The 111,074-nt window shown below is 63.1% G+C and carries 115 protein-coding genes, 3 tRNA genes and 2 pseudogenes (2 of these 120 only partly in view); 97 read left to right on the top strand and 23 right to left on the bottom strand.

The window, feature by feature from the left end; translation table 11 throughout:
• The 3 genes in view from W911_RS13920 to W911_RS18925 are tightly spaced (at most 10 nt apart) and all read left to right on the top strand, a layout consistent with a single transcriptional unit that may run on beyond the window.
• Window positions 1-649: the 3' portion of a hypothetical protein gene (locus W911_RS13920; protein ID WP_023788182.1), read on the top strand. The gene continues 35 nt to the left of window position 1, outside the view; 649 of the gene's 684 nt are visible here — the last part of the coding sequence; its start codon lies beyond the left edge, outside the window; its stop codon occupies window positions 647-649.
• A gap of 10 nt (window positions 650-659) precedes the next feature.
• Window positions 660-1,904, top strand: coding sequence for a hypothetical protein (locus tag W911_RS13915; RefSeq protein WP_023788181.1), 1,245 nt, complete (start codon window positions 660-662; stop codon window positions 1,902-1,904).
• Window positions 1,904-5,254, top strand: a complete 3,351-nt coding sequence (locus tag W911_RS18925) for a TroA family protein (RefSeq protein ID WP_023788180.1) — start codon at window positions 1,904-1,906, stop codon at window positions 5,252-5,254. Before W911_RS13915 ends, W911_RS18925 begins: the two co-directional genes overlap by 1 nt.
• Here W911_RS18925 and W911_RS13905 read toward each other — a convergent pair.
• Both W911_RS13905 and W911_RS13900 read right to left on the bottom strand, forming a co-directional pair.
• On the bottom strand, window positions 5,244-5,471 hold the full coding sequence (locus W911_RS13905; protein WP_023788179.1) for a hypothetical protein: 228 nt from the start codon (window positions 5,469-5,471) through the stop codon (window positions 5,244-5,246). The genes W911_RS18925 and W911_RS13905 overlap by 11 nt on opposite strands.
• Window positions 5,468-5,734, bottom strand: a complete 267-nt coding sequence (locus W911_RS13900) for a hypothetical protein (RefSeq protein WP_023788178.1) — start codon at window positions 5,732-5,734, stop codon at window positions 5,468-5,470. The genes W911_RS13905 and W911_RS13900 overlap by 4 nt, the downstream gene beginning before the upstream one ends.
• A gap of 85 nt (window positions 5,735-5,819) precedes the next feature.
• Here W911_RS13900 and W911_RS13895 point away from each other — a divergent pair, with 85 nt between their 5' ends.
• Genes W911_RS13895 through W911_RS17495 form a run of 8 tightly spaced genes read left to right on the top strand, consistent with a single transcriptional unit; the run spans window position 5,820 to window position 10,543 of the window.
• Window positions 5,820-6,773: a hypothetical protein gene (locus W911_RS13895; protein WP_023788177.1), complete on the top strand. Its 954-nt coding sequence runs from the start codon at window positions 5,820-5,822 to the stop codon at window positions 6,771-6,773.
• Complete coding sequence (locus W911_RS13890; protein WP_023788176.1) at window positions 6,770-6,994, top strand: hypothetical protein; 225 nt, start codon at window positions 6,770-6,772, stop codon at window positions 6,992-6,994. Before W911_RS13895 ends, W911_RS13890 begins: the two co-directional genes overlap by 4 nt.
• A gap of 10 nt (window positions 6,995-7,004) precedes the next feature.
• Window positions 7,005-7,388 (top strand): hypothetical protein, encoded by a 384-nt coding sequence (locus W911_RS13885; RefSeq protein ID WP_023788175.1) that lies wholly within the window; start codon window positions 7,005-7,007, stop codon window positions 7,386-7,388.
• Window positions 7,389-7,394: 6 nt separating this feature from the next.
• Window positions 7,395-7,982, top strand: coding sequence for a hypothetical protein (locus tag W911_RS13880; RefSeq protein ID WP_023788174.1), 588 nt, complete (start codon window positions 7,395-7,397; stop codon window positions 7,980-7,982).
• A gap of 7 nt (window positions 7,983-7,989) precedes the next feature.
• Window positions 7,990-8,202: a hypothetical protein gene (locus W911_RS13875; protein ID WP_023788173.1), complete on the top strand. Its 213-nt coding sequence runs from the start codon at window positions 7,990-7,992 to the stop codon at window positions 8,200-8,202.
• Between the two features lie 2 nt (window positions 8,203-8,204).
• The gene (locus W911_RS13870) at window positions 8,205-8,510 is read left to right on the top strand and encodes a hypothetical protein (RefSeq protein ID WP_023788172.1); all 306 of its coding nucleotides are present in this window, start codon (window positions 8,205-8,207) and stop codon (window positions 8,508-8,510) included.
• 18 nt (window positions 8,511-8,528) lie between these two features.
• Complete coding sequence (locus W911_RS13865) at window positions 8,529-10,112, top strand: hypothetical protein (RefSeq protein ID WP_023788171.1); 1,584 nt, start codon at window positions 8,529-8,531, stop codon at window positions 10,110-10,112.
• Window positions 10,109-10,543: a hypothetical protein gene (locus W911_RS17495; RefSeq protein WP_144083607.1), complete on the top strand. Its 435-nt coding sequence runs from the start codon at window positions 10,109-10,111 to the stop codon at window positions 10,541-10,543. Before W911_RS13865 ends, W911_RS17495 begins: the two co-directional genes overlap by 4 nt.
• Here the strand turns inward: W911_RS17495 and W911_RS13855 are convergent.
• Entirely contained in the window at window positions 10,536-11,510 is a 975-nt protein-coding gene (locus W911_RS13855; protein WP_023788169.1) for a pectate lyase family protein, read from the bottom strand. The two genes, W911_RS17495 and W911_RS13855, sit on opposite strands and share 8 nt — an antisense overlap.
• A gap of 151 nt (window positions 11,511-11,661) precedes the next feature.
• Between W911_RS13855 and W911_RS17490 the strand changes: the two genes are divergently transcribed.
• From W911_RS17490 to W911_RS13835, 4 genes are read left to right on the top strand one after another with little or no spacing between them, the layout of a single operon-like run.
• Entirely contained in the window at window positions 11,662-13,038 is a 1,377-nt protein-coding gene (locus tag W911_RS17490) for a C40 family peptidase (protein ID WP_144083606.1), read from the top strand.
• Window positions 13,035-13,484 (top strand): hypothetical protein, encoded by a 450-nt coding sequence (locus W911_RS13845; RefSeq protein WP_023788167.1) that lies wholly within the window; start codon window positions 13,035-13,037, stop codon window positions 13,482-13,484. The genes W911_RS17490 and W911_RS13845 overlap by 4 nt, the downstream gene beginning before the upstream one ends.
• Before the next feature lie 3 nt (window positions 13,485-13,487).
• Window positions 13,488-13,886, top strand: a complete 399-nt coding sequence (locus tag W911_RS13840; protein ID WP_023788166.1) for a hypothetical protein — start codon at window positions 13,488-13,490, stop codon at window positions 13,884-13,886.
• Window positions 13,887-13,924: 38 nt separating this feature from the next.
• Entirely contained in the window at window positions 13,925-14,290 is a 366-nt protein-coding gene (locus W911_RS13835) for a hypothetical protein (RefSeq protein ID WP_023788165.1), read from the top strand.
• Between the two features lie 244 nt (window positions 14,291-14,534).
• Here W911_RS13835 and W911_RS13830 read toward each other — a convergent pair whose 3' ends face one another.
• Window positions 14,535-14,726, bottom strand: coding sequence for a hypothetical protein (locus tag W911_RS13830; RefSeq protein ID WP_023788164.1), 192 nt, complete (start codon window positions 14,724-14,726; stop codon window positions 14,535-14,537).
• A gap of 18 nt (window positions 14,727-14,744) precedes the next feature.
• Window positions 14,745-14,930: a YodC family protein gene (locus W911_RS17910; RefSeq protein WP_081717746.1), complete on the bottom strand. Its 186-nt coding sequence runs from the start codon at window positions 14,928-14,930 to the stop codon at window positions 14,745-14,747.
• 220 nt (window positions 14,931-15,150) lie between these two features.
• On the opposite strand from W911_RS17910, the pseudogene W911_RS13820 reads away from it, so the two are divergent.
• The 4 genes and pseudogenes from W911_RS13820 to W911_RS13805 all read left to right on the top strand — a co-directional run bounded on the left by W911_RS13820 (window position 15,151) and on the right by W911_RS13805 (window position 17,854).
• Window positions 15,151-16,022, top strand: a pseudogene (locus tag W911_RS13820) (IS1595 family transposase).
• Window positions 16,012-16,137 carry a hypothetical protein gene (locus tag W911_RS18920; RefSeq protein ID WP_023785995.1) on the top strand — a complete coding sequence of 42 codons (126 nt, stop codon included), beginning with the start codon at window positions 16,012-16,014 and terminating at the stop codon, window positions 16,135-16,137. The pseudogene W911_RS13820 and the gene W911_RS18920 overlap by 11 nt, the downstream one beginning before the upstream one ends.
• Before the next feature lie 1,251 nt (window positions 16,138-17,388).
• A tRNA-Gly gene (locus tag W911_RS13810) sits at window positions 17,389-17,462 on the top strand.
• Between the two features lie 146 nt (window positions 17,463-17,608).
• Complete coding sequence (locus tag W911_RS13805; RefSeq protein WP_041316594.1) at window positions 17,609-17,854, top strand: HP1242/YdcH family protein; 246 nt, start codon at window positions 17,609-17,611, stop codon at window positions 17,852-17,854.
• 120 nt (window positions 17,855-17,974) lie between these two features.
• Here the strand turns inward: W911_RS13805 and ycaC are convergent, their stop codons facing one another.
• Window positions 17,975-18,601, bottom strand: coding sequence for an isochorismate family cysteine hydrolase YcaC (gene ycaC, locus W911_RS13800; protein ID WP_023788162.1), 627 nt, complete (start codon window positions 18,599-18,601; stop codon window positions 17,975-17,977).
• Window positions 18,602-18,704: 103 nt separating this feature from the next.
• On the bottom strand, window positions 18,705-19,580 hold the full coding sequence (locus W911_RS13795; protein ID WP_023788161.1) for a pirin family protein: 876 nt from the start codon (window positions 19,578-19,580) through the stop codon (window positions 18,705-18,707).
• Window positions 19,581-19,701: 121 nt separating this feature from the next.
• Between W911_RS13795 and W911_RS13790 the strand changes: the two genes are divergently transcribed.
• The 13 genes from W911_RS13790 (at window position 19,702) to W911_RS13730 (ending at window position 35,814) form a co-directional block, all read left to right on the top strand.
• Entirely contained in the window at window positions 19,702-20,604 is a 903-nt protein-coding gene (locus tag W911_RS13790) for a LysR substrate-binding domain-containing protein (protein WP_023788160.1), read from the top strand.
• 132 nt (window positions 20,605-20,736) lie between these two features.
• Window positions 20,737-21,072, top strand: coding sequence for a YbjQ family protein (locus W911_RS13785; protein WP_023788159.1), 336 nt, complete (start codon window positions 20,737-20,739; stop codon window positions 21,070-21,072).
• A 110-nt stretch (window positions 21,073-21,182) separates the two neighbouring features.
• Window positions 21,183-21,258: transfer RNA gene (locus W911_RS13780), tRNA-Trp, on the top strand.
• 111 nt (window positions 21,259-21,369) lie between these two features.
• Window positions 21,370-21,567 carry a preprotein translocase subunit SecE gene (gene secE, locus W911_RS13775; RefSeq protein ID WP_041318827.1) on the top strand — a complete coding sequence of 66 codons (198 nt, stop codon included), beginning with the start codon at window positions 21,370-21,372 and terminating at the stop codon, window positions 21,565-21,567.
• Between the two features lie 61 nt (window positions 21,568-21,628).
• Window positions 21,629-22,165: a transcription termination/antitermination protein NusG gene (gene nusG / locus W911_RS13770; RefSeq protein ID WP_023788157.1), complete on the top strand. Its 537-nt coding sequence runs from the start codon at window positions 21,629-21,631 to the stop codon at window positions 22,163-22,165.
• Between the two features lie 159 nt (window positions 22,166-22,324).
• Window positions 22,325-22,753: a 50S ribosomal protein L11 gene (gene rplK, locus W911_RS13765; protein WP_023788156.1), complete on the top strand. Its 429-nt coding sequence runs from the start codon at window positions 22,325-22,327 to the stop codon at window positions 22,751-22,753.
• 5 nt (window positions 22,754-22,758) lie between these two features.
• Entirely contained in the window at window positions 22,759-23,511 is a 753-nt protein-coding gene (gene rplA, locus W911_RS13760; protein WP_023788155.1) for a 50S ribosomal protein L1, read from the top strand.
• Between the two features lie 368 nt (window positions 23,512-23,879).
• Complete coding sequence (rplJ, locus tag W911_RS13755) at window positions 23,880-24,398, top strand: 50S ribosomal protein L10 (protein WP_023788154.1); 519 nt, start codon at window positions 23,880-23,882, stop codon at window positions 24,396-24,398.
• A gap of 95 nt (window positions 24,399-24,493) precedes the next feature.
• Window positions 24,494-24,868 carry a 50S ribosomal protein L7/L12 gene (gene rplL, locus W911_RS13750; RefSeq protein ID WP_023788153.1) on the top strand — a complete coding sequence of 125 codons (375 nt, stop codon included), beginning with the start codon at window positions 24,494-24,496 and terminating at the stop codon, window positions 24,866-24,868.
• Window positions 24,869-25,093: 225 nt separating this feature from the next.
• Window positions 25,094-29,257 (top strand): DNA-directed RNA polymerase subunit beta, encoded by a 4,164-nt coding sequence (gene rpoB, locus W911_RS13745; protein ID WP_023788152.1) that lies wholly within the window; start codon window positions 25,094-25,096, stop codon window positions 29,255-29,257.
• A 92-nt stretch (window positions 29,258-29,349) separates the two neighbouring features.
• Complete coding sequence (gene rpoC, locus W911_RS13740; protein ID WP_023788151.1) at window positions 29,350-33,573, top strand: DNA-directed RNA polymerase subunit beta'; 4,224 nt, start codon at window positions 29,350-29,352, stop codon at window positions 33,571-33,573.
• A 344-nt stretch (window positions 33,574-33,917) separates the two neighbouring features.
• Window positions 33,918-35,306 carry a class II 3-deoxy-7-phosphoheptulonate synthase gene (locus tag W911_RS13735; protein WP_023788150.1) on the top strand — a complete coding sequence of 463 codons (1,389 nt, stop codon included), beginning with the start codon at window positions 33,918-33,920 and terminating at the stop codon, window positions 35,304-35,306.
• 187 nt (window positions 35,307-35,493) lie between these two features.
• Window positions 35,494-35,814, top strand: a complete 321-nt coding sequence (locus tag W911_RS13730) for a hypothetical protein (protein WP_023788149.1) — start codon at window positions 35,494-35,496, stop codon at window positions 35,812-35,814.
• Between the two features lie 110 nt (window positions 35,815-35,924).
• Here W911_RS13730 and ppa read toward each other — a convergent pair whose 3' ends face one another.
• Window positions 35,925-36,452 carry an inorganic diphosphatase gene (gene ppa, locus W911_RS13725; protein WP_023788148.1) on the bottom strand — a complete coding sequence of 176 codons (528 nt, stop codon included), beginning with the start codon at window positions 36,450-36,452 and terminating at the stop codon, window positions 35,925-35,927.
• 288 nt (window positions 36,453-36,740) lie between these two features.
• Complete coding sequence (locus W911_RS13720) at window positions 36,741-37,688, bottom strand: AEC family transporter (RefSeq protein ID WP_023788147.1); 948 nt, start codon at window positions 37,686-37,688, stop codon at window positions 36,741-36,743.
• Between the two features lie 164 nt (window positions 37,689-37,852).
• Between W911_RS13720 and W911_RS13715 the strand changes: the two genes are divergently transcribed.
• Entirely contained in the window at window positions 37,853-39,541 is a 1,689-nt protein-coding gene (locus W911_RS13715) for an NAD+ synthase (RefSeq protein ID WP_023788146.1), read from the top strand.
• A 24-nt stretch (window positions 39,542-39,565) separates the two neighbouring features.
• Here W911_RS13715 and W911_RS18220 read toward each other — a convergent pair whose 3' ends face one another.
• Window positions 39,566-41,131, bottom strand: a complete 1,566-nt coding sequence (locus tag W911_RS18220; RefSeq protein WP_051388561.1) for a serine/threonine protein kinase — start codon at window positions 41,129-41,131, stop codon at window positions 39,566-39,568.
• Window positions 41,132-41,360: 229 nt separating this feature from the next.
• Between W911_RS18220 and W911_RS17480 the strand changes: the two genes are divergently transcribed.
• Window positions 41,361-42,959, top strand: a complete 1,599-nt coding sequence (locus W911_RS17480; RefSeq protein ID WP_023788145.1) for an FHA domain-containing protein — start codon at window positions 41,361-41,363, stop codon at window positions 42,957-42,959.
• Between the two features lie 39 nt (window positions 42,960-42,998).
• Here W911_RS17480 and meaB read toward each other — a convergent pair whose 3' ends face one another.
• The gene (gene meaB, locus W911_RS13700) at window positions 42,999-43,973 is read right to left on the bottom strand and encodes a methylmalonyl Co-A mutase-associated GTPase MeaB (RefSeq protein ID WP_144083604.1); all 975 of its coding nucleotides are present in this window, start codon (window positions 43,971-43,973) and stop codon (window positions 42,999-43,001) included.
• 239 nt (window positions 43,974-44,212) lie between these two features.
• Entirely contained in the window at window positions 44,213-45,199 is a 987-nt protein-coding gene (locus tag W911_RS13695) for a zinc metalloprotease HtpX (protein WP_023788143.1), read from the bottom strand.
• Between the two features lie 512 nt (window positions 45,200-45,711).
• Between W911_RS13695 and rpsL the strand changes: the two genes are divergently transcribed.
• The 31 genes and pseudogenes from rpsL to rplQ all read left to right on the top strand — a co-directional run bounded on the left by rpsL (window position 45,712) and on the right by rplQ (window position 65,224).
• The gene (gene rpsL / locus W911_RS13690) at window positions 45,712-46,083 is read left to right on the top strand and encodes a 30S ribosomal protein S12 (protein WP_023788142.1); all 372 of its coding nucleotides are present in this window, start codon (window positions 45,712-45,714) and stop codon (window positions 46,081-46,083) included.
• 126 nt (window positions 46,084-46,209) lie between these two features.
• The gene (gene rpsG / locus W911_RS13685) at window positions 46,210-46,680 is read left to right on the top strand and encodes a 30S ribosomal protein S7 (protein WP_023788141.1); all 471 of its coding nucleotides are present in this window, start codon (window positions 46,210-46,212) and stop codon (window positions 46,678-46,680) included.
• 73 nt (window positions 46,681-46,753) lie between these two features.
• On the top strand, window positions 46,754-48,844 hold the full coding sequence (fusA, locus tag W911_RS13680) for an elongation factor G (protein ID WP_023788140.1): 2,091 nt from the start codon (window positions 46,754-46,756) through the stop codon (window positions 48,842-48,844).
• A gap of 90 nt (window positions 48,845-48,934) precedes the next feature.
• The gene (tuf, locus tag W911_RS13675) at window positions 48,935-50,143 is read left to right on the top strand and encodes an elongation factor Tu (protein ID WP_023788139.1); all 1,209 of its coding nucleotides are present in this window, start codon (window positions 48,935-48,937) and stop codon (window positions 50,141-50,143) included.
• Between the two features lie 78 nt (window positions 50,144-50,221).
• Window positions 50,222-50,530, top strand: a complete 309-nt coding sequence (gene rpsJ / locus W911_RS13670; RefSeq protein ID WP_023788138.1) for a 30S ribosomal protein S10 — start codon at window positions 50,222-50,224, stop codon at window positions 50,528-50,530.
• A 63-nt stretch (window positions 50,531-50,593) separates the two neighbouring features.
• Complete coding sequence (rplC, locus tag W911_RS13665; protein ID WP_023788137.1) at window positions 50,594-51,286, top strand: 50S ribosomal protein L3; 693 nt, start codon at window positions 50,594-50,596, stop codon at window positions 51,284-51,286.
• Entirely contained in the window at window positions 51,286-51,936 is a 651-nt protein-coding gene (gene rplD, locus W911_RS13660; RefSeq protein WP_023788136.1) for a 50S ribosomal protein L4, read from the top strand. The genes rplC and rplD overlap by 1 nt, the downstream gene beginning before the upstream one ends.
• A complete protein-coding gene (locus W911_RS13655) occupies window positions 51,936-52,229 on the top strand; it encodes a 50S ribosomal protein L23 (protein ID WP_023788135.1) in 294 nt (97 codons plus the stop codon). The genes rplD and W911_RS13655 overlap by 1 nt, the downstream gene beginning before the upstream one ends.
• A 13-nt stretch (window positions 52,230-52,242) precedes the next feature.
• Complete coding sequence (gene rplB / locus W911_RS13650; RefSeq protein ID WP_023788134.1) at window positions 52,243-53,070, top strand: 50S ribosomal protein L2; 828 nt, start codon at window positions 52,243-52,245, stop codon at window positions 53,068-53,070.
• Between the two features lie 34 nt (window positions 53,071-53,104).
• Window positions 53,105-53,383: a 30S ribosomal protein S19 gene (gene rpsS, locus W911_RS13645; RefSeq protein ID WP_023788133.1), complete on the top strand. Its 279-nt coding sequence runs from the start codon at window positions 53,105-53,107 to the stop codon at window positions 53,381-53,383.
• Window positions 53,383-53,763, top strand: a pseudogene (rplV, locus tag W911_RS13640) (50S ribosomal protein L22); the annotation flags it as partial. The gene rpsS and the pseudogene rplV, both read left to right, overlap by 1 nt.
• 95 nt (window positions 53,764-53,858) lie before the next feature.
• Window positions 53,859-54,635, top strand: a complete 777-nt coding sequence (gene rpsC / locus W911_RS13635; protein ID WP_023788131.1) for a 30S ribosomal protein S3 — start codon at window positions 53,859-53,861, stop codon at window positions 54,633-54,635.
• 28 nt (window positions 54,636-54,663) lie between these two features.
• Window positions 54,664-55,074 carry a 50S ribosomal protein L16 gene (rplP, locus tag W911_RS13630; protein ID WP_023788130.1) on the top strand — a complete coding sequence of 137 codons (411 nt, stop codon included), beginning with the start codon at window positions 54,664-54,666 and terminating at the stop codon, window positions 55,072-55,074.
• 11 nt (window positions 55,075-55,085) lie between these two features.
• Entirely contained in the window at window positions 55,086-55,316 is a 231-nt protein-coding gene (rpmC, locus tag W911_RS13625) for a 50S ribosomal protein L29 (protein WP_023788129.1), read from the top strand.
• 12 nt (window positions 55,317-55,328) lie between these two features.
• Window positions 55,329-55,562: a 30S ribosomal protein S17 gene (gene rpsQ, locus W911_RS13620; RefSeq protein ID WP_023788128.1), complete on the top strand. Its 234-nt coding sequence runs from the start codon at window positions 55,329-55,331 to the stop codon at window positions 55,560-55,562.
• A gap of 95 nt (window positions 55,563-55,657) precedes the next feature.
• Window positions 55,658-56,026 (top strand): 50S ribosomal protein L14, encoded by a 369-nt coding sequence (gene rplN / locus W911_RS13615; RefSeq protein ID WP_023788127.1) that lies wholly within the window; start codon window positions 55,658-55,660, stop codon window positions 56,024-56,026.
• Entirely contained in the window at window positions 56,026-56,352 is a 327-nt protein-coding gene (rplX, locus tag W911_RS13610) for a 50S ribosomal protein L24 (protein ID WP_023788126.1), read from the top strand. The genes rplN and rplX overlap by 1 nt, the downstream gene beginning before the upstream one ends.
• A 3-nt stretch (window positions 56,353-56,355) precedes the next feature.
• On the top strand, window positions 56,356-57,039 hold the full coding sequence (gene rplE / locus W911_RS13605) for a 50S ribosomal protein L5 (RefSeq protein ID WP_023788125.1): 684 nt from the start codon (window positions 56,356-56,358) through the stop codon (window positions 57,037-57,039).
• A 42-nt stretch (window positions 57,040-57,081) separates the two neighbouring features.
• Complete coding sequence (gene rpsN / locus W911_RS13600; RefSeq protein ID WP_023788124.1) at window positions 57,082-57,387, top strand: 30S ribosomal protein S14; 306 nt, start codon at window positions 57,082-57,084, stop codon at window positions 57,385-57,387.
• 13 nt (window positions 57,388-57,400) lie between these two features.
• Window positions 57,401-57,799: a 30S ribosomal protein S8 gene (gene rpsH, locus W911_RS13595; RefSeq protein ID WP_023788123.1), complete on the top strand. Its 399-nt coding sequence runs from the start codon at window positions 57,401-57,403 to the stop codon at window positions 57,797-57,799.
• Window positions 57,800-57,837: 38 nt separating this feature from the next.
• Window positions 57,838-58,380 carry a 50S ribosomal protein L6 gene (rplF, locus tag W911_RS13590; RefSeq protein WP_023788122.1) on the top strand — a complete coding sequence of 181 codons (543 nt, stop codon included), beginning with the start codon at window positions 57,838-57,840 and terminating at the stop codon, window positions 58,378-58,380.
• Between the two features lie 10 nt (window positions 58,381-58,390).
• Window positions 58,391-58,753: a 50S ribosomal protein L18 gene (gene rplR, locus W911_RS13585; RefSeq protein ID WP_023788121.1), complete on the top strand. Its 363-nt coding sequence runs from the start codon at window positions 58,391-58,393 to the stop codon at window positions 58,751-58,753.
• Window positions 58,754-58,769: 16 nt separating this feature from the next.
• Entirely contained in the window at window positions 58,770-59,348 is a 579-nt protein-coding gene (rpsE, locus tag W911_RS13580; protein WP_023788120.1) for a 30S ribosomal protein S5, read from the top strand.
• 52 nt (window positions 59,349-59,400) lie between these two features.
• Entirely contained in the window at window positions 59,401-59,598 is a 198-nt protein-coding gene (gene rpmD, locus W911_RS13575) for a 50S ribosomal protein L30 (protein WP_023788119.1), read from the top strand.
• A gap of 83 nt (window positions 59,599-59,681) precedes the next feature.
• Window positions 59,682-60,215, top strand: coding sequence for a 50S ribosomal protein L15 (gene rplO / locus W911_RS13570; protein WP_023788118.1), 534 nt, complete (start codon window positions 59,682-59,684; stop codon window positions 60,213-60,215).
• A 286-nt stretch (window positions 60,216-60,501) separates the two neighbouring features.
• On the top strand, window positions 60,502-61,866 hold the full coding sequence (secY, locus tag W911_RS13565; RefSeq protein WP_023788117.1) for a preprotein translocase subunit SecY: 1,365 nt from the start codon (window positions 60,502-60,504) through the stop codon (window positions 61,864-61,866).
• Entirely contained in the window at window positions 61,863-62,465 is a 603-nt protein-coding gene (locus tag W911_RS13560) for an adenylate kinase (protein ID WP_023788116.1), read from the top strand. Before secY ends, W911_RS13560 begins: the two co-directional genes overlap by 4 nt.
• 182 nt (window positions 62,466-62,647) lie before the next feature.
• The gene (gene rpsM / locus W911_RS13555) at window positions 62,648-63,019 is read left to right on the top strand and encodes a 30S ribosomal protein S13 (RefSeq protein ID WP_041316589.1); all 372 of its coding nucleotides are present in this window, start codon (window positions 62,648-62,650) and stop codon (window positions 63,017-63,019) included.
• A gap of 107 nt (window positions 63,020-63,126) precedes the next feature.
• On the top strand, window positions 63,127-63,522 hold the full coding sequence (gene rpsK / locus W911_RS13550; protein WP_023788114.1) for a 30S ribosomal protein S11: 396 nt from the start codon (window positions 63,127-63,129) through the stop codon (window positions 63,520-63,522).
• 140 nt (window positions 63,523-63,662) lie between these two features.
• Entirely contained in the window at window positions 63,663-64,688 is a 1,026-nt protein-coding gene (locus W911_RS13545) for a DNA-directed RNA polymerase subunit alpha (RefSeq protein WP_023788113.1), read from the top strand.
• Window positions 64,689-64,798: 110 nt separating this feature from the next.
• Window positions 64,799-65,224, top strand: coding sequence for a 50S ribosomal protein L17 (rplQ, locus tag W911_RS13540; protein ID WP_023788112.1), 426 nt, complete (start codon window positions 64,799-64,801; stop codon window positions 65,222-65,224).
• Between the two features lie 82 nt (window positions 65,225-65,306).
• Here rplQ and W911_RS13535 read toward each other — a convergent pair whose 3' ends face one another.
• The gene (locus W911_RS13535) at window positions 65,307-65,765 is read right to left on the bottom strand and encodes a cupin domain-containing protein (protein WP_023788111.1); all 459 of its coding nucleotides are present in this window, start codon (window positions 65,763-65,765) and stop codon (window positions 65,307-65,309) included.
• A 140-nt stretch (window positions 65,766-65,905) separates the two neighbouring features.
• Between W911_RS13535 and W911_RS13530 the strand changes: the two genes are divergently transcribed.
• Window positions 65,906-66,913: a helix-turn-helix transcriptional regulator gene (locus tag W911_RS13530; RefSeq protein ID WP_041318806.1), complete on the top strand. Its 1,008-nt coding sequence runs from the start codon at window positions 65,906-65,908 to the stop codon at window positions 66,911-66,913.
• 11 nt (window positions 66,914-66,924) lie between these two features.
• Here W911_RS13530 and W911_RS13525 read toward each other — a convergent pair whose 3' ends face one another.
• From W911_RS13525 to W911_RS13510, 4 genes are all read right to left on the bottom strand, one after another.
• Window positions 66,925-67,395: a hypothetical protein gene (locus W911_RS13525; protein WP_023788109.1), complete on the bottom strand. Its 471-nt coding sequence runs from the start codon at window positions 67,393-67,395 to the stop codon at window positions 66,925-66,927.
• A 108-nt stretch (window positions 67,396-67,503) separates the two neighbouring features.
• Window positions 67,504-68,004: a hypothetical protein gene (locus W911_RS13520; protein WP_023788108.1), complete on the bottom strand. Its 501-nt coding sequence runs from the start codon at window positions 68,002-68,004 to the stop codon at window positions 67,504-67,506.
• A 343-nt stretch (window positions 68,005-68,347) separates the two neighbouring features.
• Window positions 68,348-69,271, bottom strand: coding sequence for a lysophospholipid acyltransferase family protein (locus W911_RS13515; protein ID WP_041316586.1), 924 nt, complete (start codon window positions 69,269-69,271; stop codon window positions 68,348-68,350).
• 109 nt (window positions 69,272-69,380) lie between these two features.
• Window positions 69,381-70,649: a UbiH/UbiF family hydroxylase gene (locus tag W911_RS13510; RefSeq protein WP_023788106.1), complete on the bottom strand. Its 1,269-nt coding sequence runs from the start codon at window positions 70,647-70,649 to the stop codon at window positions 69,381-69,383.
• 382 nt (window positions 70,650-71,031) lie between these two features.
• On the opposite strand from W911_RS13510, the gene W911_RS13505 reads away from it, so the two are divergent.
• From W911_RS13505 to W911_RS17475, 4 genes are all read left to right on the top strand, one after another.
• On the top strand, window positions 71,032-72,387 hold the full coding sequence (locus tag W911_RS13505; protein WP_023788105.1) for a porin: 1,356 nt from the start codon (window positions 71,032-71,034) through the stop codon (window positions 72,385-72,387).
• A gap of 379 nt (window positions 72,388-72,766) precedes the next feature.
• Window positions 72,767-73,090, top strand: a complete 324-nt coding sequence (locus tag W911_RS13500; protein WP_023788104.1) for a hypothetical protein — start codon at window positions 72,767-72,769, stop codon at window positions 73,088-73,090.
• A gap of 251 nt (window positions 73,091-73,341) precedes the next feature.
• Window positions 73,342-74,685: a UDP-glucose dehydrogenase family protein gene (locus W911_RS13495; protein ID WP_023788103.1), complete on the top strand. Its 1,344-nt coding sequence runs from the start codon at window positions 73,342-73,344 to the stop codon at window positions 74,683-74,685.
• 134 nt (window positions 74,686-74,819) lie between these two features.
• Window positions 74,820-77,420 carry a bifunctional diguanylate cyclase/phosphodiesterase gene (locus tag W911_RS17475; RefSeq protein WP_023788102.1) on the top strand — a complete coding sequence of 867 codons (2,601 nt, stop codon included), beginning with the start codon at window positions 74,820-74,822 and terminating at the stop codon, window positions 77,418-77,420.
• 31 nt (window positions 77,421-77,451) lie between these two features.
• Here W911_RS17475 and mog read toward each other — a convergent pair whose 3' ends face one another.
• Window positions 77,452-77,979: a molybdopterin adenylyltransferase gene (mog, locus tag W911_RS13485; protein ID WP_023788101.1), complete on the bottom strand. Its 528-nt coding sequence runs from the start codon at window positions 77,977-77,979 to the stop codon at window positions 77,452-77,454.
• 129 nt (window positions 77,980-78,108) lie between these two features.
• Between mog and W911_RS13480 the strand changes: the two genes are divergently transcribed.
• The 10 genes from W911_RS13480 to W911_RS13435 all read left to right on the top strand — a co-directional run bounded on the left by W911_RS13480 (window position 78,109) and on the right by W911_RS13435 (window position 88,231).
• Window positions 78,109-79,941, top strand: a complete 1,833-nt coding sequence (locus tag W911_RS13480) for an SLC13 family permease (RefSeq protein WP_041318797.1) — start codon at window positions 78,109-78,111, stop codon at window positions 79,939-79,941.
• A gap of 164 nt (window positions 79,942-80,105) precedes the next feature.
• A complete protein-coding gene (locus W911_RS13475; protein WP_023788099.1) occupies window positions 80,106-81,299 on the top strand; it encodes a TadE/TadG family type IV pilus assembly protein in 1,194 nt (397 codons plus the stop codon).
• A 223-nt stretch (window positions 81,300-81,522) separates the two neighbouring features.
• Entirely contained in the window at window positions 81,523-81,717 is a 195-nt protein-coding gene (napE, locus tag W911_RS13470) for a periplasmic nitrate reductase, NapE protein (protein WP_023788098.1), read from the top strand.
• 7 nt (window positions 81,718-81,724) lie between these two features.
• Window positions 81,725-82,213, top strand: a complete 489-nt coding sequence (napF, locus tag W911_RS13465) for a ferredoxin-type protein NapF (protein ID WP_041316582.1) — start codon at window positions 81,725-81,727, stop codon at window positions 82,211-82,213.
• Window positions 82,206-82,484 (top strand): chaperone NapD, encoded by a 279-nt coding sequence (locus W911_RS13460; RefSeq protein ID WP_023788096.1) that lies wholly within the window; start codon window positions 82,206-82,208, stop codon window positions 82,482-82,484. Before napF ends, W911_RS13460 begins: the two co-directional genes overlap by 8 nt.
• On the top strand, window positions 82,481-84,976 hold the full coding sequence (napA, locus tag W911_RS13455; RefSeq protein ID WP_023788095.1) for a periplasmic nitrate reductase subunit alpha: 2,496 nt from the start codon (window positions 82,481-82,483) through the stop codon (window positions 84,974-84,976). The genes W911_RS13460 and napA overlap by 4 nt, the downstream gene beginning before the upstream one ends.
• Window positions 84,949-85,440 carry a nitrate reductase cytochrome c-type subunit gene (locus W911_RS13450; protein ID WP_023788094.1) on the top strand — a complete coding sequence of 164 codons (492 nt, stop codon included), beginning with the start codon at window positions 84,949-84,951 and terminating at the stop codon, window positions 85,438-85,440. The genes napA and W911_RS13450 overlap by 28 nt, the downstream gene beginning before the upstream one ends.
• 3 nt (window positions 85,441-85,443) lie before the next feature.
• Window positions 85,444-86,154 (top strand): cytochrome c3 family protein, encoded by a 711-nt coding sequence (locus tag W911_RS13445; protein WP_023788093.1) that lies wholly within the window; start codon window positions 85,444-85,446, stop codon window positions 86,152-86,154.
• Between the two features lie 213 nt (window positions 86,155-86,367).
• Window positions 86,368-87,591, top strand: a complete 1,224-nt coding sequence (locus tag W911_RS13440; protein ID WP_023788092.1) for a class I SAM-dependent methyltransferase — start codon at window positions 86,368-86,370, stop codon at window positions 87,589-87,591.
• Between the two features lie 58 nt (window positions 87,592-87,649).
• Complete coding sequence (locus W911_RS13435) at window positions 87,650-88,231, top strand: hypothetical protein (RefSeq protein ID WP_023788091.1); 582 nt, start codon at window positions 87,650-87,652, stop codon at window positions 88,229-88,231.
• A 2-nt stretch (window positions 88,232-88,233) separates the two neighbouring features.
• Here the strand turns inward: W911_RS13435 and W911_RS18805 are convergent, their stop codons facing one another.
• Window positions 88,234-89,322, bottom strand: a complete 1,089-nt coding sequence (locus W911_RS18805) for an energy transducer TonB family protein (protein WP_023788090.1) — start codon at window positions 89,320-89,322, stop codon at window positions 88,234-88,236.
• Window positions 89,323-89,502: 180 nt separating this feature from the next.
• On the opposite strand from W911_RS18805, the gene W911_RS13425 reads away from it, so the two are divergent.
• On the top strand, window positions 89,503-90,249 hold the full coding sequence (locus W911_RS13425; RefSeq protein WP_023788089.1) for a vWA domain-containing protein: 747 nt from the start codon (window positions 89,503-89,505) through the stop codon (window positions 90,247-90,249).
• A gap of 55 nt (window positions 90,250-90,304) precedes the next feature.
• Here the strand turns inward: W911_RS13425 and W911_RS13420 are convergent, their stop codons facing one another.
• Window positions 90,305-90,496 carry a hypothetical protein gene (locus W911_RS13420; RefSeq protein ID WP_023788088.1) on the bottom strand — a complete coding sequence of 64 codons (192 nt, stop codon included), beginning with the start codon at window positions 90,494-90,496 and terminating at the stop codon, window positions 90,305-90,307.
• A gap of 281 nt (window positions 90,497-90,777) precedes the next feature.
• Between W911_RS13420 and W911_RS13415 the strand changes: the two genes are divergently transcribed.
• A complete protein-coding gene (locus W911_RS13415) occupies window positions 90,778-91,305 on the top strand; it encodes a CopD family protein (protein WP_023788087.1) in 528 nt (175 codons plus the stop codon).
• Here the strand turns inward: W911_RS13415 and W911_RS13410 are convergent.
• Window positions 91,289-91,804, bottom strand: a complete 516-nt coding sequence (locus tag W911_RS13410; protein ID WP_023788086.1) for a DUF2231 domain-containing protein — start codon at window positions 91,802-91,804, stop codon at window positions 91,289-91,291. The genes W911_RS13415 and W911_RS13410 overlap by 17 nt on opposite strands.
• 45 nt (window positions 91,805-91,849) lie before the next feature.
• Between W911_RS13410 and coxB the strand changes: the two genes are divergently transcribed.
• The 7 genes from coxB (at window position 91,850) to W911_RS18915 (ending at window position 101,299) form a co-directional block, all read left to right on the top strand.
• Complete coding sequence (gene coxB, locus W911_RS13405) at window positions 91,850-92,557, top strand: cytochrome c oxidase subunit II (RefSeq protein ID WP_023788085.1); 708 nt, start codon at window positions 91,850-91,852, stop codon at window positions 92,555-92,557.
• A complete protein-coding gene (ctaD, locus tag W911_RS13400; RefSeq protein ID WP_023788084.1) occupies window positions 92,554-95,067 on the top strand; it encodes a cytochrome c oxidase subunit I in 2,514 nt (837 codons plus the stop codon). The genes coxB and ctaD overlap by 4 nt, the downstream gene beginning before the upstream one ends.
• Window positions 95,067-95,423, top strand: a complete 357-nt coding sequence (locus tag W911_RS13395; RefSeq protein WP_023788083.1) for a hypothetical protein — start codon at window positions 95,067-95,069, stop codon at window positions 95,421-95,423. The genes ctaD and W911_RS13395 overlap by 1 nt, the downstream gene beginning before the upstream one ends.
• A 110-nt stretch (window positions 95,424-95,533) precedes the next feature.
• Complete coding sequence (locus tag W911_RS13390; RefSeq protein WP_023788082.1) at window positions 95,534-97,849, top strand: FdhF/YdeP family oxidoreductase; 2,316 nt, start codon at window positions 95,534-95,536, stop codon at window positions 97,847-97,849.
• A gap of 117 nt (window positions 97,850-97,966) precedes the next feature.
• Window positions 97,967-99,190, top strand: a complete 1,224-nt coding sequence (gene solA, locus W911_RS13385) for an N-methyl-L-tryptophan oxidase (protein WP_023788081.1) — start codon at window positions 97,967-97,969, stop codon at window positions 99,188-99,190.
• Between the two features lie 191 nt (window positions 99,191-99,381).
• Complete coding sequence (locus W911_RS13380; RefSeq protein WP_023788080.1) at window positions 99,382-99,903, top strand: PAS domain-containing protein; 522 nt, start codon at window positions 99,382-99,384, stop codon at window positions 99,901-99,903.
• Window positions 99,878-101,299: a methyl-accepting chemotaxis protein gene (locus W911_RS18915; RefSeq protein ID WP_081717742.1), complete on the top strand. Its 1,422-nt coding sequence runs from the start codon at window positions 99,878-99,880 to the stop codon at window positions 101,297-101,299. The genes W911_RS13380 and W911_RS18915 overlap by 26 nt, the downstream gene beginning before the upstream one ends.
• 209 nt (window positions 101,300-101,508) lie before the next feature.
• Here the strand turns inward: W911_RS18915 and W911_RS13370 are convergent.
• Window positions 101,509-101,598: transfer RNA gene (locus W911_RS13370), tRNA-Ser, on the bottom strand.
• Between the two features lie 347 nt (window positions 101,599-101,945).
• On the opposite strand from W911_RS13370, the gene W911_RS18910 reads away from it, so the two are divergent.
• The 3 genes from W911_RS18910 to W911_RS13355 all read left to right on the top strand — a co-directional run bounded on the left by W911_RS18910 (window position 101,946) and on the right by W911_RS13355 (window position 105,858).
• Entirely contained in the window at window positions 101,946-102,773 is an 828-nt protein-coding gene (locus W911_RS18910; protein WP_280113250.1) for a septal ring lytic transglycosylase RlpA family protein, read from the top strand.
• 77 nt (window positions 102,774-102,850) lie between these two features.
• Window positions 102,851-104,326 (top strand): Do family serine endopeptidase, encoded by a 1,476-nt coding sequence (locus tag W911_RS13360; protein ID WP_023788077.1) that lies wholly within the window; start codon window positions 102,851-102,853, stop codon window positions 104,324-104,326.
• 212 nt (window positions 104,327-104,538) lie between these two features.
• Complete coding sequence (locus W911_RS13355; RefSeq protein ID WP_023788076.1) at window positions 104,539-105,858, top strand: replication-associated recombination protein A; 1,320 nt, start codon at window positions 104,539-104,541, stop codon at window positions 105,856-105,858.
• A gap of 15 nt (window positions 105,859-105,873) precedes the next feature.
• Here W911_RS13355 and W911_RS13350 read toward each other — a convergent pair whose 3' ends face one another.
• Window positions 105,874-107,655 (bottom strand): inverse autotransporter beta-barrel domain-containing protein, encoded by a 1,782-nt coding sequence (locus tag W911_RS13350; RefSeq protein ID WP_023788075.1) that lies wholly within the window; start codon window positions 107,653-107,655, stop codon window positions 105,874-105,876.
• A gap of 365 nt (window positions 107,656-108,020) precedes the next feature.
• Between W911_RS13350 and W911_RS13345 the strand changes: the two genes are divergently transcribed.
• From W911_RS13345 to W911_RS13325, 5 genes are all read left to right on the top strand, one after another.
• Window positions 108,021-108,512, top strand: a complete 492-nt coding sequence (locus W911_RS13345; RefSeq protein WP_023788074.1) for a hypothetical protein — start codon at window positions 108,021-108,023, stop codon at window positions 108,510-108,512.
• A 174-nt stretch (window positions 108,513-108,686) separates the two neighbouring features.
• Window positions 108,687-109,232, top strand: a complete 546-nt coding sequence (locus W911_RS17465) for a type VI secretion system amidase effector protein Tae4 (RefSeq protein ID WP_023788073.1) — start codon at window positions 108,687-108,689, stop codon at window positions 109,230-109,232.
• Window positions 109,233-109,262: 30 nt separating this feature from the next.
• Entirely contained in the window at window positions 109,263-109,496 is a 234-nt protein-coding gene (locus W911_RS13335) for a hypothetical protein (protein WP_023788072.1), read from the top strand.
• Between the two features lie 40 nt (window positions 109,497-109,536).
• Window positions 109,537-110,550 carry an RluA family pseudouridine synthase gene (locus W911_RS13330; RefSeq protein WP_023788071.1) on the top strand — a complete coding sequence of 338 codons (1,014 nt, stop codon included), beginning with the start codon at window positions 109,537-109,539 and terminating at the stop codon, window positions 110,548-110,550.
• Window positions 110,551-110,554: 4 nt separating this feature from the next.
• A protein-coding gene (locus W911_RS13325) for an HAD-IA family hydrolase (protein WP_174394677.1) crosses the window boundary here: on the top strand, window positions 110,555-111,074 show its 5' portion. It continues 182 nt past the right edge of the window; 520 of the gene's 702 nt are visible here — the first part of the coding sequence; it begins with the start codon at window positions 110,555-110,557; the stop codon falls past the right edge of the window.

Here is a 111,074-nt window from a genome sequence, read left to right as displayed (position 1 = left end):
AAAGCGTGCGGCCGGCGCGGCAAACGATGCTCGAATTGCCGGGCTCCGAACGGGTGAGCAGCGTGCAACGGGCCTGATGGACGAGGGCCTTGCGGCGGCCCGTCCACAGTACGACAAGGCCATCGGTCTGTTCGACCAGTACACCCAGCAAGGCGGGGCGGCGACCGGTGCCTACGGAGACGCCATCGGCCTTGGTGGAGCAGACGGGTACGAGCGCGCCACGGAATCGTTCCGCACGGGGCCTGGCTATCAGTTCGCAGTTGACCAAGCCACGGAAGCGGCAAAACGCAATGCCTCGTCGCTTGGAATGCTTGGGTCCGGCAACACGATGATGGCGATTGCCGACAGGTCCCAGGGCCTCGCTGATCAGGAATATCAGCGGTATCTCGACAACCTATTCCGTGCATCGGGACAAGGCCAGAGCGCGGCAACGACGCAGGCAGGGTTGATGACCGGCCTCGGTGATCTCCAATACGGCCACAACGCCGCGAAGGCCGGTCTCGCGCACGGCACGGAAACCGGGGTCGGTCAGTCAAACGCGCAGCTCTTTGCGGATCGCAACGCGGCCAATCAGGCGGCGAGCGCGAACACATGGAACGCCATCATGGGCGTTGGAAACCTCGCCGCGAAATTCTTCGGCGCCTCGTAAGAGAGACAAGATGGCACGCTTTCCGAGCTTTAGCTTCCCGAGCCAGACGACGCAGGCGAGCGGCGCGTTCATGCCGGCGCAGATCGACTTTTCGAAAATCTCGCAGATCGCGGACAGCTACTACGACGGGCAGACCAACCGCATGAAGCAGGATGCGTTCCGCGACGAGCAGTCCGCACGGCAAGACGCTCGTGCACGTGACGCTCAGGTGCGGCAGGTGTTCGCCGGCGGCGTTCCGAAAGATGCGCAGGGCAACCTCGACTACACCGCGATAAGCGAACGCCTCATGTCACTAGATCCGTCGCAGGGCGTGGACTTCCTGAAGTTGGGAAGTGCCGAACGGGAAAGAGCCGATAGCCGTGCACATCGGGATCGTTCGTTTGAAGCGGATCAGTCCCACCGCAACCGTATGTATGGATTGCAGCAGGAGCAGCTGACGCCCTCAAGCGTGCGGGAATATCAGTTCTACGCTCAGAACGAACGGGGAGCCGGACGAGAGCCGATGCCGTTCAATGAGTGGCGGAGCCAGTCGGCGTCCGGGGGCGGAAAGTATAGTCTCAATCCGATCTATGGTGTGGCCGCTGATGGCAAGCCCGTCATGATGCAGCTCGGCAGTGATGGAACGTTGCGCCAGGCCGACACGCCGAGCGGGGTCCAGGTGTTGGGGCCAGGAGAAACCGCTGAAGCGCGGGCAAGAGGGGCTGCAACAGGAAAGGTGCGCGGCCAAGCGCAGGCCGAACTTCCTGCTGTTGTTCAGAACGCGACCCAAATGCTTGGCATGTTGAACTCGCTCAAGAGCGATCCGTATTTGCCGCGGATGCTTGGTCCGATTGATAGCAGGACGCCCGACATGTCGTCCGCTGCCGGTCGCGTTCTGAGCAAGATGAACCAGATCAACGGTGCAGCATTCTTGACGGCCTTCGAGTCGCTGAAGGGCGGTGGACAGATTACGGAAATCGAAGGTCTCAAGGCCACGCAGGCCATCAGCCGCTTGACCGAACGAAATATGCAGCCCGAGGAATACGCCGCCGCAATTGAAGAACTTGAGCAGGTGGTCCGGAACGGTGTGATCCGTGCGCGTGTGGATGCTGGAGAACTTCCGCAGTCGGCCCTCGGTACCCTGCGAAACTTCGAGGACACGGTTCGAACGCCGAACAACGCGCAGCTTCAGGCGCCCTCAGTTGGGACCGTGATGGACGGATACCGCTTCAAAGGCGGAAACCCCGCAGACCAGAGCAACTGGGAGCCGATTTAATGGCTGGACCGTGGGAACAGTTCGCACAACCGGCTTTGCTTCAGTCTCCGGGACCGTGGGAACGGTATAGAGCCGAAAATCCGGCCGTTCCGCCGCCTACGCCGCAGACACGCGACGAGCAGCTTCGCAAGAGCGCAGAGGAAGACCTTGCAAAGCTTCGCGAGGAAAACCCTGCTCTCTACAACCTCAACATGCCTGGCGGAGCAGAGACGGCTCTTCGCGGCATCCCGGTTCTGGGCGGGTTCGTAGATGAGGCGAAGGCTGGCGTTTCTGCTGGTGTGAACGCCGTCACGGGTGGCTGGGCCGGCCAGCCTTATGACGAGGCCTTGGCCTACGAGCGTGCACGTCACGCAATGTCGGACGCGGAAAGCCCTGTTGCGAACACGATCACGAAGCTTGCCGGTGGTCTTGCCACAGCTCCCGTTACGCCTGTTCTTCAAGCGGCAACGACGCTGGGGAGAATTGGAGCGGGAGCCGCCACGGGTGCTGCGTACGGTGCCGGACATGGCTTCGCTGAAGGGGAAGGCGGCTTCTCAGAAAGGCTGGGCACGGCGGGCGAATACGGTGCGGCGGGCGCGGCTATCGGTGCTGGTCTGCCAGCAGTTGGCGCAGCGGCGACAGGTGCTTTGTGGGCCGGTCGCCAAGCAGCTCCCTGGCTCGCAGCGCGTCTTCCCGGGCGTGCGGCGGACGATGTTGCGGATAGCGTGCTTTCAGCGCGCATTGAGCGCAGCGGTGCCACGCCGCAGACCGTCCAAGCTGAGCTCCAAGCAGGACAAGAGGCAGCGCGGCTTGGTCCGAACAGCCAAGCCCGCTTGCCCGAAATGATCGCTGACACGTCGGATGGCATGCAGCGGTTGACTGGCAGCGTCTATCGTCAAGGTGGCAGAGCAGGAGAGATCGTTCGCGATGCGCTTGAAACCCGTCAGCGCGGCGACCCGAACCAGATCAGCCGGTTTGCCAGCGGTGACACAGGACAGCGGGGCAGGATCGACGACGCTCTCTCTCGGGCGCTCCAGCTTCGTACGAGCGCCAGCGCACGCCAGACGGAACGGCAGATCGCCGCGGATCAGGCGAGAGAAGGGCGGCGCCTCTATGACGCCGCCAGGGAAGGCTCAGAGCCGTTCGATATTCAAGGCGTGATCGACGGCGTAGCCCAGAGGATGCAGGATTATCCGCCTGGCATATCCGGGCAGTTTCAGAAAGCCATTGACCTCTTTACGCAGCCCGTAAAGAAGGGCGCGGCCGACGCGGAAATGGCGCTGATGACCCGTCTCCGCCGCCTTTCCGAGGACATGCAGGAGAAGATCGCTTTCGCAAAGAACGATCAGACCCGCGAACGCCTCGCGCGGCGCTTTGCCGTGCTCATGAGGCGAGGACAGGAAGATCTTGCGACCCTTCGTTCCCAGAATGCGCAATTCACTGCCCAGAGACGCCCCGTCGACAACATCGGCCGGTTCGATGCTGCGAAGCAGGAACTCGACGACATGATCGAGGCCGCCCGCCGCGGCGGAGAGAACAATCTCGCCCGCCTGTTGACGGGATTTAAGAACGATCTTCTCACGGCCGTGCATCAACCCAACGCCGCAGGAGACCCGACGCGTAACGCACTCTATCAACAGGCTCGGAACGCCTGGGGCTCCGCCGCTGAGAACCGTGAGGCGATTGAGCTTGGTCGCGCTGCACTGAGAGAAGGCAGCGAGGTTTCGATCGAGCAGTATCGCAACCTATCGCCTGGTCAGCAGATCTATTTCAGGCAAGGGTTTCTTGAGAGTGCCCGGAACGCGCTCGGAAACAGGCGCTCTGGCAACGACGCAACGATGCCGTTCCAAACGGCGCGGGTGCAGGATCTCTTGAGAGAGATCATTCCAAATTCGGGTCCGAGGGCGCGTTCAGCAGCAACCGCAGGGACCTTCGGTGATCGGTCCGGTCGTTTCGGCGAATACCTCACACGCGAAGAACGCATGGGGCAGACCCGAAACCGCGTTCTCGGAAACTCCGCTACGGCGCAACGTCAGGGTGACGATGCCGAATTTGCCGCGGATGCCTTGTCGCGCGTGATGATGGGCCTCAGGGGCGGAACAAACGCCATCCTTGAAGTGGTGGGCGCTGCGCTGACCAGAGCGACGGCGTATCGTCAGGACGTGGCTGAGGCTCTTGCTCGGCGGTTGGTTGAAGCCGATCCGGCCGCACAAGCACGCATTCTGCAGAACCTTCAACGCCAGCTTGGCCCGCAGCGTTTCCGCGAGTTCACGCGGAGCCTCGATCAGATGGTTCCGGTGGTCCCTGGCGTGGCGGGTGATGCTGAGGGCGCTTCAGAGGCCCCCACACCACGTGACCCCAGATTCGACCCTCCTATGCGCCTTGGCGGTCCACGTCCTGAGAATCCTGCGTTCGAACAGACCGCGCCACGGCCAGGCGATGCGCCGCCACAAGCAGAATTGAGGAACTACAACCCGTCGCCTTCGGAAAGCGCAGCGTTCAACGTCAGGCAGGGTGCGGAGGCGATTGGACTTCCATCCACGACCGCGGAGCGCATCGGCTCGGCTGCGGGTGGCGCGGTAAATCTGCTTACGCCACTCGATGACGTCTCCAGCGCCGTAGAGAGCGGTACAGCAGCAGATGCTGCCATGGCGGGCTTCAGCCTCATCCCTGGCTTCCGGGGCGGCAAGAAAGCCGCTGAAGCAGCCCTGCCGGCCTTGAGGTCCGAGGTGGAAGGGCTGATGTCCCAGTATCGCCGCCTCACCGGAGAAGCGCGTCCTTTGCCTCGTAGCGTGGAGCCCGTCGAGGAACAGTTGAGTGGACTCAACGATCTGAAAACGTGGCTCACCCGAGAATTGGAGCAGGCCGGAGCGTCGCGTCCGAAGTCTCCCGCAACGAGTGTTCCCGTAACCTCTTCCGCGCAACAGGAAGAGGTTCTGCGCTTCATCCAGAACAACCCTTACACTCAGTCCATTCCGGGCCGGCAGGGTTTTCCTTCAAAGAGTGAGCAGGAGCAGTTGGCGCGCGAGTTCTTCAGGGCTGGCGGCGAGATGCCGGCCGCGCCGTGGGGACATACGCTGCACTCGGCGACGGAGGACGTGCGGCGGATTCTCGGTGAGGCGCATGCCGCTGGCAAGAAGGTCTCGAAGCAGGCACAGGAAGCTGCAGGCAACGCGGCGAAGAAGGCTGATGCTGCTGCAAAGGAGCTTGCCACGCTTCGCCAGAAGGCAGAACTCGCGGATGCGCGAGGTGGATCTCTGGACTCATTGCGTCGACAGCTTCAGGCTGCTGAGAAGAAAGCCAAGTTCTACGAGGGAGAATATAGGAATGTGTTGGATCGTCTCGAAAAGACGATGGGCACTAAATCTTAATCCGGTTCGCGATCTCCCTACCGCGCATGTAGTGCTCGCTTGAGTGCGTCAGCTCGCTGTCGATACCGTGAATGCGTTCACCCATCCGAATTTCAGCACCAGCGAAAAGCAGAATTAGCCCAGCTTTTTCTTGTTCAGGAGGAAGCTCGGATAGTTTCTCCGCCTCCGTAAGCAGGGCTGCATGCAATTCTTCCTTGATGCGGTCTTCGCGTGTCATCGGTCTATGTCCCTGAACGCAGTTGTAAGGTTCGATCTTGGGACTTGGTCACGGCGAAAATTGGCTACGCCGACCATGCAGGCAAAACTGATGGCCATAAGCACGAAGAACACGAGTGCGCCTAAGATCTGAAAGTGAATGATGCTGGCAAGCATCGCGAACAAAGCTGCCAACCCGCCGAAAAAGAACGCGAGCAGCCAGAACCACGACTGAGTTAGCAGCACCAGAACGGCCACGCCGATAAGGATGGTCCAGGTGTCCATATCGCCCCTCGTTCAGTAAGCGGCGAATCCTACCGCCCCTCCGCCCACACATCAACGTCCTTCTTCAACCAGGGAACATCCTTCCGTGGCAGGCACAATCTTTTCTCTCGCACTCTCCCAGAGGTTCGACACCCAGGGCCGACTGTTGGTCAACGCCCCGTTGTACCTCTACCAAGCGAACACACTTATCCCAGTAGATAGCTATGCGGATTCCGGGCTCAGCGTCCTGAACCCTTGGCCGCTGAGGACAGATAGCGCGGGGATGATTCCGGAGTTCTGGCTCCCGGACGGGTCGTATCGCGCGCGCCTCACGGATGCCAGAGGATCAACCGTCCTTTTCGACCTCCTGAATGTGATGGCGCTGGGGCCATCAGAAGGTGGAGGTGGTGGCGGAGGAGGCAGCGTCGATCAGACCGCCATCCTCAAGACCGGGGATTTTTTCTGGCAGCCAGTCAGCGCCACGCGGACAGGCGCTGTTCGCGCAAACGGCAGAACAATCGGGTCCGCAACATCAGGGGCTACGGAACGCGCCAACGCAGACACCCAACCGTTGTTCGAGTTCATTTGGAACACGTTCCCAAATTCCCTTTGTCCGGTCACGGGAGGGCGCGGATCGAATGCCGCTTCTGACTTTCTCGCCAATAAGCAGATCGCTACACTCGATATGCGCGGCCGCGGACCGTTAGGGCTTGACGACATGGGGAACATCGCAGCGGGAACTATCTCGGGAGGCTCGCCAACTGTCCCTGGTTCAGGTGGGGGCGCGGAATCTCGTTCGTTTAACGTCACGAAAGCCAACCTTCCAGATTACGCCCTTCCACACACCCTTACGATCACAAACAACACCGGCGTCGTCCGAAATTTTTCTTGGACCATCTTCAACCTCGCGGCGGGTGGCGTCGATACCCCTCGCCAGTTCAATCTTACCCAGGACACCTTATCGCTGGGGGGCTCTATCAGGCTCGACGGCGGCGGCCAGGCGATCAGTGTCAACACAATGAGCCCGTATCGGCTCGGGACGTGGTTTATCAAGCTATGACGCGGGACGAGCAGATCAAGCGCGCAAAGGCGATTGCCAACGCGCTCCGCCCCTACATACCTGAGAAGGCCAGAGAGATCGACCAACTCGTTTCCGATCTTCAAGGCAACAAACGAGAGACGGTTGAGATCAGCGTCGGCGTCAAATACCGCATCGAAAAGTACGAAGGGGACTATTCCCCGGAAAAGACGCCGGTCGAGACCGTCGAAGGCGAAGGATAGGAGAGAACACATGCCACTCACTGAATCGGGCCGCAACGCGATTGCTTCCGCGATCATTGCCGACAGCTTCACGTCGTTCGATAACGCGAATGCGCATCTTGGTGCTGGGGATAGCAACACGGCGTTCGCTGCCAGCCAGACCGATCTGCAAGCTTCGTTAAACAAGCTCCGCAGGGGTATGGAGGCGGGCTACCCCCAGCGAATGAACAACGAGCTCTCGTTTCAGGCTTTGTTTGGCACTGACGATGCCAATTGGGAATGGACAGAATGGGGCCTGTTCAATGCCGATTCGGCAGGAGTGATGCTGACCCGAAAAGTTGACGCGCTTGGAACGAAGACCAACGCCCAATCCTGGTTGCTAACCGCGACCCTCACTGTTGAGATAGGCTCGTAACACACGATGCTCTTTCACGGTGCTCTCTTTGAACGCGCCCTTTTCGACCAGGGCGTTGTAAGCGATGGAGTCGTCGAGAAAAACGTCTCGGACGCGATCTCTATCATCATAACGGAGCATCTTGGCGAGATCGTCCCCAACGTCGGCGTGTCGGATGACGTGACCCTTCACGTCTCCGATATAGCGTCGATCTTCGGGAGTGTTTCGGCGTCTGACAGCATCGTTGTCACCATAGACGATCAGCTCGGGATAGCCGGGTCTGCGTCGGTGTTCGACGACTTCTCGCTCTCCGTTGTCGACGCACTCAACGTTCTCGTTCAGGCAGATGTAGCTGACGATGTATATCTCCCGATCCTGGACCTTGTAGCGGTAACGACGGTGATTGATGCGTCAGATGCCGTCGATATTTTGGTTGGCGATGTCGTTTCCGACCTTCTCGTAACCCTAGACGTTGATGACGTGATCGGCCTGTGGGTGCGGGAATACCTCGACCGTATTGAGCGAAACAAACCTGCCTCTGTGCTGCACAACATTGGCGTTGGTGGCGCGTCCGTCCGCATACGCGGCAGGCGCCTCAACGTCCTTTTGAACTGAGGCCTCCATGCTGTTTCACGGCCCACTTCATTCGATGGCTCTGTTCGAGCCATCGAGCACAGATGGATTTGCAGAACAGATTTTCGTCTCCGACACGCTCACGCTCGTTATTGACGACTCATTCTCGGTCAAGACCGAAGAAATTAATCGCGAGACGCCGGACGGCGTCATTCTCCGTATCGGAATTGGGTCTGTCCGCATCAAAATCAGAGAAGCATAGCTATGATCGAAGTTACACGCGGGGCCCTCGTTGAATTCTACGACTGCCAGTTTCGCGACAAAGACAAGAACCCAACTGTCCCGGAATCTGCGCTTTTGCGCATTAGCTATCTCAAGCGAGGGTGCAAGGCGTGTGATGAGATCGAAATGATAGGTTCCAACGGCCTATGGTCTGCGACATGGGACAGTTCTGAGGCCGATCCCGGAAATATCTACTGGTTTATAGAATCCACCTCTCCGGAAGCCAAAGTCGGCCAGGGGCAATTCCGCCTGGTCGCCAATCCCGCCGCCATGGGCTGCGGCTGCTGATAGGGAACGCATAGACACATGGCTGACTTGCTTGACAACTGCCGCTTTACAGCGGGCAGCATGGGAACGGCTGACTTTTCCGACGGAACAGAAGATCTAACGTTCCGAAACCTGGAAGATGCTGGAGCCGAGGACGGGAAGACCTATCCGTACAAGGCGCTAAACGCGACCGGGACCCAATGGGAGATCGGCCGCGGCAGAGCTCTAAATACGTCCGGTGGGTGGATTCTCGAACGGACCACGATCCAGGATTCCTCGAACGGCGGTAGTGCCGTAAACTTCGGTACTGCACCGACGGTGATCATCACGGCAGGTCGAGAGGAATTCGGAGCGGACCCGCAATCATTCCAAGTCGTGCGTTTGGCTGCAACCGGAAACGTCGACATTTCCGAGGATCTTGAGGACGGCAAGACCGTCGATGGCGTTATGGTTGCCGAGGGCGACGTCGTATTGCTGGCGTTTCAGACGGAAGAAGAGGAAAACGGTCCCTACATCGTCCCCGCCTCTGGCGCGGCATCACGCCATCCTTCCTTCGACACCTTCGACAGCCTGCCCGGCGTCTACTTCTCCGTGATGGAGGGCGACGAGAACGCCGACACGCTCTGGCGGTGTACCTCTGATCGCGGCGGAACGCTCGGAGCCGATCCGGTCGAGATTGAAGAGTTTCGAGGTGGCGGCGGGCTCGGGGGCGGCCTGCTTATGCCGGGCGGCAGGTTGACGCTGCAAAGCGGCGCGCCCGTGTCGACGGGCGACGTCACGAATGCAACGAGCATCTACTACGCCGCCTACAATGGCCGATCTGTGCCCGTGTGGGACGGAGCGGAATGGCACGTCGTCGATGTGGGGGGTGAGCTGTCGCTGTCGTTTGACGGCGATTCCGGACACACCGGATACCATGCTGCCAATGGTCTATTCGACTTGTTCTACGCGACCGTAGACGGTGAGTTTTATTTCGGTACGGGACCTGCATGGGCCTCGACCACTGCGCGATCCGCTGCGCTCTCTCGCACGTGGCTCCCTGTCAACGATTCCGCGATGCTGCTGCGCTACGGTGACGGGGCAGGGGATACGATCGAGGTGCCAGCGGCGCAGGCCACCTATCTCGGCACTGTGTTTATGCTGGGCAACGGGACGACGGATGACCGCAGCGGCGGCGTGAACACCGTGGCGCAGCGTTTCGTATGGAATGCGTACAATCGCGTCTCTCGCCCCATGCGCGCCATCGAGCCCGCCACGTCGTGGGCCTATACCACCGCGACCTTCCGGGTCATGAACGCGAACAGCAACAACAGGTTTCAGTTCGTCGTCGGCCTGGATGAGGACCCTATCGAAGTGTTCGCCCACCAAGCCATGACGTCGTCCGCGACGCCCGTTACGGGAATTGGGTTCGACTGGGTGTCCGGGAACCCGGACGCCATTGGAGGATGGTCGTTCGGTGCTTCCGGTGGAGCATTTGGTTCGGCAACGGCTGTTTTGAAGCGCATGGCAGGCATCGGTTTCCATCAAGTGCATGCCCTCGAAAAAGGTAACACAGGCGCCACGTTCTACGGTACGAGCGCCGGGAACTGGAATTGCGGCATGTTTGGGAGCGTGATGGCATGACATTAGATGAGCTACACGGTTTCATGCAGGCGCTGATGCGCACCGTCGGTGAGGTTTGCCCCATCCATGGGGTATCGGTGGGCGCTCGGAGCGACAAACAAACGTGGCGCGTGGACTATGCAGACACGGCGACACCAGAGCAGATCGCAGCAGCCGAAGCCGCAATCTCCGCCATCGACGCGAACGCGCCGATTGTTCCGCAATCGGTGACGCCGTATCAGGCGCGCATGGCGCTGCACTATGCAGGGCATTTGCCCGCCGTTGAGGCGCTCGTGTCCAACCCGGAGACTGACGCGGCCGCGCGGATCGCGTGGGAGTACGCGACCGTGTTCGAGCGCCACAGTCCGTTCATCGCGGCGCTCGCGCCGGGGCTGGGACTGACGGAGCAGCAGGTGGACGATCTTTTCATCGTGGCGGGCTCGCTTACATAATCGAGCTTGCAACCCAATTTAGAGAGGTGGTGCCAGATCGCGGCCCGCGGACGTAGAAATTGCTGCACGTGTTCGCCGCGCTCACGGACACGCCACCGATTGCGCCGATGTTTGAACAGTCGATCACGCCATGGTGGCAATTACTCAGCACAAGCCCGTTACACCCGAGGATACTCACCATCACCGAGCTAGACGGAACGGCGGTCGATCCCGTTAGGAGAATGGCGCCAGACTGAGCACCTGTGCCGGACGCGGGCCAGCACCCACCTCCGTGCCAGGAAAGGCCAACAATCGCGGAAATGATAGCGCTGTAGCCCACCGCTCCAAACACTTCGACATTCCTCAGCGTCATGGTGCGCAAACCAGTTGGGGCGTCTGTTTTCAGACTACCATTGAGCCACAGAGTGTAATCCCAACAGTTCGTGCCGTAGGCCGTAAGGTTGAGGTTTTCGAGCAGGGATTTGCCGCCGGTGTAACCAGTCGTAGCCCCGGCCATGACTTGCACCGCCGAGCCTCCCGTTCGACCTGTAGCGGAAGCGATCGTCAGATTGCTCAAGGTCCAGCCAATCGAGGGGCCGCGAATATCGATGAATCCCTCGCCTGCGGTGGCGTTGTAATCCCTGATCAGCTGTGTTTCCCACATGCTGTCACCGTCGATGCGGAACCCCTGAGCTTCGATGATCGGCAACGGGCCGGAGATGCGGTATTTCGTGGGCGCTGTGGGGCTGGCTCCCGGCAGTGTTGGGATGCGTAGGCGATTGATGACGCCGGCGTTTATATCGTTGAACGCATCCGTGAACGCGACGCGATCATCTGTTACGCCATCACCTACCGCGCCGTAGTCGTCCACAATGCTTGGCGATTGGGCTGCGACGACTGCGGATGGTGTCATTCCCAAGGCTGCGAGGCCGCCTAGTATGTGGCGTCTGTTCGGGGTGAGAATGCCGTTGTGGTTCGTCCAGCGCATTGAATGATCCGTATATGGTTGATCCGATGTGCCATCATTGGATAAGCGCATTATTCAATGATGTCAAAACTCTCGGTTAGGCGGCGCCACACAACAAAACTGCGATCAGGGCTGGCATTCGCCGGCCCTTTTTCTATGGGAGAATGAGATGATGTCCATTCCGGCGAGTGTTCGGCACCGCAATAGCGGAGCGCAGTATCCAGGCCCAAGCTCGCGGCTGTTTGGCGGCTCGTCTCACGCCATCATCGGAGGCGGGCACCGGATCGCGACGTTCCCAACGATGGTGGACGGCGCGTCCGCTCACATGCACCTTTTGCACCGCGTCTATGCTGGACTGACATTCTCAGCTGCCATCGCGAAGTGGAGCGGCGGGAACAACATCAATTCGTATCTCCGTGTAATCGAGTCCCGCACCCGGTGGACCCGTCACGACTACGTGACGAAGCAGCTCATCGAAACGCCGGACATGGCGATTGAGCTTTGCAAGGCGATGGCTTGGCACGAGGCCGGCCGCGAATACCCGATGACGGACGCTCAGTGGGTTGAGGCCCACGAGCAGTTCGTGACGGTGATCGGGGGTGGGTCGGTTCCGATTGATCGGGTGGCGCCGGTTCCACAGACGGCTCCCCTGGAAATGGCCAAGACGCATCTTGGCGAGCGGCGCATCCCCGGCCCCGACACGAATCCTTTCATCGAGAAGCTGTTCATCGAGGTCGGCAGCCCGCTCCGCGGCGACGACCATTCGTATTGTGCAGTCGGCGCCGGAGCGATGCTCAAGCGCACCGGCTTCGCCTACATCGAAGGCGAGGCGGGCCAGCTCGCTCGGAACTATCTGAAATATGGTCACGCGCTCGATGAGCCTGAGGAAGGCTGCCTCGTCATCTTCTGGCGAGTGAAGCCGAATAGCTGGCAGGGACACGTCGCGTTCGTTGAATCGTGGACCGCCACGACGCTCACCATCGTCGGTTTCAATCAGTCGGGCGCGGTCACGCGGATGACAGTTCCCCGCACTGGTTCTCGCAGCCAGGTCCTCGGCTACCGGCGTCCGGTCCCGAACGTCCGTCCGGTCTCGGAGGTTGTTAAGGAGGAGTCGGTCGGACAGAAAACGGTCGGCATTCTCGGCCTACTCGGCACCATCTACTACACCTGCAAGGGGTGGGTGTTGTACGCCGTTGACTCCATCGCGGCCGTGGTCGGGTTCCTCCCGGAAGCGGCGTCGGAAGCCTCGCGTGCAACGGCACCGGTGCGGGAGCTTGGCGACACCGTTCCGGCCATTGTCCCGATCTTGTCGTTCATAGTTCTGATCACCCTCGGGATTGGCCTCTATCGTTCCGTGAAGCGGCTCCGCCCGAACAGCGGCGCATTGACCAAGCCTCCCTACGAGACGGACATCGAACCGGAAGCTGATGCTGTGGATATGTTCGATGCGCCGCTGCCCGAAAAGCGGCCCAGGCGGAAAGTGTCACGTAAGACGGATCGCGACAAAAAACCGGCACGCAAATCCAGCACCCGGAGGAAGGCCGCATGATCACCATCCTCACCAGCCTCTTTGGCCTTGCGAGCTGGGGCGGCGGCCTGCTCGGCCTCGCAGGTGTCGCGCTCAAGGTCTTGGGCAAGTTCGCGCCAGGTGCCGCGTCGACGATCCTCAGCAACCCGATCACGGCTGCGGCTGGAAAGATCGCGGAAGGCTTCGTCGATCTCGTCGTTTGGGCGATCAAGGCGACGCTCACTTATCTAGGCACCCGGATCGCATCTGCCCTCGATCACATCTTCTCGAACGGCTTTGCCGGCGTGTTTTTCCTCGCTTCCATCATCCTCGCCTACGAGGTTGGAGGCTGGGGCAGGCCCTCACCCCAGGCCGCACACGTTTCGCCGCCAGTGACTCGCTCTGCCCCGGCAACACCCGCTCCAAAGACCAGCGCTCCCCAATCCTCGACCGATCCGTTCGATTGGATCGCGAAGCATTTCCGTTAGCCCATGAAAAACATGATGTCTCCCGCATGGCGCGCCTTCGGGAAGGTCGCCACGCTCACGCTCGGCCTCGGACTTCTCGCGGTATCCACGAGCTGTCTCGCGACGATGCGGTCTGCTCCAACAGAGCCGCGCCTTTACGATATTGAGGACCGGCTGGCGCTCGTGGAAATGGACATCGACGAGATCAGCGCATCTGCAACAGGTAAGGAAGACTTACAGGTTCACAAGTCGCTCAACCCCGATCTCATCTGCGAGGACGCCAGCGACACGCCCAAGTGCGTCCCTGCCATCCAAATCGCACCGGCTGACGTCACGCTCCAGACGATCACTGTCCGAAACGCACCCATCAAGCGCCGGACGCAGCGCAAGCCTAAGAAGATCTGCCCTCTGTTCGGGCTCTGAGGACATCAAGGAGACCCCACTAATGGAGCGTCGCGCCGATGCACGAGCCACCCGGCATAAATGGCCACCACAGCCTCAAGCCCCCGTCGGTGTACGACATCCTCTACGAGATCAAGGGTCAGATTGGTGGGGTCCAATACGGACAGCGCGTGACGCTCCAAGCGGTCGAGAAAGCGTTCGACCGGATCGCGGATTTGCAGGACAGAGTGAGCCGGCTGGAAGCCTTTGGCCGCGAGCCCACGGAGCCACCGGCTTCGCGCCTGAAATATTTGGCGGAGGTGCTGCCCCCTATCCGCGAGATCATCTTGGCTATCCTGCTGTTAGCAGCGGGGTTCGGCCTGGCGGGGGCTCCTCCTCTGACGGAGGTGACGAGTGCGCTGAACGCCGTACGGTCATCCGACTAGCGATGTGGGGGCTGGCTTTAGGCGCGTTCGTAACGGGACTTCTGCTGCACATTGCGCGGTAGCGGGCGCCTTCCCGATATGTCCACGTAACGGACACATCGCACCCGATATGTCCATAAAACCACGAAATTTACACATATCCAGATCGCGCTCGGCTTCTTCCCCGTGGCTTGAGCGCGCGCCCGGCCCCGCCGTCGTCCGATAGCTCCCCGGATGGCGGCGGGGCTATTATGTTAGCGCTCCTTTATTTACTATTTGCCATTTCGACTTCGCGCACCTCGATGCGGCAGTCGGCCTCGCCAATGTTGGCGATGATGAACTCCTCGCGGCACAACGGACAGATCGTCTTGAGACCGCCTGCGATAAGCGGGGCCGCCGTCTCAAGCGACCAGTTCGGGTGCTTTTTGCAAGTGTAGACGCGAACCTGCTTCTTCACTTCGGCCTCCCTCGCTGATCAATATTTCCGCAAACATACGACGGGGAACGTGTAGGTCTCGCCCTGCCCATTCTCACCAATCCACGCGCAGAGCGCAGTGTCCTCGTTGTGGCTCGTGGTTGGGCATTCGATCTTGCCGACCGTCATAGGTGGCCCGCCCGACTTCAGTTGGACGACATCTCCAACGGCTATATTTTTCGGCATTTCGGCTCCTGCCTATACGGTTTCTAATTCTGCAAATCGGCCCTGATGCCCGCGCATGTCGCCGTTGTGAGGGCGAGCATTCGACGTGACCTCGCCTAGCTCAGCCGTGCAGCGCTTGCACCGCCAGCGTTCGCAAATCGGCTCCATCGCGACCGCAATTGACCAGTTGACGTACTGTGGCCCTTTACGGTATGTTGGTTCTCAGATGGAGGGAGCCGACATGGCAAAGCCGATCACGATCATTGAGTTCATGAAGATGTTTCCGGACGACGACGCTTGGCCTTAGGAGCACCTGTTCCACGCGCGGTTCGGCATGGACCACCAATGCTCACGCTTGCGGCGAGACTGGAAAGTGGAAGAAGCTCTCAAAGCAGCCTGCTTACGACCTGCCAGTGTGGCAACCACGTCCACCCCATGGTCGGGACCCCGTTCCACAAGTCGCCATACGCCACTCCAGAAGTGGTTCTATGCGATGTAACCTGTTCACGACGACGACGCCACGGCGTTCCCGCCAAGGAACTCCAGCGCCAGCTTTCCGTGAACTACAAGACCGCGTGGCGCATGGGGCACGAAATCCGGAAGTATCTCGCCGCCGTCGATGGCGACACGCCGCTGTCCGGCCATGTCGAAGCTGACGAGACGTACCTTGGCGGCCGGGAGAAAGCGCGCAAGGGCCAAAGCCGCCTCACCAACAAGGCCATTGTGGTTGGAATGGTAGAACGCAATGGCGACGTCATTACCCGCGTCGTCCCGGACACGTCTCGCAATTCCCTTGAGGTCACGGTAACGGAGAACGTCTTGCCAGGGTCACGGATTTCGACCGACGAGCACAAAGGCTATTCTGACCTCAACAAGTGCGGTTTCCAGCACGAGACGGTCCACCACAAGAGCAAGGAATACGTGCGCGGCGACGTGCATACGAACACGATTGAGGGTTTCTGGGCGATGATTAAGCGCTCGATCCGTGGCACGCACATCCACGTCTCGAAAGACCACCTGCCTAAGTACCTCGGCGAGTTCGAGTTCCGGTGGAACCTGCGGCACCATCCCGAGGTGATGTTTCCTCTCCTTCTAAAGCGCCTTGGCTCATAAGCTGAAGGATCTTCAGGAAGCGTTCGCGGTCGGCTTCTGCGGGGTGTTCCTCGCAGAAGCGTTGGAAGTCTCCGCTCTCGCGGGCCTCTTCAAGGCTGAGGTATTTGCCGCGTGACATCTCTATTCCTCACCTTCTCGATCTCGGCGATCCGCGAAGTAGACTTCATTCTTGGCTCTGAACTTTGGAATATCTGACCAATCCAAGGACATTGCTTGCGCCTTGCTGACCTTAAGGTCTCGGTAGACCGGGAGCCCGGAATTCAAGTCCGGTGATGTATGAGGCGCGGCGCCCGCAATCGGGTCATCACTGAGAAACAGATAGGTGAATTGTGCCCGCTGCCAATAGGTCTTGGAGATCTTGTCTGGGGCCGGTCGCACCGGGTTTCCCACAAGATCCTCGACCCACTCGTCGTCTCTGACGGGGCGCCCCCAACAACGCAGTCGCCCAAGGGCCATATGATCCCGCACGACTTGGCCAACAGCAAGCCATCGCGGCTCGTCCATGACATCGGTATCAAGATAAAAAATAGGTCTCTAATGGTCATGTCCGGACCGTCAGCATGTTGATTTTGCGCTGGTCCCGAAGTGGGCTTCTTCGTTCCAAAGAGCCACAACCGGATCTTCGGCCACCGAGACAAAAACGCCCACACGCCGATAGCCATGAGCAGAGAAAGAGCCCAATAGATTACCTGTACAGCTTCCGGGCTTGGGGAGGTCATGAGTAGCTCCCCCAAGACCTGCTCTGGCTGCCACCCCTTCCATCGGCAGAGCGCAAGGAAGATCTGGCCCACGATAACGCCAATAATAGGCTTGAGGACGTAATCAACCGCGACCTTGAGCATGCGCCCGCCCCTCTTCCGACTCGGCCATTCTGCCGTCGGAGGGAGGAATACGCTACATATCTAAACTGGTCAAATGCGATCGCGACAAAGTCGTACCGGATCGCCCACGACGCCTCTGGCGTGCACGTCATGAAGCGCCCGCAGTCGTCGCACTTGCAATTCCAATCGCCCACGGCGAAGTCTCCTTAATTGACGGTGGGTTCATCCGGGAACACCAGCCCCGGAATTGCTGCTCGCGCCCGCTCGGCGCCGATGTGATCGCAACTCTCCGTGCCCTTGCAGATCGGGCACGGCAGCCAGGGGTAGCCCGGCAGAGCGCGCAGCGTCTTGCGGAAGGCCTCTTTCTTCTCTGTAGGGGGAGAGTTGTAGAGACTCGTAGATGGCGAGAGGGAACGAGGGCCGAACACCCCTCGGATCGCTTCGGGACATGTTCGGGACAGCCTTGTCCGTTTTGACTGTTGTTCCCAATTTGTCCGTTTGACGGAGGGGCGAAATAGGCTAAAAAGCCCAATCTTTCTAGGGATGCGGGTGTAGCTCAATGGTAGAGCAGCAGCCTTCCAAGCTGAATACGTGGGTTCGATTCCCATCACCCGCTCCAATCCCTCCTCCGAATCCGTCGCAGCGTACCGAGGTGCAACCTCCGCCCTCCCGCACGCGTTCTCTCGCGGGCGCTTGATTGCGCGCAAAAGTTTCATCCAATCTCGATGCTACGCGTTGGGCGACGAACGTTACGGAGGACAGTTGATGTCGAATACACCGCACACCTTGGCCGAAGAATTTCCGGGACAGATGGACAGGATCCACGACCTCAAGGTGTCGGACCCGGACTTCGCGCGCCTGCTCGAAAAGTATGACGAGGTGAACGACCAGATCCATCTGGCCGAAACCAGAGTGACGCCGATGGACGAGGTCGCGGAAGAGAATCTGCGGAAGGTGCGCCTTCAGTTAAAGGACAGCATCGCGGACGCGCTCCGCAAGGTATCGCAGTAGCGCGGGAAGCGCGCCATCGCGCGAATGCGCAATACGCAATACGGAATACAATGCGGGCGACGGTATCAAGCCGTCGCCCGCTTTTTGTTTGTACTCGTGTCTCGCGCCCGTTCGCCCGAGCTACTGCCCGGCAGTCAGCTTCGTGTGCGACGTGATGAGGTTGCGATAATCCGGGATGTGGTTCGAGAACAGCGCGCCGAGCCCTGCGACGTCGTTGCGCCAGTCGCGATGGAGTTCCGCGGCTACGCCGAACCACGTGATGAGCTGCGCGCCGGCTGCAGACATGCGGTCCCAGGCCGAATGGCGCGTGATCTCGTTGAACGTCCCCGAAGCGTCCGTGACGACGAACACGTCGTAGCCTTCTTCGATGGCCGATAGCGTCGGGAACGCAACGCATACTTCCGTCACCACCCCTGCGATGATGAGCTGCTTTTTGCCCGTTGCTTTGATGGCGCGGACGAAGTCCTCGTTGTCCCACGCGTTGATCTGGCCGGGGCGCGCGATATAGGGCGCGTTGGGGAACTGCTCTTTGAGTTCCGGCACGAGCGGGCCATTGGGGCCTTCTTCGAAGCTCGTCGTGAGAATGGTGGGCAGCTTGAAGTAGGCAGCGATGTCGGCCAGCGCGAGCACGTTGTTCTTGAACTTGTCGGGGTCGATGTCGCGAACCAGCGAGAGCAGGCCCGTTTGATGATCGACGAGGAGCACGGCGGCGTTGTCCTTGTCGAGGCGGATGTAGGGTTTCGTCATGGTCGAAGTCCTCAGGGTTGGTGGTGGATTTCTTGATGGGCGTGGACGGCTCGCCCATGAAAAAGCGGCCCCGGCCTTTCGACCGGAGCCGCCTTTGCTTTCGTCACGCTGTCGCTTCGCCGATCGTGCCGAACCGGCCGTGCTGGAAATCGAGCATCGCCTGCTTGATCTCGCCGACCGTGTTCATGACGAACGGCCCGTGCGCGACGACCGGCTCGTCGATCGGCTCGCCGGAAAGCACGAGCAGCTTGGCGTCGCGCTGGGCGTCCACGCTGAACGCTCCGCCGTCCCGGCCGAGAAGCACGGTCTGCGCGTCCTGTGCGCTCTCCTGGCCGTTGATCGTGACCGACCCGGAAAGCACGAGCACCGAGAGCGTATGCCCCTCCGGCACGTCGAGCGTGACGGACTTGCCGGCCTTCACCCGCACGTCCCAGATGTTGATGGGCGTGAAGGTGCGAGCCGGTCCCGTGACGCCGCCGTAGCTGCCCGCGATTGCGCGCAGCGTGCCGGCGCCATCGGGCAGCGCGACAGCGGGGATGTCCGCGTTGAGGAGCGTCTGGTAGCCTGGGTCTGCAGACTTGTCCTTGGCCGGCAGGTTGACCCAGAGCTGCGCCATCTCGAATGCGCCGCCGGTCTTGGCGAACGCCTCCGAATGAAACTCCTCGTGCACGATGCCGCGAGCGGCCGTCATCCACTGCACGTCGCCCGGTCCGATCACGCCGCCTGCGCCCGTCGAGTCCCGATGCTCCACCTCGCCGTCGTAGACGATGGTGACGGTCTCGAACCCCTTGTGAGGATGCTGGCCGACACCGCGTCGCGCCGTGGTCGGCTCGAACGAGGTCGGGCCCGCATAGTCGAGCAAGATGAAGGGGCTGACGTGCGCGCCCTGATCGTGGTGCGAAAGCATGGGGCGCACCTGGAAGCCGTCACCGACCCAGTGGGGCCGGGGGGCGGTGTAAACTCCGAGAATCTGCCTCATAGCGGTCTCTCCTGTCTGAACCGGCATGGCCGGCGTTCTGCAACAGAGATAGATTGAGGACGACAAAGCTGAAATAGGCCGAAAATTGACTGCACCGTCCTATTTATGGGACATTCAAGCCATGCAGGACCTCAACGATCTCTATTTCTTCGTTCAGGTGGTCGATCACGGCGGCTACGCGGCCGCCGGCCGCGCGCTGGGCATCCCGAAATCGAAGCTGAGCCGCCGGGTTCTGGCGTTGGAGGAACGCCTCGGCGTGCGTTTGCTCCAGCGCTCGACGCGCAAGCTCGCCGTCACCGAGATCGGGCAGGAGTACTATCGCCACTGCGTCGCCATGCTCGTGGAGGCGGGCGCGGCTCAGGAGCTGATCGAGCGTTCCCGCTCCGCCCCTCAGGGCCTCATCCGCGTGAGCGCGCCGCCTGCTTTGGTCTGTTTCGAGGTGGGTCCGATGATCGCGCGCTACATGGCGGCCAACCCGCGCGTGAGCATCGAACTCAACTCCACATCGCGCCGGGTCGACGTGATCGGCGAGGGCATCGACGTCGCGCTACGCGTCCGCTTCCCGCCCATCGAGCAGACGGACCTCGTCATGCGGACACTCGGCCAAAGCGCGCAGATCATGGTCGCAAGCCCGGATCTCGTGCGGAGTCGAGCGTTGCCGTTGGTCCCGGCAGACCTGGGGGCGCTTCCGAGCCTCGATCTCGCCCCCGCTGTCTCCAAGCACGTGTGGGAGCTTGAGGGCGCCGGCGGCGCATCCGTGCGCGTGGCGCACAGGCCCCGCCTCGTAACCGACGACATGGCGCAACTCCTTCAGGCGGCCACCGCCGGCGTGGGCGTTGTCCGCCTGCCGACGATGGTCGTCGGAGACAATGTCGAGCGGGGACGTCTCGTGAACGTCATGCCGGGCTGGACGCCAAAGGGCGGCATCGTTCACGCCGTCTTCCCTTCGCGGCGCGGCTTGTTGCCGTCCGTGCGCAGTTTCATCGACTTTCTGGCCGCCGAGTACGCGGCCGCCGCAAGGTGAGGTCGCCGGATAGCGTTCGCATGATGCTGCAGCTCGACCGTGCCGCGCGCAGGGCTTGTTTCTGCCGTGTTCGGAGTGGATGAAGAGAAGATCTTTGCTCCCCAATCCCGTCTGTTTTCGCGAAACCTGCCCATGATCGTCACGACGACCAACGAACTCGAAGGCTACCGGGTCGTGCGCCACCTCGGCATTGTGCGCGGCCTCTCGGTCCGGTCCCGCAGCGTGGTGGGGAACATCGGGGCGGCGATCCAGATCCTTTTCGGCGGCAATATTGCGATCTACACGCGCCTTGCCGAGGATGCGCGCAACGAGGCTTACGAGCTTCTGATCCGGCACGCCGAAGAGGCGGGCGCCAACGCGATTCTGGCCATGCGCTACGACGCCAACGAGATGGCGTCGGCCGTAACCGAGGTTTTGGCCTATGGAACTGCGGTCGTGGTCGAAAAATCCGACGGTCCCGCCCGATAAAATGCCTGAGGGGCGGTGACAAAGGTAAAAAGTTCAGCTAAGGATGCCGCCCCCGCATAAGGCATTGCGCGCCTTTTTGCGTCGATAAGGCGCGCTCAAGCCATGCGTAGAGGGGTGTAGCTCAATTGGTAGAGCGTCGGTCTCCAAAACCGAAGGCTGGGGGTTCGAGACCCTCCACCCCTGCCAGCAGTTCTGGAAGCGGACCAGGAACGAGGGCGCCCGGTCCGGCTCGAAAGGTGGATCCCTTGACGAGAGGGGTGCGCCGATTTGTCGCATGGCGCTCAGGAAGCGGTTCTGATGTCGAAGTTCAATCCATTTCAATTCGTCCAAGAGGTACGGCAGGAGGTCTCCAAAGTCACCTGGCCCACACGGAAGGAAGTGTGGATCACGACGATCATGGTGCTCATCATGGTGACGTTGGCTGCGATCTTTTTCCTTCTCACGGATTTGGTCATCGGACAGCTGGTCAACACGGCGCTCGGGCTGCGCGGCTGATCGGGTGTCGGAACTCCCGGGCTTCGTTGGGCTCGGTGAAAATTAAAGAGACGATCTAAGAATGGCCAAGCGCTGGTACATCGTTCACGCCTACACCAACTTCGAGCGCAAGGTGGCAGATGCCATCCGCGAGCGCGCGCGTTCGGCCGGCCTCGAAGATGTGTTCGAGGAAGTCGTGGTGCCGACGGAAGAGGTCGTGGAGGTGAAGCGCGGCCGCAAGGTGCAGGCTGAGCGCAAATTCCTTCCCGGCTACGTGCTGGTGAAGATGGAGATGACGGACCCCGCGTTCGTCCTCATCAAGAACACGCCGAAGGTGACGGGCTTCCTCGGATCGGACAACAAGCCGATTCCGATCTCCGACGACGAGGCCGCGCGTATCCTGAACCAGGTCCGCGAAGGCGTGGAGCGTCCGAAGCCTTCGATCATCTACGAGATCGGCGAGCAGGTGAAGGTGGTGGACGGACCGTTCGCATCCTTCCAGGGCGAGGTCGAGGAAGTGGACGGCGAGCGCGCACGCCTCAAGGTCGGCGTGTCGATTTTCGGCCGCAAGACGCCGGTCGAGCTTGAGTTCGGGCAGGTGGAGAAGGTGCCGGCCTAAAGAAAACGGATTGCCGGCCGCAAGGCCGGTTGCGGACGAGATGGACGTTTTTGAGGTCTATCTGGTTCGAGCGTGCGGGAGGGTTCGAGCAAGTCTTGGAACCCGTTGACCGCTAACCCTGGAGAGCTTTGAAGCTTCTCCGCAAACTTAGGGGATACGATGGCAAAGAAGATCGACGGCTACATCAATCTACAGGTTCCGGCGGGAGCGGCCAATCCGTCTCCGCCGATCGGCCCGGCGCTTGGCCAGCGCGGCGTGAACATCATGGAGTTCTGCAAGTCCTTCAATGCGAAGACGAAGGACATGGAGCAGGGTACTCCGATTCCCGTGAAGATCACCGTGTTTTCGGATCGCTCCTTCACCTTCGAGATGAAGACGCCGCCGGCGTCGTTCTTCCTCAAGAAGGCGGCGGGCATCACGTCGGGCTCGAAGGCGACCGGCCGTGATGTTGCGGGTTCCGTGACCATGGACCAGGTCCGCGAGATCGCCAAGACGAAGATGAAGGACCTGAACACGGACGATCTGGAACAGGCCGCGCGTACGATTGCCGGCTCCGCCCGTTCGATGGGCATCACGGTGACGGAGTAAGACTCATGGCAAAAGCAGAAGTGAGCGCAGAGACCGTCGCCGCCACCCGCATCGCAGGCGGCAAGCGCAACGCCGAAGTCCGCAAGGGCATCGATGCCAACAAGGCCTACGCGATCGACGAGGCCGTGCGCCTCGTGAAGGAGCGCGCGAAGGCGAAGTTCGACGAAACGGTCGAAGTCGCGATGAACCTCGGCGTAGATCCCAAGCACGCCGACCAGATGGTGCGCGGCGTTTGCAACCTGCCGAACGGCTCCGGCCGTACGGCGCGCGTGGCCGTGTTCGCACGTGGTCCCAAGGCCGATGAGGCCAAGGCCGCAGGCGCCGACGTCGTTGGCGCTGAAGACCTGGTCGAGATCGTCTCGAAGGGCACGATCAACTTCGACCGCTGCATCGCGACGCCTGACATGATGGGTCTCGTGGGCCGCCTCGGTAAGGTGCTCGGTCCCCGCGGCCTGATGCCGAACCCGCGCGTCGGTACGGTGACGATGGACGTCACCGGCGCCGTCAAGGGCGCGAAGGGCGGCTCGGTGGAGTTCCGCGTCGAGAAGGCGGGCATCGTGCACGCCGGCATCGGCAAGGCGAGCTTCACGGAAGATGCCCTCGTCGAGAACATCAAGGCGTTCGTGGATGCCGTCGCCAAGGCGAAGCCCGCGGGCTCCAAGGGCACCTACATCAAGAAGGTGTCGGTGAGCTCCACGATGGGCCCGGGCGTCCGCGTCGACACCGGCACGGTCGTGTCGGCCACGCCGACGGCGTAAGCGCAGTTATCAGAATTCCGCAAGGCGCGCTTGCGTGCGCCTTGCGGATCTCCGGTCCGAAGGTCTTTCGAGGCCCGATGACTGGAGCACCTGTCCGAGATTGAAGGGTACGGAGCCGGTTCGCCGGCGAAGATTAAACCTCGAAAGAGGGCCCGCATGAGACGGGAGACCACCCGGATTTGAGCGTCGAGAGGCGCGAGTTTCCGGTTTGAGCCTTCTGGGTCAGCACCGGCCGCGAAATATGCGGACGGTCGGGACAGGACGAGCGTCGCAGTCGGGCACTCCCTTTGTAAGGGAGAGGCCGAAAGCTGCGGCTAGGTGCAACCCGCGACCGGGTCTGAGGCCCTGTCGCAACCAGGAGTGAAGAGGTGGATAGAGCCGCAAAGGAAGCGCTCGTGACGAGCCTCCACGACGTGTTGAAGGACACGGGTGTGGTCGTCGTCGCCCACAACACCGGCCTGGTGGCTTCCCAATCGGCGGAACTGCGCAAACGCGTCAAGGACGCGGGCGGCTCCGTCAAGGTTGCGAAGAACAAGCTGGTGAAGCTCGCACTCAAGGACACCCCTGCCGAGGGAATCGCCGATCTTTTCACGGGGCCGACCGTTTTGGCCTACTCGAAGGATCCGATTGCCGCCGCCAGGATCGCCGTCAAGTACGCCAAGGAGAACGATAAGCTCGTGATCCTCGGCGGCGCGATGGGCGCCAATGTCCTCGATGCGAACGGCGTCAAGGCACTCGCCGACCTGCCGTCTCTGGATGAACTCCGCGCGACCCTGATCGGTCTCCTGAACGCGCCGGCGACGAAGATCGCCCGCACGATCAAGGAGCCGGGAGCTCAGCTCGCGCGCGTCGTTCACGCCAAGGCGTCTGCAGGCGAGGCCGCATAAGGCCCGTGGGCACTACTCAACCGAGGGGTCGGCCGGCACCGGATGTGCTGGGACAACTCGCCTCTCTACAAGGCTAAACCGGAAGGATTATTTAGATGTCGGATCTCGCAAAGATCGTTGAAGACCTGTCGAACCTGACCGTTCTCGAAGCGGCCGAGCTTGCGAAGCTTCTCGAAGAGAAGTGGGGCGTTTCGGCTGCCGCTGCTGTGGCCGTTGCTGCTGCTCCCGCTGCTGGCGGCGCTGCCGCTGCCGAAGAGCAGACCGAGTTCACCGTCATTCTGAAGTCGGGCGGCGACAAGAAGATCAACGTCATCAAGGAAGTGCGCGCCATCACGGGCCTCGGCCTCAAGGAAGCCAAGGACCTCGTCGAGGCCGGTGGCAAGACCGTCAAGGAAGGCGTGTCCAAGGACGAAGCGCAGAAGCTCAAGAAGCAGCTTGAAGACCAGGGCGCGGTCGTCGAGCTCAAGTAAGGCATTGCCGTCTCCCCGTGCCGCAGCCCGGCACGGGGAGGGGGCGTTGTCGTGCGAACGGTTCTCCGGAGGGTCTTTAGTGGGTCTTTGACCTGCAAAGAGGCCTTCCGGCGAGCCGTTTAAGAAGGTTCTGAGACGCATTGCCGGGGCGGCGACCCGGCGTCGGGCAAAAGGCGGGCAGCGTCGTACCCTGAGACGCTGGCCTGATCGAGATGAGGAGCGGACATGGCTGAGACGACGACGTTCAACGCCCGCAAGCGCATTCGGAAGCAGTTCGGACACATCCGCGAAGTTGCGGAAATGCCGAACCTCATCGAGGTTCAGAAGAGCTCCTACGACGACTTCCTGATGGTCAAGGAGCCGCCCGGCGGCCGTCCCGACGACCACGGGTTGCAGGCCGTGTTCAAGTCCGTCTTCCCGATCTCCGACTTCTCCGGCCGCGCGACGCTGGAATTTGTTCGCTACGAGTTCGAGCCGCCGAAGTACGACGTCGACGAATGCATGCAGCGCGACATGACCTACTCGGCGCCGCTGAAGGTCAAGCTTCGCCTCATCGTGTTCGATGTCAACGAGGAAACCGGCTCCAAGTCGATCAAGGACGTGAAGGAGCAGGACGTCTACATGGGCGACATGCCGCTCATGACCTTGAACGGCACCTTCGTGATCAACGGCACCGAGCGCGTGATCGTCTCGCAGATGCACCGCTCGCCGGGCGTGTTCTTCGACCACGACCGCGGCCGCACGCACGCGTCGGGCAAGCTGTTGTTCGCCGCCCGCATCATCCCCTATCGCGGCTCCTGGCTCGACTTCGAGTTCGACGCCAAGGACAACGTCTATGTGCGCATCGACCGTCGCCGCAAGCTGCCGGTGACGACGCTGCTCTACGCGCTCGGCCTCGACGACGAAGAGATCCTGTCGACGTTCTACAACATGATCGCGGTCAAGGAATCCAAGCGCGGCTGGAAGATGCCGTTCATGGCCGAGAAGATGCGCGGCATGACCCCGCTCGCCGACCTTATGGACGCCAAGTCCGGCGATGTCGTGGCCAGAGCCGGCGAAAAGATCACGGCGCGTAAGGCGCGCGAGCTTGCCGAGAACGGCCTCAAGGAAGTGCTCGTCTCGTCGGAAGACCTCGCCGGCCGCTACATCGCCGAAGACGTCGTCGACCTCAACACCGGACAGATCTACGCCGAAGCCGGCGCAGAGCTGGACGCGAAGCTGCTTGCGGAACTCAAGGATCAGAAGATCAAGGAGTTCCACGTCCTCGACATCGACCACGTCAACATTGGGCCGTTCATCCGCAACACGCTCAACATCGACAAAAACTCGAACGGCGACGAAGCGCTGATGGACATCTACCGGGTGATGCGCCCGGGCGAGCCGCCGACCATCGAGGCGGCGACGAACCTGTTCCACAGCCTGTTCTTCGATCCCGAGCGCTATGATCTCTCGGCCGTCGGCCGCGTGAAGATGAACATGCGCCTGGAGCTCGACGCGCCCGACACGATGCGCGTGCTGCGTCGCGAGGACATCCTCGCCGTCATCAAGACGCTCGTGGATCTGCGCGACGGCCGCGGTGAGATCGACGACATCGACCATCTCGGCAACCGGCGCGTGCGCTCGGTCGGCGAGCTGATGGAGAACCAGTACCGCGTCGGCCTGCTGCGCATGGAGCGCGCCATCAAGGAGCGCATGAGTTCGGTCGAGATCGACACGGTCATGCCGCAGGACCTGATCAACGCGAAGCCCGCGGCGGCTGCCGTGCGCGAGTTCTTCGGCTCGTCCCAGCTCTCGCAGTTCATGGACCAGACCAACCCGCTCTCCGAGATCACGCACAAGCGTCGTCTCTCGGCGCTCGGGCCAGGCGGTTTGACGCGTGAGCGCGCGGGCTTCGAAGTCCGCGACGTGCATCCGACCCACTACGGCCGCATCTGCCCGATTGAGACGCCGGAAGGCCCGAACATCGGCCTCATCAACTCGCTCGCGACCTTCGCGCGCGTCAACAAGTATGGCTTCATCGAGAGCCCCTACCGCAAGGTCAAGGACGGCAAGGTGACGGACACGGTCGCCTATCTCTCCGCGATGGAAGAGATGCGCCACCACGTCGCCCAGGCGAACGCCGAGATCGACTCCAAGGGCAACCTCGTCGACGAGCAGGTGATCTGCCGCTTCAACGGCGACGTGCTTCCGGTTTCTAAGGACAAGGTCGATTACATCGACGTATCGCCGAAGCAGCTCGTCTCCGTTGCAGCCGCGCTGATCCCGTTCCTTGAGAACGACGACGCCAACCGCGCGCTGATGGGCTCGAACATGCAGCGTCAGGCCGTGCCGCTCGTGAAGGCGGAAGCCCCGCTCGTCGGAACCGGCATGGAAGAGGTCGTCGCCCGTGACTCGGGCGCGGCCATCGCAGCCCGCCGCGCCGGCATCGTCGATCAGGTGGACGCCACCCGTATCGTGATCCGCGCAACCGACGAGACGGATCCCTCGAAGCCGGGCGTCGACATCTATCGTCTGCGCAAGTTCCAGCGCTCGAACCAGAACACCTGTATCAACCAGCGTCCGCTGATCAACGTCGGCGACCGCGTGGAGGAAGGCGAGATCGTCGCCGACGGTCCCTCGACCGATCTCGGCGATCTGGCGCTCGGCAAGAACGTGCTCGTCGCGTTCATGCCGTGGATGGGCTACAACTTCGAGGACTCCATACTTCTCTCCGAGCGCGTCGTGTACGACGACGTCTTCACCTCGATCCACATCGAGGAATTCGAGGTCATGGCCCGCGACACCAAGCTCGGGCCTGAGGAAATCACGCGCGATATCCCGAACGTTTCGGAAGAAGCGCTGAAGAACCTCGACGAAGCCGGCATCGTCTACATCGGTGCAGAGGTGAACCCGGGCGACATCCTCGTCGGCAAGATCACGCCGAAGGGCGAGAGCCCGATGACGCCGGAAGAGAAGCTGCTCCGCGCCATCTTCGGCGAAAAGGCCTCCGACGTACGCGACACCTCGCTGCGTCTGCCGCCGGGCGTAACCGGCACGGTCGTCGAGGTGCGCGTGTTCAACCGCCACGGCGTCGACAAGGACGAGCGCGCGATGGCGATCGAGCGCGAGGAGATCGAGCGTCTCGCGAAGGACCGCGACGACGAGCTGCAGATCCTCGACCGCAACGTCTACGCCCGCCTCAAGGACACGCTGCTCGGCAAGGAAGTGGCCAAGGGTCCGAAGGGCGCGCGCAAGGGCACGACCCTCGACGATGCGATCCTCGATGACATCCCCCGCAGCCAGTGGTGGGAGATCGGCCTCGCCAACGAGAAGGCGCAGGCCGAGGTTGAGGCCATCAACAAGCAGTACGAAGACGCCAAGAAGAGCCTTGAGCGCCGCTTCGTCGATAAGGTGGACAAGCTCCAGCGCGGCGACGAGTTGCCCCCGGGCGTCATGAAGATGGTCAAGGTCTTCGTGGCCGTGAAGCGCAAGATCCAGCCCGGCGACAAGATGGCCGGCCGTCACGGCAACAAGGGCGTCGTCTCGCTCATCGTGCCGTGCGAGGACATGCCGTTCCTCGACGACGGCACGCACGTCGACGTCGTGCTGAACCCGCTCGGCGTGCCTTCGCGCATGAACGTGGGGCAGATCCTCGAAACCCACATGGGTTGGGCCTGCCGCGGTCTCGGCCGCATCATCGACGAGGCGCTTCAGGAGTTCCACGCGTCCGGCAAGGCCGACGAGCTGCGCGCCGAGATGGAGAAGATCTACGGCAAGGACGTGGTGAAGGGCTCCGTCAAGGACGAGGACCTCGCCTCCGTCGCCGAGAAGCTGACCAAGGGCGTGCCGATTGCGACGCCTGTGTTCGACGGCGCGAAGGAAGCCGACATCGTCGACATGCTCGACGCGGCCGGCTTCGACAGCTCCGGTCAGGTCCGTCTCTACGACGGCCGCACCGGCGAGCCGTTCGATCGTAAGGTGACGGTGGGCTACAAGTACATCCTGAAGCTCCACCATCTCGTCGACGACAAGATCCACGCCCGCTCGATCGGTCCGTACTCGCTCGTCACCCAGCAGCCGCTGGGCGGCAAGGCGCAGTTCGGCGGCCAGCGCTTCGGCGAAATGGAGGTCTGGGCGCTCGAAGCCTACGGCGCCGCCTACACGCTGCAGGAAATGCTGACCGTGAAGTCGGACGACGTGGCGGGCCGCACCAAGGTCTACGAGGCCATCGTGCGCGGCGACGACGCGTTCGAAGCGGGCGTGCCGGAGAGCTTCAACGTGCTCGTCAAGGAGATGCGGGCACTCGGCCTCAACGTCGAGCTTCTCAACTCCGAGCTGCCGCCGCCTGAGGAAGCCGCAACCGAAGAGCCGACCGAGCGTCCGCAGCTTCCGCCCGCTGCCGCCGAGTAACAGACGACGCTCTTCCCCTCCTCCCGTTAGCGGGGGGAGGGATCACGCGATTGTTTTCCGGACGCCCCCTGAGCGTCCCCTGGAGAGAGCCGATGAACGAGATCACCAACCTGTTCAAGACCCAAGCGTCGGTCCCGACTTTCGACGAGATCAAGATCTCGATCGCCTCGCCCGACGACATCCTCTCGTGGTCGTTCGGTGAGATCAAGAAGCCCGAGACGATCAACTACCGCACGTTCAAGCCGGAGCGTGACGGTCTCTTCTGCGCGCGCATCTTCGGGCCGATCAAGGACTACGAGTGCCTGTGCGGCAAGTACAAGCGCATGAAGTATAAGGGTCTGATCTGCGAGAAGTGCGGCGTCGAGGTGACGCTGGCGAAGGTCCGCCGCGAGCGCATGGGCCACATCGAGCTTGCAGCCCCCGTCGCCCACATCTGGTTCCTGAAGTCGCTGCCGAGCCGCATCGGCCTGCTGCTCGACATGACGCTGAAGGATCTTGAGCGCGTCCTCTACTTCGAGAACTACATCGTCATCGAGCCCGGCATTTCGCCCTTCAAGGAAAAGCAGCTCCTCACCGAAGAGCAGTACAACCAGGCCATCGACGAGCACGGCCCCGACAGCTTCACCGCCGGTATCGGCGCCGAAGCGATCCGCGAGCTCATGACGGGCATGGATCTCGGCAAGATCCGTGACGACCTGCGCCAGGAAATCGCCGAAGCGACGACGGAGCTGAAGCCGAAGAAACTCGGCAAGCGCCTGAAGGTCATCGAGAGCTTCATCGAGAGCGGCAATAAGCCCGAGTGGATGATCCTGACCGTGGTTCCGGTCATCCCGCCCGAGCTGCGTCCCCTCGTGCCGCTCGACGGCGGCCGCTTCGCGACCTCGGATTTGAACGACCTCTACCGCCGCGTCATCAACCGCAACAACCGTCTGAAACGGCTGATGGAGCTGCGTGCGCCCGACATCATCATCCGCAACGAAAAGCGGATGCTGCAGGAGTCGGTCGACGCCCTGTTCGACAACGGCCGTCGCGGCCGCGTCATCACGGGCGCCAACAAGCGTCCGCTGAAGTCGCTCGCCGACATGCTGAAGGGCAAGCAGGGCCGCTTCCGCCAGAACCTCCTCGGCAAGCGCGTGGACTACTCGGGCCGCTCGGTCATCGTGGTCGGCCCCGAGCTGAAGCTGCACCAGTGCGGCCTGCCGAAGAAGATGGCGCTTGAGCTGTTCAAGCCGTTCATCTACGCGCGTCTCCAGACGCTCGGCCAGGCTGCCACGGTCAAGCAGGCGAAGAAGCTGGTCGAGAAGGAGAAGTCCGAGGTTTGGGACGTGCTCGACGAGGTCATCCGCGAGCATCCGGTTCTCTTGAACCGCGCCCCCACGCTGCACCGCCTCGGCATCCAGGCCTTCGAGCCGCAACTGATCGAGGGCAAGGCGATTCAGCTTCATCCGCTGGTTTGCGCGGCCTTCAACGCCGACTTCGACGGCGACCAGATGGCCGTTCACGTGCCGCTGTCGCTCGAAGCCCAGCTCGAAGCGCGCGTGCTCATGATGAGCACGAACAACATTCTCCACCCCGCGAACGGCTCGCCGATCATCGTGCCGTCGCAGGACATCGTGCTTGGCCTCTACTATCTCTCGCTGATGCGTGAGAAAGAGCCGGGCGAGGGCATGGCGTTCGGGTCCGTCGGCGAGGTGCGCCACGCGCTCGAAGCCGGCGCCGTGAGCCTGCACGCCAAGGTGAAGGGCCGCTTTACGAGCTACGATGCCGAAGGCAATGCGACGGTTGAATTGGTCGAGACCACGCCGGGCCGCATGATCCTTGGCGAGGTGCTGCCGAAGATGTCGACGGTGAGTTTCTCGCTCGTCAACCAGCTCCTGACCAAGAAAGCCATCTCAGGCATGATCGACGCCGTCTACCGCAACTGCGGTCAGAAAGAGACGGTGATCTTCTGCGACCGCATCATGGCGCTCGGGTTCCATCACGCGTTCAAGGCCGGCATCTCGTTCGGCAAGGACGACATGCTCATCCCCGACACCAAGTCGAAGATCGTGGCCGACACGGCCGAGATGGTGCGCGAGTTCGAGCAGCAGTACAACGACGGTCTCATCACCCAGCTTGAGAAGTACAACAAGGTGGTGGACGCCTGGTCGAAGTGTACCGATCAGATCGCCAAGGAGATGATGGATCGCATTTCCGCGACCGAGAAGGACGACGGCGGCCGCGAGAAGCAGATCAACTCGGTCTACATGATGAGCCATTCGGGCGCGCGTGGTTCGCCCGCGCAGATGAAGCAGCTCGCCGGAATGCGCGGCCTCATGACCAAGCCTTCGGGCGAGATCATCGAGACGCCGATCATCTCGAACTTCAAGGAAGGCCTCTCCGTTCTCGAATACTTCAACTCGACGCACGGCGCCCGTAAGGGTCTCGCCGACACCGCCTTGAAGACCGCGAACTCGGGCTACCTGACGCGCCGTCTCGTCGACGTCGCCCAGGACAGCATCATCACCGAGGAAGATTGCGGCACCGACCGCGGCATCAAGGTGCAGGCGGTGGTCGATGCCGGTCAGGTGATCGTGTCGCTCGGCGCGCGCGTGCTGGGCCGCACGGCCTCCGAGGACATCGTGGCACCCGCTGCGAAGGGCGAGGAGCCCAAGGTCATCGTCGCGACCGGCGAGCTGATCGAAGAGCGCCACGCCGAAGCGATCGAGAAGGCCGAGGTTCAGGAAGTTCGCATCCGCTCCGTCTTGACGTGCGAAACCATCACCGGAGTGTGCGGCAAGTGCTACGGCCGCGACCTCGCGCGCGGGACGCCCGTCAACATCGGCGAGGCGGTCGGCGTCATCGCCGCCCAGTCGATCGGCGAGCCGGGCACGCAGCTCACCATGCGCACGTTCCACATCGGCGGCACGGCGAACGTGGTCGACTCGTCCTTCATCGAAAGCAACTTCAACGGCACGGTGAAGATCAAGAACCGCGCGCTGGTGAAGGACGGTCAGGGCCGCATGATCGCCATGACCCGCACGATGGCGATCGTCATCGTCGACCAATCGGGCAAGGAGCTGTCGACGCACAAGGTGCAGTACGGCGCGCGCGTCCACGTCGACGAGGGCGACGAGGTGAAGCGCGGGACGCGCCTCGCCCAGTGGGATCCCTACACCCGTCCGATCCTCACCGAGGCTTCGGGCAAGGTGGAGTTCGAGGATCTCATCGACGGCGCCTCCGTGCGCGAGCAGACCGACGAGGTAAAGGGCAGCACCAACCGCGTCATCGTCGATTGGCGCGCAACCCCGCGCGGCGCGGAGCTCAAGCCTGCGATCGTGATCAAGGACGCCAAGGGCAAGCCAATCAAGGTGGCCCGTGGCGGCGACGCGCGCTACCTCCTGACGGTGGACGCCATTCTCTCGGTGGATCCGGGCCAGGACGTGAAGGCGGGCGACGTGATCGCGCGTATTCCGCTGGCCTCCGCCAAGCAGAGCGACATCACGGGCGGTCTGCCGCGCGTGGCCGAACTCTTCGAGGCGCGTCGTCCGAAGGATCACGCAATCATCGCGGAGGTGTCGGGCACCGTCGAGTTCGGCAAGGATTACAAGAACAAGCAGCGCATCTCGATCAAGCCGGATGACGAGAGCGCCGAGCCCGTCGAATATCTAATTCCGCGTGGCAAGAGCCTGGCCGTTCAGCCCGGCGACCGCCTGGAGCGCGGCGATTACATCTACGACGGCAACCCGGCGCCCCACGACATCCTGGCTATCAAGGGCGTCGAGGAACTCGCGAACTACCTCATCAACGAGATCCAGGACGTCTACCGTCTGCAGGGCGTGACCATCAACGACAAGCACATCGAGGTCATTGTCCGGCAGATGCTGCAGAAGGTGGAGATCACCGACACGGGCGAGACGGACTTGATCAAGGGCGAGCAGATCGACCGGATCGAGTTCGACGAGGTGAACGCCAAGATCGAGAAGGCGGGCAAGCGTCCCGCGTCCGCGACCCCGGTTCTGCTCGGCATAACCAAGGCGTCGCTGCAGACGCGTTCGTTCATCTCCGCGGCGTCCTTCCAGGAAACGACGCGCGTGCTGACGGATGCGGCCGTGATCGGCAAGTCGGATACGCTGGAAGGCCTCAAGGAGAACGTGATCGTCGGCCGTCTGATCCCGGCCGGTACGGGTGGAATGCTGCGCGGTCTGCGCCGCATCGCCGCCAAGCGCGACGAGCTGATCAGCAAGGAGCGCGCGCGCTCCGACGCCGAGCGGGCTCTGGCCGGGCCGGGGGAAGCGGGCGCGCCCGCACGCCGCCGCCGCCGCGTGGCCGAGTAGCGCCCCGCGCTGGTCAAACGGTGAAACTCGGAGAAGGCGGCCGGTTCGGCCGCCTTCTTTCGTTCACGGCCCCCTTGAGCGGACGGTTGCGAGAACCCAGATTCCAACGGGCGGCCAGTTTCCGGGGGAGAGCCAGTTTCCGAGGGACAGATAGGGCGGAAGTTCCAATCGAGGCGCTTTGGGCTCTCGCACTGGCACTCGTTTGGCTCTTGCCCTATAAGCCGCTGAAGTCATACCGCTTGGGGTCGAGAGGTGCCGGTTATCCGGTGCCGCAATCGCGAACACGGGAAATCCGATTGTTGTGACCCTCGCGGCCGTGTCCGCGGGGGAGGAGAAGGTTGATCATGCCCAACTGGTCCACAGAGAGCTGGCGTTCGTTCCCGATCGTCCAGGTCCCCGATTACCCTGACGCTTCGGTGCTCAAGGATGTCGAGGGCCGTCTTGCGACGTTCCCGCCGCTCGTATTCGCGGGCGAAGCGCGCGAACTGAAGAAGACGCTGGGCGATGTTGCGAACGGCGAGGGCTTCCTCCTGCAAGGGGGCGACTGCGCCGAGAGCTTCCTTGAGCACGGCGCGGACAACATCCGCGACTTCTTCCGTGTCTTCCTGCAGATGGCTGTGGTTCTGACGTACGCAGGCGGCAGCCCCGTTGTGAAGGTGGGCCGCATCGCCGGTCAGTTCGCGAAGCCGCGTTCGTCTCCGATGGAGAAGAAGGACGGCATGGAGCTGCCCTCCTACCGCGGCGACATCATCAACGGGCCGGAGTTCACCCCCGAGGCGCGCATCCCCGATCCGCAGCGCCAGATCGAGGCGTACCGCCAGTCGGCCGCGACCTTGAACCTGATCCGCGCCTTCGCGAGCGGCGGCTATGCCGATCTCGAACGCGTGCACCAGTGGAACATGGGCTTCGTAAAGGATAGCCCCCAGGGTCACCGCTATCAGGTCCTTGCCGATCGCATCGCCGAGACGCTGGGCTTCATGCGTGCGTGCGGCATCACGAGCGAGAATACGCCGCAGCTTCGCGCCACGCGCTTCTACACGAGCCACGAAGCGCTGCTGCTCGGCTTCGAGCAGGCGTTGACGCGTCTCGATTCCACCAGCGGCGACTGGTACGCCACGAGCGGCCATATGCTCTGGATCGGCGACCGCACGCGTCAGCTCGATCATGCGCATGTCGAGTTCTGCCGCGGCGTCAGGAATCCGATTGGCATCAAGTGCGGCCCCTCGCTGGAGCCGGACGATCTCCTGCGCCTCATCGACATCCTCAATCCGAAGGAGGATCCCGGCCGCCTCACGCTCATCTGCCGTTTCGGCCACGAGAAGGTGGGCCAGCACCTGCCGAAGCTCATCCGCGCCGTGGAGAAGGCGGGGCGCCGCGTCGTGTGGTCGTGCGATCCGATGCACGGCAACACGATCAGTGCGGCGGGCGGCTACAAGACGCGCCCCTTCGATCGCATCCTGAAGGAGGTCGAAGCGTTCTTCGACGTGCATCGCGCCGAGGGTACGCACGCGGGCGGCATCCATGTCGAGATGACGGGCCAGAACGTGACGGAATGCACGGGCGGCGCAGCGGCGATCTCCGAGACGGATCTTTCGGATCGCTACCACACGCACTGCGACCCGCGGCTCAACGCCGATCAAGCGCTGGAACTCGCGTTCCTCGTGGCCGAGCGGATGAAGCTCGAACGCGAAACGCGCGGTGCGCCGCCAGCGCCGCTCGCCGCGTTTGCCTAACCGACAAGCATGCGGGAACCGGGCTATGCCTGAGGCGTTTCTCCTCTGAGTGAGCGGCCGTGCGCCCGAGACCATGATCGCTTCAGGCCTTATCGGCCTGATGCGCGGATCATCGGTCTCACTATTCGCCGGCGGCCTCCGACGAGAGGAGGACCCAATGGGAAACCTGAGCAGACAGGGGAGCACCATGCTCTCCAATTTTCTCGCAATGGTCGTGCCCGCGGGAGACAACCCTGCCGAGAGCGAATTCACCGGAACTTGGGAGGTCACGGATTCGCACGGGAAGCCCTTCAACATCGCGCTTTTGCCGTCAGGCACGGCCGAGGCGACACTCGGTGGCGAGGGTATGAGCGGGACGTGGGCCGAGGAAGATCACTCCGCCGTCATCACTTGGGACACCGGGTGGACAACCAAAATCACGCGGACCGGCGACGCCTACGTCAAAACGGCCTACGACGAGACGGCGACCACGCCGACAAGCACGTCTGTCGCTGAGAAGATCGACTGACGTCGTACGGCGCAACAAGTTCACCAACGCGGGACGCGAAAAAGGGGCGGGAGACGGTGTCTCCCAGCCCCTTTTTTGCTTTCGTCGCCCGGAAATGCGCGTTGCGACGTTCAGCCTTTAGCGCGTGCGATGGCTTCCGTGATGAGGCGCTGGGCCTCCGCGGCGTCGCCCCAATGGTGGATCTTCGCCCACTTTCCGGGTTCGAGATCCTTGTAGTGCGAGAAGAAGTGGTCGACCTGCTGGATTGTGATCTCGGGGAGGTCCGAATAGTTCCGGACCTTTTCGTAGCGCTTCGTCAGGCGTGCGGAAGGGACCGCGATGATCTTCTCGTCTCCGCCCCCCTCGTCCTCCATGACGAGCACGCCGACGGGGCGGCAATTGAGCACGGCACCCGGCACGATTGCACGCGTATTGCACACGAGCACGTCGATCGGGTCGCCGTCCTCGGACAGCGTGTGCGGCACGAACCCGTAATTCCCTGGATAGCGCATCGGCGTATAGAGGAAGCGGTCGACGAACAGCGTGCCGGACGCTTTGTCCATCTCGTATTTGATGGGCTCGCCGCCCACGGGCACCTCGACGACGACGTTGACGTCGTGAGGCGGATTGTCTCCGATTGCAATGGCATCGAGGCGCATGAGGGTGCTTTCCAGTCTAGACCATGATCGCTTCGGACCTAGTCGCTCCGATCGCCGCGCCGCCTACCCGGCGCGGCGTGAATCGGCAGCGCAGAGAAAGTCCGAAGCGTGAATTATCGGTCTCATCAAAGTTCTAGAGCGTTTCCGATCCGATTTCATCGGATCGGAAACGCTCTAGGTTTGGCTCACCAGTGCCCCATGGCGCCGGATGGCACAAGGGGCCGCGGTGCCGCGCAGGTGTGTTCTTTAGAATAATCCCGAATGCGCGGAATGTATGGGTCTCGGCCGTTAAGGTTGCGGCCCGGCACCGAGCGCAAGCATGAGCAGCGGCAGCGTGACGAGCGCGGCGAGCGTGGAGACAAGGATCACCGCCGACGTGACGACGGCGGGAAGCTTGTAGAACTCGGCCAGCATGAAGGGCCCCGTCCCCGTCGGCATGGCCGCGAGAAGCACAGCCATTGCGGCAAGCTGCGGCGGAACGCCCATCAGGATCGCGAGCCCCCACGTCAGCACCGGCTGCACCGCAAGTTTCGTGAGCGCGAGCCCGGCGGAGGCGCGGACCTCGCGAGCGCCGACCGGACGCGGCTCCGCGAGAAAGAGGCCGATCACCACGAGCGCCAGCGGGCTGGCAGCGCCACCCAGGAGCTTGAGGAAGCTTTCGGCGGCGACAGGAAGCCCCAGCCCCGTTTGTCCGTAGAGCAACCCGGCAACGGGTGCGATCAACAGCGGATTGCGGATCAGCGAGCGCGTGACTTTCCCCGCGAGCCTCAACGGATGGCGCTCGCTGTTGATCCCGATCTCGATCAGCACGATGGCCGACGCGAACAGCACGCACACCGTGAGGATGGACGCGATCGTCACCGGCACGAGACTGTCGGATCCGAACAGCATCAGCAACACGGGAAAGCCCATGTAGGCCGTATTGGCGTACGAACCGTTGAGCCCGTCCAGGCTGGCTTCGGCGAGCGGCCGCCCGGCGAGGAGACTGAGCCCGAGCGTGCCGTAAAAGACGATGCCGCAGGCAAGTCCGAATGCCGCGATGAACCCCGGCTGCGCGAGTTCCCCAGGTTCAGCGTGCGCCATCACGTCGAACAGAAGCGCGGGCAGCGCGAGGTAAACCACGACGCGGTTGAGTTCCGACACGGCGGGGCGCCCGATGACGCCGATGCGCCGGACGAGGTAGCCGCTCGCGATCAGCGCGAATACGGGGAGCACGAGGGAGAGGATCGCGATCATGAGGGGCTGGATTCAAAAGGGGGAAAAAGACGGCGCGAGAGACCCTAGCGCGTTCGCGCGCGGGCCGATACGCCGCTAGCGGATGACGGCCATGCAGACGGGCCGCGCGTCCTGCGCCGCCGTTGTCGCTGGACCGCCGCCCGTCCGCGCCCTAAATCTCCTGCATGAGCAGCACCGCATCCGAGGCTCAAGCCGAGCCGACCTCACTGAAAATCGCGCTGGCCCAGTTGAACCCCACCGTGGGCGACCTGGACGGCAACGAAAAGAAGCTTCTCGATGCGCGGGCCATCGCCGCCGCCGAGGGCGTGGATCTCGTCGTCTTTCCGGAGTTGTTTCTGACCGGCTATCCGCCGGAAGACCTGGTGCTGAAGCCCGCGTTCCATGCCGCCGCGCGTGCGCGTGCCGAGGCGCTGGCGGCCCGTCTCGGGCCTGGCCCCGCCGTGCTGGTCGGCACGGTCTGGCCCGAGGGTGACGCCATCTACAACGCGGTGCTGCTGCTCGATGGCGGTACCGTCGCTGCCGTGCGCCATAAGGTCGATCTGCCGAACTACGGCGTGTTCGACGAGAAGCGGGTGTTTCGCCCCGGCAGCCTGCCGAGCCCCATCGGCTTCCGAGGCGTGCGCCTCGGCGTGCCGATCTGCGAGGATATCTGGAACGACGAGGTCACGGAGTGCCTCACCGAATGCGGCGCCGAAATCCTGCTCGTGCCCAACGGCTCGCCCTTCGATTGGAAGAAGCCGGATGTGCGTATGAACATCGCGGTTGCGCGCGTGACCGAAAGCGGGTTGCCGCTCGCGTACGTCAATCAGATCGGCGGACAGGACGAGTTGGTGTTCGATGGGGCCTCGTTCGTCCTGAACAGCGACCGCAGCCTTGCCTGCCAGCTGCCCGCCTGGGAGGAGCACGTCGCCATCACGGAGTGGACACGCGGCCCCGATGGCTGGACGTGCGCGCAGGCCCCCGTCCATACGGAGTCCGAAGGCGATGGCGCCGCTTATCAGGCCTGCGTGCTGGGCCTGCGCGATTACGTCAACAAGAATGGCTTCCCGGGTGTCGTGCTGGGCCTCTCCGGCGGCATCGACAGCGCGCTCGTGGCCGCCATGTCCGTCGATGCGCTGGGAGCCGATCGTGTCCACGCGATCATGATGCCCTATCGCTACACGTCGGATCAGAGCATCGCCGATGCAAAAGCCTGCGCGGAGGCGCTGGGCATCCGTCTCGACACGGTGCCGATCGCGCCCGCCGTGGACGGCTTCACGGCCGCCCTCGAAGGCATGTTCAGGAACCATGCGGCCGACTTGACGGAAGAGAACATCCAGAGCCGCGCACGCGGGGTCATCGTGATGGCGATCTCCAACAAGTTCGGCGCCATGGTGGTGACGACGGGTAACAAGAGCGAAATGAGCGTCGGCTACGCCACGCTCTATGGCGACATGAATGGCGGGTTCAATCCCGTAAAGGATCTCTACAAGCTGGAGGTTTATCGGTTGTCGCGCTGGCGCAACGCGCATGTTCCGAAGGGCGGCTTCGGCCCGGCGGGCGAGGCGATCCCCGAAAGCATCATCACGCGCGTGCCGACGGCCGAGCTGCGCGAGAACCAGACCGACCAGGACAGCCTGCCGCCGTATGACGTGCTGGACGACATTCTCGTGTCGTTGGTCGAGCACGAGCTGCCGGTTGCCGGCGTCATCGCGCGCGGCCACGATCCGGATGTCGTGCGCAAGGTGGAGCGTCTGCTCTATCTCGCGGAGTACAAGCGCCGCCAGGCCGCGCCCGGCGTGAAGATCTCGTCGCGCAATTTCGGCCGCGACCGGCGGTATCCGATCACCAACCGCTTTCGAGAAGAGCGGTAGCGAAAGACCAAGCTGGCCGCGCCGTCAATGCCCGCGCGTTCCGTCGGCGCAGAAGGTGAGCGCAACGTGGCACACACCGAACGCCCGCTCGCAGGCCCAGCGGGCATCCGTTTCCGCTCGCTCGATGGAGGGCCCCGTCGCCGCCTTCCAGCGCGCCGGATCGGTGGAGACTTCCGCGAGCGACCAGCACTGGTCTTTCGTGATCCGCGCGATGACGTGGCATTCCGCGCGCCCGAGTTTTTCGTTGCAGGATTTGAGCGCGGCCGCTTCCGCCGTTTCCCGGCTGCGCTCCTGCACGCGCGCGAAGATGTTGCCGCCGCTGTCGACGACGGCGCCCCAGCAATCCGCGCCCGAGAAGAGCCCGCCGCACCGCGCGAACGGGCCCGACTGGCCGCTGAAGACCAACACGCCGAGCGCCAGCAGCAGCGCGGCGACACCCGCGGCGGACGCTGCCAGGATGCGGGGGGGCAAGGCGCGCACTTTCTCGATATGCGGAATGCGCGACACCCAGTCAGACCACGGTAGGCTTCTGACTTTGGCGACCCAGGGATGCTGTGGAAGCTCGGCAAGACGCGTGCGCACGAGGCGCGCGTAAAGAGCGAGTCGCGCTTCCGCGCCGGAGGGCTGTGCCTCGGCATTCTCGGCGGCATGGACCCTCACGGTCGTCTCCGCCGCATCCTCGATCTCGCCATCGTCCGCCAGGGCGCTCCCCGCGAGCAGCTTGGATCGCCATTCGGCAACCGACTGCGGCCGGTCGCCGGGAGACAGGCGCAGCGCGTCGTCGATGGCTTCGAGGAAACGCGCGCGATAGCGCCCCGCGCCGGCGTCGATTGCGGGAACAAGATCGTCCGCGAGTTGGCGCGCTGTCGCTTCCGACGGTCTCGTGCCCGCAACCGCGCGGTAGAGCGTCGCGCCGAACGCGTAGATGTCGGTCCAAGGCCCGTAACGGTCAGCGGTGGAGACGTATTGCTCGGGCGCCGAGTAGCCGCTCTTGAACACCAGCGCGGAGACGAGCTGAGAGTGCTGCTTGATCTCGAAGCGTGACGCCCCGAAGTCGAGAAGGATCGGCATACCGTCGGCGCCGCGCACCATGATGTTTTCGGGCGAGATGTCGAGATGCCAGGTGCGGTTCTGGTGCACGAGTTCGAGAGCGGAGAGAAGCGGCGCGGCCACGAGGTCGAGTTCGTCTTGCGTCGGCGGGCTGTCGAGCCCCCGCAGCCAGGTCTCCAGCGTGCGCCCCTGGATCAGGTCGAGCACCATGTAGGCGGTGTCGTTCTGCTGAAACACGCGCCGTACGCCGATGATGTTCGGGTGATTGAACTGCGCCAGCAGGCGCGCTTCGTCGAAGAATTTCTTGAGCGCCCAGCGGTAGTCTTCCTCGGCGTTGGCGCGGCTGGTGAACTTGAGCCCGCCGTTCTCGCGCCGCACGAGATCCTCGGGGAAGAACTCCTTGAGAGCGAATTCCTTGTGGAGCATCTCGTCGTCGATGCGATAGGTGATGCCGAATCCGCCGCGGCCGAGAACGCCCCTGATCACGTATTGGTCGATGCGGGTGCCGGCTTTCAGCACCGCGTCGTTTTCGCCCTCCATGGATTGGCGTCTCCCCTCGCGCGACGTCCTGGCTGTCGCGCCGTCACAATGCCCCATTCCAATGATGTCGGAAAGGGTTGCCCTGGCCCCATGCATCCGGCACATGAAGGTGGCTCTGATGAGGAGATCGCATGTCGGCCACGAGCGGGCGGGGGCTGATGTTGAACGCACCGGACCGGCGGCGTAAGATGGCGATCCAATCCCTATGACGATACCTGGAGACGCGAGCATGTGGCGCCCGGCGAGGCAGCGCAAAGCTGTTGTAGCGGTCGGCCTCGCAATCGTGGCCTTCTTTGGTGCGGCTGGCGCGCAAGCGTCCGAGGTTCGGCTTCTTTCCGAATGCGGGCCCCCCACGCAAGCCAACGCAACGCGCACGCTTGTGTGCGAGTTGCGCGCAACCGGCCCTGCCGAATTCCAGGCCGTAACGGCACGGATCGAGGGCGAGAGCGCCGATCTCGATGCGCGTTTCGAGCCGTTCGATGCGGAGCGCGAGGGCTCCACCACGGCCTATCTCATCCAGACGTTGCCGTCGGCGCGGCGCGCCACGCTCGGCCAGATGGCGGATGCGGTCGTGAATATCGCGGACCGGCGTGACGGCCAGCGCCGCTTTACCGCATACACGTTCGCCGATGGTCTGACGGCAGTTGCCGATTCGGGCGTCTCGCGCGATGCGTTCGTGCGCCAGCTCATCGCGATCGGTGCGGCTACGGGTCCCACCCATCTCTACGCGGCGGTGCGCGAGGCGGTGGCCGCCCTGGCCAAAGAAACCGGCGCGCGCAAATCGCTGGTGATCCTGGCCGACGGCACGTCGGACGATACGGAGGCGACCCACGACCGCGTCGTGGAGGCCGCGCGCGATGCGGGCGTGACCATCCATGTGCTCGGATATTACGACGACGCGCGCCAGCGCTCGAAGTTCGAAGCGCTCGCACGTTTGGCCGAGGACACCGGCGGCTACGCCGCGGAAGTGAAACGCGGCGCGGGCGCAAAGAACGATTTCACCAGAGAGATCGTCACCAGCCGCTTTCTCACGGACATCGTCGAGAACGGCGGCATGGTGACGGCTGCTCTCGACGGTCCGGCGGGCACGCGCAAAATCGCCTTCACCGCGATCCTTGCGGACGAAAAGACTTTGTCCGCCGAAACTCAGGTGACGATCCCGCCGGCCGCTGCACACGCCCCTTCGCCGCGCGTCGAGACCGCCGAGCCGGTTGTCGTCCCCGCTCCCACGCCCGATTCCGAGATCGTCGAAAGCGAAGGCCGGAGCTGGCTTGTTCTTCTTGCGTTGGGCGCGTTCGCGGGCCTCGGCATCGCAGGCTGCGTATTCTTTGGAAAAGACGTGTTCCAGTTCGTGCGCTGGTGGATCGAGGCTGAGCCGCGCGCTGCAGCCAACGTCGGAGACGATGCGGCGGCGAGTGTCCCGACACGGCAAACGCCTGCGCTGGCTCCTCCCACGCCTGCGCCGCGTCCGGCACGCGCGAATGCACCGTCGCGCCAGCGCGACGGGGACCGGCGGCCCGTTGTCTATGGCTGGCTTGAAGCGCTCGACGGCGACGCTGCGCGCCATCCTCTACGCTCGGTCGATGTGCGCGTCGGACGGCACCGGGACAACGACATCTGCCTGTCGAACGATTCGATCTCTCGGCGGCATGCAGCCGTGCGGTACGACGCGAAAACGCGGCGCTTCACGATCACCGATCTCGGCGCGGGGAACGGCGTGATCGTCAACAAGACGCGGTGCAAATCGCGCGAGTTGAATGACGGCGATACGGTAGAGCTGGGCGAAGTCCGCCTCCGCTTTCGCGCCGAACCGGACGTCCAATCCTGATTGCCTGCTGTTGGCAACGGCAGGGGGCCATGCCGCGCTTCAGCCGGAGCGCGCGAGCAGTTTCCGCGCCGCGGCGTCCGGGCTCGTGCGGCCGGACAGAACTTCGTCCGCAAGCCCGTCCATCTCGCGCCCGCTGTCTTCCTTGACGCGCCGCGCGACGACGTCGGCGGCCGCCCGCGCGATGAGATAGCGCGCCCTGCGGCGACGTCGCGCCATAGGGCCGGCGTCCGCGCCCTGCAGGCCGACTTCGCGAACCTTCTCCACCAGCGCCGGCACGCCGTCGCCCGTCGTCGCGGTGGTCTTGAGCACCGGCACGGCCGAGCGGAGCGAACGGATCGACAGCGCGCCGAGAAGCTGCTGCAGCGTCAGCTCCGCGCCTTCCCGGTCGCCCTTGTTGACGACCATGATGTCCGCGATTTCGAGCAGGCCCGATTTCATGGCCTGAATGTCGTCGCCGAGGCCCGGCGCGGAGATGACGACGCGCACGTCCGCCACTTCCGCAACGTCCATCTCGTTCTGACCCGTGCCGACGGTTTCGAGCAGGACGAGATCGAAGCCTGCGGCGTCGAGCGCGTCGATCACGCGCACAGCCGCCGGCGAAAGGCCGCCGAGATAGCCGCGGCTCGCAAGCGAACGCACGAACACGCCGTCGTCGTCGAGGGCTGCCGTCATGCGGATGCGGTCTCCGAGGATCGCACCGCCCGACACGGGGCTCGACGGATCGACCGCGATGACGCCAACCGTGCCGCCTTGAGAGCGCACATGCGCGATGACGGCGTTGACGAGCGTCGATTTGCCCGCGCCCGGAGGTCCCGTGAATCCGACGACAAGCGCGTTCCCCAGATGAGGCTGCAACGCTTCGAGCAGCGGAGGCGCGCTCGTCGAGAGTTTTTCGAGTTCCGTCACCGCGGCGGCAATCGCACGACGTTCGCCTGCGCGCAGGCGCGCGACGAGGTCGGGAATCGCTTCGAGCTTGAGCGTCGAGCGCGGCATCGGCGGGGCGGTCTGGGTCATGCTGTCCATGTCCGCGCTGATACGCACAAATATGTCGGGCTGCAATGGCCGGGCCGTCACATCCCCCGCTTTCGCCTCTGCGGAGCATGGCGTCGCCATGATGGCGCGTGAGCGGTTCGCTCTCTCAACCCAGCCCGCAAGGGCTCGGGAGCAAGGCGACCCGGCACGAGTGCCGCCCCCGCGGAGCGCCGTCCATGCGGAGCATGGCTTCGCCATGACGGCGCGTGAGCGAAAAGAGTTTAGAACCACAGGCCCGGCCAGCGGTAGCGGGGCCGCATGTCGCCCGGCCCATAGCCGACGAGGCTCACCATCGGCTGCTCCACGATGACGAGGGGGGCGTGCCGGTCTTGGCCGCCGGAGGCCGCTTTGAGGGCGGCCAGGCGCGCGATGCGATCCTCCGTCTCGGGGTGCGATCGAATGAGCGAGGGCTGCGGCACCCGCCGGCCGGGCACCGGGAACATCAGATCCTCCCAGAAATGGCCGGTGGTCGTTTCGAGCCGGCGCAGCGCGGACGCAAGCGCAGGCGCGTCCCCCGTGAGGGCCGCAGCGTCCGCGTCGGCCTGGAATTCCCGAGTGCGCGAAAGGCCGAGCTGGAGCAGGCTGAAAAGCGCGGGGGCAAGATAAAGGGTGAGGACCACCCACCAGGATATGGGGTCCTCGCCGGTCAAAAACGCGAGGCCGTTATAAAGCGCGATCCCGAGAGCGGCGTAGCTCATGAGCTGGAGAACGCGGGTGATGACGTCCGCGAGCCCCATCACCAGGAGATCGTTGTTGCGGATATGGGCCACTTCGTGGGCCAGCACGCCCGCCGTCTCGGCAAGCGAAAGGCGCCTCAGCAACCCTTCCGTAACCGCAATGGCGGAATGATCGCGTGAGCCGGCCGCGAACGCATTCAACGTCAGGCTCGGGACCACGTAGAGATCGGGCCGCCGGGGGAGGGCCGCCCGGTAGGCGAGGACGTCCACGAGGCTTGAAAGCTGACTGTCGTCCTGCGGCACGGGGGTCGCCCGGTAGAGGCGCATCATCGCATCCGGCGGCATCCGCACGACCAGCGCGCAGACGGTCGCCAGCAGGACCGGCACCGCGAGCAGGCCGGCAATGCCCCAGGCCAGCATGGCCGGAGCGGCGACAAGCCCGGCGAATCCGAGCAGCAGCATCGCCGCGTCGCGCAGATTCGGCCCCTGCATTGCGTCGGCGTATGCGCTCGTGTCCAGGAACGGTGGCATTTTCACCCTCCGCAGCGTTCGGGGGTCGGCGGTACGGGGAAAGGCGGGATAACTGGCTAGGACGACCGAAAAATGCCCCCGAAAAGCGTCATTCGTGTGTTTAATGAGGGGACCCGGCACGGGGCGGCGATGGCATTGCGCGAACTTTTTGCGGTCAGATCGCAATCTCTCGCGACTTCTTGCTTTTCGATGCCCGCAAGGTGTTGACCGGGAATCCACAAGTGTATATAGCTGCGCCCACTCTCACGGTAGGTGGTAGGCAATCTCCGCGCGTTTTCGCGCTTTGGCCTAGACGCTGCCGTCCAAAAGCAGAGGACATTTTCGGACCAAGATCGCTGGCAAGCCGATAAGGCAAGCCGGATGATCCTCTGGTTTTTTCCGTGCCAGGCTCCGGGGGATCCGGGGCTCGGCGGGTTTTGTTTGGTGCACGCATTCTTATCGAACAGCGGTGCGCGGACAAACCGAAACGGCAACCAACCGGCGTGGAGCCGGTCGAGAAGGCGGAACGTCGAATGCCGACGATACAACAGCTGATCCGGAAACCCCGGAGCCCGAAGGTCTACCGCGAGAAGTCGCGCCACATGGAGGCGTGCCCTCAGAAGCGCGGCGTCTGCACGCGCGTCTATACGACGACGCCGAAGAAGCCGAACTCGGCTCTGCGTAAGGTCGCGAAGATCCGGCTCACCAACGGGCATGAGGTCATTGGCTACATCCCCGGCGAAGGCCACAACCTTCAGGAGCACTCTGTCGTGCTCATCCGTGGCGGCCGCGTGAAGGACCTTCCCGGTGTCCGCTACCATATCCTGCGCGGCGTGCTCGACACCCAGGGTGTCGCCAACCGCAAGCAGCGTCGTTCGAAGTACGGAGCGAAGCGGCCGAAGTAGGCCGTTCTCGCGGAGGTATCCCGGACGAGCCGCCTGAGACGCGGTGAGGTCTGGGAGATCTCTTGAAATGTTTCAGGTGGCTCGCCCGGGAGTGAGCCGATCGAATTAAGCGAAGGACTAGGACCCATGTCCCGTCGTCACAGTGCAGAGAAGCGTGAGGTCAATCCGGATCCCAAGTATTCTGACTTGGTTCTCACCAAGTTCATGAATGCGGTGATGGAAGACGGCAAGAAGTCCGTCGCCGAGCGCATCGTCTATGGCGCCCTTGAGCGCATGGAGAGCAAGGCGAAGTCGGACCCGGTGGCGATGTTCCACCAGGCGCTCGACAACGTCATGCCGTCGGTCGAGGTTCGCTCGCGTCGCGTTGGCGGTGCGACCTATCAGGTCCCCGTCGAAGTTCGTACCGAGCGCCGCCAGGCTCTCGCCATCCGCTGGATTATCGCTGCTGCCCGTGCGCGCAACGAGAACACCATGGTGGAACGCCTGTCGGGTGAGCTCCTCGACGCATCGTCCAATCGCGGCACGGCCGTGAAGAAGCGCGAAGACACACACAAGATGGCGGACGCCAACCGGGCGTTCTCGCACTACCGCTGGTAGACGGACAACAAGGGAACAGAGCGCTGCTGCGCCCAACTGGTAATGGGCAGCTGACGCGCGAAGGAAGAGACTGATGGCCCGGCAATATCCCATTCAGGACTATCGTAACTTCGGCATCATGGCGCACATCGATGCTGGCAAGACGACGACGACCGAGCGGATTCTCTACTTCACCGGGAAGTCCTACAAGATCGGCGAGACGCACGATGGCGCCTCGACGATGGACTTTATGGATCAGGAAGCCGAGCGCGGCATCACGATCACGTCGGCCGCGACGACCTGTTTCTGGGTGGATCGCGACAACAAGCGTCATCGCCTGAACATCATCGACACGCCAGGCCACGTCGACTTCACGATCGAGGTCGAGCGTTCGCTGCGCGTGCTCGATGGCGCCGTGTGCGTTCTCGATAGCAACCAGGGCGTCGAGCCGCAGACGGAAACGGTCTGGCGCCAGGGCGACAAGTACAACGTTCCGCGCATCATCTTCTCCAACAAGATGGACAAGACCGGCGCCGACTTTTTCATGTGCGTCGCGGATATCAAGGACAAGCTCGGCGCGCGCGCCGTCCCGCTGCAGATTCCGATCGGCGCCGAGAGCGATTTCCGCGGTGTCGTCGATCTCATCAAGATGAAGGCCTACACGTGGGAAGGCGACGCCAAGGACGCCCCCATGACGGAAGGCGAGATCCCGGCTGAGCTTCTCGACAAGGCGAACGAGTTCCGCGGTCTTATGATCGAAGCCGCCGTCGAAATGGACGACGCTGCGATGGAAGCGTACCTCGAAGGCAACGAGCCCGACGAGGCGACGCTCCGCAAGCTGATCCGTAAGGCGACCGTCACGCGCGCATTCTACCCGATGATGTGCGGCTCCGCGTTCAAGAACAAGGGCGTCCAGCCCCTGCTCGACGCGGTGGTGGACTTCCTGCCGAGCCCGGTCGATCGTGAAGCCTACAAGGGCACGGATCCGAAGACGGGCGAGGATCTTCCGCGCAAGCCGTCCGACGCCGAGCCGCTCGCCATGATCGCATTCAAGATCATGAGCTTCGAGCATGTCGGCTCGATCACCTTCTGCCGCATCTACTCGGGCAAGCTTGAGCAGGGCATGGCGCTCGCCAACACGTCGCGCGGAAAGAAGGAACGTGCGGGCCGCATGTACCTCATGCACGCCGCCGACCGTGAAGAGATCAAGGAAGCCTTTGCCGGCGACATCGTCGCTCTTCAGGGCATGAAGGACATTCGCACGGGCGAAACCCTGTGTGATCCGAACAAGCCTGTCATCCTTGAGAAGATGGAATTCCCCGAGCCCGTCATCAACCTCAAGATCGAGCCGAAGACCAAGGCCGACCAGGAGAAGATGGCGATCGCGCTGAACACGATGGCGGTCGAGGATCCCTCGTTCCGCGTCACCATCGACCAGGAGAGCGGCGAGACGATCCTGCGGGGCATGGGCGAGCTTCATCTCGACATCAAGGTCGACATCCTGAAGCGGACCTACAACGTCGAAGCCAACGTCGGTCAGCCGCAGGTGGCTTACCGCGAGACGCTCGCGCGCCCGGCCGACATCGACTACACGCACAAGAAGCAGACCGGCGGTACGGGTCAGTTCGCGCGCGTGAAGATCAAGCTTGAGCCGAACGAGACGGGCAAGGGCAACGTATTCGAGAGCACCATCGTCGGCGGCGCCGTGCCGCGGGAGTACATTCCCGGCGTCGAAAAGGGTGTCCAGGGCGTGTGGGATTCGGGCGTTCTCATCGGCTTCCCGATCGTTGACATGAAGGTCACGCTCCACGACGGCGGCTTCCACGAGGTAGACTCGTCCGCCATCGCCTTCGAGATCGCCGCCCGCTCGGCCATGAAAGAAGGCTGCGAAAAGGGGGGCATCAAGATCCTCGAACCCGTCATGGACGTCGAGGTGGTGACGCCTGGCGATTTCGTGGGCTCCATCATCGGCGACATCAACTCCCGGCGCGGCCAGATCCGCAACCAGGAGATGCGCGGCAACGCGACTGTGATCCGCGCATACGTGCCGCTTGCGAACATGTTCGGCTACGTGAGCCAGCTCCGCTCGATGTCGACGGGGCGCGCATCTTACACGATGCAGTTTGCTCACTACGCCGACGTGCCGCGCAACGTGGCCGAAGAGGTGAAGGCGAAATACGCCTGATGCGGTGGCCCTGAAGGGCCCAGCGGCAGGTAGCAGAGATCCGGTCATGCCGGGCAAGAACTGAAAGAACGAGCTTAAGGAGAGCCAACTATGGCCAAGGCGAAATTCGAGCGCAACAAGCCGCACGTCAACGTCGGCACCATCGGTCACGTCGACCACGGCAAGACCACGCTCACCGCGGCACTAACGAAGGTTTCGACCGACAAGGGTTGGTCCAACTCGTTCGTCTCGTACGACGACGTTGCGAAGGCATCGGCCGCTCAGGGCCGCCGCGACGCTTCGAAGATCATCACCATCGCCACCTCGCACGTCGAGTACGCGACCGAGAACCGCCACTACGCCCACGTCGACTGCCCGGGCCACGCTGACTTCGTGAAGAACATGATCACGGGCGCGGCGCAGATGGACGGCGCGATCCTCGTCGTGTCGGCCGTCGACGGCCCGATGCCCCAGACCCGTGAGCACATCCTGCTCGCCCGTCAGGTCGGCGTCCCCTACATCGTCGTCTTCCTCAACAAGTGCGACATCGTCGACGACGCAGAGCTTCTCGACCTCGTCGAGATGGAAGTTCGCGAGCTTCTCTCGAAGTACCAGTTCCCGGGCGACGACGTTCCCGTCATCCGCGGCGCCGCGATCCAGGCCCTCACGGGCGAGAAGGGTCCGCTCGCAGACGAAGCGATCATGAACCTCTTCAACGCCCTCGATACCTACATCCCGCTCCCCGAGCGCCCGAAGGACCAGCCGTTCCTGATGCCGATCGAAGACGTGTTCTCGATCTCGGGTCGCGGCACGGTCGTCACCGGCCGTATCGAGCGCGGCCTTGTGAAGGTCGGCGAGGAAATCGAGATCATCGGTCTCCGCGACACGCAGAAGGCCATCGTGACCGGCGTCGAAATGTTCCGTAAGCTTCTCGATCAGGGCGAGGCCGGCGACAACGTTGGCTGCCTCCTGCGCGGCATCGACAAGAACGCTGTCGAGCGTGGCCAGGTTCTCGCGAAGCCCGGCTCCGTGAAGCCGCACAAGAAGTTCAAGGCTGAGGCCTACGTCCTCACCAAGGAAGAGGGTGGCCGTCACACGCCGTTCTTCTCCAACTACCGTCCTCAGTTCTACTTCCGCACGACCGACGTCACCGGCGTCGTGACGCTGCCGGAAGGCACCGAGATGGTGATGCCGGGCGACAACATCGCGGTGGATGTCGAGCTCGTTTCGCCGATCGCCATGGAAGAGAAGGTCCGCTTCGCCATCCGTGAAGGTGGCAGGACCGTCGGCGCCGGCGTCGTCACCAAGATCATCGAGTAGCAGACGAAGAGAGGCGCTCGTGAGGGCGGCGGCAACGCTGGGTCCGAGCGCTTCTCCTCATTTAGCGGGTTCAAGAAAATGAACGGCCAGAATATCCGAATCCGGTTGAAAGCGTTCGATCATCGAATTCTCGATGCGTCGACGCGGGAGATCGTGAACACGGCGAAGCGCACCGGCGCAGAGGTGCGGGGGCCGATCCCGTTGCCGACCCGCATCGAGCGTTTCACGGTCAACCGCTCGCCGCACGTCGATAAGAAGAGCCGCGAGCAGTTCGAGATGCGCACCCATAAGCGGATGCTCGACATCGTGGACCCCACGCCGCAGACGGTCGACGCGCTCATGAAGCTCGACCTCGCCGCTGGCGTGGACGTGGAAATCAAGCTCTAGAGGATGTCGCAGCCTTCGGGTTTCGCCCGGACGGCCGCGAGAATAAGGGAAGGAATGCGAAGAATGCGTTCCGGAGTGATTGCACAGAAGGTCGGCATGACCCGCATCTTTACGGATGCTGGCGAGCACGTGCCTGTGACGGTCTTGAAGCTCGAAAATCTTCAGGTCCTCTCGCAGCGCACCGCCGACAAGCACGGCTACACGGCCATTCAGGTAGGCGCCGGCACACGTAAGCCCTCGCGGCTTATCAAGTCCGAGCGCGGCACCTTTGCGGTCGCGAACGTCGAGCCCAAGCGCAAACTGGCAGAGTTTCGTGTCAGTCCTGAGAACTTGATCGACGTTGGCGCCGAGATCACGGCCGACCATTTCGTTGCGGGCCAGTTCGTGGACGTCACCGGGACCAGCCAGGGCAAGGGCTTCGCCGGCGCCATGAAGCGTTGGAACTTCGGCGGTCTGCGCGCGAGCCACGGCGTGTCCGCCGTGCACCGTTCGCACGGCTCGACCGGTCAGCGCCAGGACCCCGGCAAGGTGTTCAAGGGCAAGAAGATGGCCGGTCACATGGGTGACGAGCGCATCACCACGCAGAACCTCGTCGTCGCAAAGATCGACGTGGAGCGCGGCCTTCTGATGATCCGTGGCGCTGTGCCCGGTTCGAAGGGTGGCTGGGTGATCGTCCGCGACGCCGTGAAGAAGAAGCCCCATGCCGATGCGCCGCTTCCCGGCGCCATTCGGACGACGGAGAAGGAGAAGGCGTGATGAAAACCAACGTCACCACGCTGGAAGCGAAGGCGGCTGGCGAAATCGAGCTCGCCGACGCCATTTACGGCCTCGATCCGCGCTCGGACATCCTGCACCGCATGGTGCGCTGGCAGCAGCTCAAGCGCATGGCCGGCACGCATCACGCGCAGGATCGCTCGGAAGTGTCCGTCACGGGCAAGAAGTTCCAGAAGCAGAAGGGCAGCGGCAACGCACGCCACGGCGATAAGTCGGCACCGCAGTTTCGGGGCGGCGGCAAGGCGTTCGGCCCGAAGCCGCGCAGCCACGCGATCGACCTGACGAAGAAGTTCCGCGCGCTCGCGCTGCGTCACGCTCTCTCGGCTAAGGCCAAGGCCGGCGACATCGTCGTGCTCGACGCGACGGCTTCGGCGGAAGGCAAGACGGGTGCACTGAAGAAGCAGTTCGCAACGCTTGGCTGGAAGAGCGCGCTCATCATCGATGGCGCGGCCCTCGACGACGGCTTCGCGCGCGCGGCTCGCAACATCCCGCACATCGACGTGCTGCCGATCGCCGGCATCAACGTCTACGACATTCTCCGCCGCGAGAAGCTCGTGCTCACGAAGGCCGCTGTTGAAGCGCTCGACGTGCGCTTCGCCGACGTGACGGCCAAAGCCGCGGAGGCGAAGTGATGAACAAGCTCAAGGCCTACGACGTCATCCTCTCTCCGGTCATCACGGAGAAGGCGACGGCTGTTTCCGAGGCGAACCAGGTGATCTTCAAGGTCGCCGGCACCGCCAACAAGACCGACATCAAGAGCGCTGTCGAAATCCTCTTCGATGTGAAGGTCAAGGCTGTGAATACCCTGGTGCGCAAGGGCAAGCGGAAAGTGTTCCGCGGCATTCGCGGCCAGCAGAGCGATTTTAAGAGGGCCATCGTGACGCTCGAGGAAGGCCACTCGATCGACGTTACGACGGGCCTGTAGAGGAGCCATACCGATGGCATTGAAGACTTTTCGTCCGACGTCTCCGGGTCTTCGCCACCTGGTTCAGGTCGACCGCGGTCACCTCTGGAAGGGTGGCCCGGTCAAGATGCTGACCGAGGGCAAGCAGAAGTCCGGCGGACGCAACAGCGACGGCCGTATCACCACGCGCCACATCGGCGGCGGGCATAAGCAGTCCTACCGGCTGATCGACTTCCGTCGTCGTAAGCACGACGTCGTCGCGACGGTCGAGCGGCTGGAGTACGACCCTAACCGGACGGCGTTCATCGCGCTCATCAAGTACGCGGACGGCCACCTGTCCTACATTCTTGCGCCGCAGCGGCTCGCCGTGGGCGACCAGGTCGTCTCGGGCGCCAAGGTCGACGTAAAGCCGGGCAATGCCATGCCGCTGTCGGGTATGCCGATCGGCACCATTGTCCACAACGTCGAGCTGAAGCCGGGTGCCGGCGGTCAGATCGCACGTTCCGCCGGTGCCTTCGTGCAGCTCGTCGGCCGTGACGCCGGCTGGGCGGTGCTGAAGCTGAACTCGGGCGAAACCCGCAAGGTGCGTTCGGACTGCATGGCCTCCGTCGGAGCCGTGTCGAACCCCGACCACACCAACGAAGTGACCGGCAAGGCTGGCCGCACGCGCTGGAAGGGCACGCGCCCGACCGTCCGTTCGATCGCCATGAACCCGATCGACCATCCCAACGGCGGCCGCACGAAGGGCGGTAAGCATTGGGCGACGCCGTGGGGCAAGCCGACCAAGGGCTTCAAGACCCGTAAGAACAAGCAGACCGACAAGTTCATCGTCAGAAGCCGCGCCAAGGCCAAGGGCAAGTAAGAGCCTGAGCGGCTGAGACCGAGGAGACACGAGAGTGACACGCGCAGTTTGGAAAGGCCCATTCGTCGACGGCTACATTCTCAAGAAGGCTGAGAAGGTGCGGTCGTCTGGCCGCAACGAGGTCATCAAGACCTGGAGCCGTCGCTCGACGATCCTGCCCCAGTTCGTTGGCCTGACGTTTGGCGTCTACAACGGGCAGAAGCACGTTCCGGTGAACGTCACCGAAGACATGATCGGGCACAAGTTCGGCGAATTCTCGCCGACGCGCACGTTCCATGGTCATAGCGGCGACAAGAAAGCGGTGAGGAAGTAATGGGCAAGCCGAGCCGGGAAAGAAGCCTCTCGGACAAGGAGGCACGCGCGATTGCGAAGAACCTTCGCGTCTCGCCGCAGAAGCTGAACCTCGTCGCGGGTCTGATCCGCGGCAAGAAGGTCGACAAAGCGCTCGCTGATCTCGAATTTTCGAGGAAGCGGATCGCCCAAGACGTGCGCAAGTGCGTCATGAGCGCGGTCGCCAACGCCGAGAACAATCACGATCTCGACGTGAATGCGCTCGTCGTGGCCGAGGCTTATGTCGGCAAGAACATGGTCCTGAAGCGCTTCGCGGCCCGCGGCCGCGGTCGTGGCTTCCAGATCCTGAAGCCGTTCTCGCAGATCACGGTCGTGGTTCGCGAGACGGAAGAGGAAGAGGCTCCCAAGGCGAAGAAGGCCAAGGGCAAGGCCGCGAAGCCGAAGGCTGGCGCCAAGAAGGCCGCCGAGGCCACAGCAGCCGAGAAGGAGGCCGAGTAATGGGTCATAAAGTCAATCCCATCGGGCTGCGCGTCGGTATCAACCGCACCTGGGATAGCCGCTGGTTCGCCCATCGCGGCGAATACGGCAAGCTTCTCCATGAGGACCGCGCCATCCGCGCGCACATCATGAAGCAGCAGCGTACGGCTGGCATCTCGAAGGTCGTGATCGAGCGTCCGCACAAGAAGTGCCGCGTGACCGTTCACACGGCTCGCCCGGGCGTGCTCATCGGTAAGAAGGGCGCCGACATCGAGAAGCTCAGGAGCGAGCTCGCGCGCTTCACGTCGTCGGAAGTCCACCTCAACTTGCTTGAGGTCAGAAAGCCCGACACCGACGCGACGCTCGTCGCCGAGAACATCGCCCAGCAGCTTGAGCGCCGCGTTGCGTTCCGCCGGGCCATGAAGCGCGCCGTGCAGACGGCGATCCGCGCCGGTGCCGTCGGCATCCGCATCAACGTCGCCGGCCGTCTCGGCGGCGCGGAGATCGCCCGCACGGAGTGGTATCGCGAGGGCCGCGTGCCGCTGCACACGCTGCGCGCCGACATCGACTTTGGCTACGGTCTCGCCCAGACGGCTTATGGCGTGATCGGCATCAAGGTGTGGATCTTCAAGGGCGAGCTCATGGAGCACGACCCGATGGCCTCCGAGCGCCGTGCGACCGAGGGCGCCGGTGACGGTACCGGCCGTCCGCGCCGTGAGGATGGTGAGCGCCGTGACCGTGGTCCCCGCCGTGGCGGACGGGCCGAGGCCGCTAAGGAGGGCGAGGCGCAGGCCTGAAAAGGCCGCTCCCTGAGGGATTGAACCGATGTTGCAACCGAAGAAAACCAAGTTCCGCAAGCAGTTCAAGGGCCGTATCCACGGCGCTGCGAAGGGCGGCACGGAACTGAACTTTGGCTCTCATGGCCTCAAGGCCGTGGAGCCGGAGCGTGTCACGGCACGTCAGATCGAAGCGGCTCGCCGCGCCATCACGCGCCACATGAAGCGCGCCGGCCGCGTCTGGATCCGCATCTTCCCGGACGTGCCCGTGACCAAGAAGCCGGCCGAAGTCCGCATGGGCTCGGGTAAGGGCGGTATTGAGCTCTGGGTGTCGCGTGTGAAGCCTGGCCGCATCATGTTCGAGCTGGACGGCGTGCCGGATCAGATCGCTCGTGAAGCGCTGAAGCTCGGCGCCGCCAAGCTCCCGATCAAGACGCGCATCGTGACGCGCATCGGCTGAGGAGTGAGAGAATGAAGACCGAAGAGTTGAAATTCCTGACGCTCGACCAGCTCGATGGAGAGCTCGTGAAGCTTAAGAAGGAGCAGTTCAACCTGCGCTTTCAGAAGGCTTCGGGTCAGCTTGAGAACACGTCGCGCGTGCGCCAAGTTCGCCGTGACATCGCGCGCGTCCTGACCGTGGCTGGCCAGAAGCGGGCGGGCTCTGCCCCCCAGTCGAAAACCCAGTCGAAGACCGACGCGTAAGGAGATAGAGAGATGCCGAAGCGCGTCCTGCAGGGTGTGGTCGTCTCGAACAAGAACGAGAAAACCATCGTCGTTGAAGTCGAGCGCCGCTATACCCATCCGCTCTTCAAGAAGACGGTGCGCCGCACGAAGAAGTATCACGCTCACGACGAGAACAACGTCTTCAAGGAAGGCGATCGCGTCGAGATCCAGGAATCGGCGCCGTTTTCCAAGTTGAAGCGGTGGGTTGCACTGGAAAAGGTTTGAGGAATTCGGGTTCCGCGCGCAAAACGCAGCGGGATCCGGATCGGGAATTCAAGGTTTGACGCCGCGATCGACGCGGCAGGAAGAGAGCAAGTGCGATGATCCAGATGGAGACGAATCTCGACGTCGCTGACAATTCGGGCGCGCGTCGCGTTCAGTGCATCAAGGTGCTGGGCGGTTCGAAGCGCAAGTACGCCACCATCGGCGACACCATCGTCGTGTCGGTGAAGGAGGCTATTCCGAAGGGCCGCGTCAAGAAGGGCCAGGTGATGAAGGCCGTCATCGTGCGCGTCGCCAAGGGCGTGCGCCGTCCCGACGGCTCGCTGATCCGCTTCGACCGTAACGCGGCCGTCCTCATCAACGCCAACGGTGAGCCCGTCGGCACGCGTATCTTCGGGCCGGTGACGCGCGAGCTGCGCGGCAAGAACCACATGAAGATCGTCTCGCTCGCTCCGGAGGTGCTGTAATGGCCTCGCTCAAGATTAAAAAGGGCGACAAGGTGATCGTCCTCACGGGCCGCGACAAAGGCAAGCGCGGTGAAGTGATCCAGGTCCGCCCGAAGGAGAATCGCGCGCTGGTTCGCGGTGTCAACATCGTGCGCCGCCATCAGCGCCAGACGGCATCCCAGGAAGGCGGCATCGTCTCCAAGGAAGCGCCGATCCAGATTTCGAACCTCGCCATCGAGGATCCCGTGGACGGCAAGCCGACCCGCGTCGGTTTCCGCATCCTGGAAGATGGCACCAAAGCCCGCGTCGCCAAGCGCTCGGGCGAGCTTATTCCGGAGAAGAACTAAGCCATGGCCGACAACAAGAAATCCGCAAAGGCGGGCAAGCCGGCCGGCGGCGCCCCGCAGGGCAAGCCCGGCAAGGAGCCCAAGGCCGAAAAGCGCGCCAAGGGCGAGGTCGAGCTGCGCGAGTGGAAGCCGCGGCCCGAGGGCTATCGTCCGCGCCTGAAATCGCATTATGAGCAGGTCGTTCGCGACGCGCTGAAGGAAAAATTCGGCTACGCGAACCCGATGCAGGTTCCGAAGATCGAGAAGGTCGTGCTCAACATGGGCGTGGGCGAGGCGACGGCCGACCGCAAGAAGGTCGACAACGCCGCCGGCGATCTCGCGCTCATTGCCGGTCAGAAGCCGCTGCTCACCAAGTCGACCAAGTCCATCGCGACCTTCAAGGTCCGCGAAGGCATGACGCTCGGCGCGAAGGTCACGCTGCGCGGCGACCGGATGTACGAGTTCCTGGACCGCTTCGTCACGATCGCGCTTCCGCGCGTGAAGGACTTCCGCGGCCTGAACACGAAGAGCTTCGACGGCCGTGGCAACTTTGCCTGCGGTCTCAAGGAGCACATCGTGTTTCCCGAGATCGATTACGACAAGGTCGATCAGGTGTGGGGCCTCGACGTGATCGTCGTGACCTCTGCCAAGACCGATGACGAGGCCCGCGAGCTGCTGCGCGGCTTCAACTTCCCTTTCCGTAGCTAGAGGACCTCGGGCAAGACCCGAAAGGCCTTTGGAGGACCATGAATGGCTAAGACGAGCTCAGTACAGAAGAACAACCGGCGCCGGAAGCTGGCTGCGCAATATGCGGCCAAGCGTCAGCGTCTCAAGGAAATCGCCGACGACCTGAAGCTGCCGGCCGAGGAGCGCTTTGCCGCCCGCCTCAAGCTCGCCGAGCTGCCGCGCAACAGCTCCGCCGTGCGTATCCGCAATCGTTGCGAAGTGACCGGCCGCGCCCGTGGCTACTATCGCAAGCTTAAAATGTGCCGCAACCAGCTCCGCGAGCAGGCCTCTCAAGGCCTGGTTCCCGGCATGGTCAAGTCGAGCTGGTAAGGAGCCGAAGCACATGGCAGTGAACGATCCCCTGGGCGATATGCTCACACGCATCCGCAATGCGCAGCTCCGTCGCCGCCCGAAGGTGTCGACGCCCGCGTCGAACATTCGCGCGCGCGTTCTCGACGTGCTCGCCGAGGAAGGCTATATCCGCGGCTACACGCGCATCGAGCAGAAGGGCAGCTTCCCCGAGTTCGAAATCGAGCTGAAGTATTTCAACGGACAGCCGGCGATCAAAGAGATCCGTCGCGTGTCCACGCCCGGCCGGCGCGTTTATTCGCCGGTTCGCGATCTGAAGAGCGTTGCCAATGGTCTCGGCGTCGCAATCCTCTCCACGCCCAAGGGCGTGATGTCGGATTCGCGCGCCAAGGAAGAGAACGTCGGCGGCGAGATCATCTGCAACGTGTTCTGAGGGAGGCCCCGGCCTGGCCGGGGCTTGAGGAAGTCAGCATGTCACGCATCGGAAAAAAACCGGTTCCCGTTCCTGCCGCCGTGACCGCGACGGTGAACGGCCAGACCGTGACCATGAAGGGTTCGAAGGGCGAGCTGTCCTTCACGCTGCCCGAAGAGCTCAAGGTCGAGAAGACCGACGACGGCATCACGCTCTCCATGGTCGAGGACACCAAGAAGGCGCGCTCCATGTGGGGGATGTCGCGTTCGATGGTGCAGAACCTGATCACGGGCGTCACCGAGGGCTACACCCACACGCTTGAGATTCACGGCGTTGGTTTCAAGGCGGCGATGAAGGGCAAGGATCAGCTCACGCTCTCTGTCGGCTTCAGCCACGACGTGGTGCACACCATTCCCGATGGCGTCGACGTAAAGGTCGGCGGCGCCAAGCAGGAGGTCGTGACCGTCTCAGGCATCGACAAGCAGCTTGTCGGCCAGGTTGCCGCCGTCATTCGCGCCTCGCGCAAGCCGGAGCCCTATCAGGGCAAGGGCGTGCGCTTCAAGGGTGAGCACGTCTTCCGCAAGGAAGGCAAGAAGAAGTAGGACCGAGGCTATGGCCAATAAAGACTCCCAGTTCGAGAGGCGCCGCGCGCGCGTCCGCCGGTCGCTGAAGGCCCGGGCCGCGAACCGTCCGCGTCTCAGCATTCACCGCTCTTCGAAGCACATCTACGCTCAGGTCATCGACGACGCCGCGGGCCGCACGCTCGCAGCCGCATCGAGCCTTGAGAAGGACCTCAAGGGCTCGCTCAAGACGGGCGCCGACAAGGCTGCAGCTGCCGCGATCGGCAAGCTGGTCGCCGAGCGGGCTGTCAAGGCGGGCGTCACCGAGGTCGTGTTCGACCGCGGCGGATACCTCTTCCACGGGCGCGTCAAGGCGCTCGCTGATGCCGCCCGCGAGGGCGGGCTCAGCTTCTGATGAAAGGATTTTGACAGTGGCACGTGGACCTGAAAGAGGGCGCGGACGCGAGCGGGAGCGGGAAGAGCGCGACAGCGAATTTTCCGACAAGCTCGTCCATATCAATCGTGTTGCGAAGGTGGTGAAGGGCGGTAAGCGCTTCGGCTTCGCGGCGCTCGTCGTCGTCGGCGACTTGAAGGGCCGCGTCGGCTTCGGTCACGGCAAGGCGCGTGAGGTGCCGGAGGCGATCCGCAAGGCCACCGAGCAGGCGCGTCGCAGCCTGATCCGCGTGCCGCTGCGCGATTCGCGCACGCTTCATCACGACAGCGCCGGCCGTCACGGCTCGGGCAAGGTCGTGCTGCGCGCGGCTCCCGCAGGTACGGGCATCATCGCAGGCGGCGCCATGCGCGCCGTGTTCGAGATGCTGGGTGTGCATGACGTGGTGGCAAAGTCGCTCGGTTCGACCAACCCCTATAACGTCGTGCGTGCCACGTTCGACGCGCTCAAGGAGCAAGAGAATCCCCGCTCCGTCGCCGCGCGCCGCAACAAGAAGGTTTCCGAGATTGTCTCCCGCCGCCGCGACGGCGTCGACGCCGAGGCTGCCGCCGAGGCCTGATCGGATGGCCGCAAGGCCTCCGTCGGGAGCACGACAAGAAGGTATGTGAGACATGGCCAAGAAGACGATCACGGTCGAGCAGTACAAAAGCGCGAACCGCCGGCCTGAGATCCAGACCAAGACCCTGATCGGTCTCGGTCTCAACAAGCTCAACCGCCGCCGCGTCCTTGAGGACACCCCGGCCGTGCGCGGCATGATCGCAAAAGTTCCCCATCTCGTTCGCATCGTCGACGAGACGGGTAAGGCTTGAGGCATCGATTGGCGTCGGATTGCGATCCGGCACAGAGATGAATGTCTCCGTATGAGAGAGACGAACTGAGGAGCTTCGGGTCCATGCGGCTCAACGAGATTAAGGACAACCCGGGCGCGCGTAAGACGCGCGTGCGGATCGGCCGGGGCATCGGCTCGGGCGTCGGCAAGACGGGCGGACGCGGCGGCAAGGGCCAGACCGCACGTTCCGGCGTAGCGATCGGTGGCTTCGAAGGCGGTCAGATGCCGCTCCACCGCCGCCTGCCCAAGCGCGGCTTCACCAAGTGGAACCGCAAGGACTGGAACGAGATCAACATCGGCGCGCTCCAGCGGGCGGTCGATGAGGGCAAGCTCAAGGCTGGCCAGGACGTGGACGTGACGGCGCTTGTCGACGCGGGCATCCTGCGCCGCGCCAAGGACGGCCTGCGCCTCCTCGGTACCGGCGAGATCACGGCCAAGCTGGCGCTCACGGTGAACCACGCTTCCGCGAAAGCGAAAGAGGCCATCGAGAAGGCCGGCGGCTCGGTCAGCATCATCGAGAAGAAGGTGCTTGCCGACGACGTGGCCAAGCGCGAAAAGTCTGCGGCCAAGAAGGCGGCCGCCAAGGCGGGCAAGTAACGGACAGTCAGGCGCGACCGGCGGAGCCGCATCGAGCGGCTCGGCCGGTGGGGCCTGCGCGGCGTTTTCGCTGCCAGGGGCTCGACCGAGCCCTTGTCCGTTACCAAGTAAGGTCCGCAACCGGATGAAGGGGCCGCTGTGGGGTAGGGCGGCCCGGACCCTGATCGAATGCGGCGACCCGGGCCGCAGCGCATCGAGGTCCGAGAAATGATCGGGCGCACGGTTGCCTTGGGAGGCGGCCAGGCGTCTTGCCCTCAGGGCTTACGGGAAGCCGGGAGAGAACGACATGGTATCCGCTGCCGAGCAGCTTGCCGCAAACCTCAACCTCGGCGCCTTCGCCAAGGCGGAGGATTTGAAGAAGCGCATCTGGTTCACACTGGCTGCGCTCGTCGTCTACCGTTTCGGCACCTTCATTCCGATCCCCGGCATCGACGCCCAGGCGTTCGCCGCTGCGTTCCAATCGCAGGCGGGCGGCATTCTCGGCATGTTCAACGTGTTCGCCGGCGGCGCCGTCGAGCGTATGGCGATCTTCGCCTTGAACATCATGCCCTACATCTCTGCCTCCATCATCATGCAGCTGATGAGCTCGATGAACCCGAAGCTCGCCGCGCTGAAGAAGGAAGGCGAGTCGGGCCGCAAGCAGATCAACCAATACACCCGCTATCTCACGCTGGTGCTGGCGGCCTTCCAGGCCTACGGCATCGCGATCGGCCTTGAAGGCTCGCGCTCGGAGGCTGGCTCCGTCGTGATGGATCCGGGCTGGTTCTTCCGTGTCACCACGGTGATCACGCTGGTCGGCGGCACCATGTTCCTGATGTGGCTCGGCGAGCAGATCACGCAGCGCGGCGTCGGCAACGGCATCTCGCTCATCATCTTCGCGGGTATCGTGGCCGGCATGCCGTCCGCGATCGTGGGCCTCTTCGAGATGGCCCGCACGGGCGCCCTCTCGACGTTCTTCCTGCTCGCGCTGATCATTCTGATGCTGATCGTGACGGCCGTGATCGTCTTCGTGGAGCGAGCGCAACGTCGATTGCTCATTCAGTATCCGAAGCGCCAGGTCGGCAACCGCATGTTCCAGGGCGATGCCTCGCATCTTCCCCTGAAGCTGAACTCCGCGGGCGTCATTCCGCCGATCTTCGCGTCGTCCCTGCTTCTGCTTCCCATCACGGGCGCCTCGTTCCAGGCCGCCGGCGGTGGCGGGCCCGAATGGCTGCAGTGGCTCGTGGCGGCTCTTGGCCGCGGCACGGCGCTTCACATTCTCGTCTACGTGTCGTTCATCGTCTTCTTCGCGTTCTTCTACACCGCCGTCGTCTTCAATCCGAAGGACACGGCCGACAACCTGAGGAAGCACGGCGGCTTCATTCCCGGCATCCGCCCCGGCGAGAAGACAGCGGAATATATCGACTACGTCCTGACCCGCATCACGGTGGTCGGCGCGATCTACCTGGCAGCCGTCTGCGTCATGCCTGAACTGCTGACATCCTACGCGGCCGTGCCGTTCTACTTCGGCGGGACATCGCTGCTCATCGCGGTCAGCGTCACCATGGATACGGTCGCTCAGATCCAGAGCCATCTTCTGGCCCATCAGTACGAGGGCTTGATCAAGAAGGCGAAGCTCAGAGGCGCGACGACGCCACGGGGACGCCGATGAAGCTCATCCTTCTCGGGCCTCCGGGCGCCGGCAAAGGCACCCAGGCCGAAGCGCTGGCACGCCGCAAGGGCCTGATACAACTCTCCACCGGCGACATGCTGCGCGCAGCAGTGAAGGCCGGGACGGAAATCGGCCAGAAGGCCGAAGCGGTGATGAAGAGCGGCGGGCTCGTTTCCGACGAGATCGTCATCGGCATCATCGCCGAGCGCATCGGCCAGCCCGACTGCGCGAACGGTTTCATCCTCGACGGCTTCCCGCGCACGCTGAAGCAGGCCGAAGCGCTGGACCAACTTCTCATCTCTCGCCACACGGGTCTCGATCAGGTGATCGAGCTCAAGGTGGACGACACGGCCCTCCTGTCGCGCATCGAAAATCGTGCGCGCGAGACCGTGGCGGCAGGCGGCACCGTTCGTGCCGACGACAATGCTGAGGCGCTGAAAACGCGCCTCTGGGCTTACTACCGGGAGACGGCTCCCCTGATCGGGTACTACTTCGCCCAAGGGAAGCTGCGCCAGGTGGACGGCATGGCCTCGATTTCCGAGGTAGCCCAGCAAATCGACGCCCTCCTTGAGGGTGGAGAAAAGATGTCTCAGAACTAAGGCGCAGGTTGACGAAGGTTTATGACCAAGCTACAACACCGCGCTTTCAGGACGATGAAGCGGAAGGACTGTTCCGTGCGGCGATCTTCGCCCGGATCAGGTCTTTTCGCGTTTTTTCGTTTAATAACAACTATATGTCGCCGCGACTCCGCGGGCGATGAGCTAGCCTCCAGGAGAGAGATGTGGCGCGCATAGCAGGTGTGAACATCCCCACGGGGAAGCGTGTGGTGATCGCGCTCCAGTATATTCACGGTATCGGCCCGAAGTTCGCCGGCGAGATCTGCGGCCGTGTCGGGATCCCGGCCGAGCGCCGCGTGAACCAGCTGACTGACGCCGAAGTGCTCCAGATCCGTGAAGCGATCGACCGCGATTACGTGGTCGAGGGCGATCTTCGTCGCGAAGTGTCCATGAATATCAAGCGGTTGATGGATCTTGGCTGCTACCGCGGCCTGCGCCATCGCAAGGGCCTGCCGGTCCATGGCCAGCGCACTCACACCAACGCACGGACCCGCAAGGGCCCGGCGAAGCCGATTGCCGGCAAGAAGAAAGCGTAACCAGCATAGGGGTGTTTGCGGCCGGTGTTTGCCGGTGCGCCCCGCATTGGCCGTCCCGAGACGGCGAATAGGAATTGGCCCCGCGGGGCCTGGGAGTCGAGATTACCATGGCGAAAGAGCAGGCACGGACCAAGATTCGGCGCCGGGAAAAGAAGAACATCACGTCCGGCGTGGCTCACGTGAACGCTTCGTTCAATAACACGATGATCACCATCACGGACGCGCAGGGCAACACGCTGTCCTGGTCGTCGGCCGGAACGATGGGCTTCAAGGGCTCGCGCAAGTCGACGCCGTTCGCGGCGCAGATGGCTGCCGAAGATGCGGGCAAGAAGGCGCAGGAGCACGGCATGAAGGTGCTCGAAGTCGAGGTTTGCGGTCCGGGCTCCGGGCGCGAGTCGGCGCTCCGCGCGCTGCAGGCCGTCGGCTTCCAGATCACCTCCATTCGCGACGTGACGCCGATCCCCCACAACGGCTGCCGTCCGCGCAAGCGCCGCCGCGTTTAAGGCGAAGCGGGCACCAGGCCTTTCCGGACGGGTAGAACAGCGGCCGCCACGCTCCCGTCCCGGGCCCGGGCCCATCCTCTGTTGGAAGAAGCGTGCCGCGCTTGGGCGAGGCGGCACCCAGAACCGCTACGAGGACCCCCGTGTCGAACGTATTGCAGAAGAACTGGCAAGATCTGATTAAGCCGTCGAAGCTCGAAATCACCTCGGGCCGCGACCGCACCCGCACCGCAACCCTCGTCGCCGAGCCGCTTGAGCGTGGCTTCGGCATGACGCTGGGCAACGCGCTGCGCCGCGTGCTCCTCTCGTCGCTCCAGGGCGCGGCGATCAAATCCGTGCAGATCGACGGCGTGCTCCATGAGTTCTCGTCGATCCCTGGCGTCCGCGAGGACGTGACGAGCATCGTGCTCAACATCAAGGAAATCGCTCTGCGCGTCCACTCGGACGGCGTGAAGCGCATGGTTCTCAAGAAGGACGGCCCCGGCGCCGTCCGCGCCGGCGACATCGAGACCGGCTCGGAAGTCGAGATCCTGAACCCCGACCATATCATCTGCCACCTGGATCAGGGCGCGCAGATCCGCATGGAGTTCACCGCCGACATGGGCAAGGGCTACGTGCCCGCCGAGCGCAACCGCCCGGACGACGCCCCCATCGGCCTGATTCCCGTGGACAGCCTTTACACGCCGGTGACGAAGGTCTCCTACAAGGTCGAGAACACGCGCGAAGGCCAGATTCTCGACTATGACAAGCTGACCATGACGGTCGAGACCGACGGCTCGGTGAAGGCCGAGGACGCCGTGGCCCTCGCCGCGCGCATCCTGCAGGACCAGCTTGCCGTCTTCATCAACTTCGAGGAGCCGAAGAAGGCCGTCGAGGAGCGCAGCCATCCGGAGCTCGCCTTCAACGCCGCGCTCTTGAAGAAGGTGGACGAACTCGAACTTTCGGTCCGTTCGGCCAACTGCTTGAAGAACGACAACATCGTCTACATCGGCGACCTGATCCAGAAGACGGAAGCCGAGATGCTGCGCACGCCGAACTTCGGCCGCAAGTCGCTCAACGAGATCAAGGAAGTGCTCGCCGGCATGGGCCTCCACCTCGGCATGGAAGTGCCGAACTGGCCGCCGGACAACATCGAAGAGCTGGCCAAGCGCTTCGAGGACCAGTACTAAAACCAGGTTTTGGCAAGGGGCAGTGGACGATAAATCCGCTGCCCTTCGCCCACGAACGAGGTGAGGCCGAAGAACCTCCCCGTAACAACCTAAGAGAAAGAGATAGAGAGATGCGACACAAGAAGTTGGGGCGGAAGTTCAACCGCGACAGCTCCCACCGCCAGGCCATGTTCTCCAACATGGCGGCTGCCCTCATCAAGCACGAGCAGATCGTGACCACGCTGCCGAAGGCGAAAGACCTGAAGCGCGTCATCGACAAGTACATCACGCTCGCCAAGCGTGGCGACCTGAACTCCCGCCGTCTGGCCGCCGCGCGCCTGCGCGACGAGGAGCAGGCGAAGAAGCTGTTCGACGTGCTCGGCCCCCGCTATAAGGACCGCGCAGGCGGTTACTCGCGCGTGCTGAAGGCTGGCTTCCGCCATGGCGACAGCGCACCGCGCGCCGTGATCGAACTCGTCGACCGCGACGAGACGGTCAAGGGCGCCGAGGATCGCGCGCGCCATGAAGCGGAAAAGGCAGCCGAAGAGAACGCGTAAGTCTCGCGTTCGTCCCGGATACGGAACACCGAAAACGGCCCCACAAACATGCGGGGCCGTTTTTTTTCGCTCGATGCGAACGTCAGGATGCGACGAGCGTCGAGGCCTGCGGTTGCTGCGCGCCGAGCAAGGCCCTGAACTCCGCAAGACCGAAGGTCGCCACCGTATTCAGGTTCTCGTCGAGAATTTCGTACACGAGGTTCTCGACGTTGCGGTTGGAGAAAAAGGCGATGACGTCCTGATCGCCGCCGCCCTCGCTATGCGGCTCGCCGTCCGCACGGCCGGTGACGTAGCTGCCGACGGGCCGGATCTCTTTCAGCGAGCCGTCCGCACGGTAGATTCGAAGCTCACCCTGAAGCACAAGCGTGATGTAGTCGGCTTTGTGCCGGTGAAGCACGATCTTCGCGTTCGCATCGAACTTGAACAGGATGTCGACGATCCGCTTCGTCTCGTCCACGGCGCAGATGTGATAGGCGAGGTGATCGATCCCCTCGATCGTGTTCCAGCGGACATTGCGGACGTCAAACGGAAGGGTCGGCATGGGCGCGTTTTCTCCGAGGTTATGCGCGACGCGGGATCCAGCCGTGCCGCAGGATTTTTTCGTAACGCCAACGTGACTTGTTCCCTGGGAGCGCGCTTGCCATTTTGCGCCATGTCCGGATGAACACGCCGGAGGATGTCATGGCGCCCCGTCTCTCGGGTTTCACACGCGCAGCTTCGCTCGGGCCGATCGCCGACTTCATGGATCGGCAGGGCGGAAACATTACGCGCGTTCTCTCGGACGTCGATCTCCCGTTCGCCCTGCTCGACCAGCCCGAGATCGTCGTGCCGCTGCGCGAGCAGTTTCGTTTTCTCGAACGCGCAGCGCGGGAGACCGGCGACCGCCATTTCGGTGCCCGCCTCGGGCAGGCCGTCACGAGCCCGCATCTCAGCGCGTACGGAGCCTGGGTCTGCCGCGCCGAGACGCTCCAGGACGCGATGACGCGTGCGCACGCCGGTCTCGCCGTGATGCTTCAGACCTCGACCAATCTCTATATGAGGCGCGAGGGGACGCGAGTCCGGTGGTCCATCGAATTCGTCGAGCCGGAGACGGAAGGGCGCCATCACAACGAGCTGCTCGGCATCGGATACATGATGGACGTCGTGCGCGTTTACGCCGGGCCGAAGTGGCGGCCGCACGGTGTTGCGACGGCGCTGCCGCGCGGAGAACCTCGCGCGGAGCTGGAACTCATCTTGGGCACGAATGTCGAGCACGGCGACCCGATCCCATCGTTGACCTTCGACGCGTCTCTGCTCCACTGCGGACACGCGGGTGCGGGCGGGAAACGGGAAGACGCGAGTGGCGGCGCGGAGCCGAAGCTTCCGAAGCAGAACGACGACGTCGCCACGATCGCGGCCGTCATCGACCTCGCCCTGCACGAGGCGTATCCCCGCATCGAGTGGGTGGCTGGAAAGCTCGGAATGACGCGCCGGTCTCTGCAGCGCCGACTGGCGTCGCATGGAACGAGTTTCGTCGAGCTGACGGAGGCAACGTTGCAGAACCGCGCAAAAGCGTTGCTGCGCGAGGGCAGCGCAATCACCGACATCGCGCTGGAGCTTGGCTATCGCGATCCCGCCCATTTCACGCGCGCGTTCCGGCGCTGGACGGGCATGGCGCCGACGGCATTCCGCGCTGCCAACGGTCGCTAACCCCACCGGCTTTACAACTCGTCGCTGAGAACGAACGGACGATGCTGATAGATCACGTCCGATACCGCCCAGCGATCACCCGTCTTCGTCATCTTGAGATCGATGATCCGGCTCTCGCCCATATTCTTGAAGATGGCGCGCCCCGTCGCGGTGCCTGCATCCCTGTCCAGGACAGTGAGCTCGACATCGCGGATTTCGCAGTCCTGCCCGTCGACGAGAATGTCGAAGCCGAGGTCGCCCGATTCCATCGCCGCCGTGAAAGCTTGCGCGAGCGTGGGCGTGAAGTAGGTCTCCGCGATCGCGTAAATGTCGTAGGGTGGGCCTTGGGCCTCACCGCCGCACGTCGCCTCCACCTGTCCGAAGATTTCGTCGAGCACAACCTCGGGGCCGCTTCCGCCTGCCGCGGCGGGAAATGGGAAGAGCATCAACAGAACCGCGACGGCGGCCGACTGGGCACGAGAGCCAAAACGAGGAATCGTCACGTGCGAGCCTCCCTGTTGGACGGATAGGCCGTGCGTCAGGCGAAGATTAGCGCATCTGACAGGATTTGCCGCAACGGGATTGTTGGCCGGGAGAGCGCGCCTCGCCGGTTAAAGCTCAAGCGCCCGGCGCACTTCGAACACTTCCATGATGCGCGCGCCGCGGTGCGGGCCGTCGCAGACGAACGTCCAGCGCCCCTCCGTGAACGTGTCGCACATCTTCACGCCCTTGATCAGGATCCAGTGGCCTTCCTTGCCCTTGTGAATGGCGAGGATGTAATGCGCCCACGCGCTGCGCGGCTTCTGCATCCAGGTCCACACGGAGGGCCGCTTCTTGCGCTCAAGGTGCATGAAGGTTTCTTTGAGCGTCATCCCGTAGCCGTAGACGGCGAGGGCTGCTTCCACTTCGTCCGCGTAGGTGCCCTTCACGCGATATTTGAGATCGGGCGGAAGCTTCCGGTATGCGTTGACGGCCGCCTCGACCTTGCTGATCGGATAGCCTGTGATGGCGGACAGCACGTAAGGCCCGCAGAACGCGACGCGCCCGGTGTCGTTCTGGGCGTCGTTGAGCGACGAGGTTGTGCGGTCGGCAATGAAGGTTGGGTCGGCCATCGGATCGGATCGAGAAAAACGACGCATTAACGAAATCTTACCGCAAAGGGTTACCGAAACGTTAACGGCCCGGGGATGCGCGAGCCTGGAGGCCGCGCGATAAAAACGGCTGCTTCAGCAGCGCGGGAGCAAGGCGACCCGGCGTTAGCCGCCCCTGTCTTGGCGGAGCCAAGCTTCGCTTGGACGAGGGCCAGGCCAGCGCCGTGCGCCGGCCGAACCGGCCCGTGAGCAAGGAATCGGCTGCTTCAGCAGCCTGGGAGCAAGGCGACCCGGCGTTAGCCGCCCCTGCGGAGGGCCAGGCCGGCGCTGTGCGCCGGCCGAACCGGCCCGTGAGCGATAAAAACTAACTCCACCGCCGGTTCGACCACATCCATTGTTCGGGTGCGTCACGCACCCATAGCTCGAACTGCTTTTGCATCTCGGTCATGATCCAACGCACGTCTTCGCTGATGTTTTTCGTGCGCGGCACCCGCAATTCCATGATCTCGATCTCGAACCGGCTGGACGTGCCGACCCGCTTGCAGCGCGACAGCCAGATGCGGCTGCCGACGCGCCGCGCGATCATCGCGCCGATGGCTTGCGTCTTGGCGTCCTTGCCGAAGAACGGCACCGGAATGCCGTTGTTGTCGTAGAGATCGCAGACGAGGCCGAGCCGCCCTCCGCGGCGGACGAAGTCGGTAAGGACACGCGCCGTCTTCTGGTCGTCGCCGTGGTCGCCCTCGACGCGTCCGCGCCCGAACAGGCCGCCCGGATAGAGATCGCGCCGCTGATCGCGCAGATAGCGGTCGACGTAGGGGTTATTCACCGAGCGATAGACCGCGGCCGGGTTGGTCTTCGCCTCCACGAACGGCCAGACGGACAGTTCCCAGTTTCCCATGTGCAGCGAGACCCCGATCGCGGGGCCGAGCTTGTTCTTGTAGCGGCCGAACAGGCGGTCCGAGACGATGGTGATGCGGGTGGGATCTTTGATCAGCCGGTCGATCTGCATGGTCTCGGCCATCACGCGTCCGAGGTTCTCCCAGTGCGCCATGCAAAGCGCGTGGCGCTCCGCCTCGGTCTTTTCGGGAAACGCGATTGCGAGGTTCGCGAGCGCGCGTTTGTGGCGTTTCGGATTGATCAGCGGCGCAAGCACGCGCCATGCTTTGGCGGATGCGCCGGCAGCCATCTCCAACGGGAAGAGCCGGACAAGCCCAACGATGGCGCGAAGCACGCCGTATTCGAGACGGAACTGAAGATCGCGCAGGGGGCTGACGTGGGGTGTGCTCATCAGGATCCGGGGCAGCGGCTCGGAGGCGAGCCAAGTTAGAGGAAGGACCTCGCGCCAGCGGGCGGCGCGCGAACGGACTCCGGCACATGCCAAGGCGCGGCGATCCGCGTCAAGCGGCGGAATGGCGGGCGGCACCGCTGGCACGCTCTGAGAGACGCCGGGCGCCGTCAGGGTGGAGAAGGTCCGCGTCCGCGCTCGCTGGAGCGAGCCCCTCGCGCACCGCGATCCGCCGAAGCGGCCCGAGCGTCTTGAGGGCGACGAGCCCCAAGCCTCGCGCCAGATGAACGGGCCCGAGAGCGGAGATCAGCGAGCGGTTCAGGACATCGACCGTCGCGATGCGGGAGGTCACGTCGATGCGCCGGCGCGCACTGTAGGCGTCGAGCACGGCGGCGCTGCCGACGTCTTGCTCCGCCGCACGGGCATCCGCCACGCAATCCGCGAGGGTTGCGGCATCCCGCAAGCCCAGATTGAGCCCTTGCGCCCCGATGGGCGGGATGACGTGCCCGGCTTCGCCGACGAGCGCGACGCGATTCCTGCCGAAGGCCTCCGCCGTCAACCCGGAGAGCGGAAAGACGGCCCGTGATGTAATCTCGCCGACCGGGCCGAGAAGGCCCGTCAGACGCTCTTCCAGAACGGCGCGAAAGGCTGGCTCGTCGAGCGCGGCGAGGCGCTGGGCCTCGTCCGGCCGTTCGACCCAGACGAGGCTCGAAGCGAGCCCCTTGAGGGGGACGGTCGTGAAGGGACCTGCGGGCCTGTGAAATTCGGTCGAGAGGTTGCGATGAGGGCGGCCGTGCTGGAAGGACGTGGCAATGGCAGATTGGGCGTAGGTCCAGCTCCGCGTCCCGATTCCTGCTGCCTGGCGGCAAAGGGAGCCCCGGCCGTCGGCACCGACGACAAGCCCGGCCGTGAAGGTCGCGCCTTCGTGTGTGGTGAGCGTTACGGCGCTCGCGCCGATCTCCGCTTTCACGATCCCGGCGGTGGAATGTAGCCGAACGCGGCTGCCCGTCCGTTGCGCGACCTCGATAAGGCCGGCCGTGAGCGCGCTGTTGGGCACGTTCCAACCGAACGCGTCGAGATCGATTTCGGCCGCGGTGAACACGAGTTCCGGAGCGCGCAGCAGCCCGCCCGTATCGTCGATGATCCGAATGCCCGTGATCGGCGCGCTGTGAGAGGCGATTCTCTCCCAAGCGTCGAGGTTCTTGAGCAGCGCGATAGATCCGGCGAAAAGCGCGGCAGTCCGGTTGTCCGGGGCGCCGCCATGCGCGCGATGCGGCGGGGCCGCCAGCAGAACATCGCATCCGGCCGCGCTGAGAGCGAGCGCGGCGGCCAATCCGGCAGGGCCTCCGCCGACAACAGCGGCTGTGAAGTGGGTATTCAAGGTCGCCTCGTTTTTCGCGGGAGGCTCGCACACTGCCCGCGGCCGTGCAACGGGCGCGGCTGGCGACGACAGTAAAATAAACCAGCAAAATTAGAATAGAAACAGCAAGTCATAATGTCATGAAACTGTCATTCAACTCCAGAGATGCGGCGTTGAGAAGCAATGCTCGTGGCCGACACATCACGAAGAACAGTATCAAATCTGTCATAATAGCTTTTGCCGTTTACGCCTTGAGTATTGATGGGCTTATGTCCCCTCGACCACGGTGGTCGGAGCAGTCGGTGAGTCTTGCGTCTGTTCGGCTCTGCTGAGTGGTGAAGGGGTCAATGCACTGTGGACGCGCCAAGGCGCGGCAGGGCGAAAACGACGAGAGGAATTTTTCATGACCGGGGGTTTCATGACGTCGGCCGGAAGGCTGTCGCTCTTTGCAGCGGCGAGCCTTCTGATGCTGGGGGGCACATCTGCCGGCGCCGCCGACCTGGGTGGCAACTGCTGCGCCGATCTGGAAGAGCGGATTGCCGAGCTTGAGGCCACGACGGCTCGTAAGGGCAATCGTAAGGTCTCGCTTCAGATCGGAGGCCAGGTCAACCAGGCTGTGCTGTTCTGGGATGACGGCTTCGAATCGAACGCTGGCGTCTACACGAACGACGCGTCGCGCTCGCGTTTCCGCTTCCGCGGTGATGCGAAGATCAACAGCGACTTGAAGGCAGGCTACCTGCTTGAGATCGGCGTTCGCAGCGCCAACTCGAAGCGCTTCAACCAGGACGACCACTCGGGCACCGGCCTGGGCATGGATCTGCGTCACTCGACCTGGTACATCGACAGCAAGTCCTACGGTCGCGTGTGGATGGGTCTGACGGGCGGTGCTTCGGAAGGCATCACCGAAATCAACCTTGCCGGCACGGGCGACGTCGCCAAGTTCTCGGACGCCGAAGACATGGGGGGTGATCTTGCGCTTCGCCGTGCCGACGGCTTCTATTCGAACGGCGCGCTCACCGCTGCTGGCGCTCTCTCCATCCGCCGCCTCATCCGTGGCGGCAGCGGCAACCAGCCGGGTGAAGGCCGTCGTTACGACATGGTTCGCTACGACACGCCCGAAATCTTCGGCTTCACCGGCACCGTCAACTGGGGCGCGGATGACACCTGGGAGATGGGCCTGCGCTACAAGGGAGAACTCGGGGGCTTCAAGCTGGCGGCCGGCATCGCTTACGGCGAGTCGTCTGAAAACGGCGGCGTCGTCGGCTTCGAGTGTACCTCGAACGTGACGATCGCTGCGACCGGCAAAGACGCCAAATGTAACCAGCTCGGCGGTTCGGCCAGCGTGATGCACGTCGCCACGGGCCTCTACGCGAACTTCGCAGCCGGCTACATGGAAGACGAGCAGATCCAGTTCAATCCGCGTTTCGCCGGCCAGAACGTTGACGATCGTCAGGAGTTCTGGGCGCTCGAAGCCGGTATTCAGCAGAAGTGGTTCCCGCTCGGCAAGACGACGCTGTTCGGCCAGTACTACGACCACACCGGCGGTGCGTCCGATCAGGCCTTCGGCGACGGCGGCCGTCTTCTCAGCTCGAACCTCGATATCTACTCGCTTGGCATCATGCAGGACATCGACGCTGCGGCTATGAAGCTTTACGCCATCTACCGCCACGTCGAAGCCGATGCCACGAGCACGACGGGCACGCAGCTCAACTTCGAAGACGTCGATATGTTCATGACTGGCGCTGTGATCAAATTCTAAACCCGGTTTCGACTATCGTCTCAAAACGGAAGGGGTCGCCTTTGGGCGGCCCCTTTTCGTTCCGCGGCCGTGCGAGGGCCTCTCCTGTGGACAACGGCCCGCCCGGATTGTGCGCCGCAAAGCACGGGTATCTCCTGCCGCGACCTGGGAAAAAGTGGCCATTTCAAGTCTCTAAAGAGGAGAGGCTGCGGCCCTGTGACGGTATTGAACGGCTGTGACTGGCTGGCCACATTGCAGAGCAACCACACATCGGACGGGAAACGTTCACCGCTGCTTAACGATGCGCGAACATTGTTGTAACGAGCACCGGGAAGCTTCATCTTCGCGAGTCAGCGGGAGCACTTCGGGTAGGAAAATGAACCGGATTGGGTATATCGGAATGGGATTGGCGCTGGCGATCGTCAGCACCTCTGCATTCGCCTTCCAGGAGGAAGGCGGAGCGGCCTCCGTCGCGCCCGCGCCGGACGCCAAAGCTGTGCAGAGCGAGCCAGGCCTGGATTTTTCCGCGCCTTCTTCCTCGGTCGATGGATCCAGCAGCACCGGGACCGAAGTTCGCATTCCGGGCCTCGGCAGGCTTGGTGTCCTTCCCAAGATGGATTTCGGTCTTGAGCTGCTGTACGGCGCCAACGAGGTCAAGAAGCGCGAGCAGGAAATCCCCGGCGAGGACCTGACGATCCGCGGCACCGTTAAGCACAACTTCTAGAACCTGCCGAGCGGCGCTTTGAGCGCGCTTTTTATTTTGCTGCTTTTTATTTTGCTTCTGGCCGGCGCTGGGCCGATGTGTCGCGCGCGACCGTCACAGCGCCATCACGCCAGGCGGTCTAGACCGTGATCGCGTCAGGTCCTATCAGTCGGACGCCTGAGCCGTCGGTTTCGCTCCGGGTTCGGAGCGGGGTCGTGCTTTAGGCTTGCACCGCTCAAGACGAACACCCCCTCCGCTCGAAAGGCTCAGGTATGCGCATTGCCGTTGTTGGCTCAGGATACGTTGGTCTCGTCTCCGGCGCTTGCCTTGCCGATTTCGGTCACGAGGTTGTCTGTATCGACAGCGATGTGCGCAAGATCGAGGCCCTGAAAGAGGGCGTGATCCCGATCTACGAGCCCGGCCTCGAAGAGATCGTGCTCAAGAACGTCAAGGCGGGGCGGCTGCAGTTCAGCACCAGCCTGGAAGAGCCGGTGAGCGAGGCGGAAGCTGTATTCATCGCCGTTGGCACGCCCTCGCGCCGCGGCGACGGCCACGCCGACCTCAGCTATGTCTACGACGTGTCGCGCCAGCTCGCGCGCGTGGTGCGCGGTTTCACCGTGGTCATTACCAAGTCGACGGTGCCCGTCGGCACAGGCGACGAGGTCGAGCGTATCATCCGCGAGGCGAACCCGAACGCCGACGTCGCGGTGGTCTCGAATCCGGAGTTCCTGCGTGAGGGAGCGGCCATCGAGGACTTCAAGCGCCCCGACCGCATCGTGATCGGTGTCGAGGATGAGCGCGCGCGCCCGGTCATGACCGAGGTTTATCGGCCGCTTTACCTGAACAAAGCTCCGCTCGTGTTCACGACGCGCCGCACATCCGAACTCATCAAGTACGCGGCCAACGCCTTCCTCGCCATGAAGATCACCTTCATCAACGAGATGGCGGATCTCTGCGAGGCGGTGGGCGGCAACGTCCAGGATGTGGCCCATGGGATCGGCCTCGACGGGCGGATCGGCGGCAAGTTTCTCCATGCCGGCCCCGGCTATGGCGGCTCGTGCTTCCCCAAGGACACCCTCGCGCTCGTCAAGACGGCGCAGGATTACGCAAGCCCGCTCCGCCTGGTCGAGACGACGGTGGCGGTCAACGATCAGAGAAAGCGCGCCATGGCCCGCAAGGTCGCCCGCGCCATCGGCGCCGACGTCCGCGGGAAGACGGTGGCCCTTCTTGGTCTGACCTTCAAGCCGAATACGGACGACATGCGAGACGCGCCCTCCATTGCCATCGTGCAGGGGCTCCAGGACGCCGGAGCAAGCATCCGGGCTTTCGATCCGGAGGGAATGACGGCCGCGCGGGACTACATGTCGGATGTCACGTTCGCGGCCGATCCCTATGCCGCCGCCGAAGGCGCCGATGCCCTTGTCATCGTCACCGAATGGGATGCCTTCCGTGCACTGGATTTCCGGCGGCTGAGAGGCACCATGAAGAGCCCGCTTCTGGTCGATTTGCGCAACGTTTACCGGCGCGACCTCATTGAAGTGCACGGTTTTCGCTATGTCAGTATCGGGCGACCGGCGGAAGATATCGCGACCGGCCTCGGTGCGGTCGCCGAATAGGGGGGCGAGCGCCCCAATTTATGTGTGAGATGCGCAAATTTGCGACGTGTTCGAACGATTATATGGTAAACATAGGAATTTATTAGAAATTAGAAAGCTAATCTCCCTCGGCTATCGACTGGGGGACGATATTGATGCTTCACGTTCGGCTCATGGCACGGCCTGCTGCCGCTATGCGGCGGACATTTGTGCATCGCGATACGCGGCTCGTCGTTGCGGCGGCGCTTGCGTATGCGATCGCGGTCTATTTGGCGGTCAGCTTGACGCGGAACGCGGCGAGCGTGGCGGTGATTTGGCCGGCCAACGGCATTCTGCTTGCTGGGCTCTTGTGCCTTAAAACGTGCATGGGCCGGAAAGCGTTGATCGCGGCAGCGCTGCCGGCCGGCATGACGGCGTTTCTGGCGAACGGGGATCCCTGGTCTCTCGCATTGGCCTTTCCGGCGATCAACGTCACGGAAAGCCTGCTCGCTTTCGGTCTCCTGCGCTATGCCTGCGGACGGCGGATCGTTTTCACCCGGATATGGACCGTTGCCTCCTTCGTCGCCATTTGCGTCGTCGCGCCTATCCTTCCCGCGGCAGCCGGCGCGATGCTTTCGGCCAATACGTTCGGTGTCGATTGGACGGCCGCGCTGACGACCTGGTACCTCTCCGATAGCCTCGGACTTCTCGTCCTCACTCCGGCTATTCTTCTCACACGCCACACGAACGGCCAGTCCGAACGCGGACCCTCCACGGAAGCCGTTGTGCGCCACATGGTGCTTCTCGTCGCGACGACCCTCATCGTCTTCTCTCAATCGTCCGTTCCGCTTCTTTTCCTTCTCATTCCGGTTTCCGTTCTGATCGCCTTCCGTCTGGGATCGAGATGCGCCGCCATCGCCACGCTGGGGCTCACGGCTGTCTCCATGATCGCGACGTATCAAGGCTGGGGTCCCGTCGCGCTGATGGAGGACCTCGACACGCGCATCTGGGTTGTCCAGCTCTTCTGCCTCGTCAATTTGCTGACCTCTCTTGCGGTTGCCGCCGAGCTTGCCGAGCGCGAGCAGCTCCGTCGCGAGCTGGAGCGGATGTCGGCGTTGGCCTCCGCGCGGCGACGGCAACTCGACACCGCGCTCGACGCCATGTCGCAAGGCGTGTGCTTGTTCGACAGCGCGGGGCGGATCAGCGTCCGCAACAGCCGCTTCCTCGAAATCTATGGTCTCTCCGAAGATGCCGTGCCGCCGGGAACGCCGCTTTCGGCATTGAAGGACGCTTGCATACGCTCGGGCGCCGTCCCCGAGCGCGACTTCGCGGCGGCGGACCTCATCGCAAACAACGATGTGGAGCAAGAGCTTTTGAACGGACGTTACATTCGCATCGGCCAGCGAGTGCTGTCGGACGGCGGCGTCATCTGCACATATACCGACTTCACGACCGAAAAGCGGGCCGAGGATGAACTCCTCCATCGCACGCTGCACGACCTCCTGACCGGCCTTCCGAACAGATCGCTACTCGTGGGCCGGATCGATCGGGCGATCGAGGCGAGCGGCGAGGGTAAGGCCGCAGCGGTCATGCTGCTCGATATCGACTACTTCAAGTCCGTCAACGACAACCACGGCCACGCGGCCGGTGACGAGTTGCTGAAGGTCGTAGCCGACCGCTTGCGTGCCGCCGTGCGTGCAACCGATACCGTCGCGCGCCTCGGCGGTGACGAGTTCGCACTTCTTTTGGTGGACGACGAGCACGACTGCGATGCGGTTGCCGTCGCGCGCCGGATCATCGAGACCGTGGCGCGGCCGATTGTGATCGAAGGGCGGCCGATGCGTGTCGGTGTCAGCATCGGGATTGCGAAACCGCCCGTGGACGGCGCCTCGACGGATGAGATCTTGAAAGCGGCAGACATCGCGCTCTACAAGGCGAAGCGCAACGGCCGCGGCAAGTTTGCCTTTTTCGACGCCGCAGAAGACGCGGGCGTATGTTCCGCCCGGCGTCTGGAAAGCGAGCTGCGTCGCGCGCTCGACGAGAAAGAATTCCGCGTCGTCTATCAGCCGATCGTCTCCGGCGCATCGGGAGAGGTTGCAGCCTGCGAGGCTCTTGTTCGTTGGCAGCACCCCGAGCTCGGCGTTATTTCGCCGGCCGAATTCATTCCTCTCGCGGAGCGTAATGGCCTGATTGTCGGGATCGGCGATTGGGTGCTGGAGCAGGCCTGCCGGGATGCGTTGCGGATGCCGACCAGCGTCAAGGTATCTGTCAACCTGTCGCGCGTGCAGATCTCGGATCGCAACTTCGTGCGCCGCGTTGCGGAAACGCTCGCCCGGACGGGCCTTGCGCCCGAGCGGCTCGAACTTGAGATCACCGAAACCGCGATCATCGACAACGAGCGCAATGCGCTCCGCGTTCTTGAGGAGCTGACGCAGCTCGGCGTCTCGGTTGCGCTCGATGATTTCGGCGTCGGGCAGTCCGCGTTTAGTTGTTTGCGGGAACTGCCCATCAGCCGTATCAAGATCGACCGATCCTTCATCGACGATCTGGCAACCGATCCGAAGGCGCGCTCGATCTTCGTCGCCATGGCGACCATGGCGCGCTCGCTCGGAATGAAGACGACCGCCGAAGGAATCGAGACCGAGCAGCAGAGGATTATCGCAGCGCTCGCGGGTTGCGATCATCTGCAGGGTTATCTTCTCGGCCGTCCGGAGGAAATCGACAGTCTTTCGTTCGACACTCCCGCGTTAGCTGCGAATGGAAAGATGGCCGGATGAGGGATCTCGGCCCGCGCGCGACGCAAAAGGCTCAGCCCGGAGGCCGGAACGCCGGACAAAGGCTTGGATCGGTTTCGAGGCGCGCGCCTCCGATCAGGTCGACGCAGTAAGGGATCGCCGGAAACACGGCGAGCATGCAAAGCCGGATCGATTGCGGCTTGCCGGGCAGATTTACGATCAGCGCCTTGCCGCGGATGCCGGCAGTTTGCCGCGACAGGATCGCGGTCGGAACCTGCGCCAGGCTCTTTTCCCGCATCAGTTCGCCGAAGCCGGGAAGCATCTTCTCGCACACCGCTTCTGTGGCCTCTGGCGTAACGTCCCGCGGTGAGGGGCCGGTGCCGCCCGTGGTGAAAATGAGGCTGCATCCGTCCCGGTCTGCAAGATCCTGGAGCGTCTGCGAGACGAGCGCGGCATTGTCCGGCACCAGCCGCCGAACGGCTTCCCACGGCGAGGTCAGGATTTCGCCAAGCACGTCGGCAATGGCCGGGCCGCCCTTGTCTTCATAGGTCCCGGCGCTTGCCCGGTCTGAAACCGTCACCACGCCAATCTTCGCGGTCATGCCTCGATGGTCCTCGTTGTTGTCGGGCCTGGAGTTGTCAAGACTGTGGAATTGTCCATCGCATTTTTGGCTCCGACAATCTACACGAAGGCAACCCGTTCGTTCCAATCGATCCGGATGCCGCCATCGATGAACCACGACCTCTTCGTCGTCCTCGCGCTGCTCTTGACCGCCGTCGTTCTGTTCATTCGCAACAAGCCGCGGATGGACGTCGTCGCGCTCGTCATGATGACGGCGCTGCCGTTGACCGGCGTGATCGGAGTTCAGGACGCGCTGGCAGGGTTTGCCGATCCCAACATCGTTCTCATCGCCGCGCTGTTCGTGATCGGCGACAGTCTTGTCCGCACAGGCGTTGCCCAACGGCTGGGCGATTGGCTCGCAGCCCACGCGGGCGCGAGCGAGACCCGGCTCATTCCTCCGCTGATGATTGTCGTCGCCGTCATCGGCTCCATCATGAGTTCGACGGCCGTCGTCGCGCTCTTCGTTCCGGTTGTGCTGCGCATCGCTCAGCGCTCCGGCATCAGCGTGCGCCGGCTCATGATGCCGCTTTCGGTCGCCGCCCTGATCAGCGGCATGATGACGCTCGTCGCCACGGCCCCCAATCTCATCGTCAACAGCGAGCTTGTCCGCCGCGGTTACGAGGGCTTCCAGTTCTTTAGTTTCGCGCCGTTCGGCATCCCGATCTTGGCGTGCGCCGTGGGCTACATGCTGCTCGCGCGCCGATGGCTGTCTCCAACCATGCCGGCCGCCGTCGGCGCATCCGCAATGCGGCCGCGTCTCTCGCAATGGATCGAGGAGTACGGGCTCGCGGAGCGAGAGCATCGCCTGCGTGTAGCGGACGGTTCGCCGCTTGTCGGAAAGACGTTGGAGGAGCTCGATCTGAGAAGCTCTGCGGGAGCGAACATCATCGCGCTCGAACGAAACGGACGTTTTTCCCGCCGTGTGATGCAGCCCGTGGCGACGACGGAGCTGCGAGCCGGCGACGTGCTCTTCCTCGATCTCTTCACATCTCTGGTCGACATCGAGGAGGTGAGGCGCCGCTTCGATCTGGAGCGGCTGCCGATGTCCGGCTCCTACTTTCTCGATCGGTCGCAAGAACTCGGCATGATCGAGGTTATGATTCCGGCTGCTTCGAAGCTGGTCGGCCAATCGGTGGTGTCGGCACGTTTCCGCTCCGAGTTCGACTTGACGGCGATCGGCCTGAGACGAGGCGGCGTCCCTCGCGCGGGCAGTATCCGCAACGAGACGCTGGAAGTCGGCGACACGCTGCTTCTCATCGGTCCGTGGCGCGCCATCCGCCGCCTTGGATCGCATTGGAACACTCTGATCGCTTTGAGCATGCCGGCGGATCTCGACGACGTCGTGCCCGCGCCCGCCCGCGCGCCGCATGCGCTTGCCGTTTTGGGGCTTGTGGTCGTGCTGATGGTGAGCGGCGTCGTCCCCAACGTCATCGCGGCCCTCATCGGATGTCTCCTCCTCGGCCTTCTGCGCTGTATCGATACAGACGCCGCCTATCGCTCGATCCACTGGCAGACGCTGGTTCTGATTGTCGGCATGATGCCGTTTGCCGTCGCGCTTCAGAAAACGGGTGGCATCGATATTGCGGCAACCGCCTTGATCGACACGCTGGGGACGGTCGGCATTCACGCGATGCTCGCAGGGTTGTTCGCGCTGACGGCCGTGCTCGGCCTTTTTATATCCAACACGGCGACGGCCGTCCTGATGGCGCCTGTCGCCTTGGCGGTCGCGGAGGAACTTGGAAGCTCGCCCTATCCCTTCGCGATGATCGTGGCGCTCGCCGCGTCTGCCGCGTTCATGACGCCGGTGTCCTCGCCGGTGAACACTCTGGTCGTGGGGCCGGGCAACTACACGTTCTGGGACTTCATGCGTGTGGGTGTGCCGTTCGCCGTCGTCGCGATGGCGGTCAGCGTTGTGCTGGTTCCGTGGGTACTGCCGCCGTAGCGCCTGAGCATCGCCCCGTGCCGGTCGCGAGAATAATCAGACCGCATCCAAATTGCTAACGGGCTGTTAACGCAACCTGTAGCGGACTTTGGATTGTTGTATGAATGTTAAAGGAGCGCCGCCCACGGTAAGGCCGGATTTAGTGCCGCTCGTGGAGCCTCGTCATGCGTTTGTTCCGTTCCTTTCTCGAACACGAGAAGGGAAGTGTTGCTATTGTCTTTGCACTCTTGCTCGTCGTGCTGCTGGTATCGGCCGGCATCGGGGTCGACTACGGCCGGCAACTGGCGGCGCGCACGGCGATGCAGCAGGCGTTGGATGCGGCTGTGCTGGCAGGGGTTAAGCTCTCGCCCGACCGGCAGAATGCCGTGGCGGCAAAAATGTTCGAGGCGGAGCTCGGAGACACGTACATCCAGAACACCTCGGTCAGCTTTTCGCGCGACGGTGAGCACAGGCTGGCGGGGCGCGCAGACGGACAAATCAAGACGACGTTGACAGCCCTCCTCGGCGTCAAGACCTTGGACGTGGCCACGGCGTCGACCGCCGAGACGAGCGGCGAAGGCGCGGCGGTATGCATCCTCGCTCTGTCTAGGACGGCGTCGCAGCAGTTCCTTCTCAACAGCGGTGCGAAGGTCGATGCTCCCAACTGCGAAGTGCACGGAAAATCGACCGGCTCGCCGGCCGCGATCTTCAATTCCGGCACCGATTTGAAGGCTGCCCGGATTTGTTTGACCGGGAAAAGCATCATCGACAATGGCGGACGTTATACGAACTTGGAGAAGTCGTGCGCAGCGGAGGACGATCCGTTTGCAGGACGACTGCCGGTGCCGGCGTCGAACGCCTGCACGCAAAACCACGGCAATTATAACGGTGGAAACGTAACCCTCGCTCCGGGCGTCTACTGCGGCTGGTTCAATTTCAACAATTCTCCCAACGTCACGTTCCAGCCGGGTGTCTACGTCATCAAGAACGGCGGATGGAACGTCAACGGCGGCACGTGGCGCGGCGATGGTGTGACGTTCTATTACGCCGACACGTCCAAGATTCAGTTCAATAGCGCAGTCGACGTGACGTTGACGCCGCCGGCGTCGGGCCCTTATGCGAACATCATGATGTTCGAGGCGCCGAACCTCTCCCCCTCGCAGTTCGTGTTCAACGACGCCAAGGATATGAAGATGGACGGGCTGATCTATTTGCCGAGCAGGGATGTGACGTTCAACTCCGGCTCGAAGCTCTCGGCAAAATCGTTCACGCTGGTGATCAACACTCTGATCCTCAACCAGACCAACTGGACCTTAAAGCCTTCGAAGTCGAACATATCGAGCGGCGATGGAAACAAGTCGGCCCGTCTCGTCCGCTAGGCAAAAAGTTCGTCGTTCGCGGTGTGAAAATCGTACGTCCTAAGTCAACATTTTCGGCGGATCGAACGGTTGGTGACATGCTTGATCTAGGGCAAGCGCAACGCACGCATCATGTTGCATCAATGGAAGGTGCGATTTAGCATTTGCGTCGTTCGTGCGCAGGCTTTGCCTCCCACGTGCAAATCGATTGAACCGGATAACGTGAATTAAAAGGCGTTCAGTCATGGAAAGCGAGCGCGGCCAGACAACAGACGGAGGGGAGCAAAGCCCTCTCGTCGAACGCCGCTCGGAGCTTTCGGTTTTTCTGCTTCTCGCTGTCATCATCTGGCCCATCATCTCCGTCGCGCTGATCGGCGGCTACGGCTTCCTCGTCTGGATGTGGCAGATCGTATTCGGCCCGCCGGGCCCGCCGGGATAGGAGCAGAATGATGGATCCCGGCAGGCGGAATTTTTTTCTTGGGCGGCGGGCAACGGCATCCGTACGGCCGCCGTGGAGCACGGACGCGGCCATTCTTTCCGCTTGCACGAGTTGCGGCGACTGCGCCACGTCCTGCCCAAGCGGCATCATCGAGATGGGTGCGGGCAACTATCCGGAAATCCGACTGGACAAGGCGGAATGCACGTTCTGCGGACGTTGTGCCGAGGTCTGCCGCGCAGACGTGTTCGATCTGGCGCGCAAACCTTTCCGGCACACGATTGCGATCGGAGATGACTGTCTGTCGAAGACGGGGATCGAATGCCGGAGCTGCCAGGATGCATGCCCCGAAGCCGCCATCCGGTTCCAGCCGCGTCTCGGCCGTTCCGCAGAACCTGCTCTTCGGGCGGATCTGTGCAACGGCTGTGGAGCGTGTCTTGCGCCATGTCCTGTCAGCGCGATCCGCATCGTCACCGAGCAGGAGGCCGTCCATGCGTGACTCCGATCGCGGTGCAGTCGTTCATATTTCGAGCGCGGTTATCCGCTGCCTTCCTGCCGCGGTCGAAACTGTGCGCGGCTGCATCGAGGCGCTCGGCATGGCCGAGGTCGTCCATGTCGAAGGTAACAAGCTCATCGTCATCATCGAAGGACCGAGCAGTGGAACGGTCGGAGACTGCCTGACGCAGATATCTGCGTATGAAGGCGTGGTCTCGGCGGCCATGGTCTACGAGCAGGTCGAGCCGGCCGAAAGTGCGGGAGAAGAAGCATGACCCTGACACGTCGCGATATGATCAAGGCCCACGCGGCCGGCGTGGCGGCAGCCGCAGCGGGCATCACCTTGCCGGCCGCGGCCCAGCAGGTGACGGGTGGCGCCGAGGCGCTCAAGATCAAGTGGTCCAAGGCGCCGTGCCGCTTTTGCGGAACGGGCTGCGGCGTCATGGTCGGTGTTCGTGACGGTCACGTCGTCGCCACGCACGGCGACACGCAGGCCGAGGTCAACCGCGGCCTCAACTGCATCAAGGGCTACTTCCTATCGAAGATCATGTACGGCAAGGATCGGCTGACGCAGCCGCTTCTGCGGAAGCGCAACGGGCAGTACGCCAAGGACGGCGAGTTCGAGCCCGTCTCCTGGGACGAAGCGTTCGACGTGATGGCCGAGCATGCCAAGCGTGTCCTGCGCGAGAAAGGGCCCGAGGCTGTCGGCATGTTCGGCTCCGGCCAGTGGACCATTTGGGAGGGGTACGCGGCGTCGAAACTGATGCGCGCCGGGTTCCGCTCGAACAATCTCGACCCTAATGCCCGCCATTGCATGGCCTCTGCCGCATACGGCTTCATGCGGACCTTCGGCATGGACGAGCCGATGGGCTGCTACGACGACTTCGAGCATGCGGACGCCTTCGTGCTCTGGGGCTCGAACATGGCGGAAATGCATCCCATCCTGTGGACGCGGGTGTCCGACCGGAGGCTTGCCCACGACCACGTGCGCATCGCTTCGCTGCAAACCTTCACGAACCGCAGCTCGGATCTCGCCGATATCCCGATTGTCTTCCGGCCCGGAACGGATCTGGCGATCCTCAATTACATCGCCAACCACATCATCACGACGGGGCGCGTCAACGAAGCCTTCGTCAACGATCACACGGCGTTCTTCAAGGGGCGGACCGATATCGGCTACGGGCTGAGACCGGAGCATCCGCTTGAGGTCGCGGCCACCGGCGCGGCGAACGCGACCGACATGGAGCCGTCCTCGTTCGAAGCGTTCGCGGAGCTCGTATCAGAGTACACCTTGGACAAGGTGTCCAAACTTTCCGGCGTAGAGCCCGACCTGCTTAAGGAACTGGCGGAGCTTTATGCCGATCCCAAACGCAAGGTCATGTCGCTCTGGACGATGGGTGTGAACCAGCATGTGCGCGGCGTGTGGGTCAATCAGATGATCTACAACGTCCACCTGCTGACAGGAAAAATCGCCGAACCCGGCAACAGCCCATTCTCGCTGACGGGCCAGCCGTCCGCCTGCGGCACCGCGCGCGAGGTCGGCACCTTCGCTCATCGGCTTCCCGCCGACATGGTGGTCACCAATCCCAAGCACAGGGAGAAGGCCGAGCACATCTGGAAGCTTCCGGAAGGCTTGCTTCCGGATTGGGTTGGCGCGCATGCGGTCGAGCAGGACCGCCGGCTGAAGGACGGGCGGATCAATTTTTACTGGGTCCAGGTCAACAACAATATGCAGGCCGCGCCCAACGTCACCAACGAGACGTATCCGGGCTATCGCAATCCCGAGAACTTCATCGTCGTGTCCGATGCATATCCGACCGTCACGGCGATGGCGGCAGATCTCATCCTGCCGGCGGCAATGTGGGTGGAAAAGGAAGGCGCATACGGCAACGCGGAACGGCGCACGCATTTCTGGCACCAACTCGTCGACGCTCCAGGCGACGCGCAGTCCGACCTGTGGCAGCTCATGGAGTTTTCGAAGCGCTTCACGACCGACGAGGTCTGGCCCGCCGAGGTTCTCGATCGCAATCCCGAGTATGCCGGCAAGACCCTGTTCGATGTGCTGTTCGCAAACGGCCACGCCAACCGCTTCCCGGCGAGCGACATCGAGGCCGGCTACGAAAACCACGAAGCGGAACGTTTCGGCTTCTATGTCCAGAAGGGCCTGTTCGAGGAATATGCCGAGTTCGGCCGTGGCAAGGCGCACGATCTCGACGACTTCGACGTCTATCACCGCGTCCGCGGGCTCCGCTGGCCGGTGGTGGAAGGCAAGGAGACGCTCTGGCGTTACCGCGAAGGCTACGACCCTTACGTCAAGCCGGGCCGTGGCGTGGAGTTCTACGGCCGGCCCGACGGGCGCGCGGTGATTTTGGGCGTGCCGTACGAGCCGCCCGCAGAGTCGCCCGATGAAGAGTTCGACATGTGGCTGGTGACGGGCCGCGTGCTCGAACACTGGCACTCGGGCTCGATGACCATGCGTGTTCCGGAACTCTACAAGGCGTTCCCAGGAGCGCTCTGCTACATGCACCCGCAGGACGCGCGTGAACGAGGTTTCAACCGCGGCATGGAGATCAGGGTGGTCTCGCGCCGCGGGGATATGCGCACGAGACTTGAGACCCGCGGGCGAAATAGGCCGCCGCGAGGCGTCATCTTCGTCCCGTGGTTCGATGCGAGCCAGCTGATCAACAAGGTCACGCTGGATGCCAATGATCCAATTTCCCGGCAGACGGACTTCAAAAAATGCGCAGTCAAAATCGAACGCGTGTAACCCTGTTCCGCTGGTCCTCGCTCGGCATCGCAGCCCTTGCTGCGGGTGCCGTAGCGTTCGCGGCAGCGTATGCCCAAGAGATCGTGCCGAGGCTGACTGGCGCGGCGCATCCGATGAAGGACGTTGCCGCATCCCCGCTGCCATCGCCGGTCGTCGACGACCAGAGGCGCATGCGTAACTATCCCGAGCAGCCGCCGATCATTCCGCATTCGATCGACGGCTATCAGATCTCGCTCAACGCCAACAGGTGCCTGGAGTGCCATCGCCGCCAGTACACCGATCACGTCCGCGCGCCCATGATCAGCATCACCCACTTCCAGGACAGGGATGGCCAGATGCTCGCGGACGTCGCGCCGCGCCGGCATAACTGCACCGCATGCCACGTTCAGCAGACGGACGCGAAACCGCTTGTCGAAAACGACTTCCGCGACATGCTCAACCTTCTGCCGGTCGGGGAGAAATAGGCGATGCAGAGGATCAAGGCGCTTCTGCTCCGGTTCTGGGGGATCGCCAGCAGACCGAGCGCCTACCTCAGCGTAGGCTTCCTGACGCTCGGCGGGTTTCTCGGCGGCGTCATGTTCTGGGGCGCCTTCAACACGGCGCTTGAGGCCACCAACACGGAGACGTTCTGCATCACGTGCCACGAGATGAAGGCAAACGTCTTCGAGGAGATGACGCGCACCGTGCACTACACGAACCGTTCCGGCGTACGCGCAAGCTGCCCGGACTGCCACGTACCGCACGAGTGGACCAACAAGCTCGCCCGCAAGATCCAGGCGTCGAAAGAGGTTTGGGGTCATATCTTCGGGACCATCGACACGCGGCGGAAATTCCTGGACGAGCGGTTGCGGCTCGCCAAGCACGAGTGGGCTCGCCTCAAGGCCAACGACTCGCTGGAATGCCGCAACTGCCATTCCGAGGTGGCCATGGATTTCACGCGCCAGACTCAGCGCGCGGCCCAGATCCATACGCGCTATCTGATCGAAAAGGACGGCTACACCTGCATCGATTGCCACAAGGGCATCGCGCATGAGCTGCCCGACATGAGGGGGATCGATCCGGGCTGGCTGCCGCCCGCCGAAGTGCGTGACGAATTGGGCATTCCATCGTCCGCCCACTACGACCCCGAAACCGACGCTCTGCGCCGGTATGCGCAGGAAGAAACTCAAGGGAATTAGTTTCGCGAGAGGTGCGCGGGGAGAGAGCGGCGCCGATGGCGCGCTTCGCTTCGTCGTGCGCGGAAGCGGCCTGCAGAAAACGCCGATTGACCGGAATTGACGGCGCGGCATAAAACTCAACTTACGCCGATCCTTCGCTGGACCGGCAAATCGAAAGCGTGCGCCGAAACACGAAAGAGCCAAGGGCCAGATCGAAGAGGAGCCGCTCGCGCCGTGATCTGTCGCCATTGCCGATCGCGGCTGACCGATGTGTTTCTCGACCTCGGCCGCACACCGCCTTCGAACGCCTATCTCAGTGAGGCCGCCCTTTCCGAGCCGGAGACGGCCTACCCTTTGCGCGTCTTCGTCTGCAACCATTGCCGCTTGGTGCAGACGGAGGATTATGCGGATGCGGATGAGCTGTTCAGTCCGCACTACGCCTATTTCTCATCGACCACGAAAAGCTGGCTCGACCACGCCGCGTGCTATGCTGCCATGATCTCCGAGAGGTTCGCCCTGTCGGACGAGAGCTTCGTGATCGAGGTCGCGTCGAACGACGGCTATCTCCTACGAAATTTCGTGGACGCCGCAATCCCCTGTCTCGGCATCGAGCCGACGGACAGCACGGCCGCCGCCGCCGAAGCGCTGGGCATCCCCGTACTCCGGAAATTCTTCGGCGAAGCGCTGGGACGGGAGTTGGCCGAGCGCGGACGGCGCGCGGATCTCGTGTGCGGCAACAACGTCTATGCCCATGTGCCCGACATCAACGACTTTACGCGCGGGCTTGCGGCGGTGCTCAAACCCGAAGGCGTGGTGACGCTCGAATTCCCGCATCTTCTGCGCCTGATCGAACAGTGCCAATTCGACACCGTCTACCACGAGCATTTCTCGTATCTGTCGCTTGCCGTGGTGGAACGGATTTTCGCGGCCGCGGGCCTCCGGTTGTTCGATGTCGAGGAGTTGCCAACCCATGGCGGCAGCCTGCGCGTCTACGGATGTCTCGCGGCGGCAGGCCATTCTACATCGCCCGCCGTGGCCGAGGTGCTGGCGGCGGAACGGCGTCACGGGCTCGACACCGACGCGCCGTATGCCGCCTTCCAAAGCCGCGCCGATGCCGTCCGGGACGGCCTTCTATCGTTTCTCCACGACGCAAAGCGCACGGGAAAGACCGTGGCAGGCTATGGTGCCGCGGCGAAAGGCAACACGCTTCTGAACTATGCTCGCGTGACGCGGGACCTGCTGCCGTTTATCTGCGATGCGGCGCCCTCGAAGCAGGGGTTGTTCATGCCTGGCAGCCACATTCCTATTCTGCCTCCATCGGCGCTTTTCGACCGCCGCCCGGACTTCGTCCTCATCCTGCCGTGGAACATCGCGGCTGAGGCGAGAGCCCAGTTGGAACCGCTTGCCGCGGCAGGCACGCGCTTCGTCACCGCCGTGCCGACGCTGACGGTCTTCTAGCCCGCGGCGCTGAGGATGGCCGAACGGTTCGAAGGCTTGAGATCATTGGAGATCAAACATGAAAACTTGGATCGCTGCGATGGGCATCCTGATCGCTGTGGCCGGCGGGGCGAGCGCGGGCGATCATCCCTTTTCAGGTGTGTGGAGCGAGGCAGGCTTGGAAGAGATCGAGGCCGATCCCGCGTTCTTCGGAGAGAACGCCTGCTACAACAAATTCTCCGAGCAGCTCCCCGACGGGACGTTTCGCTTCTATCTGGTCGACCATGCCAAATGGCTGGACGAGGGCAAGATCGAATACGTGCTGGCACAGGAGGGAACCTGCACCGTCGACGATACGGGTAAGAACGAGACGTGCGGGGGGCAGGTCATCGGCGAACGGCAGAACGAATGGTTCATCGTGTATCAGGGCCGCGAGGAGATCGGGCTGCGCGCCACGTATTATGAGAACGTGTTTTACTTCCAGAAGCGTCTCAACGGCGTTCCGATCGTGCGTCGGGAATGTCCGTTCGGCATCGAGGCGATAAAGCCCTTCATTACCGGCAAGACGGTGTCCGATTGCACCACACGATGCCGGGCCTTCGGAAGAAGTGAGGCTGCGCAGCTCGATAAGATGATCGAGGCGCTCAAGGCGAGGAAATAGATCTAACGCACGACAAATCGGAACGACTGCGTAAAGGTCATGGGATCTCTACTCACGTCGGGCGGAATCGGCGGAAAAGGGGATGCGCGCTCCAGTGCGGCGATGGCAGCGCGGTCCAGCACCTCCGCTCCAGACGACGTCATCACATCTTTCGACAGCAGCGCGCCGTCGGTCCCGACCGTGAATTTGACAACCACGGTGCCGGTCCGTCGCGATCGCGGGTTCACCTTGGAACGCTGAACCTGCTCGTTGATCTTGCCGAGGTACAGGCCCACGATCGTAGCGTCTCCGCCTTTCTTCTCTTCCCCGGAGCTGTGTTCGGTCACAATCACCACCTGATCGGGCTGCGCCACAACCTCGACGAAATCGGGCTGACGTTCGTCCATCGGCAACAGCGGCGACGGGGGCTCCTCGGAGTGCTCGGGGGCCGACTCTTCGATCCGATCCGGCGGTGGGAGACGCGCGGGCGGCGCACGCAGGGCGGCTTGCGCGATCTCTTCGGGCGGCGTCGGCTGCTCGGCAGGAAGAGCCTGCGCCGGCGTGAGAGAATGCGGTGGCGCGGCGTCGGACCTCACCGCCACGTTGGGTTCTTTGACGTCGTCGAGTGCGGACTGGTTTGCGGCGATGAAATCGTGTTCGTCGACGAGATCCGGCAACGCTTCGCGCGCATCGACGAGGTCCTGTTCGACGGTACTGTGCTCCGACGCGATGACGTCGCGAACCTGCTCGGGCGCTGTACGTGCGGAATCCTGCGGCGGAGGATCTTGCGGGTCGATAGCGAAGACGTCTCGGATCGCCCCGTGGCTGACGTCGTCCACCATGTCTTCCGGCTGACGAAGCGCCGCAACGGCGGGCGGCGGCGGAGCATGTTGTTCGATCGGGATAGCCGCTTGCGTGTCGACGCTTTGGAGGTCGTCGCCGATGTTGGTCACCTCGCTGAGATCCAGGCCCTGGGGTTCGAGGATGATGTCTTGCCTCTCGCCGAGATCGAAAACCTGCGGCCGATCGTGCTGGAGCCGCTGCCACAGCGCATTGCCGACCAGTCCATGCAGCACCAGCGAGAGAATGATGGCGATCGCTTGCAGCGGCATAAATCGATCTCTACGTTTCCCCGGTCGTGAATATAGGAAGCATAGCCGTCACGCAGGACATTGGTGCGATGGCCATAACGATAGGCGATTGTCGGTCCGCGCGTTCCATCGTGCAACCGTCGGAATGCTGACGGATAATCCGGGTCCGGCCCGGCGTCATCAAGAGTGTGGAAGGTTGCAATGAGCCTCGAACGCAGCGCAACGCAGAGGGCGGGCCATCTCACCGTGTCCATGCAGGTACTTTTGGCAAGCGCGCTGCTTCTTTTGGTAGGCGGGGGAAGGGCGGTCCTGGCCGCAGGGCCCGCATGCATGTCGGATGCAATGATCGTTTTCGACGCATCGGGCTCGATGGCCGCACTGGACTTCCCGGATGGTGGTCCGTCACGCTTCGACAGGGCGAAGGCGTCGCTCGGCACCTTTCTTCCGACGGTTTCCCCGCAACGCCGGCTGGGATTGGTGACTTACGGGCCCGGCGCCAGCCGCAATGCGTGCGCGAATGCAAGTTTGCGTGTGCGGCCTCAGCCGAATTTTGCCGAACCCATCCTTTCGGAGGTGGAGGCGTTGAGGCCGGCAGGACGCACGCCGCTGACGCTGGGCGTTCGCATGGCGCTCGACGCGCTACCGGAGACGGCGGCAACCGTTGTCCTTTTGACCGACGGCCAGGAGACCTGCCACGGCGACCCGTGCGCACTGGCTCGTCAGCTTCGCAGCGTCCGGCCTTCTGTGACGGTCCATGTGATCGGCTACAAGCTTCAAATGCGAGATGGCCGGGCGGAATCGGGAGCGGAGTGCCTTGCATCCGAGACCGGCGGGCTGAACGTGACGGCGGATACCGTCGATGAACTTAACCGGGCTTTCGAGCAAACGCTCGGCTGCACGAACGTGGCGCAACTCACGCGTCGGCAAGAACCCGCTACGCTGCCCTAAGCGTTTTTCGGCCGCACGTAGAAAGCGGCCGATGTCTCTCCGGCGGGCCGGCTGCCTACTTAGGCGCTTTCGTTTTATGGTCGAGCTCTGCGACGAAGCGGCTGCCTTGCCAAATCGATTGGTCGAGATCGCCCATCGAAAGCGCAACGCGCGCGACGGAGGCCGCATCGCTTTCGGCTTGGAAGTCTCGGCCCGGTGCCGTGACGGATCCGCTGGGGCAGAGATCGAAGACACGATAGGTATGCATGTCTGCTCCTGATGCAAACGGGGGAGCACACGCTGTCTCTCTGCTGTCGGCTTCCGAAGGCTCTTACGCCGACAATGATCCGAGCCTACGACTTTTCCGCGCCTCTGCCAAGGTCGGCGGAAATCCCGTGACTGCGGAGTGGTGGCCGCTGCGTCCCGCGCCGAGACCGTCTCGGTTCTCTGTAGGCGTCGGTGGAAACGATCCGCATAGCGATCGAGGAACTTCTCCGGAGTATCCGGGTTGCTAAGTGTTGTCGCACGTCATGAGCCAGCGCGTTATCGATGATCGCTTTCGTCAAGTTGATCCATATCGCAGCCGTCGCGATATGGGTTGGAGGCCTGATCGCGCTTCCTGCCTGTCATCGTCGCCTGGGCCAGTTGCAGGCGAGGCCGCGGGTCCAGGGCGGCCATGAAATGGACGCGTCGGAGCAGCGCCTCCGCGATGCGGCGAGATTTGCTTACGTTGCGATTGTTTCGCCAGCCGCCTTCGTCGCTGTCACGACAGGTATCGTGCTGATCTTCCAGGGGGGCGTGGTCGATCCGTGGTTCGCGGTGAAGCTCGCGTTCATCGTCGTGCTCGTCGTCGCGCATTCGCTTGCCGGTCAAACCACGGCAAGGCTGTCCGGGAAGGGCTCGGCGTATCCCGCTTGGCGATATGTGGGCGCGACGGGACTGGCCGGTGCCATCACGCTCGCGACGGTCGCGGTGAGCCTGTCGAAACCCTCGCTCGATGGCGTTTCCATCCCGCCTGCTCTTCGCGAGCCCGGCGCTCTCAAGACGATCGTCGAAAGGGTCATTCCTTGGCGCTGACCATGAGGCCGATTCCGTGATGGAAAATGAGCTTTCCGCCATGCCACCCCGCGAGAGCGGTCGCGACGGTCGCGAGCGCGGAAAGCATGAGACCGTGCGGCAGGACCGCGTCGGGATGGACGAGGCGCAGAACCCAGTTTGCGCCCGCGACGGCGAGCAGAACCATCGCGGCAACGCCGTGCGCCCAACTCGCGGCACGTTTGCGAATGCCGGGCACAAACAAAAGCTCCAGCGTTCCGACGATGCCCGCGAACACGCCGGTCGCGAATGCGAACCCCGCCGACCAAACGCCGACCCTCACCCAGAACGGATCGGCCGTCCACCAATAGAAGAGGTCCACACCGAACGTGGCGATCACCAGCGCGATGGGGAAATGAACGCTCATGGCGTGAATGGGATGACCGGCGACGGCGACGGCAGAGCTGATGTCGAGCTGCGCGTCGTCCGTCACCGGCTCTTCCCTGGTGTTCGAAGCCGGTTCGTCGGATTTTTTCGTCATGGCTCTGCGCACGTCCTTTTCGCATTAAGATCGCGAAGGGGCGCAATGTTCCCACTGATTGCCGCCGCAGGCGGTTTGGCGAGCTGCTCCGGGGAGCTTTCGACGCTGTCGCCGGCGGGTCCGGTTGCCGGCTCCGTCGCAACGCTCTGGTGGGTGATGGCGTCAGGAGCGGCGCTTCTCTTCGCTCTCGTCATGGGATTGTTTCTTTTGACGGTGCTCCGGCCGGGGTTCGGGCGATCTCTAAGCCCGCGCGCATGGATCGTCGGCGGCGCGCTGGTGCTTCCGCTCCCCGTACTCGTTCCGCTTCTCGTCTATTCTTTCGAGCAAGGCGAGCGGCTGCTTATGCTCGGCGGCCCGGAGGGCGATGCCGTCCGCATCGAAGCGCGCGCAACCATGTGGCAGTGGCAGTTCTTCTATCTCGACGAACCCGGCCAACCGTCGACGATTGCAAGTCTCGACATTCCCGCGGGGGCCGTCGTCGACGTGATGGCCACGAGCGAAGATGTCATTCACAGCTTTTGGATTCCCCGCCTGGGCGGAAAGATCGACGCGATCCCCGGCCACCGCGCAAGGCTACGGCTTCTCGCGGACGCGCCGGGCACCTACAGCGGGCTATGTGCCGAGTATTGCGGGCTCGGCCATATGCGGATGAGTTTCACCGTGCGCGCCCACGAGCCGGAGGACTACAAGCGCGCCATGGACGCTGCGCGCGCAGCGTCGGTGCACGCCGAAAGCCGGGCGAGGCAACCATGACGGAAGCTCACCGCACCGCCTCGCCGATCAAGCTGCACAAGGAGCTCACGGCGATCTGGGGACCAGGCACCGGCATCGAGCGTCTCGCCGCGGTCAATCACAGTGTTCTGGGCAAGCGTTTCGTCATAACGGCGTTCGTTTTCTTCGCCATCGGCGGTGGCCTCGGGATGCTGATCCGCACGCAGCTCGCAACGTCTGCGAGCGCGTTCATGGACGAGGGTCTGTACGCGCAGATCTTCACCATGCACGGAACGATCATGATGTTCCTCTTCGCAATTCCGCTGTTCGAAGGATTTGCGATTTACCTTCTCCCCAAACTTGTCGGCGCGCGCGACTTCGCGTTCCCGCGCCTCACCGCCTACAGCTACTGGTGCTATCTGTTCGGCGGAACGATGCTGATCGTCGGACTGCTTGCGGGTGTGGCGCCCGATTCCGGCTGGTTCATGTACACCCCGCTTTCTTCGCGGACCTATACGCCAGGCATCAACGCGGATCTCTGGCTGCTGGGCATTGCGTTCGTCGAGATCTCCGCGATCTGCACCGCCGTCGAGATCGCCGCCAGCGTGTTGAAGGTGCGCGCGCCCGGCATGTCGCTCGACAGGATGCCGATATTTGCCTGGTACATGCTGGTTGTCGCTTTGATGATGCTGATCGGCTTCCCGCCGCTGATCCTCGGCTCGATCCTGCTCGAAGTCGAGCGCGCCTTCGATCTGCCGTTCTTCGATCCGGCGCGCGGCGGCGATCCGCTGCTATGGCAACACCTGTTCTGGCTGTTCGGGCACCCCGAGGTCTATATCATCTTCCTTCCGGCCGCCGGGCTCGTCTCGACGTTTCTGCCCGTGTTCGCAGGCCGCCCCCTCGTGGGATACACCGCCATCGTCGTTGCCGTGATCGCCATGGCGTTTCTGTCGTTCGGGCTGTGGGTGCACCATATGTATGCGACGGGCATCCCCCATCTCGGGCTGAGTTTCTTTGCGGCCGCAAGCGTGCTGGTCACAATCCCGACCGCGGTTCAAATCTTTGCGTGGCTGGCCACGCTTTCGCATGGAACGCCGCGATACTCGCTACCTATGCTCTACGTGTTCGGAATGTTCTTCGTCTTCGTGATCGGCGGCCTCACGGGCGTCATGCTCGCAATCGTGCCGTTCAATCTTCAGGCGCACGACACGCACTTCGTTGTGGCGCATTTGCACTATGTGCTGATCGGCGGCTTCGTTCTGCCGATGATCGGCGCCGCCTATCATTGGCTCCCGCATGTGACGGGCCGGCTCCCGTCACGCTACATGTCCGCAATCGGGTTCTGGACGATCTTCGCAGGCTTTAACGTCACGTTCCTGGTCATGCACCTGACGGGTCTTCGCGGAATGCCGCGCCGCATTCACACGTATATTCCAGAACTCGGCTGGGAGACATTGAACCTCATTTCATCCATCGGAAGCTTCGTGATGACGATCGGCTTTGCCATCGTCGTCATCGATCTCCTGCTGCTGATGCGCTTCACGCCGCGCAGCCGGCGCAATCCATGGAGCGCAGCGACGCTCGAATGGGCGATGCCCATTCCGCCTCCGTCGTACAACTTCGCGTCTCTGCCGACGATCGACCGTCGGGCCGATAGGCTCGATCCCGGCCCGCTCGCGGCAGAGTTGGCGGGAGGGCGCGGCTATCTCGCGTTTACACGTCACGGCCATATGGAGACGCTGGGCGTTGAAATGATCGGGGGAGATGTCGAACACGTTATCGTCCTGCCGCGGCAAACCTATCGGCCGCTCATCACCGCGATCGCGACCGGCGCGTTCTTCGTGCTGATGCTTTTGAAGCTCTACTGGATGGCCCTCGCGACACTTCCTGCAATCGTCGTGTGCTTTCTCCTCTGGACGCGGGATACGGGCCTTGAAGCGGATACGGGCCCGGTGCCGATCGGACGCGGAGAGACGGCCCAATATCATTACGAAAGTAGGGATGCCCCGTCCTGGTGGGCCATGGCGTTCACGCTTGCCGCAAACGCCACCCTTTACGTGTCCTTGCTTTTTGGCAGCTTGTTTCTGTGGGTCTCGGCGCCGAACTGGCCACCGTCCGTTTTGCCCGATCTCGGCGTCCTTTGGCCGGCTTCCGCTGCGGTCGCGGCCCTGTGCGCTGCTGCCTTCGGTGCGCGCGCCGTGCATATGGCGGGGCGGCGCCCGTTCGTCCCTCTCGGTGCGTGCGCCGCAAGCCACACCCTGGCATCCGTCGTCCTTCTCGGAATCGCTATCGCAGGCGTGCCGTCTCTAACAGCGCACGCGCTGTCGGCCGCGATCTTCGTGATCCTGATCTATCTCGCGAGCCATCACGCGCTTGGCGCGGTGTTTGCTCTGTTCGGCGCGGCACGCGTTCACAGCGGCAAGGTCTCGGCCCTCCGCACGCTCGATCTGCGGATAGGCCGCCAGTGGCACGATTACTGTGCCGTCGCGACGGTCGTCGGACTGGCGTTTGTGGCCGCGCTGATTGGGCTCGTCGGATCGGAGCCTGCGTGATGAATGTCCGCTCCGACAGCGCCGGCCGGTTGTCGGCTGTTGCCGCAGGCTTCGTGGCCTGGGCCGCGGTCTTTGTCGTGATCTACGGCATGCAGGCCGTCGGATGTCGCCTCGCATGGCACGAGGTCGAGCTTTTCGGATCTATAAGCCTGCAGCGTCTCCAGCAGATCTCGCTCTATGCCGTTGGCCTCGTCGTGAGCTTCGTTCTCTACCGCCACCTCAGCAGCGAGAGACGCCGGACGCCATCCGATGCGACCGCAGGATTTCTGGCCAGGGTATCCACCTACGGCGCACTCGCCGCGTTCGCGGCCGTGGCCATATCGTTTGCGGGCGTCTTGTGGCTGTCCACGTGCTGAGGCGATGCGTTGAACCCATCGCCGCCGAGCCGGATGGAACCATCGCATCACCCTCAGGTTAGCCAATGAGGCAGCCTCGGCATATGCGGCGGCCCAATTGGGAGAGGTGGATGTCGGACGATGTGGAGTTCGAGCGATACGATCACCCGGCAGGAGGCTGGGGGTCTGTCAAATCGCTGGTGCGTCATTCGACGCGGCAGGGCGCCATCGGCACCGCGCCGGATCTCCTTCGCTATCACAACAAGCCCAAAGGATACATGTGTACCAGTTGCGCATGGGCAAAGCCGGCCGTCCCCCACAACGCCGAATTCTGCGAGAACGGCGCCAAGGCGACGTTCTGGGAGCTGACCTCGAACCGGGCGACGCCTGAATTCTTTGCAGGACATTCCGTGAGCGAATTGCTGGGCTGGTCCGACTTCGAGCTGGAGAACGAAGGCCGCCTCACGCACCCTATGCGCTACGACCGCGAGACCGACCGCTATCGTCCGGTGAGCTGGGACGAGGCATTTCGCGATATCGGAACGAAGCTCAAGGCGTTTGATCCCGAATCCGTCGTGTTCTATGCGTCGGGCCGCGCGTCCCTCGAAACATCTTACATGTATCAGCTGTTCGCGCGCCTCTATGGAAACAACAATCTTCCCGACAGTTCGAACATGTGCCACGAGACGACGTCCGTGGCTCTTCCCGAAAGCATCGGCACACCCGTTGGCACGGTGCTGCTCGAAGACTTCGAGGCGACCGATTGCATCTTCGCGTTCGGTCAGAATGTCGGTACGAATTCGCCGCGCCTGCTGCATAGCCTTCAGGAGGCCCGGGAGCGCGGCGCAAGAATTGTCGTCTTCAATCCTCTGCGCGAAAAGGGTTGGGAGGAATTCGTCAACCCTCAGCGTCCCGGCCAGATGATCGCACAAGACGCGACCCGGATCGCGACGCAATACTATCAGGTGAGGGCAGGGGGCGATATCGCAGCGCTGATCGGTGTGGCCAAGGCGCTGTTCGACTGGGACGGTGCCGCACGAAAGCGTGGAGAACGCTCCATCCTCGACGTCGACTTCATCGGCACGCACACCCATGGCTTCGAGACGTTTCGCGCATTCGCCGAAGAAACATCCTGGGCCGACATCGAACAGGAAAGCGGCCTCAATCGCGCGTCTCTGGAAGCCGCGGCCAAGACCTACAGCGAGGCCAAATCCGTCATAGCAGTTTACGGCATGGGCCTGACGCAGCATCGCCTCGGCGTCCACAACGTGCAGATGCTTGTCAATCTCCTGCTGCTGCGCGGCAACATCGGCCGGCCGGGCGCGGGCATATGTCCGGTCAGAGGCCATTCCAACGTGCAGGGCCAGCGCACCGTCGGGATTGCCGACAAGACCGAACTCGTTCCCCTCGATCGCTTGGCCGAGCAGTACGGCTTCTCGCCTCCCAGGAAAGACGGTCGAGCCACCATCGAAACCTGCGAAGGCGTGCTCGACGGTACGGTCCGCGCCTTCGTCGGTCTGGGCGGAAACTTCGTGCGGGCCGCCCCGGAGCACGGTCTGATGGAACCGGCTTGGACGAACCTCGACCTCTCCGTCCAGATCGCAACGAAACTCAATCGCACGCACCTTCTTGCAGCGAAAACCACGTATCTTTTGCCGTGTCTATCTAGGCTCGAAATCGACGAGCAGAAGTCTGGCCCCCAGATCGTGACCATCGAAGATTCGACCACCTGCATTCATGCGTCGCGCGGAATCGCGGAGCCCGCAAGCGAGCACCTGTTGTCGGAACCGAAGATTATCGCCGAGATCGCCAAGGCGACGTTGCCTCCCAATCCGAAGGTGCCTTGGGACGCGTGGGTGGATGACTACGGCCTCGTGCGCGATGCGATCGAAGAGACCTATCCGGATCAGTTTCGAAACTTCAACGAGCGTCTCGATCTTCCCGGCGGATTTCCGCGACCCGTCCCAGCCAGGGACCGGATTTGGGAAACAGATACGAAACGGGCGAATTTCAAAGTACCGAAAGCGCTGTGCGCAAGTTTCGACGACGGGCGGGATGGCGACGTCCTGCGCTTGATCACGCTCCGCTCGAACGATCAGTTCAACACCACCATCTACGGTGACGACGACCGATTCCGGGGGATCTACGGATCGCGGATGGTCGTGATGATGAACAAGGACGATATGCTTCGCTTTGGCATCTCTCAAGAAGCGGAGATTGCGCTCAGAACCGCTGTCGAGGACGGCGTCGAGCATCGTGTCGCGGGTTTCGCGGCTTTGGAATACGACATTCCCCCCGGCAATTGCGCCGCGTACTTCCCGGAATGCAATCCGCTCGTTCCGCTCTGGCAGTTTGCCGAGGAAAGCCGGACGCCGGCGGTCAAATCGCTTCCGGTTCGCATCGAGAAGATTGCGCCCGTCGCGCGTGAGGATTTACCCGCCGCTTAGGGCCTTTTCGCTGCGCGGAGCGGATGCGTTCTGCGGCGGCATTCGCTGGCGAACATCGAGCAATTGGAGGCCTTCTCTCCACGCGAGGCGGCCTGTATACAAACGTGGACCGACCGCATGTCCGCATGGCGCGGCCAGTGCTTCTTTGATCCTTTCGGTGAAGCGAACATGACCTCGTATGACGTGATTGTTGTCGGCGTGGGCGGCATGGGATCTGCGGCCTGCTGGCAATTGGCGCGACGGAGGAAGCGCGTCCTCGGCATAGAACGATACGACATCCCAAACGCTATGGGTTCCTCGCATGGCGTCAACCGCATTATCCGGCTCGCATACTTCGAGCATCCGAGCTACGTGCCCATCCTTCGGCGGGCTTACGAACTATGGCGCGAGACAGAGACGTTGGCAGGCGAGCAGCTCCTCCACGTCACCGGATCCATGGATATCGGCCAGGAAGGCAGCGACATCGTTCAAAAGTCGCTTGAGAGTTGCCGTCTGCATAGCCTGTCGCATGAGCTGTTGACGGCCTCAGAGGTCGCATCGCGCTATCCTGGATACGCACTTCCGGCCAACTATATGGCCCTCTACCAGGAGGACGGCGGCTTCGTTGCATCGGAGCGCGCGATCGTCGCGGCCGCCAAGCTGGCGTTGAACGCTGGCGCATCCCTGCGTGCACGAGAATCCTTCGTGGACTTCGAGCCGATAGCGGGAGGCGGAGTTCGCGTCCGGACCGACCGTGCGACGTACGAAACCGGCCAACTCGTCATCGCCGCTGGAGCGTGGGTCGGCGAATTGGTACCGATGCTGAAATCGCTCGCGGTGCCGGAGCGGCAAGTGCTCGGCTGGTTCCGGCCGAAGATCCCGAAGTTGTTCGAACCGGGAGCCTTTCCCGTTTCCAATCTGAAAAGCGACGTTGGTCACTTCTATCAGTTTCCGGAATGGAACGTGCCTGGGTTCAAGATCGGTCTGTACCATCACTTCAAGGAGCACGGTCCGGCAGACGGCCTCTCACGCGAACCTACATCCGCCGACGAAGATGCCCTCAGAAGGGGTCTGGCTGCGTTTTTCCCGGCAGCCGATGGCGACATTCTCGCCCTCAGAACGTGCATGTTCACGAACACGCCCGACGAGCATTTCATTCTCGACCGGCTGGCGGAGTGTCCTGAGGTGATCGTTGCGTCTCCGTGTTCGGGGCATGGCTTTAAGTTCGCAAGTGCAATCGGTGAGATCCTTGCAGACTTGGCGACCGAAGGAGCGAGCAAATTTGATCTCTCCCTGTTTGCGCTGGACCGGATGAGCCTTGCCAAATCGAGGGATTTTGCTCAGTCGGCCCAGGGGGCGTAGACCTAGTCTTCCAAGCACGCGCATGACCTCCCATCCAGTCGAAAAGTTTTGAATGGCGGTTTTAAAAGTTAAAACATTTCCATATCGGCAATTATATTAATACGTTGAATAGACATTCGTCGCCGTAGTTAATCCGTTTGCATTTTATTTAGCGAATTGAGGGCAATGTGGGGTCTTTAAAGGAGGCCTCGATGGTTGGCGTCATAACCCCTACGGGTATCGAGAGATATTTCGATGCGAGCGACATTATCGTTTCAAAAACAGATCTCAAAGGTCGGATTACGTATGCCAACCAGGTGTTTCTGAAAATAGCCGGTTATAGCGAGGCGGAGGTTGTCGGTCAGCCGCATCGGATCATTCGGCATCCGGACATGCCGCGCGCAATCTTCAAGTTCTTATGGGACGTCGTGTTCGAAGGCCGGGAGGTGTTTGCCTACGTCAAGAACATGACCAAGTGCGGCGACCATTACTGGGTGTTCGCGCACGTCACACCTTCCTTTGATCCAAACGGCGGGGTGGCTGGGTTTCATTCCAACAGGCGGGTGCCAAAACGATCCGCGATAGAGGCCGTGGACCCCCTTTACGCGGATCTCCTGCGGATTGAGGCGACGTATAAAAACGGGAAAGACGGGCTTTCGGCCAGCTTTCGGCACCTTCAGGATGTTGTGAAATCAAGGGGGAGCTCCTATGAGGAATTTGTCCTGGCTCTTTAACGTATCCTCGCTCTCCAAGGCTCTCGCCTCGGTCGTCGCCGCCGCTGCTGCGATTTCTGTTTCCGTTGTCGCGTACGCGTTGGGCCGGCCGGTGGTTGGGACGGCCGCCGGAGTGATCGCGTTGATGGCGAGCCTGTTCGGTGCGTTTCTTCTCTTTCGCGTCAGCCGGTTTGTGGACGAAATGCTGGAGGTTTCACGGTCCGTTTCAAGGGGGAATTTCGAAGCCCGCTTGGTTGGCGTCCGGGAGGGGGGCGACCTTGATCAATTAACACACGCGACTAACGATATGATCGACAGGTGTGACGCTTACGTCCGGGAATCGGCCGCTGCGATGCAGGCGGTGTGCGCAAACAAATACTTCCGGAAGATCCGCGAGGAAGGACTTCACGGTGCACTTCTCGCCGGAGCAAAAACTATTAATGAAGCGATGGCGGCGATCGAGACGCGCATCGAGACATTGGCCAGCGAGACCGGGAAGTTCGAAAACAACATCGGTGCCATCGTGGAGGGGGTGTCCAGCGCATCGGAGAGCCTGGGCGCGACGGCCGCCGGCCTGAGCACCGGGGCCAATGCCACTGCGGAGCGCGCGACGTCTGTCGCGGCCGCAACGGAGCAGGCGACAGCCAACATGCAGACGATCGCGGCCGCGTGCACCGAGCTTACGAGTTCGGCGAAGGAAATCAGCGTTCAGGCTGAGCGTTCGGCAAGGATGACGAACGAGGCGGTCGGGCGTGCCGCGGCGGCTGAGCGCACCATCGTGATGTTGAACGCCGCGGGCGAGCGGATCGGGCAGGTGGCCGAGCTTATCAGCGGCATCGCGGGCCAAACAAATCTGCTCGCATTGAACGCGACAATCGAAGCGGCCCGCGCCGGAGAAGCCGGCAAGGGTTTCGCGGTCGTTGCGGCCGAGGTGAAAACTCTGGCGAACCAGACGACGAAGGCAACGGCGGAAATCGGTGCGCACATTGCGGAAGTCCAGAGCGCGACGCGGGATGCCGTCGAGGCAATTGCCGACGTGGGCCGCATTATCGGCGTGGTCGATCAGACGACAGCTCAGGTGGCAGTGACGGTTGAGGCCCAAACACAGGCGACAAATGAAATTGCCTGCAACGTCGAGCAGGCATTCGCGGGGTTTAGGGAGGTTGCCGAAAACATACACGGCGTCACAGAGAACGCCGAGAAGACCGATAGTCTCGCGGCAACGACCAAGAACGCGTCAGGCACGTTGTCCGAGCAAGCACAGTTGTTGGCGTCCGAGGTGCGCAATTTTCTCTTGTCGCTTTACCGGGGGCCGTTGAGCCGAGGCCAAGTCGATGCCGGGGCTTCCGTCCGCCCTGAGTTGGAACTCTGCGCCGACAACGATGCTCCGTTGGAGCCGTTGGCTCAGGCCGCGTGATGCAACCCGTTGCGGCCCCGGAAGCTTGATTGGCCTCGTGAAAAATTTCGAAAGTTCGCGGTGCAGATCTGATGACGCGTTGTTTGTAAATCTGGCGGGCCTGAAGGGAGAAATTTCCAACTCTCCACAAAGCCCGCAGAGCTCGGGAGCAAGGCGACCCGGCGCAAGCGCCGCCCCCGCGGAGCGCCTCTGGCGCGTGAGCGATAAGATGGCGGATGGGGTGGGATTCGAACCCACGGTGGGCTTGCACCCACGCCGGTTTTCAAGACCGGTGCCTTAAACCACTCGACCACCCATCCCCGCGTCCCGGAGAGGCGCCTGCCTCGGGAGCGCCGGACCCTACACAGTCCCTGGCGCCCTCTCAAGGCCAGCTTGCGCCCTGCGCGGGGAAAGGCGGCCCGCCTCGGTCGCCGGCCCCCGCTTAACGGGATCGCAATCGCTCTCTGCCATCCTGCGAGGGCTTTTCGGCGAAGACCACGGAACAGTGGCGCCCGGCAAGCATCTAGGCAGGAAAGGCTCCGCAAAAGGAGCCGGGGTAGGCGTTATGTCGCGTATACATGGTCCAGGCGCAGCCGCGCCGGGCTCAATAGGATCCATTGCCCCCAGGGCGCTTTCTGACAGCGCGCGTAGCATCGCAGCGCTTGCCGTGTCGGCGGCTGTCGCGGCGACCGCCATGGGCGGTTGCGCAAGCAGCCAAAGCTCTGTCTCCAGCAGCCTGACGTCGGGTTCCGGCGCAGCCAGCCAGCCGAGCCGGTCCGCGAGCAAGGCGTTGTTTCCGGAATCGGAATGGGGCGTCTCCGCCAGCCGCCGCGTCGTCGGGCCGGGCGAGCGCATCCCCAAGGGCGGCGGCCACTACAAGGTGGGGCAGGCCTATCAGGTCGGCGGCCGCTGGTACCATCCGCGCGAGCAGCCCGATTACGATCGCGTCGGCATCGCCTCGTGGTATGGGCCGAAGTTCCATGGTCGTAAAACCGCGAACGGCGAGATCTTCGACATGTACGCGCTGACGGCGGCCCACCCCACGCTGCCGATGCCGAGTTACGCTTATGTGACGAACCCGGCCAACGGACGCACGGTGATGGTTCGCATCAACGACCGCGGCCCCTACGTAGGGGAGCGGATGATCGATCTCTCGCGTGAGACGGCGCGCGTTCTCGCTCTCAAGTCGGGCGGGACGGGGCGGGTGCGGGTTCAATATGCGGGTCCGGCCCCCCTCGATGGAGACGACAGCCGAGAGCGCCAGTTCCTGGCGAGCCGCGCGTGGAACACCGGAAACGGCCGGGAGGTGGCCGCGGTGGAACAGGCGGTTTCGGCCCATGAATGGGCGAACTACGAGGCGCGCGCACCGCGCCGTCCCGTGGAAGGAACGCGCTCGGCCCGGCACATGGTCCACAACCGTCGCCCGGCCCAGAACGCGTCGATGGACGGCGCCTGGTCGCCTTATGCCCATCGGGAGCGGATCGCGTCACGCTGACCGGCTTCCGCCGGCTGCCTCCTTACCCTATATCCTGCGCGACCGCTTTTGAGCCGAACGCGCAGGAAACCGATTTCATGCGATTCAATCTGAAGAAGATTGCCGTCCTCGGGGGGGCGACCCTCGCCGGAATGCTCGCTGTCGCCACGGGCGAGAGACACGCGAGTGCCCAGTTCCTCGATCAGCTTCTCGGCGGCGGCAGCGCAGAGCCGAAGGTGGAACGCCAAGTCCCGACCTCCCGCGAGGTTGTGCAGTATTCGTTCTCGCCCATCGTGCGGCGCGCGGCGCCGGCCGTGGTGAACGTTTACGTCCAGCGGCGCGTGCAGACGTTTTCCTCGCCGTTCGCGAACGATCCCTTTTTCCGCCAGTTCTTCGGCGATGCGTTCGGCCAGCCGTCCGAGCGCATCCAGAGCTCGCTCGGCTCCGGCGTCATCGTGAGCCCCGACGGCATCGTCGTCACCAACACGCACGTCATCCGCGGACGCGGCGAAGCGGAGATCCGCGTGGCGCTGGCCGACAAGCGCGAGTTCGACGCGCGCGTGATCAGCCAGGACGACAAGACCGACATCACCGTTCTGAAGATCGACGCGGGCGCCCAGACGTTCCCCACGCTCGACTTCGAGGATTCGGACAGCCTGGAAGTGGGCGACATGGTGCTCGCCATCGGCAATCCGTTCGGCGTCGGACAGACGGTGACGAGCGGCATCGTGTCCGCGCTCGCGCGCACGGAGGTGGGGCGCCACGAAGGGCAAATCTTCATCCAGACGGACGCCGCCATCAATCCCGGCAACTCGGGCGGCGCGCTTGTCGACATGTCGGGCAAGCTCGTCGGTATCAACACCATGATCTTCTCTCAGTCCGGCGGCTCGCAAGGCATCGGCTTCGCAATCCCCTCGAACCTCGTGAAGCTCTACGTGGAAGGCGCGGTCGAGGGCCGTCCGATCGAGCGTCCCTGGCTTGGAGCGCGCCTCGAAACCGTCACGCGCGATATGGCCGACGCACTGGGCCTGTCGCGCGTTGCCGGCGCCGTCGTTGCGCGTGTATCGGATCGGGGTCCCGCGGCCGAGGCCGGGCTCGAAGCCGGCGACGTCATTGTGCACGTCGATGGCTTCGAAGTCGCCGATGCCCGCGCGGTTCAGTATCGCCTGACGACGCGCGGCGTGGGCAGCACCGTACGCCTCGACGTCATCCGCAAGGGTCAGCCGCAGACGGTGGAGCTTCCGCTTATCGCAGCGCCGGAACCGGGGCGGGACGATGTGCGCAACCTCGTGGGCCGCCACCCACTCGACGGCGCGCGCGTTTCGAACATTCTCCCCGGTGTTGCGGACGAACTGGGAATTGACGAGGCGGCAGGCGTGGTCGTCGTGTCCGTCCGGCGAGGCTCCACGGCCGCGCGCCTCGGGTTTCAGCCGGGCGACGTCATCGTCGAAATCGGCGAGGCTCCGGTCGCGAACGTTGGCGATCTCGAAGCTCTCCTCGCAGGCCGTCAGCGGTTATGGTCGGTGGCGGTGCGTCGCGCCGATAAGGTCTTCAACCTTCAGGTGCCGGGATAGCGCTCCTGTCATCCCGGCCAAGTGGCGCGCAGCGGAACGCAGAGCCGGGACCCAGGAAAAGCTCCTACCGCGAAATATCGCGTCTTCGACGTGTCTTGCACTGGGTCCCGGATAAGGCTTCGCCTTTCCGGGATAACAAGGGGAGGGGGCGGCAGCCAGGACACAACGGCGCATTACTTCAATCTCGACTGGAAAGTCTCTAACATCTCCCCATGAGCAATCTCTTCGAAGCGGCCGGGCTGGAGAAGGGCGCGCCGCGCCCGCTCGCAGACCGTTTGCGCCCCACCAAGCTTTCCGAAGTCGCAGGCCAGCCGCATCTCGTCGGGCCTGACGGTACGCTGACGCGCTTTCTCAGCGCAGGCCGCCTGCCGAGCCTCGTGCTGTGGGGCCCGCCGGGGTGCGGAAAGACCACCATCGCGCGCCTGCTCGCGCACGAGACGAAGCTCGAATTCGAGCAACTCTCCGCGATCTTCTCGGGCGTGGCCGAGTTGCGCAAAGCCTTCGATCGGGCCAAGGCGCGCCGCGAGCAAGGCCGCGGCACGCTGCTCTTCATCGACGAGATCCACCGCTTCAACCGCTCCCAGCAGGACAGCTTCCTGCCGTACATGGAAGACGGCACGATCACGCTCGTCGGCGCGACGACGGAAAACCCGTCGTTCGAGATCAACGCAGCCGTGCTCTCTCGCGCGTCCGTGCTCACGCTGAACCGTCTCGACGACGACGCGCTGGAAGACCTGATCAAGCGCGCCGAAGCGGAGGAGGGGCGCGAGCTGCCGCTCGACGCCGACGCCCGCGAAGCCATCAAGTCCATGGCGGACGGCGACGGCCGTTCGATCCTGAACCTCTCCGAAGAAGTGCTCGCGACGGTGAAGCCCGGCACGAAGCCGCTCGAGCGCGAAGCGCTCGTGAAGCTCGTCCAGCGTCGCGCCCCGCTCTACGACAAGAGTCGCGAAGGCCATTACAACCTGATCTCGGCGCTGCATAAGGCCGTGCGCGGCTCCGATCCCGACGCCGCGCTCTACTACTTCTGCCGGATGCTGGACGGCGGCGAGGATCGTCTGTTCCTCGCGCGCCGCATCGTGCGCATGGCGGTCGAGGACATCGGCCTCGCCGACCCGCAGGCGCTCGTCGTCGCGAATGCCGCGAAGGACGCCTACGATTTTCTCGGCAGTCCGGAAGGCGAATTGGCATTGGCGGAAGCCGTGATCTACGTCGCCACCGCGCCGAAATCGAACGCGAACTATGTGGCCTACAAAGCCGCCATGCGCGCCGCGAAAGAGCATGGGTCTCTGAGCCCGCCGAAGGTCATCCTGAATGCGCCGACCAAGCTGATGGAAGAGGAAGGTTACGGCGACGGCTATCTCTATGATCACGACCAGCCGGATGCGTTCTCAGGCCAGAACTACTTCCCGGACGAGTTCAAGCGGCGCCCCAAATTCTACGATCCGCCCGAGCGCGGCTTCGAGCGCGAGCTGGCCAAACGCCTATCTTACTGGGATAGCCTGCGCAAAAAGCGCGGCGGCGAAAGCTGACGCGCGAACTCGGCGCTATGGGCAATTGCCGATATTGAACTCCAAACTGCCCGTCACCCCGGCAGCGTTGCAGAACCCATTACCAAAAGTCGTCCCGGGCTCGACCGTGTTGCCCGCTCCGCTGAACGTGATGTTGCTGCCGCTGGCCAGGATGCCTTCGCCGCCAAATGTCCCCTTCAGAACCGATTCGTTCAGGGTTAGATCGGTGTTGTGTAATACGTGGATGCCTCTGTTCCCGGCGTTCTCGATAGTCATGCCGGAAATACGCGCGGTGCCTCCGAGCACAAAATAAAGACCGTCCGTGCCGACATTGCGCATTTCGATGTCGGTCGCGCTCAAATAGCTATTTGTGCCAACAAAGATACCGCTGCGGACAGGATCGACGATTGTTGTGTTCGACACAGTCAACGAACTGTTGCTTTCAATATGGATGCCGTGAGACGCAGTTTGTTGCACTAGACTGTTGGAGATGGCGACCGACGTCTCGAATCCCAGAAAGATTCCAACGTGGTTTGTGTTGGACACGTTGACGGAATCGATATGGACGTTGGTGCTGCCTGAGAAAACCTGAATACCGAAGTTGTTGGAATTCGAGCCGCCGCCCGTCAAGTCCAAGCCCGCAATGTGCGTGTTTGAAGACAAGGCGGCCAGAACGGGACCGAAGTAGGCGTCATGCGTCACCGCTGGTCGCGAACCCGGTGCCGTGAAATCGACGACGATTCCGGACGTGACGCCGCGCACCTGAATGGTTGAGCCGCCTCCCTGCAGCGTTTGATCGCCTTGCAGTTCTTGAGCGCCGTTGATGTTGCCTGTGGCGATGATGAGGGAGTTCGCGCCTGCAGATGTGGAGGCGGTGGTGATGTCTGCCGCGCCGTCGGCCCTGGCGACGCGGTCGAAGCGGACGCCGGTTTTCGCGTCCTCGACGGCCTCTGTGATGCTGGAAGCACTGCTCGATGACGTGGTGGTCGTGCCGGTGACGACGTCGGTGTCGCGTTCCAAGCCTTCCGACATGCGCCGCTCCTGCGCGGTGAGCGAGCGGGAGGCGACGCGCGTGCCGCTGTCGCCGAAGGGCAGCCGCAGGCGTGCGCCGATTTCGACGCGGTCATCGCGTAGCTGGTCGTGAGAGTACTCCGCTTCGATCGTGAGGCGCGAACCTGCCCAGCGAGCGATCACGTCGTCCATACGCCATTCGGCGCGCACACGCGGGCCTGAGACAGAGTTCGGCAAATCCGAATGATCGAAGTGGAAGGCGCCCGCATAGAGGCGGAGTTCGTGGCTAGGCCCGGTGAGATCGAGCGGGGTCGACAAGATCTTGGCGCCGATCTCGGCGTCGAAACCGTGAAGCGCGAGCTCGTCGAGCATCGTCGTCGTGGTGATGCCGGTCGTCGTGAGGCCAATGCTCGTGCCGGTCAAATTAATGATTGGCGCGGCCGTCGGCGTAAACGTCGACGATCTGAAAAGCGTCTCGCTGTCGTTCAGCGGCAGGTAGGCATTGGCGCGAACGTCCCAGCGGTCGGAGAGGGCTTCGATCCCACCCGCGAACTGGTGGAAGGTGTTGCCGAACTGGCTTTCGCGGATGTCGTAGCCACCCCAGAGGCCGAGGTTCCAGCCGTTGGCCTGCATCTGCCGGTACCCGAGCGCGAAGTTGCCCTCGCGCATATCGTCCTCGAAGAGCTTGCCGCGGGCTTCGCCGAAAAGAACGGAGTTGTGGCTCTGTGCGAGCGGGACCCAGAGGGCCGCTTCGCCGCGGCTTGAATCGTTCGAGCCGTAGAAGCCGCCGAGTTCGAGCCAGGGCATCCACTTGGGAGCTATCAGGTCCTGAGCGCAGACCTGGGGGGCAGTAGCGAGCGCGATAGCGAATGGTGCGAACGCGCATGCCCGTCGTGTTCGGCTTGCCGGCCGCATATCACCAGGCCCTTCGTTTGTTTATCCACTCTGGGACAGGGTGGCCCGATTCGACGAAAAATAGAAAATATTAATTGTAGTCAATGAGATAGGTGCGATTGTCAGCGGGAAATCATCACGGATGCCAAGTCGGCCGGCAGGTTTTGCCACCAGTCTCCTGCGAGACAGCTTGAGACGCGACTTCAGCGCATGATCCGCTTCCTGATGGACATCATTCGCGGGCCAAGATAGATTCTGTGCTCGTGTGGGAGGCGAACATGACCCGGATCTTTCTCGCGATCGCCACTGCACTTTTGGCTTCGGCAACACTTTTCGGCACACCGGCCGAGGCGTGCATCTCTTGCGAGTACACGCCCGAGGTCGTCAACACGCCGAACCCGAACGCCAGGGGCAAGCAGCCCCGGCGTCATCAGGCGAAGCAGAAGCAGCGCTCCCCCGCAAAGAGCCAGGCCGCCAGGAAGGCGCAGCCCGCGAAGGCGAAGGCCCAGCAGGTCAAAGCCGCGCCTGCGCCAGCCCCCGCACCCGAGATCGCCAAGGCCGAGCCCGAACCCGCCGTCGTCGAGGCCGCGCCCGAGACCCAGGCCGAGAAGGTCGAGACCGGTCCGCGCCTCACCGGCAGCTCTGCGCTGATGCAACATTCGATTCCCCGCGAAGAAGAGCCCGAGCCCGTCGCGGCCGCCGAGGCGGAGCACCTCTGCAAGAAGTTCGTCCCGGCCATCGGCTCGACGGTCTCCGTCCCCTGCGAATAGGTTCGCCGAGCAGGGGGCGGCATCGGCCCGGCGCCTGCCCTGCCGGAGCTTGAGCCGTCAAGCGAAGCCAGGCCGAGGACGATCTGGTCAAGCCCCACCCCGCCGTCCTATAGTCCGCCCCGCGGCCGAAACGGCGGGGAACGTGCTGCGAGTAAGGGGTAGGGGAAGCGTTCCATGATTGAGTTCAACGATCTCTGGCGCGGGCATCCGATCAATCAGAGCATGCAGTCGCCCTGCATTGCGCCGCACAACCTCACCAACATGGAGGGGAGGGCGATCTTGCGCGGGTTCCCGGTGTTCTCCAACCAGTGTGCGATCCGCATGGGCATCGCGCTGCGCCAGGCTGGCGTGCAGCCGGCTCAGCTTTCCGGCATCACCCATTGCGGCGTCCATCCCCGCTCCGACATGCACTTCATCAATGCCACACAGCTCGCAAACGGTATCGCGCGCGGCGGCATCGCGGGCCTGGGACCGAGGGAGCGCTACGCAGCCGCCGAGGCCGCCGAGTTCTATCCCAAGATCTTCGGCCGCACCGGCATCATCTACATCCAGGACTACTGGCGCCGCTCCACAGATTCGGGCCGCCCCACCGGGGATCACATCGATGTCTGGAACGGCTATCGCTCGTCTGCCAAGTGGCTGATGGAGTGGTTCTCCTGGCTCGGTTATTACTCCAACTACGCCGAGGCCGGAGAGATCTGGTTCTGGGAAGTGAAATAGGCGGCACCGGCCGCGCGCTGAGGAGGGCCCATGCGCTATCTCGTCTCCATGATTTTCGCTCTCGCCGGTCTTATGGTCGCCGTGCTGTATCTGAGTTCGGAAGTTGCCAACTGGGTGGTGGCTCAGCAGTCGTTCGACAGCCCGGATTCGGCGGGCAGCATGCACATGCTGGCCTTCATCGCGACCAACTTCGCCGCCCTTGTCGTGGGCTGGATCGTCGGCTGGATCGTCGCGACGCCATTTGCCGGTGACGAAGCCGGCTGAGCCGCAGGGCTCGCATTCTTTAGAAAGGCGCCGGCAGAACATGACGGATCGCTCAAACGAGCGCGTCGAGACGATCGAGGTCGCGGAGCGCGAGGCTGGCATGCGCCTCGACCGCTGGTTCCGCACGCACTTTCCCGAGATCGGTCACGGCTATTTGCAAAAGCTCCTGCGCTCCGGCCAGGTGCGCGTGGATGCGCGCCGTGTCGAGGCCAACGAGCGCCTCGAAGCGGGCGCGCAGGTTCGCGTTCCGAAAGCCGCACGCACGCCTCGCGAAGGCGGACAGGGAAGCAGCAAATCAACCACGCCCTCCACCTCCAAGGCCGACCGCGATCTGATCGAGAGCATGATCCTCTACGAGGACGATGACGTGCTCGTCCTCGACAAGCCGTTCGGCATCGCCGTGCAGGGCGGCACCGGCACGCGTCGGCATATCGACGGCATGCTTGCCGGAATGGCCGACCGCTTCGGAGACCGTCCGCGCCTCGTCCATCGCCTCGACCGCGACACGACGGGCGTGCTGCTCGTCGCCAAGCACCGCGCAGCGGCTGCCAAGCTCGGCCGCACCTTCCAGACGCGCTCGGCCGCCAAGACCTATTGGGCTCTCGTCAAGGGCGTGCCGAAGCCGCATCAGGGAAAGATCGAGGTGCCCCTCGTCAAGGCGGCCGGCCCAGACGGCGACCGCGTGCGTCGAGCGCGCCCCGGCGAGCAGAAAGAAGCCATGCACGCGACGACGCATTATTCCGTCGTTGACCGCGCGGCGCACAAGGCGTCCTGGGTGTCCCTGAAGCCGGTCACGGGCCGCCAGCACCAGCTTCGCGCGCACATGGAGTTGATCGGCAACACCATCGTCGGCGACAACAAGTATGACGGCGGCATGGATTTGCCCGCAGAAAACATTACGCCGAAGCTGCACCTCCACGCGCGCCGCCTCGTGATTCCGCATCCTGCCCGCGAGGGCAAGATCGACGTCACCGCGCCCTTGCCGCCGCATATGCAGGAAACGTGGGATCTCCTCGGCTTCGATGTCCGCCGCTTCGACAAGGACGACGGGTGACGCCATGTCGAGCGCGCGCCCCCCTGTGAAGCTCGTCATCTTCGATTGCGACGGCACGCTCGTCGACAGCCAGCACATGATCGTGGCGGCGATGACGGATGCGTTCGCGTCGCAAGGCCGCGTTGCGCCCCCGCGCGAAAGCGTCGTCGGCGTCGTCGGCCTCTCCCTCGACTGGGCCATCGCGCGCCTCGTGCCGGAGGAGACCGATCCCGTCGTGATCGAGCGCCTGTCGGAGGCCTACAAAGAGGCCTTCCGCGAGCGGCGTCTCGGTCCGGATCACACCGAGCCGCTCTACGATGGCGTACGCGACGTGCTGGATCGTCTGGCCGCCCGCGAGGACGTATCGCTCGGCATCGCCACCGGCAAATCGCGCCGCGGGCTCGACGCCGTGCTTGAGCGCGAGGGCATCGTCCATCATTTCCGCACCATCCAGACGGCGGACACGCACCCCTCGAAGCCTCATCCGTCGATGATCTTCGCCGCCATGAGCGAGGCGGTGGCCGAGCCTGTCGATACGGTGATGA

Source organism: Hyphomicrobium nitrativorans NL23 (assembly GCF_000503895.1).
In the GTDB taxonomy this organism is placed as follows: domain Bacteria; phylum Pseudomonadota; class Alphaproteobacteria; order Rhizobiales; family Hyphomicrobiaceae; genus Hyphomicrobium_C; species Hyphomicrobium_C nitrativorans.
The sequence above is the reverse complement of the archived record's forward strand: the minus strand, read 5'-3'. Positions and strand labels throughout refer to the sequence as shown.

Excerpts from the sequence above, each read along its gene's own strand:
- rplQ (WP_023788112.1), top strand. The coding sequence starts at position 64,799 with ATGCGACACAAGAAGTTGGGGCGGAAGTTCAACCGCGACAGCTCCCAC.
- rpoB (WP_023788152.1), top strand. The coding sequence starts at position 25,094 with ATGGCTGAGACGACGACGTTCAACGCCCGCAAGCGCATTCGGAAGCAG.
- W911_RS17490 (WP_144083606.1), top strand. The coding sequence starts at position 11,662 with ATGTCCATTCCGGCGAGTGTTCGGCACCGCAATAGCGGAGCGCAGTAT.
- W911_RS17465 (WP_023788073.1), top strand. The coding sequence starts at position 108,687 with ATGATTGAGTTCAACGATCTCTGGCGCGGGCATCCGATCAATCAGAGC.
- W911_RS13420 (WP_023788088.1), bottom strand. The coding sequence starts at position 90,496 with ATGCATACCTATCGTGTCTTCGATCTCTGCCCCAGCGGATCCGTCACG.
- W911_RS13505 (WP_023788105.1), top strand. The coding sequence starts at position 71,032 with ATGACCGGGGGTTTCATGACGTCGGCCGGAAGGCTGTCGCTCTTTGCA.
- rpsK (WP_023788114.1), top strand. The coding sequence starts at position 63,127 with ATGGCGAAAGAGCAGGCACGGACCAAGATTCGGCGCCGGGAAAAGAAG.
- napF (WP_041316582.1), top strand. The coding sequence starts at position 81,725 with ATGATGGATCCCGGCAGGCGGAATTTTTTTCTTGGGCGGCGGGCAACG.
- W911_RS13805 (WP_041316594.1), top strand. The coding sequence starts at position 17,609 with ATGTCGAATACACCGCACACCTTGGCCGAAGAATTTCCGGGACAGATG.
- rplB (WP_023788134.1), top strand. The coding sequence starts at position 52,243 with ATGGCATTGAAGACTTTTCGTCCGACGTCTCCGGGTCTTCGCCACCTG.
- rplP (WP_023788130.1), top strand. The coding sequence starts at position 54,664 with ATGTTGCAACCGAAGAAAACCAAGTTCCGCAAGCAGTTCAAGGGCCGT.
- rpmC (WP_023788129.1), top strand. The coding sequence starts at position 55,086 with ATGAAGACCGAAGAGTTGAAATTCCTGACGCTCGACCAGCTCGATGGA.
- W911_RS18925 (WP_023788180.1), top strand. The coding sequence starts at position 1,904 with ATGGCTGGACCGTGGGAACAGTTCGCACAACCGGCTTTGCTTCAGTCT.
- rplO (WP_023788118.1), top strand. The coding sequence starts at position 59,682 with ATGCGGCTCAACGAGATTAAGGACAACCCGGGCGCGCGTAAGACGCGC.
- W911_RS13845 (WP_023788167.1), top strand. The coding sequence starts at position 13,035 with ATGATCACCATCCTCACCAGCCTCTTTGGCCTTGCGAGCTGGGGCGGC.
- W911_RS18805 (WP_023788090.1), bottom strand. The coding sequence starts at position 89,322 with ATGCCGCTGCAAGCGATCGCCATCATTCTCTCGCTGGTGCTGCATGGA.
- W911_RS13870 (WP_023788172.1), top strand. The coding sequence starts at position 8,205 with ATGATCGAAGTTACACGCGGGGCCCTCGTTGAATTCTACGACTGCCAG.
- W911_RS13915 (WP_023788181.1), top strand. The coding sequence starts at position 660 with ATGGCACGCTTTCCGAGCTTTAGCTTCCCGAGCCAGACGACGCAGGCG.
- mog (WP_023788101.1), bottom strand. The coding sequence starts at position 77,979 with ATGACCGCGAAGATTGGCGTGGTGACGGTTTCAGACCGGGCAAGCGCC.
- rplK (WP_023788156.1), top strand. The coding sequence starts at position 22,325 with ATGGCAAAGAAGATCGACGGCTACATCAATCTACAGGTTCCGGCGGGA.
- rpmD (WP_023788119.1), top strand. The coding sequence starts at position 59,401 with ATGGCCAAGAAGACGATCACGGTCGAGCAGTACAAAAGCGCGAACCGC.
- W911_RS13390 (WP_023788082.1), top strand. The coding sequence starts at position 95,534 with ATGTCGGACGATGTGGAGTTCGAGCGATACGATCACCCGGCAGGAGGC.
- rplR (WP_023788121.1), top strand. The coding sequence starts at position 58,391 with ATGGCCAATAAAGACTCCCAGTTCGAGAGGCGCCGCGCGCGCGTCCGC.
- W911_RS17475 (WP_023788102.1), top strand. The coding sequence starts at position 74,820 with ATGCTTCACGTTCGGCTCATGGCACGGCCTGCTGCCGCTATGCGGCGG.
- rplF (WP_023788122.1), top strand. The coding sequence starts at position 57,838 with ATGTCACGCATCGGAAAAAAACCGGTTCCCGTTCCTGCCGCCGTGACC.
- W911_RS13560 (WP_023788116.1), top strand. The coding sequence starts at position 61,863 with ATGAAGCTCATCCTTCTCGGGCCTCCGGGCGCCGGCAAAGGCACCCAG.
- W911_RS13425 (WP_023788089.1), top strand. The coding sequence starts at position 89,503 with ATGAGCCTCGAACGCAGCGCAACGCAGAGGGCGGGCCATCTCACCGTG.
- ctaD (WP_023788084.1), top strand. The coding sequence starts at position 92,554 with ATGACGGAAGCTCACCGCACCGCCTCGCCGATCAAGCTGCACAAGGAG.
- W911_RS13460 (WP_023788096.1), top strand. The coding sequence starts at position 82,206 with ATGCGTGACTCCGATCGCGGTGCAGTCGTTCATATTTCGAGCGCGGTT.
- secY (WP_023788117.1), top strand. The coding sequence starts at position 60,502 with ATGGTATCCGCTGCCGAGCAGCTTGCCGCAAACCTCAACCTCGGCGCC.
- W911_RS13530 (WP_041318806.1), top strand. The coding sequence starts at position 65,906 with ATGGCGCCCCGTCTCTCGGGTTTCACACGCGCAGCTTCGCTCGGGCCG.
- W911_RS13345 (WP_023788074.1), top strand. The coding sequence starts at position 108,021 with ATGACCCGGATCTTTCTCGCGATCGCCACTGCACTTTTGGCTTCGGCA.
- W911_RS13335 (WP_023788072.1), top strand. The coding sequence starts at position 109,263 with ATGCGCTATCTCGTCTCCATGATTTTCGCTCTCGCCGGTCTTATGGTC.
- W911_RS13865 (WP_023788171.1), top strand. The coding sequence starts at position 8,529 with ATGGCTGACTTGCTTGACAACTGCCGCTTTACAGCGGGCAGCATGGGA.
- W911_RS13790 (WP_023788160.1), top strand. The coding sequence starts at position 19,702 with ATGCAGGACCTCAACGATCTCTATTTCTTCGTTCAGGTGGTCGATCAC.
- W911_RS17495 (WP_144083607.1), top strand. The coding sequence starts at position 10,109 with ATGACATTAGATGAGCTACACGGTTTCATGCAGGCGCTGATGCGCACC.
- W911_RS13835 (WP_023788165.1), top strand. The coding sequence starts at position 13,925 with ATGCACGAGCCACCCGGCATAAATGGCCACCACAGCCTCAAGCCCCCG.
- W911_RS13900 (WP_023788178.1), bottom strand. The coding sequence starts at position 5,734 with ATGGACACCTGGACCATCCTTATCGGCGTGGCCGTTCTGGTGCTGCTA.
- secE (WP_041318827.1), top strand. The coding sequence starts at position 21,370 with ATGTCGAAGTTCAATCCATTTCAATTCGTCCAAGAGGTACGGCAGGAG.
- W911_RS13715 (WP_023788146.1), top strand. The coding sequence starts at position 37,853 with ATGAGCAGCACCGCATCCGAGGCTCAAGCCGAGCCGACCTCACTGAAA.
- W911_RS13395 (WP_023788083.1), top strand. The coding sequence starts at position 95,067 with ATGAATGTCCGCTCCGACAGCGCCGGCCGGTTGTCGGCTGTTGCCGCA.
- W911_RS13450 (WP_023788094.1), top strand. The coding sequence starts at position 84,949 with ATGCGCAGTCAAAATCGAACGCGTGTAACCCTGTTCCGCTGGTCCTCG.
- meaB (WP_144083604.1), bottom strand. The coding sequence starts at position 43,973 with ATGACCCAGACCGCCCCGCCGATGCCGCGCTCGACGCTCAAGCTCGAA.
- W911_RS13480 (WP_041318797.1), top strand. The coding sequence starts at position 78,109 with ATGAACCACGACCTCTTCGTCGTCCTCGCGCTGCTCTTGACCGCCGTC.
- W911_RS13500 (WP_023788104.1), top strand. The coding sequence starts at position 72,767 with ATGGGATTGGCGCTGGCGATCGTCAGCACCTCTGCATTCGCCTTCCAG.
- W911_RS13535 (WP_023788111.1), bottom strand. The coding sequence starts at position 65,765 with ATGCCGACCCTTCCGTTTGACGTCCGCAATGTCCGCTGGAACACGATC.
- W911_RS13350 (WP_023788075.1), bottom strand. The coding sequence starts at position 107,655 with ATGCCCTGGCTCGAACTCGGCGGCTTCTACGGCTCGAACGATTCAAGC.
- W911_RS13515 (WP_041316586.1), bottom strand. The coding sequence starts at position 69,271 with ATGAGCACACCCCACGTCAGCCCCCTGCGCGATCTTCAGTTCCGTCTC.
- napA (WP_023788095.1), top strand. The coding sequence starts at position 82,481 with ATGACCCTGACACGTCGCGATATGATCAAGGCCCACGCGGCCGGCGTG.
- W911_RS13695 (WP_023788143.1), bottom strand. The coding sequence starts at position 45,199 with ATGCCACCGTTCCTGGACACGAGCGCATACGCCGACGCAATGCAGGGG.
- W911_RS13730 (WP_023788149.1), top strand. The coding sequence starts at position 35,494 with ATGCTCTCCAATTTTCTCGCAATGGTCGTGCCCGCGGGAGACAACCCT.
- W911_RS13905 (WP_023788179.1), bottom strand. The coding sequence starts at position 5,471 with ATGACACGCGAAGACCGCATCAAGGAAGAATTGCATGCAGCCCTGCTT.
- W911_RS13875 (WP_023788173.1), top strand. The coding sequence starts at position 7,990 with ATGCTGTTTCACGGCCCACTTCATTCGATGGCTCTGTTCGAGCCATCG.
- W911_RS13735 (WP_023788150.1), top strand. The coding sequence starts at position 33,918 with ATGCCCAACTGGTCCACAGAGAGCTGGCGTTCGTTCCCGATCGTCCAG.
- rplL (WP_023788153.1), top strand. The coding sequence starts at position 24,494 with ATGTCGGATCTCGCAAAGATCGTTGAAGACCTGTCGAACCTGACCGTT.
- W911_RS13785 (WP_023788159.1), top strand. The coding sequence starts at position 20,737 with ATGATCGTCACGACGACCAACGAACTCGAAGGCTACCGGGTCGTGCGC.
- rpoC (WP_023788151.1), top strand. The coding sequence starts at position 29,350 with ATGAACGAGATCACCAACCTGTTCAAGACCCAAGCGTCGGTCCCGACT.
- W911_RS13445 (WP_023788093.1), top strand. The coding sequence starts at position 85,444 with ATGCAGAGGATCAAGGCGCTTCTGCTCCGGTTCTGGGGGATCGCCAGC.
- rpsG (WP_023788141.1), top strand. The coding sequence starts at position 46,210 with ATGTCCCGTCGTCACAGTGCAGAGAAGCGTGAGGTCAATCCGGATCCC.
- W911_RS13355 (WP_023788076.1), top strand. The coding sequence starts at position 104,539 with ATGAGCAATCTCTTCGAAGCGGCCGGGCTGGAGAAGGGCGCGCCGCGC.
- rpsN (WP_023788124.1), top strand. The coding sequence starts at position 57,082 with ATGGCTAAGACGAGCTCAGTACAGAAGAACAACCGGCGCCGGAAGCTG.
- W911_RS13855 (WP_023788169.1), bottom strand. The coding sequence starts at position 11,510 with ATGCGCTGGACGAACCACAACGGCATTCTCACCCCGAACAGACGCCAC.
- tuf (WP_023788139.1), top strand. The coding sequence starts at position 48,935 with ATGGCCAAGGCGAAATTCGAGCGCAACAAGCCGCACGTCAACGTCGGC.
- rpsC (WP_023788131.1), top strand. The coding sequence starts at position 53,859 with ATGGGTCATAAAGTCAATCCCATCGGGCTGCGCGTCGGTATCAACCGC.
- ycaC (WP_023788162.1), bottom strand. The coding sequence starts at position 18,601 with ATGACGAAACCCTACATCCGCCTCGACAAGGACAACGCCGCCGTGCTC.
- rpsJ (WP_023788138.1), top strand. The coding sequence starts at position 50,222 with ATGAACGGCCAGAATATCCGAATCCGGTTGAAAGCGTTCGATCATCGA.
- W911_RS13720 (WP_023788147.1), bottom strand. The coding sequence starts at position 37,688 with ATGATCGCGATCCTCTCCCTCGTGCTCCCCGTATTCGCGCTGATCGCG.
- W911_RS13475 (WP_023788099.1), top strand. The coding sequence starts at position 80,106 with ATGCGTTTGTTCCGTTCCTTTCTCGAACACGAGAAGGGAAGTGTTGCT.
- W911_RS18915 (WP_081717742.1), top strand. The coding sequence starts at position 99,878 with ATGAGGAATTTGTCCTGGCTCTTTAACGTATCCTCGCTCTCCAAGGCT.
- rplE (WP_023788125.1), top strand. The coding sequence starts at position 56,356 with ATGGCCGACAACAAGAAATCCGCAAAGGCGGGCAAGCCGGCCGGCGGC.
- rpsQ (WP_023788128.1), top strand. The coding sequence starts at position 55,329 with ATGCCGAAGCGCGTCCTGCAGGGTGTGGTCGTCTCGAACAAGAACGAG.
- fusA (WP_023788140.1), top strand. The coding sequence starts at position 46,754 with ATGGCCCGGCAATATCCCATTCAGGACTATCGTAACTTCGGCATCATG.
- rpsH (WP_023788123.1), top strand. The coding sequence starts at position 57,401 with ATGGCAGTGAACGATCCCCTGGGCGATATGCTCACACGCATCCGCAAT.
- rplX (WP_023788126.1), top strand. The coding sequence starts at position 56,026 with ATGGCCTCGCTCAAGATTAAAAAGGGCGACAAGGTGATCGTCCTCACG.
- W911_RS18220 (WP_051388561.1), bottom strand. The coding sequence starts at position 41,131 with ATGGAGGGCGAAAACGACGCGGTGCTGAAAGCCGGCACCCGCATCGAC.
- W911_RS13435 (WP_023788091.1), top strand. The coding sequence starts at position 87,650 with ATGAAAACTTGGATCGCTGCGATGGGCATCCTGATCGCTGTGGCCGGC.
- nusG (WP_023788157.1), top strand. The coding sequence starts at position 21,629 with ATGGCCAAGCGCTGGTACATCGTTCACGCCTACACCAACTTCGAGCGC.
- napE (WP_023788098.1), top strand. The coding sequence starts at position 81,523 with ATGGAAAGCGAGCGCGGCCAGACAACAGACGGAGGGGAGCAAAGCCCT.
- W911_RS13795 (WP_023788161.1), bottom strand. The coding sequence starts at position 19,580 with ATGAGGCAGATTCTCGGAGTTTACACCGCCCCCCGGCCCCACTGGGTC.
- W911_RS13415 (WP_023788087.1), top strand. The coding sequence starts at position 90,778 with ATGATCGCTTTCGTCAAGTTGATCCATATCGCAGCCGTCGCGATATGG.
- rplA (WP_023788155.1), top strand. The coding sequence starts at position 22,759 with ATGGCAAAAGCAGAAGTGAGCGCAGAGACCGTCGCCGCCACCCGCATC.
- W911_RS17480 (WP_023788145.1), top strand. The coding sequence starts at position 41,361 with ATGTGGCGCCCGGCGAGGCAGCGCAAAGCTGTTGTAGCGGTCGGCCTC.
- rplC (WP_023788137.1), top strand. The coding sequence starts at position 50,594 with ATGCGTTCCGGAGTGATTGCACAGAAGGTCGGCATGACCCGCATCTTT.
- rplD (WP_023788136.1), top strand. The coding sequence starts at position 51,286 with ATGAAAACCAACGTCACCACGCTGGAAGCGAAGGCGGCTGGCGAAATC.
- ppa (WP_023788148.1), bottom strand. The coding sequence starts at position 36,452 with ATGCGCCTCGATGCCATTGCAATCGGAGACAATCCGCCTCACGACGTC.
- W911_RS13885 (WP_023788175.1), top strand. The coding sequence starts at position 7,005 with ATGCCACTCACTGAATCGGGCCGCAACGCGATTGCTTCCGCGATCATT.
- W911_RS13880 (WP_023788174.1), top strand. The coding sequence starts at position 7,395 with ATGCTCTTTCACGGTGCTCTCTTTGAACGCGCCCTTTTCGACCAGGGC.
- rpsL (WP_023788142.1), top strand. The coding sequence starts at position 45,712 with ATGCCGACGATACAACAGCTGATCCGGAAACCCCGGAGCCCGAAGGTC.
- W911_RS13890 (WP_023788176.1), top strand. The coding sequence starts at position 6,770 with ATGACGCGGGACGAGCAGATCAAGCGCGCAAAGGCGATTGCCAACGCG.
- rplN (WP_023788127.1), top strand. The coding sequence starts at position 55,658 with ATGATCCAGATGGAGACGAATCTCGACGTCGCTGACAATTCGGGCGCG.
- W911_RS13495 (WP_023788103.1), top strand. The coding sequence starts at position 73,342 with ATGCGCATTGCCGTTGTTGGCTCAGGATACGTTGGTCTCGTCTCCGGC.
- W911_RS13410 (WP_023788086.1), bottom strand. The coding sequence starts at position 91,804 with ATGACGAAAAAATCCGACGAACCGGCTTCGAACACCAGGGAAGAGCCG.
- W911_RS13360 (WP_023788077.1), top strand. The coding sequence starts at position 102,851 with ATGCGATTCAATCTGAAGAAGATTGCCGTCCTCGGGGGGGCGACCCTC.
- coxB (WP_023788085.1), top strand. The coding sequence starts at position 91,850 with ATGTTCCCACTGATTGCCGCCGCAGGCGGTTTGGCGAGCTGCTCCGGG.
- W911_RS13330 (WP_023788071.1), top strand. The coding sequence starts at position 109,537 with ATGACGGATCGCTCAAACGAGCGCGTCGAGACGATCGAGGTCGCGGAG.
- W911_RS17910 (WP_081717746.1), bottom strand. The coding sequence starts at position 14,930 with ATGCCGAAAAATATAGCCGTTGGAGATGTCGTCCAACTGAAGTCGGGC.
- W911_RS13380 (WP_023788080.1), top strand. The coding sequence starts at position 99,382 with ATGGTTGGCGTCATAACCCCTACGGGTATCGAGAGATATTTCGATGCG.
- W911_RS13655 (WP_023788135.1), top strand. The coding sequence starts at position 51,936 with ATGAACAAGCTCAAGGCCTACGACGTCATCCTCTCTCCGGTCATCACG.
- W911_RS13520 (WP_023788108.1), bottom strand. The coding sequence starts at position 68,004 with ATGGCCGACCCAACCTTCATTGCCGACCGCACAACCTCGTCGCTCAAC.
- W911_RS13840 (WP_023788166.1), top strand. The coding sequence starts at position 13,488 with ATGAAAAACATGATGTCTCCCGCATGGCGCGCCTTCGGGAAGGTCGCC.
- solA (WP_023788081.1), top strand. The coding sequence starts at position 97,967 with ATGTCCGCATGGCGCGGCCAGTGCTTCTTTGATCCTTTCGGTGAAGCG.